The sequence below is a fragment of the Kitasatospora sp. NPDC043950 genome, from assembly GCF_056435345.1.
Genome location: NZ_JBWKER010000017.1, coordinates 25447 through 134333 on the forward strand (window position 1 = coordinate 25447; position 108887 = coordinate 134333).

Genomic DNA, 108887 nt, shown 5'->3' on the forward strand with positions numbered 1-108887 from the left:
CAACCCCCACCCCTCCCCTCCCCCCCCCCCCCCCCCCCCCCCCCCCCCCCCCCCCCCCCCACCTCCCCCCCCCCCCCCCCCCCCCCCCCCCCCCGCCCCCCCCCCAGGACGAGCGGGACGGGTGGGACGGGGTCAGCGGTCCCAGCGGTAGAACTCGTGCGCCATGGCGTCCTTCGGCTCGCGCCAGGTGGCCGGGTCGTAGGCCTGGACGAAGGCGGTCAACTGGTCACTGACGGACCGGAACTCCGGGTGGCCGATGACCTTGGCGACGGCCGGGCCCGGCGGGCGGTCGGCCTCGATGAGGTGCAGGTAGACGTCGCCGAACTGGAACAGGCTGCGGCCGGTGACGCCGATCAGGTGCGGCAGTTCGCCCTGGTCGGACGTGGCGAACACCTCGGCGATGTCCGGTGCGGCCTCGGGCTTCATCCGGGCGACGATCAGGGCGCGGTGCATTCCGGTCACCGCTCCGCCGCCCGCTTCTCGACCTTCTCGCGGATCAGCTCCAGTTGGATCCGGGAGTTGCGGTTGATGTGGTTGACCATGCCGTGGTCGTCGACCGGGGCGGTGGGCTTCATCGCGAAGTCCTGGATCCAGCGCATCCTCGTCCCGGCCGGGACCTCGGCGTACTCCCAGCGGATGTCCATGAACTCGAACGGGCCGGGCTCGACGCGGCGGGCGCGCACCGCGAGCGAGGACTTGTCGGTGGTGCGCTCGGAGACCCAGCTCCACACCTGGCCGTTCTCGTCCGGGTGCATGGTGAGCCGGAAGCGGACGCTGTCGCCGTCGCGCTCCAGCACGTCCACCGAGGCGTACTCGCTGAAGAGGTCCGGCCAGTTCTCCAGGTCGTTGGTGATCTCCCAGACCAGGTCGAGGGGGGCGGCGATGACGATCTCGTTGTCGGTGTGTCCGGGCATCTCAGGCACCAGCTTTCGGGGAGAGGAAGGAGGTGTTGACGAGCTGCAGGAACTCGGCCGGGGTCTTGGCGGACTCGGCGCCCGAGGTGACCTTGAGGCCGTGCCGGTTCTCCAGTTCGCCGACGACGCCGAGCAGGCCGAGCGAGTCGACGCCGAACTCGTCGAACTGCGCGCCCGGGCGCTCCAGGTGCAGCGGGTCGACGGTGACGCCGGCCCGGGCCTGGATCAGGGCGGCCAGCTCGTGATAGCTGAGGGTGTTGCTCACGGGATGTCCCTTCGGTGGAGTTGCGGGTGCGGATTCAGGGCCGGTCTCCGCACCGGAGCACCAGTGCGGAGTTGGAACCCATCAGCCCGCGGCTGAGCACCAGTGCGGTGCGCAGTTCGGCCGGACGGGCGCGGCCGGTCACCAGGGCGAGGTCGTGGCTGACCTCGGTGACGTTCGGGGTGGGCGGCAGCACGCCGTCCTCCATGGCCAGGACGGCGGCCGCCACGTCCAGCATCGGCGCGCCGCAGTAGGCCCGTCCGGTGCCGGACTTGGGGGCGGTGACCGGGACGCGTTCGGCCGCCGGGCCGAGCGCGTCGGCCAGTGCGAGCGCCTCGGCCCGGTCGGCGGCCGGAACGCCGAGCGCGTCCGCGAAGACCACGTCGATCTCCTCGGGCGCGATCCTGGCCTCGTCCAGGGCGATGCGGATCGCGGCGGCCAGCCCCTCGCGGGACTCCTCCCAGCGGGAGGCCCCGGTGAAGGTGGAGCCGTGTCCGGCCAGGTGGGCCCGGACGGCGGCGCCGCGCAGCCGGGCCGCCTGCTCGTCCTCCAGCAGCAGCATCGCGCCGCCCTCGGCGGGGGCGAAGCCGCAGGCCTGCGCGGTGAACGGCAGATAGGCCCGGTCGGGCTGCCCGGCGAGGCTGACCTCCGGGTAGCCGAGCTGGCAGACCATCGAGTACGGCGCCAGCGGTGCCTCGGCGGCGCCGGCCACCACCGCGTCGGTGCCGCGCTCGATCGTGCGGGCCGCGTGCGCGAGCGCGTCCAGGCCGCCGGCCTCGTCGCTGGCGACCACCCCGCACGGACCCTTGTAGCCGCCGCGGATCGAGATCTGGCCGGTGCTGGCGGCGTAGAACCAGGCGATGGACTGGTACGGGCCGACGAACTGCGGCCCCTTGCCCCAGAGCTGCTGGAGCTCGCGCTGGCCGAACTCGCCGCCGCCGGAGCCGGCCGCGGTCACCACCCCGACCGCGAAGGGATGCTCGGGGTCGGGGTGGAATCCGGCGTCCGCCACCGCCAGGTCGGCGGCGGCCATCGCGTAGTGCGTGAACCGGTCGGTCTGCACCAGGTACCGGCTGTCGATCGCGGCCCGCGGGTCGAAGTCCCGCACCTGGCCGGCGACGCGCAGCGGCAGCCCGTCGCAGCCCTCGCGGGTGATCCGGTCGAGGACGCTCACGCCCTGCCTGGTGGCCTTCCAGAAGGCGTCGGCCCCAACGCCGTTCGGCGCCACCACGCCGAGGCCGGTGACCACCGCCCGGCGGCCCTGCTGACGTGACGTCATGACACTCACCCCGTTCTGTTGAGCACGACGGCGGACTGGAATCCGCCGAATCCGCTGCCGACCGAGAGGATGTGGCTCAGCGGCAGCTCGCGCGCGGTGCGCGGCACGTAGTCGAGGTCGCACTCCGGGTCCGGAGTCTCGTAGTTGGCGGTCGGCGGCACCACGCCGTGGGCCAGCGCCAGGGTGCAGGCGACCACCTCGATGGCGCCGATCGCGCCGAGCGAGTGCCCGACCATCGACTTGATGGAGCTCATCGGCGTCCGGTAGGCGTGGGCGCCGAGCGAGCGCTTGACGGCGGCGGTCTCGTGCCGGTCGTTCTGCTTGGTGCCCGAACCGTGCGCGTTGACGTAGCCGACGTCGGTGCGGTCCACCCGGGCGTGGGCGAGCGCGTCGTCGATCGCCCGGGACATCTCCAGCCCCTCCTGGGTGAGGCCGGTCATGTGGTAGGCGTTGCCGAAGGTGGCGAAGCCGCCGATCTCGCCGTAGATCCGGGCGCCGCGGCGGCGGGCGTGCTCCAGTTCCTCCAGCACCAGGACGGCGCCGCCCTCGCCGAGGACGAAGCCGTCCCGGTGGGCGTCGAAGGGCCGGGAGGCGTGCTCCGGGTCGTCGTTGCGCTCGCTGGTGGCCTTGATGGCGTCGAAGCAGGCGACGGTGATCGGCGAGATCGGCGAGTCGGAGGCGCCGGCGATGCAGATGTCGGCGCGCCCCTCCTCGACGGCCTGGAAGCCGTAGCCGATCGCGTCGAGGCCGGAGGTGCAGCCGGTGGAGACGGTCTGCACCGGGCCGTGCGCGCCGGTGCGCTCGGCGACCGTGGAGGCCAGCGTGCTGGGCGCGAAGGCCCGGTGCAGCTGCGGATCGGCCCGCTGGTGGTCGACGTCCCAGCGGGCGCCGCCGACGCTGACCAGGGCGTAGTCGTGCTCCAGCCGGGTGGTGCCGCCGACGGCGGTGCCGAGCGAGACGGCGATCCGCCACGGGTCCTCGGCGGCCAGGTCCAGGCCCGCGTCGGCGATCGCCTCGTCCGCCGCGACCATCGCGAACTGCACGTAGCGGTCGGCCCGCTGGACGTCCGCCGGGCCCAGCCCGTGGGCCGCCGGGTCGAAGTCGACCTCGGCGGCGATCCGGGAGCGGAACCCGGTGGGGTCGAAGAGCGTGATGCCCCGGGTGGCGGTGCGGCCGGAGGTGAGGAGCTCCCAGAACGCCGGGACCCCGACCCCGCCGGGCGCGACGACGCCGATCCCGGTGACGGCGACGCGCCGGGTCACGAGGCCACCTTGGCGTGTTCCGGCGGCCCGGCGGCGCCGGTCTCCTCGGTGTCCACGTGGCCGAGTTCGGGGCGGGGGGCGAGCGGGCCGAGGTGGAACACCATCCGGGCCTCGGTGTCGCCGACGTTGCGGAAGCGGTGGCGCATGTTGATCGGGATCATCAGGCCCTGGTTGGGCCTGATCGGACGGCTCTCGCCGTCCAGGTCCACCTCCAGGTCGCCGCTGACCACGAACACGAACTCCTCGGAGTACGGGTGGTAGTGCTCGCCGATCCGCTCGCCGGGCTGGACGATCGCCAGCCCCATGAACCCGCTGGTCGCCCCGCAGGTGGTCGGGGTGAGCATGGCGCGCAGGTCGCCGCCGCGCCGACGGTTCTCCGGTGCCTCGTCGACGTGCACGATCCGTGGGTACTGCGTGGTCATGGTGTCTTCCTCCGAGAGATGCGGCTGGTTCTTCAGTTGTCCTGCGAGCTGCGGTCGGTGACCGGGCTCATGGCGCGGGCGGCCAGGGCGGCGGCGAGTCCGGTGGAGGTGCGCAGGTCGCCCTGCGGGCCGAGGTCGAGCAGTCGGCCGAGTGCGGCGGCCTCCTGGTCGCCCGCCACGCCGAGGGCGGCCGCCGGGTCGGCCTCGGCCGGCACCCGCAGGTCGACCAGGCGCACCACCACGTCCGCCCGGTGGAACACGGTGCTGGCCGCGACCGGGCCGGTCGGGTCGGCGGTGGCGAGGTTGTCGTAGTCGGCGAGCAGCTCGGCGACGGCCTGCCCCTCGCCCGGGCGGACGGGGTACAGCACGGCGTGCCGGTGCAGCCGGGCGGAGGTCGGGGAGCTGGCGATCGCCTGGTGCTTCGCCGGCAGCGCGGCCCGGGCGAAGAAGGCGCGCGCGGCCTGCGGGTCGCCCAGCTGGCGGGCCTCCTCCAGGTACGGGTTGATCGCCTCCTCGACGGCCCGCACCTCCGGCTGCATCGCCACGTGGCGCAGCGCGTCGCCGAGGTTGCCGACCACCTCGACGGCCCGGACCACCCGGTTGCCGTGCATGAACAGCGAGGTGCGGTGCAGCCGGGTGTGCTCGTCCACCTCGGCCCGGGGCGAGGCGTAGCCGGACAGGATCCGGGCCACCTCGTGCTCGCTGCCGGGCTTGACCGTGAAGGTGAGCGCGTGCCGGACCACGCCGTCCGGGCCGGGCTCGGCCTTCGGCGGGCCGACGTGCCCGGCGGGCTCGGTGCGCGGCAGGCCGGGCGGCACCTCCAGGGGGGCCCGGGTGCCGGTGGAGCCGGCCGCCGAGGTCTCGCGCAGGATGCCGTAGCGCAGCGAGCGGAAGTTGTCGCTGACGCAGCCGTGCATCGGCTTGACCATCTCGCGGTGGGCGGGGCTGTCCACCCACTCCAGGAAGGTGTCCTGGTCCTCCCACTCGCTGGTGATCAGCCACTGGCGGGGGTCGTTGATCGACTGGCACAGCTGGTCGCTGACATGGCCGGGCACCGAGGCCACCTGGTGGCGCAGCTGCTCGTAGACGTCGAGGAAGCGCTGCTGGGCGCCGTCCTGGATCTCCAGCATCAGTACCACCCGGAGCCGGGTGTCGGAGTCGGCCTGCTGCTTCCGCTGCGGTTCGGACAGAGTTGTCATGATCCACTTTCTGCTCTGGGCCGCACGTTGCGGGCCGCGGTGGGCCGCGTCCGGGGGGTGCTCCCGGCTTGGGAGGGCGGTGCGACGGCGATCGGCCCGGTCGGTCGGCGCCAGGCCTGAAGTCGATCGTGAGCGGCGTACCGGGGTGCCGCGATATTTGCGGGCCATCCGGGGGAAGAGGCGGCACAAGCACCCTCGGGCGGGGGATGGAAGAGCGGGGCCCCCGGCCGTGCGGCCCCCTCGACGGCGGCCCCGACCCCAGGCGCCGGTCCGCTGAATCCCCTGACAGGGTGGAGCAATTGATGAATCCGAAGGTTGACGACCGGGTGCCGGTCCTGATCGTGGGAGGGTCGCTGGTCGGGCTGTCGGCCTCGCTCTTCCTCGGCCGACTGGGTGTCAGGCACCTGCTGGTCGAGAAGCACGCCGACACCTCGCATCACCCGCGTGGCCGAGGCAACAACGTCCGCACGATGGAGCTGTACCGGGTGGCCGGGATCGAGCCGGCGATCCGCGAGGCGGCGTCGTTCCTCGCCCCGAACCACGGCATCCTCCAGGCGCCCTCGCTGACCGGCACCGAGCAGGAGTGGCTGTTCCGGGAGATCGACCCCGGCGGGCGGCTCGCCCGGTTCAGCCCCAGCTCGTGGTGCCTGTGCAGCCAGAACGACCTCGAGCCGGTGCTGCTGCGCGCCACCCGCGACCTCGGCGGCGACGTCCGCTTCAACACCGAGCTGGTCTCCTTCGAGCAGGACGCCGAGGGCGTCACCTCGGTGCTGCGCAGCCGGGAGACCGGCGAGGAGCGCCGGGTGCGCTCGGACTACCTGATCGCCGCGGACGGCCCGCGCAGCCCGGCCCGCGAGCGCCTGGGCATCGGCCAGAGCGGCCAGGGCGAGCTGTTCCACAACGTCAGCATCACCTTCCGCGCCAAGCGGCTGGCCGACGTGGTCGGGGACCGGCACTTCATCGCCTGCTACCTGACCAACCCGGAGGCGGACGGCGCGCTGCTGCCGGTGGACAACCAGGAGGAGTGGGTCTTCCACGCGCCCTGGCACCCCGAGCACGGTGAGCCGCTGGAGGCGTTCACCGACGAGCGCTGCGAGCGGCACATCCGCACCGCCGTCGGCCTGCCGGAGCTCGACGTCGAGGTGACCGGCCGGGCGCCCTGGCACGCCGCCGAGCGGGTGGCCGAGCGGTACGGCGCCGGGCGGGTCTTCCTCGCCGGGGACTCCGCGCACGAGATGTCGCCGACCGGCGCGTTCGGCTCGAACACCGGCATCCAGGACGCGCACAACCTGGCCTGGAAGCTCGCCGCGGTGCTCTGCGGGTGGGCCGGGCCGGAGCTGCTGGAGACGTACGGGCAGGAGCGCCGCCCGGTCGCGCAGGTGACCAGCGAGCGCGCCTCGGCCCGCTCGGCCGAGCACAGCCACCCCGGGTACGCGGTGGTGCCGGGTGCCGGGCGGCAGACCGGGGTGCTCGGGGTGGCGCTCGGCTACCGCTACCCGGTGGGCGCGGTGATCGGGACGGACCCGGCGGGCGCGGTCGTCCCCGAGAAGTTCGAGTCGGCCGGGGAGCCGGGCAGCCGGGCCCCGCACCAGTGGCTGCTGCGGGCGGGCGTGCGCCTGTCCACGCTGGACCTGTACGAGCAGGCGATGGTGCTGCTCACCGGCCCCGAGGGCGCGGCCTGGCAGGCCGGGGCGCGGCGGGCGGCCGACCGGCTGGCCGTCCCGTTGGACGCCTACCGGATCGGCGGCGGCGCCGAGGACGACCTGGCGCCGGAGCCGGGCGCGGACTTCGCGGAGCTGCACGGGATCGGCCCGGCCGGCGCCGTGCTGGTCCGGCCGGACGGCTTCGTCGCCTGGCGCTCGACGGGCGCGGCGGACGACCCGGAGGCGGAGGTCGCCGGGGCCCTGCGGGCGGTGCTGAGCCTGTAGCACCCGGCCGACAACGGGACCTGCCCGCCGGTTTCCCAACCGGCGGGCAGGTCTTCGTGCTTGACGACGGATCCGGCCAAAGCCGCTGTCCGGGGGCCGTCGGTCAGGGGGTGGCGAGGTCGGACGGGTCGGTGTTGGCGCCGCACAGGAGGACGGCGACCCGCTCGCCCTCCGCGTGGTCGAGGGCCGCCAGGGCGGTGGAGGCCGCGTACTCGACGGCGATGCGGCGGTCCTCCCAGAGCCGGCGGCGGGCACGCACGATGGCCTCGTCGTCGACCAGGACGGACCGGACGCCCTCGTGGCGGGCGGCGTGGACGGCGAGGGCGGTGGCGCGGCGGGCGCCGAGGGCGTCCTGGGCCACGGAGGACACCGGGACGTCGACGGGATGGCCGGCGGCGAGGGCGGCGTGCAGGGCCCGGCTGCCCTCCGGCTCCACCGCGACCACCCGGACGCCGTGCTCGCGGGCCGCGACGGCCACCCCGGCGAACAGTCCGCCGCCGCCGACCGACACCACCACCGTGTCCAGCCCGGGGACCCGGGCGCGGATCTCCTCCAGCACGGTGCCCGCGCCGGCGGCGATCAGCGGGTGGTCGTAGGCGTGCGAGGCCAGCGCCCCGCTGCCCGCCGCGAACTCCTCGCAGGCCGCCAGCGCCTCCGCGTACTCCCGGCCGACCAGCCGCACGTCGGCGCCGTACGAGCGCAGCCGCGCCAGCTTCACCGGGGAGGCCGTCTCGGGCAGGAACACCGTGGCGCGCACGCCGAGCTCGCGCGCGGCCCAGGCGCAGGCCAGCCCGGCGTTGCCGCCCGAGGCGATGGTGACCCCGGCCTCCGGCAGGGTGCCCGCCTCGGCGTGCGCGAGCAGGAAGTTCTGCGCACCGCGCGCCTTGAAGCTGCCGGTGTGCTGAAGGAACTCCAGCGCCAGCCAGGTCCGCCCGCGGTCGTCCCCGGGGGCGACCGCGACCGGCCGCACCCTCCCGGCGATCCGCTCGCCGGCGGCCTTGACCTCGTCGTACGTCAATCGGTCCATCGTGCCTGCTCCTCAAGCCGGGTGCGTCGCCTCTGGGCTTGACGGTACGTCGCGGGCGCGGGACGAGGAAATGATCACGGTCGGACGGCACCGGGGCGGGGCCCTGGCGCCGTCCGACCGGGGAGCGAGGAGGAGGCCTAGGGGACCGGGCGGAGGGTGACGGGGCTGGGGGTGAGGGCGCGCAGCACCAGGTCGATCCTGACCTTGGCGGCCCCGGCGCGCTGGAGGGCGGTGGCGACCGCCCGCAGTTCCTCGGGGCCGGTGCAGGCGAGGCGGAGCTCCAGGTCGGCGTCGCCGGCGAGGGAGAGTCCGCCCTGGACGGCCGGGTGCTCGGCCGCCAGCCGGTCGAAGTCGAGCGGGACCGGCCCGTAGCTGACCCGGGCGAGCGCGTGCAGCGCCCGGGCCGGCTCAGGTGGTTCCGGTTCGGGGTCCGGGTCCTCGGGGACCAGCTGGAGGGCGGTCACCGGTGCTGGAGCTGTGCGGTCGGGACGGGGGCGAGCGGGGCGGCGGGTGCGGTGACGGGCGGGGCGACCAGGCGCGGGTCGAGGACGAGGGTGTCGATGCCGAGCGGGGCGGTGAGCGCGCGAAGGGCGGGTTCACCGAGTTCGGTGAAGGCCTGGTCCGGCCCGAAGAGGGCGGCGAGCGACTCGGGGCTGGAGAAGCCGACGGCGCAGCGGCGGCCGTCGCGCAGGCGGAAGAGGCGGAGGGCGGTGGTGGTGCCGGTACCGGAGACGGTGACCGGAACGTGCCAGACGACGCGGGCCATGCGAGTGCTCCCGGGTGGGGTGGTGGTGCCTGCCGGAACTGCTGCTTCGACGCTAGGCCGGGTTCCGCCGGGCGTCGCCGGTCCTGACGCGGCGTTGACCGAATGGGTGGGTGCGTTGACGCACCCCTGACGGTCGGTTCACCCGAGTGGACTAAACCACTCCCTATCATTACGTAAACATCCCTATCGGATGGTATGTTTCCTGCGGATGGGGGCGTTCGAGAGGATGGTCGCAGGTGGCGCAGTACTACTCGGTGGAACAGGTGGCCGAACTGCTCGGCCTGCACGTGCGCACCGTCCGCGGTTACATCCGCGACGGCCGGCTCGCCGCGGCCAGGATCGGCAAGCAGTACCGGATCGCCCGTGCGGACCTGGAGGCCTTCACCGGCGCCCCGGCCGCCCCGCCCGCGCCCGGCGCCGGCGCGCGGCGGGCCGAGGTGTCCGCCGTCGTCCGGATCGAGAACGTCGACCGGGCCGCCGCCGACCGGCTGTCCACCGCCGTTATGGCCGCGATCGCCGGCCCGCGCGAGGGCGGCCGGCCGCTGCACGTCGAGACCATCCACGACGAGGAGCGGGAGACCCTGCGGCTCGTCGTCCTCGGCGATCCGGCCGACACCGCCGCGCTGCTCGGCATCGTCCACACGATGACCTCGTCCATGCACTGACGCCGACCGCGTCGGATGGCGTCGGTCACACCGAATCCGCATCGGGATCCGCATCGGGTCCATATCGGATCCACATCGACCAGGGAGAACGGCAATGTCCGAGCAGTACGGCACGACGGTCCTGCGGCTGCCCGCCGAGGGCGCGCCGATCCGCGAGGAGCAGGACGCCATGGACGTGATCGGCGACGCGTTCGGCCGCGGTGCCTCCTGGGTGGTCGTCCCCGTCGCCCGGCTGCACCCGGACTTCTTCACGCTGCGCACCCGGGTCGCCGGCGGCATCGTGCAGAAGTTCGTCAACTACCGCGTCGGCCTCGTGGTCCTCGGCGACATCGCCGACCACGTCGCGGCGAGCGACCCGCTGCGCGACTTCGTCCGGGAGAGCAACCGCGGCCGGCAGCTCTGGTTCCTCGCCGACGAGACGGAGCTGGCGGCCCGGTTCACCGAGGTCTGAGCGTTCTCCGCTTGCCCCGCACCCGCCCCGGGACCACGGTGGAGCTGACCGTCGGCGCGCCCCCGGGGCGCCCGGCGCGCGCTCCGGGGCGGGGGGAGGTGGAGCTAGGGGGCCGTGACGAGATATCTTGACGTCAAGACGTTGGAGACGTGAAGCGGAGTACCGATGACTGACTCGACCATCATCTATACGCACACCGACGAGGCTCCGGCCCTGGCGACCTACTCGTTCCTGCCGGTTGTCCAGGCATACGCCTCGACGGCGGGTGTGCGCGTGGAGACCCGCGACATCTCCCTGGCCGGGCGGATCATCGCGAGCTTCCCGGAGCGTCTCGCCGAGGGCCAGCGGATCGAGGACGCCCTCGCCGAGCTGGGCGACCTCGCCAAGACCCCGGGCGCCAACATCATCAAGCTGCCGAACATCTCGGCGTCCATCCCGCAGCTGAAGGCCGCCGTCGCCGAGCTGCAGGCGCAGGGCTACGCGCTCCCGGACTACCCGGACGACCCGCAGACCGACGAGGACAAGGACGTCCGCGCCCGTTACGACAAGGTCAAGGGCAGCGCCGTCAACCCCGTCCTGCGCGAGGGCAACTCGGACCGCCGCGCCCCGGGCTCGGTGAAGAACTACGCCAAGACCCACCCGCACCGCATGGGCGCCTGGTCGGCCGACTCCGAGACCAACGTCGCCACCATGGGCCAGAACGACTTCCGCTCCACCGAGAAGTCCGCCGTGATCGCCGCCGACGGCGCGCTGCGCATCGAGCTGGTCGCCGAGGACGGCAGCGCCACCGTGCTGCGCGAGCGCGTCCCGGTGCTGGCCGGCGAGGTCGTCGACGCCTCGGTGATGCGCGTCGCCGCCCTGCGCGAGTTCCTGACCGCCCAGGTCGAGCGCGCCAAGGCCGAGGGCGTGCTGTTCTCGGTCCACCTCAAGGCCACCATGATGAAGGTCTCCGACCCGATCATCTTCGGCCACGTGGTCCGCGCCTTCTTCCCGAAGACCTTCGCCAAGTACGGCGAGGTGCTGGTCGCCGCCGGTCTGGACCCGAACAACGGCCTCGGCGGCATCCTCAACGGCCTGGACGGCGTGCCGCACCTGGGCGCGGAGATCAAGGCCTCGTTCGAGGCCGAGCTCGCCGAGGGCCCGGCCCTGGCGATGGTCGACTCGGACAAGGGCATCACCAACCTGCACGTCCCGAGCGACGTCATCGTCGACGCCTCGATGCCGGCCATGATCCGCACCTCCGGCCACATGTGGGGCCCGGACGGCCAGGAGGCCGACACCCTCGCCGTGCTGCCCGACAGCAGCTACTCCGGCGTGTACCAGGCCGTCATCGACGACTGCCGCGCCCACGGCGCCCTGGACCCGGCCACCATCGGCTCCGTGCCGAACGTCGGTCTGATGGCCCAGAAGGCCGAGGAGTACGGCAGCCACGACAAGACCTTCGAGATCGCCGCGGCCGGCACCGTCCGCCTCGTCGACGCCGAGGGCAACGTGGTGCTGGAGCAGGCCGTCCAGCCGGGCGACATCTTCCGCGCCTGCCAGACCAAGGACCTGCCGATCCAGGACTGGGTCAAGCTGGCCGTCACCCGCGCCCGCGCCACCGGCGACCCGGCGGTGTTCTGGCTGGACGAGAACCGCGCCCACGACGCCGTCCTGATCGAGAAGGTCAAGAAGTACCTGCCGGAGCACGACACCACCGGCCTGCAGATCGAGATCAAGTCCCCGGTCGAGGCCACCACGTTCTCGCTGGAGCGCATCCGCCGCGGCGAGAACACCATCTCGGTGACCGGCAACGTGCTGCGCGACTACCTGACCGACCTGTTCCCGATCCTGGAGCTGGGCACCAGCGCCAAGATGCTGTCGGTCGTCCCGCTGATGGCGGGCGGCGGCCTGTTCGAGACCGGCGCCGGCGGCTCCGCCCCGAAGCACGTCCAGCAGCTGGTCAAGGAGAACTACCTGCGCTGGGACAGCCTCGGCGAGTTCTTCGCCCTGGCCGCCAGCTTCGAGCACCTGGCCACCAGCACCGGCAACGCCCGCGCCCAGGTGCTGGCCGACACCCTGGACCGCGCCACCGGCACCTTCCTCAACGAGGACAAGTCGCCGAGCCGCCGCCTCGGCGGCATCGACAACCGCGGCAGCCACTTCTACCTGGCCCTGTACTGGGCCCAGGAGCTGGCCCAGCAGACCGCCGACGCCGAGCTGGCCCAGGCGTTCGAGGGCCTGGCCAAGGCGCTCGGCGAGCAGGAGACGACCATCGTCGACGAGCTGATCGCCGTGCAGGGCTCGCCGGTCGACCTCGGCGGCTACTACCAGCCGGACCCGGCCAAGGCCGCGGCGGTGATGCGCCCGTCCAAGACCTTCAACGAGGCGCTCGCCAACCTCGCCTGATCCCAGGGGAGTCGAAGCACCGGGAGGCTCCCGGGTCCGGTACCGGACCCGGGAGCCTCCGGGCTTTCCGGGCGGCCTCCGCGGCCGCTGCGGGGCCAGCGCGGAGGAAGATCATCAACGGTTCGTCAGGGTGCCGTCAAGATCGCGGGTGGTGCCGGTGAGCGGCCCTAGCATCCGGAGGACCGCTCTCCGCTGCGGATCCGCAGACGGACGCCACCTCGCCGAATGATCGGGGCACTTCAGCATGCGCGCTTCCTCCCGCCGGACGACCAGGGCCACCCAACGGGCCGTCGCCGGCACCCTGTTGGCGGCCCTGGCCTCGACCGGCCTGATGGCCGTGCCGCAGCAGGCCTCGGCGGCGACCGACTGCCCGGGCATCGAGCCGGGCGTCGGCGGGCCCGCCAACATCGGCAACGGCAACTGCTACAGCGCGCTGATCAGCTCCATCGGCGCCATGATCGGGGGCTTCCGCAGCGCGGCCCTCACCGCGCAGGCCGACAACGCGGCGTTCACCCAGGGGATGGCCGGCCAACTGAGCGCCGCCGCACCGGGGTTCAACGTGATGGTGTTCAAGTACGACGGCACCGACCTGTACGACACCCTCTGGTTCCGCAACGTCTACGAGGCGGACATGCGCGGGGTGCTGATCGACCAGACCGTCAAGCTGGAGCACCACGACAGCGAGGGCGGCCCGACCGGCTACGACGACTTCCGGATCTGGGTCTTCGCGGGCGAGTCGACCTTCACCAACAAGGGCGACGGCGGCTACGGGAACTGGGCCTTCGTCGGCAGCGACTCGGACCGGACCGTGACCACCTCCCGGTCCTGCGTGCTGATCCGGTGCTACGACAGCAAGCGGATCATCCACTTCCCGGCCCGCGAGATCCCGGCCGACATCGCGGGGACCCCCGGCACCCCGGGCGTCCCCGTCACCCCCGGCATCCCCGGCACGGTGCCGGGCGTCGGCACGGGTGGTACCGCCACCCCGGGTGTCCCGGCCAAGCCCGGTACGGTGCCGGGCGTCGGCACGGGTGGTACCGCCACCCCGGGTGTCCCGGCCAAGCCCGGTACGGTGCCGGGCGTCAGCACCGGCGGCACCGCCACTCCCGGCGTGCCCGCGCACCAGGGCGGCGGTGACGCCGTGACCGGGCTGCTGTACCCCAAGGTGAAGACCGGCCGGGGCCCGGTGGCCACCGGGGCTGCCTCCGGCCCCTCGATCCTCGCCGGCACCAGCGGCCCCAAGAACACCGGCTGGCAGTTCACCGCACTGGGCAACGGCCGCTACAAGATCACCAGCGCCGTGTCCGGCCTCGCGCTGACCGAGAACACCAAGGGCTACGTCGCCGACGCCAAGCCGTGGACCGGCGCCGACGAGCAGAAGTGGCAGCTCGTCGCGCAGGGCGACGGCCAGTACCAGATCCGGATCACCGACCAGGACTGCCTGACCTACGACGAGGACGCCAAGGCCCTGGGCGTCTGGACCTGCAACAGCGGCTGGAACCAGCAGTGGAGGCTCCAGTAGCAGCCGCCGGGCCCGGGGCATAGGTCCGCCTAGCCGAGGAGGACCCCGGTGCCCGCGAGGAGCAGGAGGGCGGCGGCGTTGGCGCGCGGGTAGGCGAGTGCCGTGCCGACCGCCTCCCGCAGCAGTGCGTACGGGCCGTGGGCGAGCAGTCCGTCCGCGGCGACCACCCGGCCGGGGGCGCCGGCCCGGCGGGCGGCGAGCGCGGTGCGGGCGGTGTGGAAGCCGCTGGTGACGACCGTGCACCGGTAGCCGGGCCGTTCGGCGGCCATCAGCGCCGCGCTGAAACGCAGGTTCTCGACGGTGTTCACGGCCCGTTCCTCGCGCCGGATCCGGTCGGCCGGGACGCCCCGGGCGGTCAGGTAGCGGGCCATCGCGGCGGCCTCGGTGCACTCCTCGTGCGGGCCCTTCCCGCCGGTGACCAGGAGCAGCGGCGTGTGCCCGGCGGCCTCCTCGGCGGCGAAACGTTCCAGCGCGGCCTCCAGCCGGGCCGCCAGCGGCGGGGCGGGCTCGCAGCCGTCCAGGGCGGCGCCGAGGACGACCAGGTAGTCCGCCCCGACGGGGGCGGGGCGGCGCCCCTGCCGCAGCGCGCAGCCGAGGAAGCCGAGCAGCCAGAGCAGGACGTACCCGCCGAGCAGGACGGCGACGATCAGCAGAGCGTGCATACCGTCCGAACGTATACGGCGGAACCCCCGTTCCACAGGGGACGGGGGTTCCGTGGTACAGCCGGCAGTGGGCTCAGCCGGCGTCGGCCGCCGGGGTGACGGGGGTGACAGCGGCGGCGGGGGCGGCCGGGGCCGCCGGGCGCGGGCCGCGCTTGTGCAGTGAGGCCAGATAGGCGTTGTACGCCTCCAGCTCGGCGTCGCCGCTGCGCTCCTCGGCGCGGTCGGAGCGGCGGGCCTGCCGCTGTTCGGAACGCATCCACTGGTACACCAGCGCGATCAGCACGATCGCGGTCGGGATCTCGCCGAACGCCCAGGTGATGCCGCCGGCCAGCTTCTGGTCCTCCAGGAGGTTGGTGCCCGGTGGCGCGCCCTCCACGGTGAAGGTGGTGACCAGCGGGTGGCTGGCCATCATCACGGCCACGCCGAAGAAGGCGTGGAACGGCATGCCCATGAACAGCTCGATGATCCGCATCACATGGCCGGGGCGGTGCGGGCCCGGGTCCACGCCCATGATCGGCCAGAAGAAGGCCAGACCGGTGAGGAGGAAGTGCACCATCATGAAGATGTGCCCGGCGCGGTACTGCATCAGGAAGTCGAACAACGGGGTGAAGTAGACCCCGTACAGGCTCGCGATGAACATCGGGATGGTGAAGGCCGGGTGCGAGATCACCCGGACGTACCGGCTGTGCAGCAGCGCCACCAGCAGCTCGCGCGGCCCGCGCGGGCGGCCCTTGCCGGTCGGCCGCAGCGCGCGCAGCGCCAGCGTGATCGGGGCGCCCAGCAGCAGCAGGATCGGCGTCAGCATGGACAGCACCATGTGCTGGATCATGTGCGCGCTGAACAGCACCATGCCGTAGTCGTTCAGCCCGGTGCAGGTGACCAGGATCAAGCTGCCGACACCGGCCGCCCAGCCGACCATCCGGCCGATCGGCCAGCGGTCGCCGCGCCGGTGGAGCCGGACCACGCCCGCCGCGTACAGCGCCAGGGCGGCCAGGCCTCCCAGCAGGAACACCCAGTCGGGGGACCAGGTCCAGACGTTGGACAAGGTGAACGGGCCTAGCTGGGTCATCCCGCCGTGGTGGTGCATGCCTGACATTCCGTCGCCCATCGGGGGGCCCTGCTTTCCGTCCTCGTGGCCCCTGGAGGGGGTCCGGTTCGCCCGTTTTGCTTGGCCTACAGCCTAGGTGGGCCTTACCTCGGGCCGTGCCCCGCCCCCTCCGTACGGGTGGCCGCCGGGCGGGTGGCGGCTGGATAGACTGACCGGCCGGTCGACGGCGACACGCCGGGACGGCGACACGGGACACGCCGGGACGGCGGGACGGCGAGGGGTGCGGCATGGCGGCGGGACGGCGGCACCCGGAGCGCACCACGGTCGCGCTGACCGGGGCGACCGGCTTCATAGGCTCCGCGGTGCTGGCCGCCCTGACCGCCCGCGGCGCACGGGTGCGCGCGCTGGCCCGCGAAGTGCCGGCCGGGCGCGGCCCGGCCGCCTGGGTGCCGGGAGACCTCGCCGACGGGGCGGCGCTGGCCGCGCTCTGCGAGGGTGCCGACGTCCTGCTCCACCTGGCCTCCCGGGTCTCCGGCGGCGCCGAGGAGTGCGCGGCGGTGAACGTGCGCGGCACCGAGGCGGTGACGGCCGCCGCTACCGGGGCCGGGGTACGCCGGATCGTCCACCTGTCGACGACCGCGGTGTACGGCGAGGGGCCGCACTCCGGCATCGGGGTCGACGAGGTGCCGGCCGCCCCGGTCTCCGAGGCCAGCCGGACCAGGCTGCTCGGCGAACGCGTCGCGCTGGCGGCCGGTGCCGTCGTGCTGCGGCCCGGCCTGGTGACCGGGACGGGCGACCGCTGGGTGGTGCCCGCGCTGGCCGAACTGGTCCGCCGGGTGCCGGTGCCCTGGGCGGGCGGGAACGCCAGGCTCTCCGTGGTGGACCGCGCCGACCTGGCCCGGCTGATCACCGCGCTCGCCCTGGACGACCACGCCGTCCCGCCCGGCGTCCAGCACGCGAGCCACCCCGACCCGGTCCGGTCCGGCGACCTGCTCGCCGCCCTGGCCGGCCTCGGCCTGTTGCCCGCGCTGCCCGGCGCGGACGGCCCGGACGCCTCGTGGGACGAATGCCGGCGTCTGCTCGCCGCCACGCCGGGCCGCGTCTCCGAGCGGCAGTTCTCCCTGATCGCCCGCGACCACTGGTACCGGGGGGACGACGTCTGGCGCCTCGCCGCCTGCCCGCCCGGCCCCGGCCCCCTCGCCCGGCTGCCCGCCGCCGCCCCCTGGTACCGCCAGGCGCTGGGGCTCGGGGGGGGGGGGGGGGGGGGGAAGAGGGGGGGGGGGGGGGGGGGGGGGGGGGTGGGGGGGGGGGGGGGGGTGGTGGTGCCCGTCCCCTCCCCCCCCCCCCCCCCCCCCCCCCCCCCCCCCCCCCCCCCCCCCCCCCCCCCCCCCACCCCCGCCCCCCCCCCCCCCCCCCCCCCCCACACCCCCCCCCCCCCCCCCCCCCCCCGGGCCGGTTCAGGCGTTGCGCCGTCGGTCGGGCGCCGTGCCGACGGTCAGGGCCGCGCCGTCGGTCAGCGGGGGCCGGGGTCGCTGGTGCCGGGGCGGCCGTTCTCCAGGTGGCCGGCCCAGCGGCGGCGGAAGGTCGGGCCGTCGGTGGCGGCGACCGTGATGTCGTACCAGCGGCTGTCGGGGCGTATGTCGAAGGTGAACTGGGCCGAGGCGCCGCGCCGGAGGCTGCGGCTCTGCTGCGAGCCCTTGGCGTAGGCGTTGGCGACGGTCACCGTCCGGGTGACCGGCCCGTTGTTGGTGACCTTGACGCGCACCTTGGACTTCTGCGGGTCGAACAGCGCGACCAGCTCGGTCCGGGCACTGCCCTCGAACTCGTACACCGACCCGTTCGGGCCGTGGGCGGCGAGGTGGTAGTCGCCGGAGGCGGAGTGCGGCCAGAAGTCGCCGAGGGTGTCGCCGCCCGAGATGGTGTAGCGGCGGGGAGCGGCCTTCGGCGCGGTCCGGTCGTAGACGTAGAGCCAGGTGCCCGCTTCGCCCCGGTTCTCCAGATCCAGCTGGAACCGCCCGGGGGTGTCCGTCTCCTCCTCGTTGACCACCAGGTCGTACGGGAGGGCGCGGGCCGGCCGGACGCCGGGCTCCTGGGTGGGCATCCGCTGGGGCAGCGGCACCTGGTACGGCTTGCCCTGCGAGGCGATCGGCGCGGGCACCGGGATCGAGACCGGCCGCGGGTCGGTGCCGGAGAAGTCGAGCGCCGAGGTGAGGTCGCCGCAGACCGACCGGCGCCAGGCGCTGATGTTGGGCTCCTCGATGCCGAACCGGGCCTCCAGGAACCGCAGGACGGAGGTGTGGTCGAAGGTCTCCGAGCAGACCCAGCCGCCGCGCGACCACGGGGAGATGACCAGCATCGGCACGCGCGGGCCGAGGCCGATCGGCTGGAGGCCGCCCGGGTCGGCGCCGGGGACCAGCGGGCTCATCTCGCCCGGGTGCTTGCCGAGGTCGAGCAGTTCGTCGCGCAGACTCGCCCTCAGGTCGGCGGAGACGATGCCCTGGCCGCCCGGGCCGCTGACGACCGGCGGCATCGGCGGGACGACGTGGTCGAACAGGCCGTCGTTCTCGTCGTAGTTGATGAGGAAGACCGTCCTGCCCCAGACCTCGGGGTTGGAGGTGAGCGCGTCCAGCACGAGGTTGATGTAGTACGCGCCGTCGGTGGGCGTCGCGGACGGGTGCTCGCTGTACTTGTACGGCGGGACGATCCAGGAGACCTGCGGCAGCCGGCCCTGCTGGACGTCGGCGCGGAACTCCTTCAGCGTGTGGTCGGTGGCGCCCTTGTCCACCAGGGGGCCCGACGCGCCCTCGGCGACCTGGTACCGCTCGAAGAACATCAGCGAGTTGTCGGTGTAGTTGTCCGTGGGGGTGCCCGGCTCGCCGGAGCCGCCCTGGTACAGCTTCCAGCTGACGCCGGCCTTCTCCAGGCGCTCGGGGTAGGTGGTCCAGGTGTAGCCGTTGGTGTTGTTGCGCTCCTCCAGGCCGGGGCCGTTGGGCTTGCGGCCGTACACGTTGCGCGGGTCGCTGGTGCCGGTCCACAGGTAGATGCGGTTGGGCGCGGTGTCGGCGTGGACGGAGCAGAAGTACGAGTCGCAGAGGGTGAAGGCGTCGGCCAGGGCGAAGTGGTACGCCAGGTCCTGGCGCTTGAGGTGGCCCATCGTCATGACGTCCTGCTTCTGGTTCACCCACTGGTCGTGGCGCCCCTCGTTCCAGGCGAGGTGGCCGCTGCTCCAGCCGTGGTCGGTGCCGGCCTGGTACTCGGTGGTGTTCCTGGGGTCGATGTACCAGGGCAGAACCTCCTGCTCGGAGGCGGGCAGACCGCGGTCGTGGTAGCGGTCGGTCCTCACGGCGGCGGCGGGCTGGTGCCAGTTCGGCCGGCCGTCGGGCAGCAGCGTGGGGCGCGGGTCGTCGAACCCGCGCACGCCGCGCAGGGTGCCGAAGTAGTGGTCGAAGGAACGGTTCTCCTGCATCAGGACGACGACGTGTTCGACGTCCTCGATCGAGCGGGTCCGGCCGATCGCGGGCAGTGCCAGGGCCTTGCTGACCGCGGGCGGGAACGCGCCGAGGCCTGCGGCGGCTGCGGACGCGCCGCTCAGCTGGAGGAATCGGCGCCGGTCGATGGAGGCCACGTGGTGTCCTTCCTTCTCGGGGTAAGGGGGGTGCCAAGAAGGTTCGAACATAGGTGCCGCAGCCGGGCCGTACGAGGTCCTCCAGCGAACGCCGCATGAGTTTTCAGCCAATTCCTGTCTAGCCAACTTCCCGGGACCTACCGGTGGCGGGCCCGGAAACCCGCATGCGTCGCCCCGCGCCGTTCTGCGAGCATGACCGCATGGTCCACCGTCTCGAACCCATCGTCGTCCGGCACACCCACCACCTCCCCGCCTCCTCCTGGCCGGGCGGTCCGGCGGGGCAAGGCGCCGTCGCGGCGCGGCAGTTCGACGCCGCACTGATGTCCGTGGGTTTCAAGCTCTCGGCGGGCCTGCTGGAGCACCTGTCGGGGCTGCCCGGGGCGACGGTCGTCGACACCGCCGCCCGCACCCTGGGCACCGTCCGGGAGCTGGTGGGCGACCACGTCGGGCACAACGCCTACTTCATCGACTTCCCGCTCAACGTGCCGGACACCTTCGAGTTCTGGACGCACTGCATCGCCGGGGCGCTCGCCGACGACGCGTCACGGGACGGCGTGCTCGCCCAACTGCGCACCGGCGTGGTCGACCTGCTGACCCTCCCGGCCTACGGCAGGTACCAGCACAGCTACGCCGAACTGCTCGCCGCCCACGACGAGCTGATCGCCGCCGCGGGCGACCGCATGACGGTCCTGCACCTGGGCGGCGCCCTGGACGAGGAGGTGACGGCCCTCTACCTGGCCCTGGCCGGCAGCACCACCCCGCTGGGCGAGGAGGGCCTGCGCGACCTCGGCGTGCTCGCCGGGCACTGCGTCGCCGGTCCGCAGCCCGAGGCGATCCCGGTCCGGGAGAACCGCGCCGTCGTCAACCTCGCCCGCCTCCGGGCCGGTGCCGACCTCCTCCTGGACACCGTCACCGACGTGCTCCGGCTGGCCTGCGCACTGTCCGACGGCGACGTGACCCTGGCGGAACCGACCCGGTTCCGGGCGCTGCCACGGCCGGCCCGCCGCGCCCTGCTGGCCGGCCTCGACGCGGTCGTCGCCGCCAGCCCCGCCAAGCTCGCCGACGTCACCGCGCACCGCGAGGCGTTCAAGCGCCTCGGTGAGCGCCTCCACCCGCACGAGTACCCGCGCTGGCCGCACGCCGCCGAGGTGTTCGCCGTCGCCCGCGGCGAGTTGGCGGCCCGCTCCCTCACCAGCCGCGTCGAGGAACTCCTCGGCGCCGACGACGTCACCGGCGCGGTACGGCTGCTGGCCGCCGCCCCGGGCATGCTGTTCCGGTCCCTGGACCGGCTGCTGCGCACGGGCCGCACCCCGGAGGAGCGCGACACCGTCGTGGCCGCCGTCGAGCAGGCCGCCCCGCAGGTCTCCGGTCGGGTCCTGCTGTCGGTCCGCGAACACCTCCACAACCGCACCGGGGAAGCGGACGGGCGCCGCCTCTTCGTCAACCGCCTCGGCCGCGCCTGGGTCACCGGCGACACCCGCCCGCCCCTGACGGCACCCGAACGCGACCGCCTGCTCGCCGCCCTGGACGCCGAGACGAGCCGCCGCCTCCCCGACCCCGGGCACCTGCTGATCGACCCCGACGTGCTCGACGTCGCACTCCCGCTCAGCGGCAGGGCCACCGCCGCCGGACTCGGCGTGCTGCCCCGCGGCTCCCTCACCCCGGTCGACGGCGAACTGCTGCGCTTCTTCGTCTACTGGAAGCAGACCAGCCACAGCACCGACTTCGACCTGTCCGCCCTGCTGCTCGACGACTCCTACGAGACGCTCGGCTGGCTCTCCTACACCTCGCTCACCCAGCTCGAGGGCGAGCACTCGGGCGACGTCACCGACGCCACCGACGGCGGCTCCGAGTTCATCAACCTGCGCCTGGGCGCCGTACGCGGCAGCTCCATCGTCCCGCAGGTCAACATCTTCTCCGGCGAGGGCTTCGAGGAGGTCGAGGAGTCCTTCTTCGGCTTCATGCTGCGCGATGCCGAACAGCAGGGCCGCCCCTTCGAACCGCGCACCGTCCGCATGAAGTCGGACCTGCGCGGCCCGGGCCGGGTCGCCCTGCCACTGGCCTTCCTGCGCGGGGACGACGGCCGCTGGCACGCCAAGTGGCTGCACCTGTACCTGAAGGGCAACCCGAACTCCAACCGGGTCGAGGGGAACCGGGTGTCGGTCGCCACGCTGCTGCGCGGCATCGTCGAGCGCGACCACCTGACGGTCCGCCACCTGACCGGGCTGATGGACGAGCGCGCCACCGCCACCACGCTGTGGGACGGCGCGGCGCTCCCGGCCGGCCCGGTCACGTACATCGGCCTGGAGCGCCTGGACGGCCTGCACCCGGACTCCGTCGTCATCACCCCGGAAAACCTGCGCGACCTGATCCCCGCCTGACTGCTACCGTTGGCCCCGGCGAGGCCATGAACGGGCTTCCTTCTCACTCCACCTGACATAGCCCGTTCGCTTTCCTCGCCCTCGACCACCCGCCGGGGTGCCACAAGGCACCCCGGCGTCGTCGTTTCCCGTGGTCCACCTCCTCGGCCGGCGCTGTGAAACCCCAGGCCGGGCGGGTCTGCGCCGCCCCGCCGGTCCGCGCGGTATGACCGTGATCACATCAATTCCGTTGTGCCGTGGTCCGACCCTCATCGCGTCTGAGTTCGGGGGTCTGTGCCCACGAGCGAATCGGAGACCGGACTGTGCGTGCTCACCAAGGTGGCGGGGCCGAGAAGGAGAAGCCCGGAGGGGAGGAGCCCGAAGGGCGGCGGTGGATCGACTACCCGCGCAGAGGGCGGCGCGGAGTCCGCCGCTGGCTCCCGTCCTGGCGGCAGCTGCTCCTGGTGGCGGGGGCCGGGGCGGCGGTGCTGACGGGGTGGCTGACCTGGTTCTACGTCACCACCCAGGTCCCGGAGGACCTGAACGCCTTCGCCACCCAGCAGAACAACGTGTACTTCTGGGCGGACGGCACCGAGATGGCGCGGATCGGTGAGACCAACCGGCAGGAGGTGCCGCTCGACCGGGTGCCGGAGTCGGTGCAGTGGGCCGTCCTGGCCGCCGAGAACGAGACCTTCTACTCGGACCCGGGGATCTCCTTCACGGGCATCGGCCGCGCGGTCTACCAGATGGCCACGGGCGGTGAGACCCAGGGCGGCTCGACCATCACCCAGCAGTACGTCAAGAACAGCTACCTGAACCAGCGTCAGGACGTCTCGCGCAAGCTCAGTGAGATCGTCATCGCGATCAAACTGGACCGGCGGATGAGCAAACCGGACATCCTGGCCGGCTATCTGAACACCAGTTGGTTCGGGCGCGGCAGCTACGGCATCGAACGGGCCGCGGCGGCGTACTACGGCAAGGACGTCTCGCAGCTCAACCCGAGCGAAGGGGCCTTCCTCGCCGCCCTGTTGAAGGGGGCCGGGCAGTTCGATCCGGGGATCAGTGCGAACAACCACCGGCGGGCCGAGGACCGGTGGTCCTGGATCCTGGACCGGATGGTGAAGGTCGGCAAGCTCTCCGCCGCCGAGCGCGCCAGGTACACGGTGTTCCCCGAGCCCAGGACCCAGCCGAAGGCGGCGGGGCTGAGCGGCCAGGTCGGGTACCTGGTGGACATGGCCAGGACCTACGTGGAGGGCCACAGCGACATCACGCAGGCCCAGTTCGACCTCGGCGGCCACCAGATCTTCACCACCTTCGAGAAGCCGAAGGTCACCGCGCTGGCCGCCGCGGTGCGGGACGCCACCAAGGGGATCGACCCCGACAGCCGCGAGGCCGACCGGTTACTGAAGGTCGGCGCCGCCTCGGTGGCCCCGGACGGGAGGATCGTCGCGCTCTACGGCGGAACCGACTACCTGAAACAGGGCTTCGACAACGCCAACACCTCCACGGTGCCGGTCGGTTCGGCCTTCACCCCGCTGGTCTACGCCTCGGGCCTGAGCGAGGGCGTCCAGCGCCAGCGGGGCGGTAGCCGCACCCCGGTGACGCCCACCACCACCTACGACGGCGACGACGGCGTGAACGTGATGACCCCGGAGGGGCCGTACTGGGGGCGCAACGGGCGGATAGCGAAGACCGCCAACGACGGCAAGCGGAGCTGGGGGACGGTCACCCTGAGGAGCGCGGTGGAGCAGTCCGTCAACGGGCCGATGATGCAGCTCGCCATGGACGTCGGCCTGGACCGGGTGCAGAAGACCGCCGCCGACCTGGGCCTGCTCCCGGGCAGCATGGGGGAGTTGGTGCCGGCCTTCGGTGTCGGGAACTCCACGCCGAGCGCGATCAGGACCGCCGACGCCTACGCCGCCTTCGCCGCGGGAGGCAGCCACACGGACCCGTACTCCGTCCTGAGGATCACCCGGAACGGCGAGCCGCTCGCGCTGCGCCTGCCGACCGCCGTACAGGCGCTGACCCCGCAGGTCGCGGGGGAGGTGGACGCGGCACTGAAGAGCGCGGTCCGCACCGGGAGCGCCAAGGCGGCGGCGGAGGCCGGGCCGGACCTGGCGGGGAAGCCGGGGACGACCCCGGACCGTACGGCGGGGTGGTTCGTCGGCTACGACGCGCGGATGTCCACGGCCGTCACGGTCTTCCGGGCGGACCTGAAGGACATGAAGCTGCTCTCGCTGGAGGGGCTGGGCGGCGCCGCCCCGGACACCCCGGACTCCGCGCTGCCCACCCAGATCTGGACCTCGTACATGAAGGCGGCCGGTGGTCCGGGAGGCCGGTAGGGCCGGGGGGGGGGGGGGGGGGGGGGGGGGGGGGGGGGCTTCCCCCCCCCCCCCCCCCCCCCCCCCGGGCCGGGTCACTTGACCAGACGGGACCAGTCGGCCGGCTGCCCGGGGTCCAGCGCGCGCAACTGGTCGAGGACCTTGGGGTCCTGGGCGTCCAGCCAGTCGGCGACCTGGCGGAAGGACACGCAGCGGACGCCCTCCCGGGTGCAGACGCTCTTCATCACGTCCTCGATGGCCTGCATGTAGATGCCGCCGTTCCAGCTCTCGAAGTGGTTCCCGATGAAGAGCGGCGCCCGGCTGCCGTTGTAGACCCGTTCGAAGCCGTTGAGGTAGCCGTTCCGGGTCTCCTTCTCCCACGCGTCGTACTTCTTCGGATCACCCTTGGTGGTGTCCCCGGACTGGTTGGCGAGGAAGTTGAAGTCCATCGAGAGGACCTGGGTCGATTTGCCCGGGTAGGGCAGCAGTTGGAGCGGGAAGTTCCAGATGCCGTCCTTCTTGCCGGGCCAGACCTGGAACTCGCCCGGTGAACTGGCGTCGTACCGGAAGCCGGCCGCCTTCTCGGCCGCGAGCAGGTTCTTCTGGCCCTCCAGGCAGGGGGCGCGGCCGCCGACCGCCTCCTTGGTGTAGTCGAAGGGCAGCGGCGGGAGGTTCTTGAAGCCGGTGTTGGTCTTCCAGTTGGTGACGAAGGAGAGCGCCTGGTCGAGCTCGCTCTTCCACTCCTCGGTGCTCCAGTCGCCGCCGCCCTTGGAGCCGCAGAAGTGCCCGTTGAAGTGGGTGCCGATCTCGTTCCCGTCCTGCCAGGCCAGGCGCAGTTGTTCCAGGGTGTCCTTGATGTGGGCGTCGGTGGCGAAGTCGATGGCGGCGGCGCCGGCGTCGTGCTGCGGCGGGTGGTAGAGCGTGCGTTTGGACTTGGGCAGGGTGTAGATGCCGCTCAGGAAGAACGTCATCTGGGCGTTGTTCTCCGTACCCAGCTTGCGGAAGCGCGAGAACTGTTCGTCGTCGCCCTCCAGTGCCCCGTCCCAGGAGAACACCACGAACTGCGGCGGCTTCTCGCCGGGCTTCAGCTTCTCGGGCCGCGGTTGTTTGGGCTGCGGGCCGGTGTCGGAGGTGGAGCCGTCGCCGAGCACCTTGACCTGGCCGTCCCAGGTCGGCGTGGCGCTGGGGGTCGGGGTGGCACCGGGGCTGCTGGGGCTGTCGGAGGGTGTGCCGCTCGGGTCGGGTGTGCTCTCCGGAGCGGCGTCGGCGGCGGCCGGTCTGCCCTTCGAGTCGGGGCCTCCCGTGCCCAGGCCGAGGGCCACGACGACCCCCGTTGCCAGCAGGACAGCCACGCCACGAGCAGGCCGCACCGTTCCTCCGCTTCTCCGACCCACCGTCAGGTGTTGGTCGGATAGTCATACGTATGGTGCGAACATCAGAACACCTTGATCGACAATGTGTCGAGGCTTGCATGGAAGGGGAGTTGGGAGATATGTGTGCGACGGGAGGCCGGCCGCGCCCCGGGTGGGTGCGGCCGGCCTCCCGGTCGGGCGGGCTCAGCGGCCCGCGTAGACGTCCTCGACGTAGCGGCGCTCGTCGATCAGGCCCTGGAGCCAGGCCTGGGCCTGGCCCTCGTCGGCGCCGGGGGTCCGGCTCAGGTAGAGCTCGCGGAAGGCGGCGCGGACGCCCGGGGCCATCCGGGCGCCGTCGCCGCACACGTAGACCTCGGCGCCGGCGGCGAGCAGGTTCCAGACCTCCGCGCCCTCGGCGGCGATGCGGTCCTGGACGAAGCGCCGGCCGTCGACGGGCTGTTCGCTGAAGACCGGGCGCATCGAGACGGCGCCGGCCTGCTCGGCGGCGAGCAGTTCGTCGCGGTGCAGGTAGTCGGCGTCGGGCGCGTCGCAGCCGAAGTAGAGCAGGGCCGGGGCGAGTTCGGTGCCCCTGTCGGTGGCCTCGGCGGCGGTGGCCTCGTCAGTGGCGGTGGCCTCGCCGGTGGCGGAGGCGAGCAGGGCGCGGCGGTCGGCGACCGCGCCGCGGAACGGCGCCAGGCCGGTGCCGGCCGCGATCATGATCACCGGGGCGCGGTGGCCGATCCGGAACGTCTCGCGGCACGGCTGGAGGCGCGCCAGTACGGTGTCCCCGACGGCCACCCGGTCGAGGTAGCCGGAGCCGACGCCCCGGAAGGAGCCCCGGCCGGAGCGGGCCGGGGCGTCGAGCACGGAGACCATCAGGTCCACGTGGCGCGGGGCGCTGGTCGGCGACGTGGAGATGGAGTACATCCGGGGCCGGATCGGCGGCAGCAGTTCCAGCAGCACCGGCCAGGTCAGGACCTCCCGCAGGGCCGGGTGGTCCTCGACCAGGTCCAGCAGCGTCCGGGGGTCGTCCTCGGGCAGCGCCCGCAGCGCGGCCCGCTCGGGCGGGCAGGGGTTGAGGTCGGCCAGCGTCGCACGCTGGGCGGCGTTCGGTCGGTCCTGCAACTCGACGTGGTGGGTGAGCAGTTCGCGAACCGTCAGCGGCCGGTCCACGGCCAGGATGGTGCGCCGGTTCGCCACGATGGCGAGCAGGGTGTCCGGGTCGGTGCCGAACACCTTGGCGGCGCGCTCGACCAGGGCCGGGTCGTTGGCCGGCAGCACCGAGACGTGGTCCGCGGTGCGGTAGTCGACGCCCTCCGGCAGGGCCAGCCGGACCAGGCGCTTGACCCGGGGGTAGGCGGGGTCGGTGAGGCTGCCGACCGCCGTGACGGTCAGCCCGATCACGCGGCGCTTCGCGGCCAGGGCGTCCAGCGGACCGCCGGCCAGCTCCGTCACGGTGTACGTCTCCAGGGGGGCGGCCTCGGCGGGAGCGGGAGCGGGAGCGGTGCCGGAGCCGGGGGCGACGACGGGTGCAGCGGCGTCGCCGTACCGTTCCAGCAGGGCCCGGCTCAGCGCCGTGGTGAACTCCGCCACCTTCCCGGCCAGATCGCCGGAGGCGTCGGCCGCGCCCCGGGCGAGCAGCCGGGTGCCGCCCAGGGCGGCGAGGCCCTCGTCGATCAGCGTCGGCACGCGCTGGTACGTGGCGGCGTACGTCCGGTCGCCGATGCCGAGCACCGCGTACCGGACGTCCTTCGCGAACCCGGCGGTGCCCTCGGCCTGTTCGGTCGCCGCCCGGAGCCGGCGGACGAACTCCGCCGCGTCGTCCGTCGGCTGGCCGTTGTACGAGGCGGCGGTGATCACCACCGGTCGGTCGGTGGGCAGCCCGTCCGCGTAGGCGTCCAGCGGGGCGACGGCGGTGTCGCAGCCGAGTGCGGCCGCCACGTCGGCCAGCTGCCGGGTGAACTCGCGGCAGGCGCCGTAGTTGGAGCCGTGCAGGAGCAGCAGGCCGGTGCCCTGGCGGACCCGCCCGGGCAGGTCGGCGACGCGGACCGGCGCGTCGACCACCGCCGGGGGCGTGGGCGTGCGCGGGGCGAGGGCGAGGGTGAAGTCGTCGGGCTTGATGGTGAGCGTCTGCTTGATGGTCAGCCGGTAGTCGGCGTGGTCGATCAGCCGGTAGCGGTGGACCAGCATGCCGAGCAGCATGGTCGCCTCGTGCAGCGCGAACTGCCGTCCGATGCAGGCGCGTTCGCCGGTGCCGAAGGGCTTGAAGGCGTGCGGTGAGCGGGCCGCCTCCGGCTCGGGGTCGAAGCGGGAGGGGTCGAACAGCTCGGGGTTGTCGCCCCAGACGGGGTCGCGGTGCAGCATCATCGTGGCCACCAGGACCGGCTCCCCGGCGCGGACCGGGATCCGGCCGCCGAGCAGGGTGTCCGCGCGGGGCTCCCGGCTGAACGCGGGGGCCGTCGGCCACAGCCGTAGCGCCTCGTTGAGCACCTGCCGGGTGTACCGGAGCCGGCCGATGTCCTCGTACGAGGGCTCCGGGTCGGCCTGGTCGCCCCAGAGCGCGTCCACCTCGCGCTGGACCTCGCGGAGCACGCCGGGGTGCTTGACGAGGTAGTACAGGGCGAAGGAGAGCGCGCCCGAGGTGGTCTCGTGGCCGGCGATCAGGAAGGTGATCACCTGGTTGCGGATGTTCTCGGCGTCCAGTCTGCCGCCGTCGGCGGGGTGCACGGCGTCGAGCATCAGGCCCAGCAGGTCCTCGGCCGGGCCCTGCTCGGGGCTGCCGGCGCGGGCGGCGATCACCTCGTCCACCACCGAGGCCAGGTACCGGGCGTCGCCCTGGGCGGCCTCGTCGCGCTCGCTGTGGTCGAGTTCCGGGTCGCGCAGGAGCTTGTTCATCGCCCAGTCCAGGGAGCGGACCATCGCCTCGACGAAGGGGTGCGGCTCCTCCCGGTCGAAGGAGCCGAAGTCGAAGCCGAAACCGGCCAGCCCGATGGTGTCCAGGGTCATCCGGGTCATGTCGCCGGGCACGTCCACGACCAGTCCGGCGGCCGACCGGCCGTCCCAGGACTCGATCAGGCGGCGGGCCACCCGCAGCATCACCGGGTGGTAGGTGCGCATCGAGCCGAGCGCGAAGGCGGGCATCAGGATGTCGTGCGCCCTGGCCCAGTTCGGCTCCGCGTTGTACGCCGTGAACAGGCCGTCCCCGGTGAACGCGCGGACGTTCTCCAGGGCCGGTCCGATCGACTTGGTGAACCGCTCCTCGTCGGCCAGTTCCTCGACCAGGTCCAGGCCGGTGACGATCAGGGTGTCCCGCCCGTGCAGGCGCTGGACGAAGGCCGGGGCGTGCCGCCGGGCCAGCTCCATGGTGCGCAGCACGGGGGCGGCGATCGGCGGCGCCGACGAGATGTCGACCAGCGGTACCCCGGCGGCGCTCTGCCGGGGCACCAGGGTCTCGGGCGGGAGCCCGGCCCCGGCCGGATTCGCAGCCTCGGCTGCCGCCGGGGTCATCGTCTCGGTCATGGGTTGTCGCCTTCCGTGGCAGGAGAAACCTCGTCGTCCTCCACTCTCGCCCGAGCGGGGCGGGAACCCGGGCCCGAGGACTACATGTTTGTGCAGTAGCGGCGGTCGCGGAAGACTTGTCAACGGGCCGTCAGGTCTGCAGCACGCGGGAGCCGTACACGGGAGGGGCCGGGCATGAGACTGACCGACTGCGAGTCGACCGCGGAGAGCTGGCAGGACCTCGCCGTCATCTGGCGCAACCGGACGCTGCGCTTGCTCGACCACGTGCCGGTGGCGCTGGCGGTGTGCGAGTTCAGCGGCCGGATCATGATCGTCAACCGGGCGATGGCCGCCGAATTCGGCCTGCTGCCCGGGCAGTTGCGCAACCGGAAGATCCTGGAGTTCTTCACCCTCCGGGACAGTGCCACCATCCCGGCGCTCGCCGAGGCCGTCCGCCTGCACCGGCGCTCGCAGTACCCGGCGCCGGTCTCCTGGTCGGCCGCCGACGGCACCGAGCGGAGCGGCGAGATGACCGTCGCCCTGGTCGGCGACACCCCGGAGGAGACCCCGAACCTGCTGCTCTCGCTGCCCGTCCGTACCGGGCCGGCCGCCCCGCCGGCCGCCCCCCGCCCCGAGGTGAGCCCGATCGAGGCCCGGATCCTCGCCGCCGCCGCCCGCGGCGCCACCACCGCCCAGATCGGCCGGGAGATCGGCCTCACCCCGGACGGCGTCAACTACCACCTCGCCCGGCTCACCCGCCGCTGGCAGCTGCCCAACCGCACCGCGCTGGTCGCCCGCGCCTACGCCACCGGCGTCCTGGCCGCCGGCGCCTGGCCGCCGGAGCCGGCCCCCCGCCCGTGACGGGGCGGGTGGGGGCGGCTCGCGGGCTGGGCCGGGCTGTGCGGGGCCGGGCTGCGCGGGCCGGGGCTGTTCGGGGCTGGGCTGTTCGGCGATTTAGTTATATGCTCACAATGATTTCAACAATACAAATACTTGTGGAGCCCCCACCATGCCGGACGCCGCCCAACGACGGCCCTGGCTCGTGCTCGCCGTCTGCTGCATGAGCCTGCTGATCGTCAGCCTCGACAACACGATCCTGAACGTCGCCCTGCCCGCCATCCAGCGCGACCTGCACACCTCGGTGTCCGGGCTGCAATGGACGGTCGATGCCTACACGCTGGTGCTGGCCAGCCTGTTGATGCTCTCCGGCTCCACCGCCGACCGGGTGGGCCGCCGCCGGGTCTTCCAGATCGGGCTGGTGGTCTTCACCGGGGCCTCGCTGCTGTGCAGCCTGGCCCCCGGGCTCGGCTGGCTCGTCGTCGCACGGATGCTCCAGGCGGTCGGCGGATCGATGCTGAACCCCGTCGCCATGTCGATCATCAGCAACACCTTCACCGACTCCCGGCAGCGCGCCCGCGCCATCGGCGTGTGGAGCGGCGTCGTGGGCATCAGCATGGCCGCCGGGCCGATCGTCGGCGGCGCCCTGGTCGAGTCGGCCGGCTGGCGGGCCGTCTTCTGGATCAACGTGCCGATCGGCCTGGCCGCGCTGTTCCTGACCCGCAGGTACGTGCCGGAATCGCGGGCGCCGCGGCCCCGCCGGGTGGACCCGGTCGGCCAGGTGCTCGTCATCGTCCTGCTCACCACGCTCACGTACGCGATCATCGAGTCGCCGGAGCGCGGCTGGACGTCGCCGCTCGTCGTCGGCTGCGCGGCGGCGGCGCTGGGCGCGCTGCTGGGCCTGCTGTGGTACGAGCCCAGGCGCACCGACCCGCTCATCGAGCTGCGCTTCTTCCGCTCCGCGCCGTTCGCGGGCGCCACCGTGATCGCGGTCGCCGCCTTCGCCTCCCTGGGCGGGTTCCTGTTCGTCAGCTCCCTGTACCTGCAGAACGTGCGCGGGCTCACCCCGTTGCACGCCGGACTGTTCATGCTGCCGATGGCGGTGATGGCGCTGCTGACCGCACCGGTGTCCGGCCGCATGGTCGCCTCCCGGGGGCCGCGCGTCCCCCTGCTCCTCGCCGGGGCGGCCCTGTGCGCGAGCGCCGTGCTCCAGGCGCTCACCTACTCCGACCACCTTCCGACGGCCGTGCTGGTCGTCGCGTACCTGCTCTTCGGCACCGGCTTCGGTCTGGTCAACGCGCCCATCACCAACACCGCCGTTTCGGGCATGCCCCGTTCGCAGGCCGGCGTCGCGGCCGCGGTGGCCTCCACCAGCCGGCAGATCGGCCAGTCCCTCGGCGTGGCCGTCGTCGGCGCCCTGATGGCGGGCGGCGCGTACGCGCACACGGCGGCCTTCACCGACGCCGGGCGGACGGCGTGGTGGATCATCGCCGGCTGCGGCGCCGCCGTGCTGGTCACGGGTACGCTCACTTCCGGCCGCTGGGCCCGGGAGACGGCCCTGCGCACGGCGGAGCGGCTCGCCGCCGAGGAGGCGCCGGGGACGAGGGAGACGAAGGAGACGGTGAACACCTGATGGACCGCCCGCACACCGGTGAGCAGCACGAGGGGGACGAGGCCGCCACCAGGACGGCGACCAGGGTCTGGCAGGGACTGAACGCGCTCGTCCTGGAGCGCTACGACCGCCGCAAGACCGTCGCCGAAGCCCTCGGCATGAGCTTCAGCCGGGTCAGGGCGCTGCGCCGCCTCGGCGCCGACCCGATCACCCTGCGGGACCTGGCCGAGCGGCTGGGCAGCGACCCGCCCTACACCACCGTCATCGTCGACGACCTGGTGCGGCGCGGCCTCGCCGAACGCGTCACCAATCCCGCCGATCGCCGGTCCAAGCTGGTCCATCTGACCGAGGAGGGCCAGGCGAAGGCCGCCCTCGCCGTCAGGATCCTCACCACCCCGCCCGACGACCTGCTAGCCCTGCCCCCGGAGGACATCCAGGCGCTCGACCGCGTCCTGGCGAAGCTCCTGGACTGAACCTCCCGGGGCGGGGCGCCGCCGCGGCGGCCTCGGGCGGGTGGCGGCTACGGCCGCTGGTCGACCGTGTGCTGGTAGGCGGAGTAGGTCAGGTAGCCCCGGTCCCCGCCCTGGTAGTAGGTGGCTTCGTCGGCCGGGGCGATCGGGGCGCCGGTGCGCAGCCGTTCGACGAGGTCGGGATTGGCGAGGTAGGCGCGGCCGAAGCTGATCAGCTCGGCGCCGATGCCGAGCCAGTGGTCCGCCGCCTCGCGGTCGACCTGCTTCGGGCCCAGCGGAAGCACCGGATTCATGATGAGCGTGCCCGGCCAGGCGCGGCGCAGGGCGAGCAGGGACGGCTCGTCCGTCGTCGCCTCCAGGTGGACGTAGGCGAGTCCGAGGCCGGCGAGTTCGCCGAGCAGGGCGGTGTAGAGCTCCAGGACGTCCTCCTCCGCCACGCCCCAGAAGGTGCCGCCGGGGGAGAGGCGGATCCCGGTCCTGGCGGCGCCGACGGCCTCGACGGTGGCGGTGGCGGCTTCGACGGCGAAGCGGATCCGGTTGCGCACCGGGCCGCCGTAGCGGTCGGTGCGCCGGTTGGCGTTGGAGGAGAGGAACTGCGAGATCAGGTAGCCGTTCGCGCCGTGCAGTTCCACCCCGTCGAAGCCCGCGTCGACGGCGCGGCGGGCGGCCTCGGCGTAGGAGCGGGCGTGTTCGGGGACCTCGTCGGTCTCCAGGGCCCGGGGGACCGGAGCGGGCTGCGGACCGGTCGGGGTGAACACGTCGCCGGTGGCGGGGACGGCCGAGGGGCCGACCGGTCGCAGCCCCGTGGTGTCCGGGTGCGAGACCCGGCCGCCGTGCATCAGTTGGGCGAAGATCCGGCCGCCGTTGGCGTGCACGGCAGCGGTCACCTGGCGCCACGAGGCCGTCTGCTCGTCGGTGTACAGGCCGGGTGTGCCCGGGTTCGACTGGCCGATCAGGCTCGGCTGGACGCCCCCGGTCACGATCAGCCCGGCGGTGGCCCGCTGGGCGTAGTAGGTGGCCATCGAGGCGGTGGCCAGACCGTCGGCGGTGGCGCGCCCCCGGGTCATCGGTGCCATCACCACCCGGTTGGGCAGCGTGAGTTCGCCGAGCCGGTAGCCGGTGAGCAGGGCGCTCGACGTGGCGGACGTGGCGGACGTCGTCATGCGGAAGTCCTTCGTTCGAAGTCACGGACCCGGTGCCCGGGCCCGTCCTCCGTTACGCTAAAACCTGACATCGATGTCAGAGGCAAGCCCTGTGACGGGGATCACGACCCGGAGGTGCCCGTGCGGATCGGAGAGCTCGCCGAACGCGCCGGAGTGAGCGTCAGATCCCTGCGCTACTACGAGGGGCAGGGCCTGCTGGCCAGCACCCGCAGCGCCAGCGGGCAGCGCCACTACACCGACGGCGCGGTGGCGCGGGTGCTGTTCATCCAGCGCCTCTACGCGGCGGGGCTGTCCAGCCGCGCCATCGCCGAACTGCTGCCGTGCGTGGACGCGCCCAGCGAGGAGCGCTCGGTGGCCGCGCTGGAGCGGATGGGGCAGGAGCGGGCGAAGCTCGACGCGCACATCGCGGACATGGCCAGGACCCGTGACGCGCTCGACGAACTGATGGACACAGCCCGCGCCGCACTCGAGGAGCAGTCCGCCGACGGGCTGTGAGGCCCGCGTGAAGGTCGTGGGTGGGGCCGGTGATCGGCCGTTGATCGGGCGTAGACGGCGAGCCTGGAGCATCTGGAACCGGAGGGGACCGGTTCGGAGGCCACAGCCTGACCACCGGGTCCCACGCGGTCGGACCACGGACCGCGCGGGTACCCAGCGCTGATGCCGCCACTGGTCCCGACCCCCATCAGGAGTCCGGACCACGAAGGGCAGACGAGGCATGGACGGCGGGCAGTGGGTGCAAGCGGTGAGGACGGCGGCGGGCTTCGGAGAGCAGTTGAGGGTGCGGCGCGAGCGGATCGGCCTGACCCAGCAGTGCCTGGCCGATCACGCCACCCTGAGCGTGCGGGCCATCCGGGACATGGAGAGCGGCCGAGTGAGACGGCCACGGAACGAGACCGTCCGGCTGCTGGCGGACGCGCTGCGGCTGGAGGGCCGCAGCCGGGCGGACTTCGAGGAGGCCGCCCGTCGGCACCCGCTCGCCGATGAGCCGACGGCCGTGGCGCCGGTCGCCCCGCCGGTGGCGCGCGGGGCCATCGTCGGGCGGGAGATGGAGGCCGAGGTGCTGTCCGACGCCTTCGCCGTGCACGGGGACCGGCTGGTCTCGCTGGTGGGGCTCGGCGGGGTCGGCAAGACCCGGCTCGCCCTGGAGGTGGCCCGCCGCCTGCACCTGGCCGCCTGCTGGTCGGTGCGCTGGGTGGACTGCGCCGGCGACTCGGCTCCCTGGCACGGCCGGATGGACGACATCGTCCGGGACATCGGCGACCGGCCCGCCCTGCTGGTGCTGGACGGCGCCGACGGCGGGGTGGACGCCGACCGGCTGGACGGGCTGTTCCACCACTGCCCCGGGCTGCGGGTGCTGATCACCGCCCGGGAGGCCTGGCCGCTGCCCGGCGGGCAGGTCGTCCCGCTCGCCCCGCTGCCCGTACCGGCCCCCGAACTCGACGCCGAACCCGAGGCGTTGGCGCAGATCGGCGCCGTCCGGCTGCTGCTCTCGCACCTGCGCCGGCTGCGCCCCGGCTACACCCTGGAGCGCTCCGAGGCCCCCGCCGTGGCCGCGCTCTGCCGCCACCTGGACGGCCTGCCGGGAGCGTTGGAGCGCGCGGCGGGGTGGACGCTGGTGCAGTCCACCGCCCAGCTGCTGGCCCGGCTGTCGGCCGGCCCGTTCACGCTGGCCGCGCCGCCGGTGGTGTACGGCACGCGCGGTGACGTCCGGGACGAGGTGGAGCCGGCGATCCAGCGGTTGACGGAACGCCAGCGGGCCCTGCTGGACGTGCTCGTGGACGAGCCCGGCGACTGGTCGGGGGAGGACGCGGTGGTCCGCAGCGGCTGGGCGCCGCAGACCTGCCTGGCGACGGTGCACGAACTGCTGTCGCGCGGACTGATCCGCAGCGTGCCCGCCCGCGACGGGGTGCGCTTCACGGTGCTCAACGTGTGCCGCCGCCTCCTCCGGGAGGAGCCCGGGCACCGGTTCGCGCCGGCCGCGGACGTCCAACTGCTCGCCGTCGCGGGCTGACCGCGCGGCGGCAGGCCGGCCGGGTGTCGATACTGCCGCTTCTTGCCCGCATCTTGCCGCACGAGCTGCCGGTCGCCGGGCCCGATCGTTCCTAGCGTTCTCCGTGGGGCTGGACCGCCGCGGAATACGCGCCGGAATTCCCGGGCCGCCGGCTGGGGCGTCGGCGGAATTCCATCGACGATCGCTACCGACGAGGGCTGGGCTGTGGAGCACGGAAATGACGGAGAGAGAAGACTGGACGTCGTCGTGACGACGACGGCCTCGGATTCGCACACCTGGAACCTGGTGTTCCTGCAACTGCTGCTGGAGGAAATGGGCCACCGGGTGACGAACCTGGGCGCGTGCGTCCCCGACGCCTTGCTGCTCGCCGAATGCCGCCGGATCGAACCGGACCTGATCGTGGTCAGCAGCGTCAACGGGCACGGTTACCAGGAAGGGCTGCGGGTGATCCCGGCCCTGCGCGCCTGCCCGGAACTGCGGCGCACCCCGACGGTCATCGGCGGCAAGCTCGGCATCGCCGGAACCGACGACCCCGACCGCGAGCGCGTACTGCTCGCGGCCGGTTTCGACCGGGTCTTCGAGGAGGGCTCCGCGGTGGCCGGGTTCCGCGAGTTCGTCGACGGGCTGCGCTCCCGGGTCCTGCTGTGACGAGCTTCGGCGCGTTCGTGGCGCAGGCCGCGGAGGCCGGCGCACTGGTGGTCCAGCCCCGGATGGGGATGGCGCAGGCGGCCCGGATGCGGGAGGGCCTGCTCGCCACCCGGGCGGCGGCCGCCGTCACCGTCGGCACCATCACCCTGGACAGCTACACCCGCACCGGCGACCTCGACGCCGCGCGGCGGGCACTGGCCGCCGGGGCCGGCCTCAACGGCTACCCGATCGCCACCCACCCGGTCGAGGTCACCCGGGCGGTCCTGGCCGGCGTGGCGGACGCGGGCTTCCCGGTGCAGGTCCGGCACGGCTCGGCCGCGCCGGAGCACATCATCGGGGCGCTGCTGGCGGCCGGCCTGGACGCCACCGAGGGCGGACCGGTCTCCTACTGCCTGCCGTACGGCCGCACCCCGCTGCACGAGGCGGTGGCCCGCTGGCAGCGTAGCTGCGAACTGCTGTCGTCCATGCGGGAGTTCGGTGCGGATCCGCACCTGGAGACGTTCGGTGGCTGCATGATGGGCCAGCTCTGCCCGCCCTCGCTGCTGATCGCCATCAGCGTCCTGGAGGCGTTGTTCTTCCGCCAGCACGGGCTGCGCAGCATCTCGCTCAGCTACGCCCAGCAGGCCAACGCCGGCCAGGACGAGGAGGCGCTGGCCGCGCTCGGCCGGATCGCGGGCGAACTGCTCGCGGACGTCGACCGGCACCTCGTGGTGTACGCGTACATGGGCGTGTACCCGCGCTCGCCCGGCGGCGCCCGGCTGCTGCTGGAGGACGCCGCGCGGCTCGCGGTGCGCGGCGGCGCCGCCCGGCTGATCGTCAAGACCACGGCCGAGGCGCACCGCATCCCGACCGTCGCCGAGAACGTCCGGGCGCTGGAGACCGCCGCCGCAGCCGCCACGGCGGAACGCGCCCGCCCCCGGCCCGCCGCCCCGCCGGACACCGGGATCGAGGCCGAGGCCAGGGTGCTGATCGGCGCGGTGCTCGACCTGGACGCCGACGTCGGGCGGGCCCTGGTGCGGGCGTTCGCGGCCGGCTACCTGGACGTGCCGTACTGCCTGCACCCCGACAACGCCGGGCGGACGCGCAGCTCGCTCGGCCCGGATGGACGGCTGCTGTGGTCCGCCGTCGGCTCGATGCCGATCGCCGGGCTCGCCGAGGGCGGCCGCGCGCCGATCCTCGGCTCGGCCGGGCTGCTGGCCGCGCTCTCCCAGGTCCAGCAGCGCTACGACGAGCGGGCCGAACGCTCGCCCGCACCCGCACTCCGGGGCCTGCCCGCCGCACGGTGAGACGCCGGGTGAGACGCCGGGTGAAAAGCCACGCTCCACGCTCCACGCTCCACGAGAGAACGAGAGAAGAGGACCCGACCATGCCCGACCCCACGCTCCTGCCGCCGACCGACCCGGGCCGGCACCTGACCGCGCCGGCCACCCGCAGCGCGCTCCGGATCCAGCAGCACCTGCTCACCGCGGCCCGCGAGTTCCTGCGCGGCCGGGGCTTCACCGAACTGCTGCCGCCGATCATCGGCCCGGTCACCGATCCCGGTGCGCGCGGCTCCAAGCAGGTGGACATCGACTTCTACGGCCACCGCTACAAGCTGATGACCAGCGCGATCCTGTACAAGCAGGCCTCGCTGCTCGCCTTCGACAAGATCTTCTGCATCGCCCCGAACGTCCGCCTGGAACCGCTGGAGACCGCCGGGACGAGCCGCCACCTCGCCGAGTTCCACCAGCTGGACGTGGAGGTCGCCGGCGCGAGCCGGGACGACGTCGTCCAGCTGGCCGAGGACCTGGTGGTGCACATGGTCGACAGCACCGTCCGCGCGCTGCCCAAGGAGTTCGCCGAACTCGGCCGGGACCCGCAGGCCTTCGCCGAACTGCTGCAGGGCTCCTTCGGCCGCATCCGGCACGCCGAGGCGGTCGCCGAACTCCAGGGCATCGGGCACCCGCAGAGCCCCGAGGCCGAACTCGACTGGGAGGGCGAGGCGTTGCTGTCGGCCCGCCGGGACCGGCCGTTCTTCGTCACCGACTACCCGAAGGGCTCGCGCGGCTTCTACGACCGCGAGCACCCCGACGACCCGGGCCTGCTGCGCAACTTCGACCTGCTGGCGCCCGAGGGCTACGGTGAACTGTGCAGCGGCAGCCAGCGCACCAACGACTACGCGGAGATCGTCACCCGGATGCGGGAGACCGGCGAGAACCCGCAGAAGTACCGCTGGTACCTGGACCTGGTGCGCGAGGGGGTGCCGGCCAGCGCGGGCTTCGGCATCGGGGTCGAGAGGCTCACCCGGTACGTCGCCGGGCTGGACGCCGTCTGGCAGGCCAGCGCCTTCCCGAAGATCGCCGGAGTGGTGTCCCCGTGAGCGACCTCAGCGCGCCGGGATTCCCGGAGGAGGAGGTCCGGCATCGGGCCCGCGCCGGGGCCGCCGCCGCCTTCCCGCCCGCCGAGGAGTACGGACACGTGCTGTTCGGCGCCGGCCGGCCGGGCGCGGCGGACCGGGCGGCGCCGCCGGACGCCCTGGACGCGCTGCGGATCGTCCCGCCGCTGTTCCTGCCGCAGCGGCTGGCCAAGCTGATCGACCTCGGCCGCGAGCCCGACTACCGGGACGTCGAACTGGCCACCACCATCGGAGGGTTCGCCTCCGCGCTGCCGGTGTACGTCTCCGCGACCGGCTCCACCCGGGCCGCCGGCGGTGACCTCGGGCTGGCGCTGAGCCGGCAGGCCGGGGCGCTCGGCATCCCGATGGTGATCGGCGAGAACGTGGTGCCGGTGAACGGCTACGGCAGGCTCGGCGAGGCGGCCGACCGCACGCTGCTCGGCCGGCTGCGCGCCTACACCGAGGAACTCCCGGACGGCCTCGGCGGCGTGGCCGTCCAGCAGAGCACCGAGGACGCCGACGCCGAGGTGTGGAACCTCGTCCACAGCGACCCGGCCGCCCTGCCCCTGCTGGAATCCGGACGGCTGGCCTTCGAGTTGAAGGTCGGCCAGGGCGCCAAACCGGGCCTGGGCGGCATGACCGTGCTGGAGGCCGAGGCCGCCGCCGCGCTGGGCGACCGCTTCGGGCTGGACCCGTTGTTCGGCGACGGGCGGGTGCTGCGCGCCGCCACCCCGGGTACCTTCACCGCGGAGATCCTGCGCCAGCAGATCCGGCTGATGCGCAACAACTACCCCCGGGTGCGGATCTGGGTGAAGCTCTACCCCGGCCGGGACGTGGCCGAGGCCGCCCGGGTGGCGCACGAGGCCGGGGCGGACGCCGTCGTGGTGGACGGCGCCGAAGGCGGAACCGGCTGGGCGCCCGGGGTGTTCCTGCCACACGTCGGACTGCCGCTCGCGGAGTGCCTGCGCCGGCTGGCGGTCGCGCCGCCGCCCTCGCTGCTGGTCTCCGGGCGCATCTGGGAAGGCGCCAGAGCGGTCAAGAGCCTGGCCCTGGGGGCCCGCGCGGTGGGCCTCGGGCGGGCGGCGCTGCTCGCCGTGGCGGAGGACCGGGAATCCGGGCTCCGCCGTTTCGTGGACTGTCTGGCGCTGGAACTCCGACTGCTGATCAGTGCGCTCGGAAAGTACGCGCCGCAGGCCCTGGACCGGGAGGACGTCTGGTCCCCCGAGGAATACGGAACCACCGCCGGCCGGTAGCCCCGGCCTGCCCGGGTCGATTCCTGCGGCAGGTCCGGAAAGCGGCACCGGAAACTGCCGATTTCCTTCCTCATTTCCTGCCGATAGGGCCGTCGAATTCCCCCTATCGTCGAACTCGTCGCCGATTCATCTCACTTCTGGGGCTGGATGATGTCCTCTCGCGGTTTCCCTACTGAGAATGCTGCGCCCGAAATCACGGCGCCTGAAATCACGGTGTCCGCTTTCGAGCCGCCCGCTTTCGAGCCGTTCGCCTCCGCCGTCCGCCGCTTTCCGGAGCGGCCGGCCGTCCGCACCGGCGGCCGGACCGTCAGCTACCGGGAGCTGGACGGCCTGACCGCCGCGCTCGCCGCCCGGCTCGCCCCCGGGGGGACGGTCGCCGTCACCGGCCGCGACCGGCTGGACCACGTGGTCGCGCTGCTGGCGGTCCTGCGGGCCGGGGCCACCTACCTGCCGCTGGACCGGGAGGCCCCGGAGGAGCGCAACCGCTGGATCACCGAGGACGCCGGGGCCTCCCTGGCCCTCGGCGGCGAGGAGCTCACCGAGCTCACCGGGCTCAGCGACGGCGCGGGCGCCGTTGCCGGTGCTGGCGATGGCGGTGCCGGCTACGTCATCTACACCTCCGGCACCACCGGCCGTCCGAAGGGCGTGCACGTCCCGCTCGCCGCGCTGACCGGCCACCTGGCCGCCGCCGTCCGGACCTTCGGCCTGACCGAGCGGGACGTGGTGCTGCAGTTCGCCCGTCCGACGGTGGACGTGGCCGTGGAGCAGGTCCTCGGCGCGCTGTCCGCCGGGGCCTGCCTGGTCCTCCCGGAGCACCGACTCCTCTCCCCGGCCGAACTGCTGGACCTGCTGGACGCCGAGGGCGTCACCGTCGCCAACCTGGCCGCCGGCTACTTCCAGGACGTGGTGGCGGCCCTGGGCGGCAGGGTGCCGCGCACCCTTCGGCTGATGATCTCGGGCAGCGACAAGCTGGAGCCCGCCACCGCCGCCGCCTGGTGGGCCGCGACCGGGGTGCCGCTGCTGAACGCGTACGGACCGACCGAGACGGTGGTCACCGCCACCACCCACCGGCTCGCGGGCGAGCAGCCCGAGGCGGGCGTGCCGATCGGGACCGCGCTCGGCGGGCGGCGGCTCTACGTGCTCGACGAGCGGCTGCGCCCGGTGCCGCCCGGCACGGCCGGCGAACTGTACGTCGGCGGGCCGCTGCTGGCCTCCGGCTACCTCGGCCGCCCGGGCCTGACCGCCGACCGCTTCGTCGCGGACCCGTTCGTGGCCCCGTTCGTGGCCCCGTTCGTGGCCCCGCCCGCGGAGCCGCTCGCAGACCCCGCCGCAGCGCCGAGCGGCGCTCCCGGCGCGCGGATGTACCGCACCGGCGACGTGGTGCGCCGCACGACCGAGGACGGCCCGCTGGAGTTCGTCGGCCGCAGCGACCACCAGGTGAAGGTCCGCGGCTTCCGGGTCGAGCCGGGCGAGATCGAGCAGGTGCTGGCCGGGTACCCGGGCGTCACCGGCTGCGTGGTGGTGGCGCGCGAGGGCCGGCTGGCCGGGTACCTGACCGGTGCCGCGCCGCGGTACGCCGAGGCGCGGGACTGGCTGGCCGAGCGGCTGCCCGAGCACATGATCCCGGCGACGCTCACGGCGCTGGACGCCTTCCCGCTGACCGGCGGCGGAAAGGTGGACCGCCAGGCCCTGCCCGAGCCGCAGGCCGCGCCCGAGGGCCAGCCCGCCGGCCGCCCGCCGCGCACGCCCGCCGAGCAGCTGATCGCGGCGGTCTGGGCGGACGTGCTCGGGGTGCCCGAAGTCGGGGCGGACGACAACTTCTTCCACCTGGGCGGCGATTCGCTGACGGCCGTGCGGGTGGTGGGCCGGGTCTTCGACGTCTTCGGCATGGTGTCCCCGTACACCATCTTCGACGCGCCGACGCTGGCGGAGTTCGCCGCCGCGGTGACCGCCGCCTCCGGCGGTGAGCGCCCGGCGCTGGTCCGCTCGGGCGCCGCCGAGGCCCCGCTGTCCAAGTTCCAGCGCGGCCTCTGGTTCCTCGACCAGTGGAACCCGGACGCGCCGACCTACGTGGTGCCCTGGGTGTTCCGGTTCGCCGGGCCGGTCGACCCCGAGCTGCTGCGGCAGGCGCTGGCCGGGGTGGTGGCGCGGCACGAGAGCCTGCGGACGACCTTCGAGCTCGCCGAGGACGGTCCGCGCCAGGTCGTCCACCCGGCCGTGGAGCTGCCGTTCACGCTCACCGAGACCACCGCCGACCAGGTGGACGACCTGGTGGCCGAGGCCGCGCTGGAGCCCTTCGACCTGGCGGTCGGGCCGCTGGTGCGGGCGCGGGTCTTCCGGGCCGCCGGGGCGACCACGCTGCTGCTGCTCCTCCACCACATCGTCTGGGACGAGGGCTCGCTGCCGGTGCTGGAGGCCGAGCTCCAGGAGCTGTACGCCGCGGCGGCCGAGGGGCGCCCGGCCGAGCTGCCGGAACTCGCCGTCCAGTACGGCGACTACGCGGCCTGGCAGTACCAGGACGACACCGCCGAGCAGCAACTCGATTACTGGCGAGAGCAGTTGGCCGACGTTCCGGACGTCGACGCGCTGGCGCCGGACCACCCCCGCCCCGAGGAGCAGGCCTTCCGCGGCGCGTTCCACCGCTTCGCGATGCCGGATCCGGTGGCCGGGGCCGTCCGGGCGCTCGCCCGCAGCGAGGACGCCACCCCGTTCATGGTGCTGCTCGCCGGGCTGGCGCTCACCCTGCACCGCCGCTCCGGGCAGCGCGACCTGGTGCTCGGCTCGCCGGTGAACGTCCGTGGCCGGGCCGAACTCGACGGCCTGATCGGTTACTTCGTCAACCTGCTGCCGCTGCGCCTGAAGGTCGAGGAGGGCGTCTCCTTCCGCGAACTGGTCCGGCACGTGCGCGAGGTGTCGATCGGTGGCTACCGGCACCAGGAGGTGCCCTTCGACGACATCGCGAACGCGGTGCTGGAGGAACGCCCCGAGGACCGCAACCCGCTGTGCCAGGTGCTGCTGGAGCTGCACCCGCTGGACACCCGCCCGCTGACCGTCGGCGGGTGCGAGGTCACCCGCGATCTGCACTCCAACCCCGTCTCCCGCTTCGACCTGTCCGTCTCGGTGGACGACCGCGGCACCGGCTTCACCGGCCGCTTCGAGTACGACAGCGACCTCTTCGAGGCCTCCACCATGGCCGGCCTGTGCGAGCAGTGGCTGGGCACCCTGGCCGCCGCCCTGGAGGTGCCGGGGCACGCCCTGTTCGAGGCGCAGGCCGCCCGGGCCCCGCAGGCCACCGCCCTGATCTCCGGTGAACGGACCGTCCCGTACGGCGAGTTGAACGCCGCCGCGAACCGGCTGGCCCGCCACCTGGTGGGCCTCGGCATCGGCCGCGGCGACACCGTCGCCGTACTCGCCGAGCGCGGGCCGGAGATGGTCACCGCGCTGCTGGCCGCACTCAAGACCGGCGCCGCCTACACCCTGCTGGACCCGGACTTCCCGGCCGAGCGGCTGGCCGGCGCGGTCGCCGACACCGGCGCCGCCACGGTGATCACCCACCGCCACGCCACCGTGCCGTTCGCCGTCCGGCGCCAGGTGGACCTGGACGCCGCGGCCGCCGAGCTGGCCCGGTACGCGGCGCACGACCTCGGCCTGCCGGTCGACGGCGCCGATCTCGCCTGCGTGATGTTCACCTCCGGCTCCACCGGCCGCCCCAAGGGCGCGGCCGTCCCGCACCGCGCGCTCACCACCACCTACCTCGGCCAGGACTACGCCCGCTTCGGCCCGGACGAGGTCTGGCTGCAGTGCTCGCCGGTCTCCTGGGACGCCTTCGCGCTGGAGCTCTACGGCGCGCTCTGCTTCGGCGGCGCCTGCGTCCTGCAGCCCGGCCAGCGCCCGGACCCGCAGACCATCGCCGAGCTGACCCGCCGCCACGGCGTCACCGAACTCCAGCTCTCCGCCAGCCTGTTCAACTTCCTGCTGGAGGAGCTCCCGGAGACCTACGACGGCCTCAAACTGGCCATCACGGCCGGCGAGCGGGCCTCCGTCACCCACGTGGCCAAGGCCCTGGAGAACCACCCGGGCCTGGTGGTCGCCAACGGCTACGGCCCGGTCGAGAGCCTCGGCCTGACCACCTGCCACCAGGTCGGCCCGGAGGACGTCACCGGCAGCTCCGTCCCGATCGGCGTCGCGCTGAACGGCAAGGGCGTCCTGGTCCTGGACGAGCTGCTGCGCCCCGTCGAGCCCGGCGTGATCGGCGAGTTGTACGCCTCCGGCGGCGGTCTCGCCTACGGCTACCTCGGTCGGCCCGGCCTCACCGCCGAACGCTTCGTCGCCTCCCCGTTCGGTGTCCCCGGCGAGCGCCTCTACCGCACCGGAGACCTCGGCTACGTCAACGCCGGGGGCCTGCTGGAGGTCACCGGCCGGATCGACGACCAGGTCAAGATCCGCGGGTTCCGGGTCGAGCCCGGCGAGATCGAGGACGCGCTCACCCGGCACCCCGCCGTCCAGGAGGCCGCCGTCACCGTCCACGAACCCGCCCCGGGCGACCACCGCCTGGCCGCCTACGTCACCGTCGGGGCCGACGCACCGGACCCGGAGGTGCTCCTCGACCACCTGGCCGGCCTGCTGCCCGAGCACATGGTGCCCGCCACCCTGGACGTCCTGGACGCCCTGCCGCTCAACCACAACGGCAAGGTCGACCGGAAGGCACTGCCCGCCCCCGCCGGGCGCCGGGCCGCCGCCCGCGACCCGCTGACCGAAGCCGAACGGCTGGTCGCCGAGGCCATGTGCGAGGTCCTCGACCTCACCGAGGTCGGCCGGGAGGACAACTTCTTCCGGATCGGCGGCAACTCGCTGGCCGCCGTCCGGGTCGCGATGCGGCTGTCCCGGGAGACCGGCACCCGCGTCCCCCCGCAACTGGTGTTCCGGGCCAGGACCGTGAGTGCCATCGCCGAACGGCTGGCCGCCCGATGACGGGCCGCACCGCACACGAAGGGAACGAGGCCGTGAGCCCGTCCGACCACCCGGCGCGCACCGCGCCCGCCTCGGGGCTGCAACGCGGCCTCTGGTTCCTCGACCGCCTCGATCCGCGGCAGGTCACCTACTGCACGCCCTGGACGGTCGACGTCACCGGCCCGCTCGACCTCCCGCTGCTCCAGCGCGCGCTGGACGCCCTGGTGGCCCGGCACGAGGTGCTGCGCACCACCTTCGCGCTGCACCCCGACGGCCCGCGCCAGCAGGTCCACCACACCCTCGCCGTGCCGCTCGCGGTGACCGACCTGCGCCCGCAGGGCGGCCCCGAGCAGGCCGGACGCCTGGAGGAACTGCTCACCGCCCGCTGCGCCGAACCCTTCGACCTGGCCGCCGGACCGCTGCTGCGCGCCGAGGCCTTCCAGCTGGCGGACGAGCGCACCACGCTGCTGTTCACCGTCCACCACATCGTCTGGGACGGCTGGTCCGCCGAGGTCTTCGAGCGCGAACTCGCCGACCTGTACGGCGCCGCGGTGCAGGGCCGGGCCGCCGACCTGCCGGAACTGACCGTGCAGTACGCCGACTACGCGGTGGAGGAGCTCGACACCTCCTTCGAGGAGCACCTGACCTACTGGAAGGAGCAGCTGCACGGCGCACCCGCCCTGCTGGAGCTGCCCACCGACCGGCCCCGTCCCGCCGAGCGCGGCGCGGCGGGACGGACCGAGGAGTTCGGGCTCGCCCCCGGCACGGCGGCGAAGGTGCGCGCCCTGGCCGAGGCGGAGGGCGTCACCCCCTTCACCGTCCAACTGGCCGCCTTCGCCCTGCTGCTGAACCGCTGGACCGGCGCCGACGACCTGGTGATCGGCACCCCCGTCACCACCCGCAACCGGCCCGAACTGGAGCACCTGCTCGGCTACTTCGTCAACCTGCTGCCGCTGCGCCTGCGGCTCGCACCCGGGCTGAGCTTCCGCGCCCTGCTGGAGCACGTCCAGGACGTCGCCTTCGAGGCCTACGGCTACCTCGACGTGCCCTTCGACCAGCTGGTCGACCAGCTCGGCACCGCCCGCACCGCGCAGCACCCGCCGCTGGTCCAGGTGGTGTTCGGCGCCCACGGCGAGGACCGCACCCCGCTCGTGCTCGGCCGGGCCACCGCCGGGAGCCGGGTGCGCTCCAACGGCACCAGCAAGTTCGACCTCACCTGGTCCGTCTTCGACAGCAGCGGGACCGGCAGCGGGACGGGCGGCGACCCCGGCGACCCCGGCGGCGAACTGCGCGGCGAGGCCGAGTACCGCAGCGAGCTGTTCGACGCCGGGACGGTGCGCCGGCTGGCCGCCGACTTCGGCGCCCTGCTCACCGCGGCCCTGGACGAGCCCGACGCCACCGTGCTGCGGCTGACCGGCCGCACCGCCGGGGCCGAGGCCGTCCGGGCCACCGACACCCCCGGCCACTGCCTGCACCGGCTGTTCGAGCAGGCCGCCGACGCCCACCCCGACCGGCCCGCCGTCAGCGACTCCGGCCACACCCTGAGCTACGCCGAACTCGACCGCCGGGCCAACCGCCTGGCCCATGCCCTGCGCGCCCGTGGGGCCGGCCCCGGCGACCGCGTCGGAATGCTGCTGGACCGCACGGCCGACGTCCTGGTCACCGTCCTCGGCGTGCTCAAGACCGGCGCCGCGTACGTGCCCGTCGACCTCGCCGCCCCCGCCGACCGCGCCGCGCTCGTCTTCGCCGACGCCGACGTCACCCTCGTCGTCACCGACCGCCCGGACCGGGCCCCCGAAGGCCCCTGGCAGGCCTACGACCTGACCGCCGAGGCCGCCGACCTGGCCGCCCGGCCGGACCACCGCCCGCCGGCCGCCGGGCGCCCCGGCGACGTCGCCTACATCATCTTCACCTCCGGCTCCACCGGCCGCCCCAAGGGCGTCGCCGTCGCCCACGAGCACGTCAGCCGGCTCATGGCGGACGGCGCGGAGCACTTCGGCTTCGGCCCGGAGGAGACCTGGACGCTCTTCCACAGCTACGCCTTCGACTGGACGGTCTGGGAGATGTGGGGCGCCCTGCTGCACGGTGCCCGCCTGGTCGTCGTCCCCTACGTCACCAGCCGCTCGCCGGAGGAGTTCGCCGAACTGCTGGAGCAGGAGCGGGTCTCCTTCCTCTGCCTCACCCCCTCGGCGCTGCGCCAGCTGGAGCCCGTGCTGCGGCGCGGCCCGCGCGACCTGTCCGCGCTGAAGTGGATCATGCTCGGCGGGGAGGCGCTGGACCCGGGCGTCGTCCAGCGCTGGTTCGAACTCGACCCGCCGCCCCCGGCCCGGCTCTGCAACCTGTACGGCATCACCGAGACCACCGTCCACGTCACCACCCACGACCTGGCCGGCAGCGCCGGCTTCGAGCGCAGCCTGATCGGCGCGCCCATGCCGCACCTCACCGCCCAGGTCCTGGACGACTGGCTGCGTCCGGTGCCACCCGGCGCGGCCGGCGAGCTGTACATCGGCGGCGGCAGCCTCGCCCACGGCTACTGGGGCCGCCCCGGCCTCACCGCGGGCCGCTTCGTCGCCGACCCCTACGGCCCGCCCGGGGCGCGGCTCTACCGCACCGGCGACGTCGCCCGGCGTCTGCCCGGCGGCGGTCTGGAGTACATCGGACGCGCCGACTTCCAGGTCAAGCTGCGCGGCTTCCGGATCGAGCTCGGCGAGATCGAGAACGCGCTCGCCGCCCACCCGGACGTCGACGCCTGCGTCGTCACCGTGCACGACGACCGGCTCGCCGCGTACGTCACCGGGCGCGAGCCCGCCGACGTCCGCGCCTTCCTCGGCCGCTCGCTGCCCCCGTACATGGTCCCGGCCAGCTTCACCGTCCTGGAGTCGCTGCCGCTCACCGTCAACGGCAAGGTGGACCGCGCCGCGCTGCCCGCCCCCGGCCAGCGCAGCACGGCCACCGGAGGCCGCCACGTCGAGCCGCGCACCCCGGAGGAGGAGGCCTTCGCCGCCGTCTGGACGGAGGTCCTCGGGGTGGACGGCATCGGCGTCCACGACGACTTCTTCCACCTCGGCGGCGACTCCATCCGGGCCGTCCAGCTCGCCGGCGCGCTGCACGAGCGCGGCTGGGGGGTGAGCCTGCGGGACGTCTTCAACGCCCCCACGGTCGCCGCCCTGTTGCCGCTGGCCGAGCCCGTCGCCGAAGGCCCGGCCGATCACGAGCCCTTCTCCCTGATCACCCCGGAGGACCGCGACGACCTGCCGCCCGGCCTGGCCGACGCCTACCCGATGGTCTCCATGCAGCTCTCCATGGTCTTCCACATGGAGATCGCCGGCGGCACCGACAGCTACCACAACGTCAACTCCTACCGGATCTCGGGCGACCTCGACGAACAGGCCTTCCGCCGCTCGGTCGCCGAGGCCATGGAGCGCCACGCGGTGCTGCGCACCGGCCTCGACCTGTCCGGCTACGGCGAACCGCTCCAGCTCGTGTACGGGCGGCTGCCCGCGCCCGTCGAGTTCACCGACCTGCGCGGCGAGCCCGACCAGGACACGGCGGTCCGCGAGGTGTTCGACACCCACCGGTGGACGCCCTTCGACCTCACCGCCCCGCCGCTGTTCCGGATCACCGTGCAGCGCCTGGCCGAGGACGCCTTCCAGCTCACCATCTCCGAGCACCACGCCATCCTCGACGGCTGGAGCTTCACCTCGCTGTTCACCGAGATCCTGGAGCGCCACACGGCCCTGGCCGCCGACCCGCTCGGCGCCCCCACCCCGCCGCCGCGCACCGCCTTCCGCGACTTCGTGGCCGTCGAACGGCAGGCCGCCGGGGACGAGCGCTCGCTCGCGTACTGGCGCGACCGGCTGTCCGGCGTCAGCGGCCAGTCCTTCCCCGGCAGCGAGGACGTGCACGAGGCGCCGCGCACCGTCGAGCGGGTGCTGCCCGAGGCGCCCGAGCAACTGCGGCAGGTCGCCGACGCCCTGGCCGTGCCCCTCAAGTCGGTCGCGCTCGCGGCCCACCTGCACGCCCTCGCCGCCGTCACCGGGCGACGGCGCGTCACCACCGGCCTCGCCGTGAACGGCCGGCTGGAACGGCTCGGCGGCACCGAGGTGTACGGGCTGTTCCTCAACACCGTCCCGCTGAGCTGCGAGCCCACCGACGACCTGCTCGCCCTGGTGCGCGAGGTGCACCGGGAGGAACTGGACATGATGCCGCACCGCCGGGTGCCCTTCGCCCGGCTCGCCCGGCTGATGACCGACACCGCGCTGGACAGCCAGTTCGGCTACCTGCGCTTCCACGCCCTGGGCCGGCTCAGCTCCGCCCGCATCGTGGACGGCCGGATCGGCTGCGAGCCGACCCTGCGCCACGAGCCCAACAGCTTCGCGTTCGGCGCCTCGCTGATCCAGGACCCGGTCTCGCAGCGCGTGCTGCTCGCCGTGGACCACCAGCGCTCCCTGGTCACCGACACCACCGCCGAGCAGTTCATCGACACCTACACGGCAGCCCTGCACGCCATGGCCGCCTCCGTCCGAGAGTCCTGAGGAACCGTCATGACCGACCTCCTGCACCGCCTGCGCGATGCCGTCGCCGCCCACCCCGAGCGCACCGCCGTCCTCGCCGGAGCGGCCCGCCTGGACTTCGCCGAACTCGACCTGCGCACCGCCGCGCTGGCCCGCGCCCTGCGCGCCCACGGCGTCGGCCGCGGCGACCGGGTCGGCGTCCACCTCGCCCGCACCGCCGACCTGCCGGTCGCCCTGCTCGCCGTCTGGCGGGCCGGCGCCGCCTACGTCCCGCTCGACCCGGCCTACCCCGCCGAGCGGCTGGCCTTCATGGCCGCCGACGCGCGGCTCGCGGCCCTGATCAGCGCGGACGGCCTCCCGGCGGCCCAGGGCGTGCCGGTCCTGCGCCCGGACGCCGCCGCCGGCGGGCCTGATCTGCCGGAGGCGGCCGACCCGCTCGACCCCGCCTACGTCATCTACACCTCCGGCTCCACCGGGCTCCCCAAGGGCGTCGAGGTGCCGCGCGGCGCCGTCGCCGCCCTGGTGGAGGCACTGGAGGCCGCCGGCGCCTACCGTGCCGAGCCCGGGGTGGTCGGCTGGAACGCCAGCGTCTCCTTCGACGCCTCCGTCCAGCAGTGGGCCCGGATCTGCCGCGGCGACACCGTCCTGGTCATCGGCGACGAGCACCGCGCCGACCCCGCCCGGGTGGCGGCCCTGCTGGCCGAGCACGCCGTCACCGACCTCGACCTGACCCCCTCGCACTGGGAGCTGCTGCGCGAGCCGCTCACCGGCGCCCGGGTGCCGCGGCTGTTCATGGGCGGCGAGCCCGTCCCCGAGCACACCTGGCGGGAGCTCGCCGACGGCGGCATCGACGCGCTCAACCTGTACGGGCCCACCGAGTGCACCGTCGACGCCGTCACCACGCCGATCAGCGGCCCCGGTCCGCACCTGGGCGATCCGCTGCCCGGCGTGCGCCTCCACCTGCTGGACGAGAAGCTCGCCCCGGTCGCCGACGGCGTCGTCGGCGAGCTGTACCTCGCCGGGCCCGGGCTCGCCCACGGCTACCCGGGCCGCCCCGGGCTGACCGCCGGACGCTTCGTCGCCGACCCGACCGCCCCCGGCGAGAGGATGTACCGCACCGGCGACCAGGCCCGGCGCGGCGAGGGCGGCCGGCTGGAGTACGTCGGCCGGGTCGACCGCCAGGTCAAGCTGCGCGGCTACCGGATCGAGCTCGGCGAGGTCGAGCACGCGCTGGCCCGGCTGGACGGCGTCCAGGCCGCCGCCGTCACCGTCCACGAGCCCGCCCCCGGCGACCGCCGGCTCGTCGGCTACGTCACCGGCGCCACCGCCGCCGCCGAACTGACCGAGCGCCTGCGGGCCACCCTGCCCGCGCACCTGGTGCCCTCGGCGATCACCGTGCTGGACGCCATGCCGCTCACCCCGAACGGCAAGGTCGACCACGCGGCCCTGCCCGCCCCCGCGGCGCAGCCCGCCCCCGCGGCCGAGGAGGCGCCCGCCGAGGGCCCCGGCGGGCTGGCGGAGCAGGTCGCCGAGGTCTGGCGCACCGTGCTCGGCCTGACCGGCGTCACGCCCACCGACGACTTCTTCTCGCTCGGCGGCCACTCGCTCGCCGCGCTGCGCGTCGTCCACCTGCTGCGCCGCCGGCTGGGCATCGAGCTCCAGCTGCGCCACCTGCTGGACTCGGCCGACCTGGCCGCCTTCACCGCCACCGTCGGGAAGGCCGTCGAGGCCGGCACCGCCGCCCCCCGGCCCGCCCTGACCGCCCGCGCCCGGGTCAGCGGCGCATGACCACCGCCACGCGGGTGCGCCCCCGCGTCGAGGGGGACTGGCTGCTCGTCCCCGCGCCCCAACCGCACCGCCCGTTCCGGCTGTTCTGCTTCCCGCACGCCGGGGGCGACGCCACCGCCTACACCCCGCTCGCCCGCGCCCTCGCCCCGACCGCCGAGGTCTGGGCGGTGCGCCCGCCCGCCCGCGGCGGTCGCCTCGGCCACCCGATGCCCGCGAGCTTCGACCTGCTGGTCGACGCCGTCGTGGACGCCCTCACCCCGCACCTGACGGGCCGGTTCGGCTTCTACGGGCAGAGCTTCGGCGCCCTGCTCGGCTACGAGGTCGCCCGGGCGCTGCCCGCCGAGCGGCGGCCCGAACTGGTGGTCGCCGCCTCCGCCTCGCCGCCTGCCACCTGGGCCGGCCGGGACCGCCCGCAGCACACCGCAGACGACCTGCTTCGCCTGGCCGGCATGGGTGAACTCATCGAGGGCGACTCGGAGTTGAAGGAGCACGCGCTTCAGGGTATCCGTACCGACCTGGCCGTGGTCGCCACCTACCGCCCCCGCCCGCACCCGCCGATCGGCTCCGACCTGCACACCGTCGCCGGCGCCGACGACCCGATGCTCGGCTCCGCCGGACTCCAGGGCTGGGCCGTCCACACCCGTGGTGCCAGCGGCCACCACATCGTCCCCGGCGGCCACCTGCTCGCCACCGTCGACGGGCCCGGCCCGGTCGACCTGCTGACCTCCCTCATCGAGCGACCGGGCCCGGGCCACCGGGCCGGCGCCGCCGCCGACCAGTCCACGACGGAGTAGCCATGCTGACCACCACCGCGGTCGACCTCACCGACCCGGGCCTGTGGGCCCGCCCCGACACCCCCGCCCTGGTCGCGGAACTGCGCCGGGAGGCCTCCGTCCACCGCACCGACACCGTCGACGACGGGCCGATCTGGTCGGTGCTCTCCTACCGGCACTCCGCGGAGGTGCTGCGCAACGCCACGCTCTACAGCTCCGAGCAGGGCTCGCTGCTCGGCGCCGGCGAGGGCAACGTCCCGGTCGGCTCCGGCCGGATGATGGCCCTCACCGACCCGCCCCGGCACCGCGAACTCCGCGCGCCCGCCAACCCGTTCTTCGCCCCCGGCCCGGTGCGCGGAGCGTCCCGCGGCATCACCGAACTCGCCGCCTCGATCGTCGACCGGGCCGTCGAGCTGGGCGAGGTCGACCTCGTCGACGCCGTCTCCGCCCTGCCGCTGTCCGTCATGTGCGACCTCCTGGACGTCCCCGAGAAGGACCGCGAGATGGTCGAGCGGGTCTGTGACGTCGCCTTCCTCGGCCGCACCCCCGAGGAGCGCCGGGCCGGCCACCAGCAGCTCATCCCCTACCTGTTGCACCAGGTGATGCTGCGCCGCACCGACCCGCGCGACGACCTGATCAGCAAGATGGCCACCTACCGGGTCGGCGGCAAGCTGCTGCCGATCGAGGACGTCGTCCTCAACCTGGACAACATCGTGGTCGGCGGCGTCCAGACCGTCCGTCACACCGCGGCCATGGGCCTGCACACCCTCGTCCAGCACCCGGAACTGTGGCGGCAGTTGCAGCGGGGTGAGGTCGGCATGGACTCGGCGCTGGACGAACTCCTGCGCTGGACGTCCGTCGGGCTGCACACCCTGCGCACCGCGAGCCGGGACACCGAGCTCGACGGCCGCACCATCCGGCGCGGCGACCGGGTCGCGGTCTGGGTGTGGTCCGCCAACCGGGACCCGGAGGCCTTCGACCGGCCCGAGGAGATCCTGCTCGACCGCGCCCCCAACAAGCACCTCGCCCTCGGCCTCGGCGCCCACTACTGCATCGGCGCGCCGCTGGCCAAGGCCGAACTCGGCGCCCTGTTCGCGGCGATGCTGGAGCGCGTCGCCGTGATCGAACCGACCGGGCCGGTCGTCCACAACCGCTCGATCATCAACTTCGGCCTGGACCACTTCCCGGTGCGCCTCACCCCGCGCTGAACCGGGCCGCCGCGGACCGCCGACGGGCGCCCGAGCCGAACTGCCGCGTTCCTGCCGCGACTCCTGCCGTTGCGCCCCCCGGCCCGCCCCTACCTTCGAAGCAACCCAAGGAGGACACCATGAGCAACCCGTTCGAGGACGACAACGCCGGCTACCTGGTGCTGGTCAACGACGAGAACCAGCACTCGCTGTGGCCGGTCTGGATCGACGTGCCGGCCGGCTGGACCACCGTCCACGGCGAGGACACCCGCCAGGGCTGCCTCGACCACATCGAGGCCAACTGGACCGACATCCGGCCCGCCAGCCTGACCGCCTCCCTCGCCCGGCAGTGAGCGCGACCATGCTGACCTGGGAACTGAACCCCGGCCGTCCGGCCCTCGCGCACGCCCCGCGCACCGCCGACATCGGCGAGGCCCGCGCATGGCTGCGCGAGAACGAGGCCGAGCTCACCGAAGCCCTGCACCGGCACGGCACGATCTTCCTGCGCGGCCTGCCGGTCGCGAGCACCGAGGACGTCGCCGCCGTGCGCGACGTCCTCATCCCCGAGCGCACCCCCTACCGGGAGAAGGCCACCCCGCGCAGCGACTACGGCAACGGCGTCTTCTCCTCCACCGACCTGCCGTCGCCCCAGCCGATCCGGATGCACAACGAGAACAGCTACACCCTCACCTTCCCGGGCCGGCTGCTCTTCGCCTGCCTGACCGCCCCCGAGGAGGGCGGCGCCACCCCGACCGCCGACTGCCGCCAGGTGCTCGACCACCTGCCCGCGCACCTGGTCGAGCGGATGCGGACGTCCGGCTGGACGCTCACCCGCAACTACTCGGACTACGTCTCCCTGGGCTGGCGCACCGCCTTCGCCACCGAGGACCGGGCCGAGGTCGAGGCCTACTGCCGGGAGAACGGCATCACCTGGGAGTGGCTGCCGGACGGCAACCTGCGCACCGGCCAGCTGCGCCCCGGCACCATCCACCACCCGGCGACCGGCGAGGAGGTCTGGTTCAACCACCTCGCCTTCTGGAGCGAGTGGTCGCTCGACCCGGACATCCGCGAGGCGATGACCGACGAGTTCGGCCCGGACGGCTTCCCGTTCAACACCGGCTTCGGGGACGGCGAACCCCTGGAGCGCGCCGACGTCGACGCCCTCAACGAGGCGTACCACGCCGCGACCGTGCGCGAGCGCTGGCAGGTCGGCGACGTGATGCTGGTCGACAACGTGCTGTGCGCGCACGGCCGGGACCCGTACCGCGGCGACCGCAGGATCGCCGTCGCGATGGGGCAGCCCCTCGACGTCCTGGACTGCCGGCCCAGCGTCCGGCCCACCCTGGCCGTCGCCTGACCGTCCCAGACCACCCCGTGCCGTGACGTGAGTAGAGGAAGCACCGTGATCCCGGTTTCGTACGCACAGCAGCGTCTCTGGCTGATCGACCAGATCGAGGGGCCGACCGCGCTGTACAACCTTCCGTTCGCCCTGCGCCTGCGCGGCGAGCTCGACACCGCCGCGCTGCGCGCCGCGACGGTGGACGTGGTCGCCCGGCACGAGGCCCTGCGTACGGTGTTCCCGGTGGCCGGGGGAGTCCCGGTGCAGCAGATCCTGCCGGCCGAGGAGGCGCAGCCGCGCTTCCTGGTCGTGGACTGCGCACCGGACGACTACCCCGCCCGCCGGGACGCGGCCGCCGCCGAGACCTTCGAGCTGAGCCGCGAACTGCCCATCCGGGTCACGGTGTTCACCCTCGCTCCGACCGAGCACGTGCTGCTCGTCGTCCTGCACCACATCGCCGGCGACGGCTGGTCGCTCGGCCCGCTGCTGCGCGACCTCGCCACCGCCTACCGGGCCCGGCTCGTCGGCCGCGCCCCCCACTGGGAGCCGCTGCCCGTCCAGTACGCCGACTACGCGCTCTGGCAGCGCGACCTGCTCGGCGACGAGCGCGACCCCGAGAGCCTGCTCGCCCGCCAACTCGACCACTGGCGAACCGCGCTGGCCGGCCTCCCGGAGGAACTGGAGCTGCCGACGGACCGCCCCCGGCCGCCCGCCCCCACCGGCGCCGCCGACTCCGTCGACCTCACCTGGGGCGCCGACCTGCACAGCGCCCTGCTCGACCTCGCCCGCGCGCACCGCACCACCCTGTTCACCGTCCTCCAGGCCGGCCTGGCCGCACTGTTCACCAGGCTCGGCGCCGGCACCGACGTCCCGCTCGGCACCGGCCTCGCCGGCCGCGCCGACGAGGCCCTGGACGACCTGGTCGGCTTCTTCGTCAACTCCCTCGTGCTGCGCGCCGACACGTCCGGCGACCCGAGCTTCGCCGAGCTGCTCGGCCGCGTCCGGGAGGCCCAGCTCGACGCCTTCGCCCACCAGGACATCCCCTTCGAGCGCCTCGTCGAGGAGCTCAACCCGACCCGCGCCCTCGGCCGCCACCCGCTGTTCCAGACCCTGCTGGTGCTCCAGAACCACGGACAGGACGCCGAACTCGACCTGCCCGGGCTGGAGTCCGCACCCGAACCGATCGGCCTGCGGGTCGCCAAGTTCGACCTCAACATCGGCATCGCCGAACGCCACGGCCCCGACGGCGCCCCCGCCGGGCTCACCGGCTCGATCGAGTACGCCGCCGACCTCTACGACCACACCACCGTCGCCGCCCTGGCCGACCGGCTCGGCCTGCTGCTGACCGGTGCCGCCGCCGACCCGCACGCCCCCATCGCCACCCTCGACGTCCTCGCCCCCGAGGAGCGCACCCGCATCCTCACCGAGTGGAACGCCACCGGCGCCCCGGGCCGGCCCGGGACCCTCGCCGAGTCCTTCGAGCGCCAGGCCGACCGCACCCCGCACGCCACCGCCCTCGCCCACGACGGCGGCACCCTCGGCTACGCCGAACTCGACGCCCGGGCCAACCGCCTCGCCCACCACCTGATCGCCCTCGGCGTCGGCACCGAGACCCCCGTCGCGATGCTGATGGAGCGCTCCGTCGACGTCGTCGTCGCCACCCTGGCGATCCTCAAGGCCGGCGGCTGCTACGTGCCCATGCACCCCGGCCTGCCGCCCGAGCGGATGACCGACGTGCTCGCCGACACCGGCGCCCCCGTGCTGCTCACCGACCGCGCCGACCCGGGCTTCCCGCACCGGGCCGTGGTGGTCCGCCCCGGCGACGAGGCGGCCGCCCCCGCCCACCGCCCCGGCGTGCCCGTCCACCCGGACCAGCTCGCCTACGCGATGTACACCTCCGGCTCCACCGGCCGCCCCAAGGGCGTCGCCGTCCGCCACCGCGACGTCCTCGACCTCGCCGCCGACCGGCGCTGGCAGGACGGCCGGCACGAGCGGGTCCTGCTGCACTCCCCGCACGCCTTCGACGCCGCCACCTACGAGATCTGGACGCCCCTGCTGGCCGGCGGCACCGTCGTGGTGGCCCCGCCCGGCGCCCTCGACGCCACCTCCCTGCACGCCGTCACCACCCGCCACGACGTCACCGCCGTCTTCCTCACCAAAGCCCTGTTCGACCTCGTCGCCGAGCAGGCCCCGCAGACCTTCGCCGCCCTGCGGGTCGTCTGCACCGGCGGCGAGGCCGCCTCCGGCACCCTGATGCGGCGCGTCCTGGACGCCTGCCCCGACCTGCTGCTCGCCCACGTCTACGGGCCCACCGAGACCACCACCTTCGCGACCCACCACCCGCTCGTCCACGCCGACCTCGACGGCCCCCGGGTGCCGATCGGCGGCCCGCTCGACGCCATGCGCAGCTACGTCCTCGACGCCCGGCTGTGCCCCGTCCCGCCCGGCGTCCCGGGAGAGCTGTACATCGCCGGTGCCGGGCTGGCCCGGGGCTACCTGAACCGTCCGGGCCTGACCGCCGAGCGGTTCGTCGCCTGCCCGTACGCGCCCGGGGAGAGGATGTACCGCACCGGCGACCTGGTGCGGCTGCGCGCCGACGGCGCCGTGGAGTTCCTCGGCCGGATCGACGGCCAGGTCAAGCTGCGCGGCTTCCGGATCGAACTCGGCGAGATCGAGGCGGCGCTCTCCCGCCACCCCGCCGTGCGCCAGGTCATCGTGATCGCCCGTGAGGACCGCCCCGGCGACACCCGGCTGGTCGCCTACTGCACCGCCGACGCCTCGCTCACCCCGGCCGAGCTGCGCACCTTCGCCGGCACCACGCTGCCCGGCTACATGGTCCCCGCCGCCGTCGTCCTGCTCGACGCGCTGCCGCTCAACGCCAACGGCAAGGTCGACCGCCGGGCCCTGCCCGCCCCGGACGTCGCTGCCGACGGCACCGGCCGCGAGCCCCGCGACGAGCGCGAACGGGCTCTGTGCGAGCTCTTCGGCGACCTGCTCGGCATCGACGACATCACCATCGACGACGACTTCTTCGCCCTCGGCGGCCACTCGCTGCTCGCCACCCGCCTCACCGGGCGGGCCCGCGCCGAACTCGGCATCGAACTCGCCATCGGCGACCTCTTCCAGGCCCCCACCGTCGCCGGGCTCACCGACCGGCTCGCCGACCGCGCGGCCGACGTGCCCGCCCCGGCCCGCCCGGCGCTGCGGCCCGGCCCCCGGCCCGACCGGGTGCGGCTCTCCTTCGCCCAGCGCCGCCTCTGGTTCCTCGCCCAGGCCGAGGGCCCCGCCGCCACCTACAACGTGACCCTCGCCCTGAGGCTGCGCGGCCCGCTCGACCCCGCCGCCCTGGCCGACGCCCTCGGCGACACCGTCCGGCGGCACGAGGCCCTGCGCACCGTCTTCGCCGTCCACGACGGCACCCCCCACCAGCACATCCTCGGCGGGCCGACCGCCCCGCTGCTCACCACCACCGACCGGCCGGTGGACGAACTCGCCCGCCACACCTTCGACCTGGCCGCCGACCTGCCCCTGCACGCCTACCTGCGGCCCGAGGGCCCGGACGAGCACGTCCTGGTCCTCGTCCTGCACCACATCGCCGGGGACGGCGCCTCGCTGGGCCCGCTCTACCGCGACCTCACCGACGCCTACCGGGCCCGGCTCGCCGGCCGCGCCCCCGACGGCGAGCCGCTGCCCGTCCAGTACGCCGACTACGCGCTCTGGCAGCACGCCCTGCTCGGCGACGAGGACGACCCGCAGAGCCTGGCCGCCCGCCAACTCGCCTACTGGCGGGACGCGCTGGCCGACCTGCCGGAGGAGCTGCCGCTGCCCGTGGACCGCCCCCGGCCGCCGGTCGCCACCCACCGCGGCGCCGTCGTCCCGCTGGAACTCGACGCCGAACTGCACGCCCGCCTCGGCGAGCTCGCCGCCCAGCACGGCGCGACCCTGTTCATGGTCCTCCAGGCCGCCTACGCCACCCTGCTGCACCGCTTCGGCGCCGGTACCGACCTGCCGATCGGCACTCCGGTCGCCGGCCGCCTCGACGAGGCCGTCACCGACCTGGTCGGCTACTTCGCCAACACCCTGGTGCTGCGCACCGACCTCTCCGGCCGGCCGGGCTTCGCCGAACTGCTGCGCCGCGTCCGGGACACCGACCTCGCGGCGTACGAGCACCAGGACACGCCGTTCGAGCGCCTCGTCGAGGAGCTCAACCCGGTCCGCTCGCTGGCCCGGCACCCGCTGTTCCAGGTGATGCTGACCTTCGCCACCGCCGCCGAGGCCGGACCGTCCTTCCCCGGTGTGGCGGCGGCGGAGGAGCCCGTCGACTACGGCACCGCCAAGTTCGACCTCAAGCTGTCGCTGACCGAGCGCCACCGCGCGGACGGGACCCCGGGCGGGCTCGCGGGCGGGCTGGAGTACGCCACCGACCTGTTCGACCGGGAGACGGCGGAACGGCTGGGCGCCGCGCTGGTCCTGATCCTGCGGCAGGCCGCCGCCGACCCGGACCTGGCCGTCACCGCCGCCGAGGTCCTGCCCGAGGCCGAGCGGGCCGCGCTGACGGCCGGCCCCGCGTCGGCCGGGGAACCGCCGCTGCTCCCGGCCGTGTTCGAGGCCCGGGCCGCGGCCACCCCGGAGGCGGTGGCGCTGGTCCACGCGGGCACCGCGCTGACCTTCGCGGAGCTGAACGCGCGGGCCAACCGGCTGGCGCACCGGCTGATCGCCGCCGGGGTGGCCCCCGGATCGGTGGTGGCCCTCGCCCTGCCGCGCTCGGCGGAGACGGTGGTCGGGCTGCTGGCGGTGCTCAAGGCCGGCGGCGCCTACCTGCCGCTGGACGCCGAGTACCCGGCGGAGCGGACGGCGCACATGCTCGCGGACGCCGCGCCCGCCCTGGTGCTGACCGACGCCCGCTGGCCGCTGCCCGAACTGCTGGCCGCCCTGCCCGTCCTGGACGTCACGGACGAGCCCGGCCCGGCCCAGGACCCGAGGCCCCGCCTGCACGCGGCGGACGCCGCGTACGTGATCCACACCTCCGGCTCGACCGGCCGCCCCAAGGGCGTGCTGGTGCCGCACCGCAGCCTCGCGGCCCTGCTGGCCGGCCACCGGGCCACGATGATCGCGGACGCCGAGGCGGCGCACGGCCGGCTGCGGGCCGCGCTGACCGCGTCGCTCTGCTTCGACGCCTCGCTGGAGGTCGTGCTCTGGATGGTCGCCGGGCACGAGCTGCACCTGATCGGCGACGAGGTCCGCCGGGACGCCGCCCTGCTGGTCCGCCACGTGCGCGAGACCGGGATCGACACGCTGCACGTCACCCCCTCGTACGCCGAGCAACTGGTCGAGGAGGGCCTGCTGGAGGAGCCCGCGCCGAAGCTGCTGCTGCTCGGCGGGGAGGCCATCGGCCAGGGCCTGTGGAGCAGGCTGTGCGCGTCCCCGCTGACCGCCGGCCACACCATGTACGGCCCCACCGAGTCCACCGTGCACGCCCTCACCCGGCCGCTCGACGGCACCCAGCGGCCGGTGCTCGGCCGGACGGTCGCCGGGACCGCCGGGTACGTGCTGGACGAGTACCTGAACCCGGTGCCGGTCGGCGTCCCCGGGGAGCTGTACCTGGCGGGGGCCGGGCTGGCCCGGGGTTACCTGAATCGGCCGGGGCTGACCGCCGAGCGTTTCGTCGCCAGCCCGTTCGCGGCGGGCTCGAGGATGTACCGCACCGGGGACCTGGTCCGCCGCACCCGCGACGGCGAGCTGGAGTACCTCGGCCGCACCGACCACCAGGTCAAGGTTCGCGGCTTCCGGATCGAACTCGGCGAGATCGAGAGCGTCCTGGCCGCGCACCCGCAGGTGCACCGGGCCGCCGTCCTGCCCGACGACAGCGGCCTGCGCCTGGTCGCCTACGTGGTCGCCGACGGCCCCCTCGACCCGGCCGGACTGCGCGCCTTCGCCGCGGAGACACTGCCCGGCTACATGCTCCCGGCCGCCATCGTGCCGCTGCCCGCCCTGCCGCTGAACGCCAACGGCAAACTGGACCGTGCCGCGCTCCCGGCCCCGGACTTCGCCGCCCTCGCCGGCGGCCGGGCCGCCCGCACCCCGCAGGAGGAGATCCTCTGCGGCCTGCTCGCCGAGGTGCTCGGCCTGGACGCGGTCGGCGCCGACGACGACTTCTTCGCCCTCGGCGGGCACTCGCTGCTCGCCACCCGGCTGCTGAGCCGGGTCCGGGGCGCGCTGGGTGCGGAGTTGGGCATCCGGGACGTCTTCGAGGCGCCGACCGCGGCCGGGCTCGCCGGCCGCCTCGACGCGGGCTGCGACCGGCTCGCGCTGAGCGCCCGGGCCGAGCGGCCCGAGCGGGTGCCGCTGTCCTTCGCGCAGCAGCGGCTCTGGCTGATCGACCGGATGGAAGGCCCGAGCGCCCTCTACAACTCGCCGCTGGCCCTGCGGTTGGCCGGGGAGCTGGACGCCGCGGCCCTGGAACTCGCCCTCGGCGACCTGGTGGCCCGGCACGAGAGCCTGCGCACGGTGATCGTCGAGACCGACGGCGAGCCCCACCAGCTGATCCGCCCGGCCGACGCGGCGGCGGTGCCCTTCGACGTCCGGGACTGCCCGGCCGACGAGGTCGCCGAGGCCGTCGACGCGGCCTCTCGCCGGGCCTTCGACCTGGCCACCGAACTCCCGCTCCGGGCCGTCCTGCTGCGCACCGCCGACCAGGACCACGTGCTGGTCCTGGTACTGCACCACATCGCGAGCGACGGCTGGTCGACGGGCCCGCTGCTGCGCGATCTCGCCGAGGCCTACGCGGCCCGGGCGGCGGGCACCGCGCCCGATCGGGCGCCGCTGCCGGTGCAGTACGCGGACTACGCGCTCTGGCAGCAAGAGCTGCTCGGCGAGGAGGTCGATCCGGAGAGCCTGGCCGCCCGCCAACTCGCCTACTGGCGGGACGCGCTGGCCGACCTCCCGGAGGAGCTGACGCTGCCGGCGGACCGCCCCCGGGGCGCCGTCGCCAGCCACCACGGTGACCGGGTGTCGCAACTCCTGGGTGCCGAACTCCACCGCGAACTGGTCGCGTTGGCGCGCTCGCAGCGGGTGACGGTGTTCATGGCCCTCCAGGCCGCCCTCGCCGCCCTGCTCACCCGGCTCGGCGCGGGCACCGACGTGCCGATCGGTTCGGTGGTGGCCGGGCGGTCCGACGAGGCGCTGGACGACCTGGTCGGCTTCTTCGTCAACACCCTGGTGCTGCGCACCGACACCTCGGGCGATCCGAGCTTCACCGAACTGCTGGCCCGCGTCCGGGAGACCGACCTCGGTGCCTACGCGCACCAGGACGTGCCGTTCGAGCGGCTGGTGGAGGAGCTGAACCCGGCCCGCTCGCTGGCCCGCCACCCGCTCTTCCAGGTCATGCTGGTGCTCCAGAACAACGAGCAGGCCGACGCGTCGCCCACCGGCCTGTGGGGCGAGGCGCTGCCGGCGGCCACCGGAGTCGCCAAGTTCGACCTCAACCTGATCGCCCAGGAGTCCTTCGACCCGGAGGGCGAACCCGCCGGGATCGACTGCGCGCTCGACTTCGCGACGGACCTCTTCGACCGGGAGACGGCCGAGACGGTCGTCCGCCACTTCGCGCGGCTGCTGACGGCGGCCGTCCAGCGGCCGGACACCCGGATCGGGCTGCTCCCGTTGATCACCCCGGTCGAGCGGGTCGAACTGCTGGGCGGGGTGGTGCCGTTGGCGGTGGAGGTGCCGTTGGTTCCGGCTGTGTTCGAGGCTCAGGCCGTGGCGACTCCGGAGGTGGTGGCGCTGGTCCACGGGGGCGTCGCGTTGACCTTCGCGGAGTTGGACGCGCGGGCGAACCGGTTGGCGCACCGGCTGATCGCCGCCGGGGTGGTCCCCGGGTCGGTGGTGGCGTTGGCGCTGCCGCGTTCGGTGGAGTCGGTGGTGGGGTTGCTGGCGGTGTTGAAGGCCGGTGGTGTCTACCTGCCGCTGGACCCGTCGTATCCGGCGGAGCGGACGGCGTACACGCTGGAGGATGCGGCGCCGGTGCTGGTGTTGAGTGACGGGCGCTGGCCGTTGCCGGAGGTGCTGGCGGGGTTGTCCGTTCTGGATGTCACGGATGTGCCCGGTCCGGAGGGGAGTCCGAGCCGTCGGCTGGGCGCGGCGGATGCGGCGTACGTGATCTACACGTCGGGCTCCACCGGTCGCCCCAAGGGCGTGGTGGTGTCGCACGGGAGTCTCGCGGCGCTGCTGGCGGGCCACCGGATGGAGCTGATGGCGGGTGAGGAGCGGCGGAGGGTCGCGTTGACGGCCTCGCTGTGCTTCGACGCTTCGTGGGACGGCGTGCTGTGGATGGTCGCCGGGCACGAGCTGCACCTGATCGGCGACGAGGTCCGCCGGGACGCCGCCCTGCTGGTCCGCCACGTGCGCGAGGCCGGAATCGGCGTCCTGGAGGTCACCCCTTCGTACGCCGAACAGCTCCTGGCAGAAGGACTGTTGGAAGCACCGGCGCCGGGCCTCCTGCTGCTGGGCGGTGAGGCCGTGGGCCAGGCGCTGTGGACGCGGTTGCGGGAGGCGCCGGGGACTCGGGCGTACAACCTGTACGGTCCGACGGAGTGCACCGTGGACGCGCTGGTGCAGCCGCTCGACGGCGCGGACCGGCCGGTGCTCGGCCGGACGGTCGCCGGGACTGCCGGGTACGTGCTGGACGAGCACCTGAACCCGGTGCCGGCGGGTGTTCCGGGGGAGTTGTACCTGGCGGGGGCCGGTCTGGCCCGGGGCTACCTGGGTCGCGCGGCGCTCACGGCGGAGCGTTTCGTCGCCAGCCCGTTCGCCGAGGGTACGAGGATGTACCGTACCGGGGACCTGGTCCGCCGCACCCGTGACGGCGAGCTGGAATACCTGGGCCGCACCGACGACCAGGTGAAGATCCGTGGCTTCCGGATCGAACTCGGCGAGATCGAGCAGGCGTTGACCCGCCACCCCGCCGTCCGCCAGACCGTGGTGACCGTTCGGGAGAGCAGCGAAGGAGACCGCCGGCTGGTCGCCTACTGCGCGGTGGACGGCGCCGCCGCCCCCGAACTCGCCCACGCGCTGCGCCGGTTCGCCGGCGAGTCGCTGCCCGGCTACATGGTGCCCGCCGCCGTGGTGCCGCTCGACGCCCTGCCGCTGACCGGCAGCGGCAAGGTCGACCGCCGTGCTCTGCCCGCCCCGGACTTCGCCGCCCTGGCGGCGGCCGGCGGCCGGACGGCCCGTAGCCCGCAGGAGGAGATCCTGTGCGGCCTGCTCGCCGAGGTGCTCGGCCTGGACGCGGTCGGCGCCGACGACGACTTCTTCGCGCTGGGCGGGCACTCGCTGCTCGCCACCCGGCTGCTGAGCCGGGTCCGGTCCGTGCTGGGTGTGGAGTTGGGTATCCGGGACGTCTTCGAGGCGCCGACCGCGGCCGGGCTCGCCGGCCGCCTCGACGCGGGCTGCGACCGGCTCGCGCTGAGCGCCCGGGCCGAGCGGCCCGAGCGGGTGCCGCTGTCCTTCGCGCAGCAGCGGCTCTGGCTGATCGACCGGATGGAGGGCCCGAGCGCCCTCTACAACCTGCCGCTCGTGCTCCGCGTGACGGGCGAGCTGGACGCCGCGGCCCTGGAGCTCGCCCTCGGCGACCTGGTGGCCCGGCACGAGAGCCTGCGCACGGTGATCGAGGAGGAGGACGGAACCCCGTACCAGCGGATCCGACCGGCCGAGGCGGCCCGCGTCCCCGTCGAGCCGCTGCCCGGCGGCACCGCGCCGGAGGCCTGCACCTCGCGCCCGTTCGACCTCGCCGCCGAACTGCCGATCCGGGCCCACCTGATCCCGGCCGGCCGGGACGAGCACCTGCTCGTCCTGGTGCTGCACCACATCGCCGGTGACGGCTGGTCGATGGGCCCGCTGCTGCGCGATCTCGCCGTGGCCTACGCGGCGCGGGTGGCGGGCGCCGCGCCCGAGCAGGCGCCGCTGCGGGTGCAGTACGCGGACTACGCGCTCTGGCAGCGTGAGCTGCTCGGCGAAGGCGAGGGCGAAGGCGAAGGCCAGGCCCAGGGCGGCCTCCTCAGTCGCCAACTCGCCTACTGGCGGGACGCGCTGGCCGACCTCCCGGAGGAGCTGGCGCTCCCGGCGGACCGCCCCCGGGGCGCCGTCGCCAGCCACCACGGCGACCGGATCGTCCATCCGCTGGGCGCCGAACTCCACCGCGAACTGGTGACGTTGGCGCGCTCGCAGCGGGTGACGATGTTCATGACCGTCCAGGCCGCCCTCGCCGCCCTGCTCACCCGGCTCGGCGCGGGCACCGACGTGCCGATCGGTTCGGTGGTGGCCGGGCGGTCCGACGAGGCGCTGGACGACCTGGTCGGCTTCTTCGTCAACACCCTGGTGCTGCGCACCGACACCTCGGGAGATCCGAGCTTCACCGAACTGCTGGCCCGCGTCCGGGAGACCCAACTCGACGCGCACGCACACCAGGACGTGCCGTTCGAGCGGCTGGTGGAGGAGCTGAACCCGGCCCGCTCGCTGGCCCGCCACCCGCTCTTCCAGGTCATGCTGGTGATGCAGGGCGACGGCGACGCGGCGCCGCTCGACGCGGCCGGTCTGGACGTCTCCGTCGAGCCGTCCGGTGGCGCGGTCGCCAAGTTCGACCTGAGCGTCGGCATCGGCGAGTCCTTCGACGCGGACGGCGCCCCAGCCGGCCTGGAGTGCGTGATCGACTTCGCCACCGACCTCTTCGACCGGGAGACGGCCGAGGCGATCGCCCTCCGGCTCGGCCGGCTGCTGGCGGCCGTGGCGGCCGAGCCGGACCAGCCGATCGGTCGGGCGGAGCTGCTGTCCCCGGTCGAGCGGGTCGAACTGCTGGGCGGGGTGGTGCCGTTGGAGGCGGAGGTGCCGTTGGTTCCGGCCGTGTTCGAGGCGCAGGCCGTGGCGACTCCGGAGGTGGTGGCGCTGGTCCACGGGGGCGTCGCGTTGACCTTCGCGGAGCTGGACGCGCGGGCGAACCGGTTGGCGCACCGGCTGATCGCCGCCGGGGTGGTCCCCGGGTCGGTGGTGGCGTTGGCGCTGCCGCGTTCGGTGGAGTCGGTGGTGGGGTTGCTGGCGGTGTTGAAGGCCGGTGGCGTCTACCTGCCGCTGGACCCGTCGTACCCGGCGGAGCGGACGGCGTACACGCTGGAGGATGCGGCGCCGGTGCTGGTGCTGAGTGACGGGCGCTGGCCGTTGCCGGAGGTGCTGGCGGGGCTGTCCGTTCTGGATGTCACGGATGTGCCCGGTCCGGAGGGGAGTCCGAGCCGTCGGCTGGGCGCGGCGGATGCGGCGTACGTGATCTACACGTCGGGCTCCACCGGTCGCCCCAAGGGCGTGGTGGTGTCGCACGGGAGCCTCGCGGCGCTGCTGGCGGGCCACCGGATGGAGCTGATGGCGGGTGAGGAGCGGCGGAGGGTCGCGTTGACGGCCTCGCTGTGCTTCGACGCTTCGTGGGACGGCGTGCTGTGGATGGTCGCCGGGCACGAGCTGCACCTGATCGGCGACGACCTGCGCCTCGACGCGGCCGCCCTGGTCCGCCACGTCGGCACGCACGGCCTCGACGTGGTGAACTCCACCCCGTCCTTCGCGGCCCAACTGGTCGAGGAGGGACTGCTCGACGCCCCCGCCCCGAAGCTCGTGCTGCTGGGCGGTGAGGCCGTCGGTCAGGCGCTGTGGACGCGGTTGCGGGAGGCGCCGGGGACCCGGGCGTACAACCTGTACGGTCCGACGGAGTCCACCGTGGACGCGCTGGTGCAGCCGCTCGACGGCACCCAGCGGCCGGTGCTCGGCCGGACGGTCGCCGGGACCGCCGGGTACGTGCTGGACGAGCACCTGAACCCGGTGCCGGCCGGTGTCCCCGGGGAGTTGTACCTGGCGGGGGCCGGTCTGGCCCGGGGCTACCTGGGCCGCGCGGCGCTCACGGCGGAGCGTTTCGTCGCCAGCCCGTTCGCCGAGGGTACGAGGATGTACCGTACCGGGGACCTGGTCCGCCGCACCCGTGACGGCGAGCTGGAATACCTGGGCCGCACCGACGACCAGGTGAAGATCCGTGGCTTCCGGATCGAACTCGGCGAGATCGAGCAGGCGTTGACCCGCCACCCGGAGGTCGCCGCAGCCGTCGTCCGACCGGACGACAGCGGCACCCGGCTGGTCGCCTACCTGGTCACCGACCGTCCGCTCGACCCGGCCGGGCTGCGGGCCTTCACCGCCGAGTCCCTACCCGCCCACATGGTGCCCGCCGCCTTCGTCGCGCTGCCCGCCCTGCCGCTGACCGGCAGCGGCAAGGTCGACCACCGCGCTCTGCCCGCACCGGACTTCGCCGCCCTGCCGGCCGGCCGCCCGGCCCGCACCCCACGGGAGCGCCTGCTGTGCACACTGTTCGCCGAGACCCTCGGCCTGGAGCGGGTCGGCATCGACGACGGCTTCTTCGACCTCGGCGGACACTCCCTGCTCGCTATGAAGCTGCTCTCCCGGATCCGCACCGCCCTCGGCGTCGACCTCGGCATGCGGGCGCTGTTCGAGGCGCCGACCGTGGCCGGGCTCGACCGCCGGCTCGACCAGGGCCCGGCGGCCGACGCCCTGGACGTCCTGCTGCCGCTGCGCACCGGCGGCGACCGGGCCCCGCTGTTCTGCGTCCACCCGGCGGCCGGCATCAGCTGGGTCTACTCCGGGCTGCTGCGCCACCTCGACCCCGAGCTGCCGGTGTACGGCCTCCAGGCCCGTGGCCTGCGCGGTGGGGCGCCGGCGAGCGTCGCCGAGATCGCCGAGGACTACGTGCGGCAGATCCGCGCGGTGCACCCGTCCGGCCCGTACCACCTGCTGGGCTGGTCCTTCGGCGCGGTGGTCGCCCAGGAGATGGCGGTCCGGCTGCGGGCCGAGGGCGCGCCGGTCGGCCTGCTGGCCCTGTTGGACGGCGCCCCGGCGGTTCGCACGGACGCCGCCCCGCCCACCACCGAACCCGCCGACACGCTGGCCGAGTTGCTGCGCTCGCTGGGCTACGACCCGGCGGACGGCAGCGGCCAGGCCGACCTGGCGGCCGTGCTCGGCGAGGCCGCGGACGTCCTGCCCGAGGTGTTCGACCGGCACCGCAAGCTGATGGCCGAGCACCTGCCCGAGCAGTACCGGGGCGACGCCGTGTTCTTCGGCGCCACCCTCGCCAAGCCCGCCGACTGGCCGTACGAGCAGGCTTGGCGGCCCTATCTGGACGGCCGGATCGAGAGCCACCGCCTGGCCTGCGGGCACGGCGACCTGACCCGTCCGGAGTCCCTCGCACGGATCGCCGCCGTGCTCGCCGAGAAGCTTGGAGTGTGATCCGCGATGACCACCACCGTCCCCGCACCCGCCGCACCGCCGACCGGACCGCCCCGCGGCCGGTGGGGCCTGTGGGCCCACGGCGACTTCCGCCGGCTCTGGATCGGTGAGACCTCCAGCGGTCTCGGCACGGCCGTCGGGAGCGTGGCACTGGCCCTGGTCGCCGTCGTCACGCTGGACGCCGGCCCGCTCGCGGTCGGTGTGCTGAACGCCGCCGCCTGGCTGCCCTGGCTGTTCCTCGGCCTGCCGGCCGGCGCCTGGGTGGACCGCTGGCCGCGGCTGCGGGTGATGCTGGTCTGCGACCTGCTGCTGCTCCTGCTGTTCGCGAGCGTCCCGGTGGCCGGCTGGCTGGGCGTGCTCGGCATGCCGCAGCTGGTGGTGGTGGCCCTGCTCACCGGAGCCGTGAAGGTGTTCTTCTCCACCGCCTACGGGGCCGTGCTGCCGACCCTGGTCGGCAAGGAGGACCTGCTGGAGGGCAACGTCAAGCTGCGTTCCGGCGCCTCCGCGGCCGACATCGCGGGGCCGGGCGTGGCCGGTCTGCTGGCGCAGGCGTTCGGCGCGGCCAGCGGGCTGCTCGCGGACTCCGTCAGCTACGTGGTCTCCGCGATCTGCGTCAGCCGGATCCGGACGGTCGAGCAGCCGCCGCCGCGGTCCGCGCGGCGCGGCCTCCTGCGGGAGATCGGCGACGGGGTGCGCTTCCTGGCGCACGACCCGTACCTGCGGACGCTGGCGCTGTTCGGCGCCGTCGGCAACCTGGGGCTGAACGGCATCCAGGCGGTGCAGACGGTGTTCCTGATCCGGTCGGTCGGCGTCGAACCGGGCGCGGTGGGCATGGTGTTCGCGGTGGTCAGCGTCGGCGGCCTGGCCGGGGCGACGCTGGCCCGGCGGATCGCCCGCCGGCTCGGCAGCGCGCGCGGACTGCTGCTCTGCGAGCTGGTGGTGGCGCCGTTCATCCTCCTGCTGCCGCTCGCGGGGGAGCGGCTGCCGCTGGCGGTGTGCGCGCTCGCCTGGGCCGTCGCGGTGGGCGGGGTGATCGCCGGGAACGTGCTGGCGGGAAGCTTCAACCAGGCCTACTGCCCGCCGGAGATGATCGGCCGGATCCGGGCCAGCGCGGCGACCCTGAACTACGGTGCGATCCCCGTCGGCGCCCTGGCCGGCGGCTGGCTCGGCGAGGCGCTGGGCGCCCGCACCACCATCTGGATCATGGCGGGCGTGCTGCTCTCCGCCGGAGGGGTGCTGCTGGCGAGCCCGCTGCGGAGCCTGCGCGACTTCCCCGAGCGGCCCGAGCTGCCCGAGCTGCCCGAGCGCCCCGGGCGTCCCGTCTCCTGACCGGACCGCCGCAGCACCCGAACCGCCAGCCCTGCCCGTACCTGACCTGACCTGACCTGCCTGACCTTCCCTCCCGACCCATGGAGCCTCCCATGACCCGCACCGCCCGCCCGCGCCACTACCTGATGTGCCGTCCGACCCACTTCGAGGTCACCTACGCGATCAACCCGTGGATGGACCCGGCGAAGCCGGTCGACACCGACCTCGCCGTCGCCCAGTGGGAGCGGCTCCACGCCCTCTACGGCGAGCTCGGCCACCGGGTCGACCTGATCGACCCGCTGCCCGGCCTGCCCGACATGGTCTACGCCGCCAACGGCGCCACCGTGGTGGACGGCAAGGTGCTCGGCGCCCGCTTCCGCAACGCCGAGCGGGCCGCCGAGGGCCCGGCCTACCTGGAGTGGTTCCGCGCCCGGGGCTTCGAGACGCGCGATCCGGAGCACGTCAACGAGGGCGAGGGGGACCTGCTGCTGACCGCGAGCTCCGTGCTGGCCGGGCGGGGCTTCCGCAGCGTGGCCGACGGGCACGCGGAGGCCCAGGAGTTCTTCGGGCGCCCGGTGATCGGCCTGGAGCTGGTCGACCCGCGCTTCTACCACCTGGACACCGCGCTGGCCGTGCTGGACGGCGACGAGATCATGTACCACCCGGAGGCCTTCTCGGCCGGCAGCCGTGCCGTCCTGCGCCGGCTGTTCCCCGACGCCCTGCTGGTGGACGGCGCCGACGCGGCGGTGTTCGGCCTCAATGCCGTGAGCGACGGCCTGCACGTGGTGCTGCCGGAGGCGGCCGTCGGCCTGGCCGCGCGGCTGCGGGAGCGCGGGTTCCGGCCGATCGGGATGGACCTCAGCGAGCTGCTCAAGGGCGGTGGCAGCGTCAAGTGCTGCACCCTGGAGATCCGCGCGGCGGCCTGAACGACGGCCTCGACGGGCGGCCGTGATCAGTGGTGCTCGGCTGTAGATCCGCCGTTGAACGCTCCCGGCCAGACTGGTGGCACACCACGACGGAAGCCCTTCCCACCGGGGAAGCGAGCCAAGGGAGCACCAGAGATGACGCAGCGTCCGGCCACCGCCCCCACCCGCCTCCGGCTGTTCACGGTCGGTCTCGGGGTGGTCGTCGCCCTGGGCGCCGGCCTCTCCGCCACGGCCGCCGTGGCGGAGACGGCCGGCACCGGCACCGGGACGGCGACGGTGGTGAGCGGCGACGCGACGCCGACGCCCACCCCCGCCCAGCCCAGCCCCACCGGCACCGTCCACGGCAGCACCGGCGACTGGAACAGCACCGGCTCCTGACCGCACCAGTTCCTGACCGCACTGGCTCCTGACCGCACCGGAAAGCGGCAGGATCGATTCTTCAGTGACCGGTCATCAGCTCGTCAGCGGCCCGGCCCGCAGCTCGTCACCGGAGCGCCCGACGCCCCCCGGCCACCGCCCCGACGCCCGTCCGGGACGGACGGAGCCGACGACGTCGACGGAGCCGAAGAAGCCGAAGCAGCCGTAGCGGCCGAAGCGTTCGGACCCTCCCCCCGGGGCAGCAGCCCCGCCACCTCCTCCGCCTCCGGCAGCCCCAGCCGGACGAAGATCCGATGCGCCTCCCGCAGCCGGCCCCACGCCTCGGCCTCTCGCCCGAGGTCCGCCAGCGTTCGGCCCAGCACCACCAGCGCCTGGCCCTGGTCCCGCTCGGCCCCCAGCTCCTCGCACAGCGTCAGCGCCTGCCCGGCGTGCTCCAGCGCCTCGTCCGTCCGACCCAGCGAGCGCAGACTGTCCGCCATCCGGTAGCGGGCGTGCGCGGCCCGGGCCCGCAGCCCGGCCGCCGAGGCCACCGCCAGGCACTCGCCGAACCAGGTGACGGCCTCCTCGTGCCGCCCCAGCCCGTGCAGTGCCAGCCCCAGCACGTACAGCGTGTACGCCCGGCCGGGATCGTCGTGCCGGGTCCGCAGCTCGGCCAGTGCCTCGTGGCAGATCGGCACGGCCTCGGCGGCCCGCCCGCTGCGCACCCGGGCCAGCGCGGCGTTCACCGTCGTCACCAGCGCCCCGGAGCGGTGGCCGAGTTCGCGGGCCAGCAGCAGCGCCTCGTCGTAGTGCCCGACGGCCTCGTCGTAGCGGCTGAGGAACTGGCAGACCAGGCCGAGGTCGTTCAGCGCCTGGCGCAGGATCACCGTGTCGCCCGCCGAGCGGGAGGCGGCCACCGCCAGCCGGGAGGCCGCCTCGGCCTCCTCCAGCCGGGTGGCGGCCAGGGCGACGTTGCCGCGGAGGAAGTGCGCCCGACCAGCTGCCCGGTGGTCGGCGTGGTGGTCCGCGGCGGCGGCCAGGGCCTCCGCCGTACTGGCGAGCTGGCGGCTGGGCGGGGCGAGGACGAACGGCGTCAGCGCGATCAGCAGGTCGATCGCGGCGCGCAACGGGTCCGGTGCCGTGCCGTCGGCCGGGGCCGGCGCGGTGTCGTCCGCGACGGTCCAGCACGCCACCTGGGCGGCGAGCGCGATCGCCCCGGAACCCTCCGCCTCGGCCCAGGCCCGGGCGCCGTCCGGGCCGCCGAGGTCCACGCCCGCGCTGCGGGCCGGCCCGAGCGCACCGGCGGCCGGATCTCCCGGGACGGCGTGCTGGAAGGCCGCGCACGCGATGGCCAGCAGGTGGTCCAGCAGCCGGTCACGGGCCTCCACAGCCGCGCCCGGGTGGTCCGGGCGCCGCCGGGCGAAGGCGCGCAGCAGGTCGTGGTAGCGGTAGCGGCCGGGGAACGGCGACTCCATCATCGCCACGTCCACCAGGGACTCCAGCAGGTCCTCGGCGTCGTACTCGTCCAGGTCCAGCAGGGCGGCCGCGGCGGGCAGCCCGATGTCCGGGCCGTCCACCGAGGCGGCCAGCCGGAACGCCCGGGCCTGGGCGGGCGTCAACTGGCGGTAGCTCAGTTCGAAGGCGGCCTCCACCGCCAGGTCGCCGATGCGCAGCTCGTCGATCCGCCGCCGTTCGACCGCCAGCCGGCGGCCCAGCGTCTGGACCGTCCAGCTCGGCCGGGCGGCCAGCCGGGCCGCCACGATCCGCACCGCGAGCGGCAGGTGGCCGCAGACGAGCAGCAGCTCCCGGGCGGCCTCCGGCTCGGCGGCCAGCCGCTCGCCGCCGATCGTGCGGCCCAGCAGTTCGAGCGCCTCCGCCGGCTCGAACACGCCGAGGTCGGCCTGGACGGACGCGGGCAGGCCCGAGAGCCGGGTACGGCTGGTGGTGAGTACGGCGCAGCCGACCGCGCCCGGCAGCAGCGGTCTGATCTGCGCGGTGTCGTGGACGTTGTCGAGCACCAGCAGCAGCCGCCGGCCGTCGACCACCGAGCGGAACAGCGCCGAGCGGGCGTCCAGCCCCTCGGGCACCCCGTCGGCCGGCACGCCGAGCGCCACCAGGAAGCTGCTGAGCACCGCCTCCGGGTCGGCCGGCGTGGTGTCGGCGCCCCGCAGGTCGACGTAGAGCTGCCCGTCGGGGTAGGCGTCGCGGGCCCGGTGGGCGACGTGCAGGGCCAGCGCGGTCTTGCCGACCCCTCCCATGCCGACCACGGTCGCGATCACCAGCGCCTGCTGGTCCGGGGCGCCGAGGGCCTCGCCCAGCCGCTCGACCAGGACGGTGCGGCCGGTGAAGTCCGCCGCGTCGGGCGGCAGCTGGGCCGGTCTGGGCGACGCCGTGCTGGTGCCGGCGGGCGCGGCGGGCGCACCCGCCGCCGCGGGGCCGTCCGGCGGATCCTGCGCCTCGGGCCCGGGCCCGGCCGGCTTCACCGGGTTGGAAAGCAGCGCCACGGGCGGCGCCGGGGCGGCGAGCGACAGGTCGCCCTCCAGGATCCGCCGGTGCAGCTGGTCCAGGTCGGCCCCGGGCTCCACCCCCAGCTCGTCCAGGAACAACTGACGCACGCCCCGGTACACCGCCAGCGCGTCCGCCTGCCGCCCGGCCTGGTACAGCGCGCGCATCAGCAGCCCGTACGCCCGCTCGTGCAGCGGGTGCTCGGTGGTCAGCGCGGTCAGCTCCGGGATGCACCGGGAGAAGCGGCCCAGCGTCAGATCCAGGGCGATCCGTTCCTCCAGCAGGGTCAGCCGGAGCTCCTGCAACCGCTGGCGCTGCCGCTGCGCGAACGGGCCGGGGATGCCGGCCAGCGGCTCGCCCTGCCACAGCTCCAGCGCCTGGTTCAGCAGGTCACGCGCCTGCTGCGGCTGTCCGGCGGCCGCCGTGCGCTCGGCCTGCGCCGCCAGTTCCTCCCCTTGCGCCGCGTCCACGGAGTGCTTGGGCAGCACCAGCCGGTAGCCGTCCCCGACCGAGGTCAGCACGGTCGGCGCGTCCGGCTCGTCGCCGTGCAGGATCTTGCGCCACCGCCAGGCGTACGTCCGCACCGTCGTCACCGCGGTGCTCGGCGGCTCCTCACCCCACAGGGCGTCGATCAGGTCCGTGGCGCTCGCGCCGTGCCCCGGCCGGAGCAGCAGCACCGCCAGCATCGCCTGCTGCTGGGGACTGCCGACCTTCAGCACGGTCGTGCCGCGCTGCGCTCTCATCAACCCCAGCACCGAGAACCGGAAATCACCCATTCGTGCACCTGCCCGCTTCATGTGCCCGCCCCCGCCCACGCACGCGTCTGCCCCCCGATTGATGAGTCACTATCAACCCACGCCAGCCGGTGGGCTGTCGAGGGATCGTCGACCCCGTAGTGATCCGGTGTTGATCGCCCACCGTCACAATCACTGGTGTGGCCCCAGCCGTCGGCCCGGTACGACCCGCCGGGCCCGCCACACCCCCCGGGTGTCGCCGCCCGGGCGACCACCACGTCTCTCGGAGGCCGACGCCAGTGAACACCGACCTGCTCTACCGGTTGCTCGACGTCGACCCGGTCGCCGGACCGGTCGAACTGCTCCACCGCGCCCGCGGCGCCCGCGACCTTCCCTACCTGGTGCTCGCCGCGCTCGTCCGGGAGGACGTCCGGATGGGCGAGCACGCCCGCGCAGAACTTCAGCGCGCCCGCGACCGGGCCGACTGTTACGCCCGGATCGCCCGCGACCTCGCCGACGCCACCGGGGTGCGCCCGATCCGCGACCTCCCGCTGGCCGGCTACTACCCGTCCGACCTGCCCCGGCCGCTGGGCGAGCTCACCCTCGTCAGCCCCACCGAGGCCGCGCTCTGGCAGGCCGTCAGCCGGCTGGTCACCGAACACCCGGTGGAGTCCGTGGAGGTCACCCTGATCGGCGAGCGCCCCCGGCACACCTCCGTCACCCTGCGCTGGCCGGCCGAGGACCCGCTGCTCGACCCGTGGTACCAGATCCGGCTCGGCACCGCCGCGCTCACCGGCGACCTCGCCACCGTCCCGGTCCGGCCCTACCTGGCGGCCGACGACCACGTCGAGTGCCTGATCGCCCTCGCGGAGGAGGGACTCGGCCGCGCCTTCCGGGCGGGTGACGTGATCGACGTGGCCCGCCTGGGCCGGCAGTCCTTCGAGCCCGTCGAGACCGCCGCCGTGGTCGCCGCCTACCGGCTCGCCCCGGAGGCCGTCGCGCTGCTCGACCTCGCCGCCGAACACGTGCCGCTGGGCTCCCTGGGGGGCGTGCGTACCGTCCTGGAGGCCGAGGTCGCCCCCGAACTCCGCCGCCGCGAATCCCTCGCCCGCCCGCTCCGGCCGCGGCACGGCACCCTGCTGCGCCGCACCGTCATCCGGCACCAGTGGGACGAGGCCCGCCTCCTCCCGGCCGGACCCGCCACCCTGCTGCTCACCCCGGTCGCCGACTTCCTGCTCGCCCCGGAGGGCGTCCGCCCGACGGCCCCCGCCCGCGCCGCCGCCCTCACGGCCCTGCGGGCCTGGGACACCACCGCCCCCGACACCCCGGACGGCGCCCCCCGCGCCCGCCTCCCGGAGTCCAAACACGGCTGAACACGCCCGATCCCCGGGCCGCCCTCTTGGACGACGGGTCAGTTCCTCGGTACGAGGGTGTTCTCGTTGGTGCGGCCGGCGGCGTAGTCGTCGATGTTGCGGGCGGTGGCGTCGATGATCTGGCCGACGGCGGTGTGGGTGAAGTCGGCGCCGCCACCCGCGGCAACCTCGACGGCGCGATCTTCCACTCGGATCACGGATCTCAGTACACGAGTCGTGAATTCGCCGATCTCTGCGGCGAATTGGGTGTCACACAGTCCATGGGGGCTGTCGGCACGTCAGCGGACAACGCCGCATGCGAGAGTTTCCACGCGTCGCTGAAGCGGGAGACCCTCAAGGGCGCACGGCGCTGGTCCGGGGCCCGCTCCTGCCGACTCGCCGTGTTCGGCTGGTTGACCACGTACAACACCTGGCGCAGACACCCGGCCAACGATCAGCTCAGCCTCATCAGCTACGAGCGCCGGTCAAGTAGCATGACACTTGCCGCATAAGCCTACAAACAGTCCGTGCCTCGGTGGGAAGCCCCTGGACCGCCTTCCCCCGCCGCTACCTGCCCGAGGCCAGCATGGAGAAGATCTACCCCAACGAGCCCGGCCACAACGAACTCCCACCCATTTCATGACCGTTGGCGAACGACCACTACACCACCTCATTGGGACACGACCCCGGTGCCGGAGGCAACCCGCCGGTGCGCGGCTCATCGGCGCCGTTCCGAGGACTGCCGCAGACGAGTAGTCGTAGTCCTTCGAGCGCCTTGGTAACGCCGCCAGTTCCGCCTCCGTTCGAGGGGTTCGATCCTGCACGGCGGGCTGCCGCACATCCAACGGGGCGATCCTCGATGCCACACCGCTGTCCGTACCGAAGGCATTTCCGCTTCTTACAACCACTCCCATGCCTCATCGGCCACCGATCGTCACAGTGAACCTACGACTCACCCGCAGGCCGCGCGCGGCTTGCGGGCAGGGGCCGCAAGGACAGTGGACATTCGTGTGCGACTCACGTGAGGCTTCCTTGTCGGCCTATGGGCGCCGACCAAGCGCGGCTGCCTCACCCCGACCGGGTGACACTGGGCGGCTTCCATGTTCGGACTTGGGACGAACGCGCAGGTTGAGTGGCCGTCAAGGCAGCATTCGCCTTCCGCAACCCATTCCTTCCTCTCATGTCTGGCTGCTGCCGGTGGCGTGTGGGGGAGACGGGCGCGGGCGGGACCGGACGGTCGTCCGGTCCCGCCCGCGCCATGCCTGGCCGTTGTCAGATGTGGTGCGCCCGCGATGGGGGTCGCCTGTGCGGGCGCACCGCGCCGTCGTGGCTTGGTCAGGTGGTGTGGTGGGTTGGGGTCAGCCGGTGGTGGCGAAGGTCCAGCCGGGCATGGTTTCCCAGGTGAGCCAGTTGTTGTTCTGGTAGGTGGCGCGGGACATGGTGCCGTTGGTGCCGGTGGCGAAGAGTTCGAGGGTGTTGGTGTAGGCGTTGTAGGTGGCGGAGGGGGTGCCGGAGAACTTCCAGTCGCTGATGGTGCTCCAGTCGGCCCAGGTCTTGGTCTTGTTGTCCCAGTAGTTGTGGCCGAGTTCGCCGGTGTTGCGGACGGCGAAGAGTTCGACGGCGCCTGCGGCGGGGTTGTAGACGGCGGTGGGGGTGCCGTTGAACTGCCAGCCGCCCATGGTGGTGATGTCGGACCAGCGGGCGCCGTTGAGGCTGTAGCTGTGGGCCATCGTGTTGCTGGTGGTGGTGACGAAGACCTCGGCGCTGTTGTTGGCCGGGTTCACGACGGCGGTGGGGCTGCCGGTCACGGCCTGGCCGCCGATGGTGCTCCAGTCGCTCCAGGTCTTGGTCTTGCTGTCCCAGTAGAGGTGGCCGAGTTCGTTGCGGTTGCTGGTGGCGAAGAGTTCGACGGCGTCGGTGGCGGGGTTGTAGAGGGTGGTGGGGGTGCCGGTGAACTGCCAGTTGCCCAGGCCCCGGACGTCGTCCCAGCGGGAGCCGCCGGTGCTGTAGGAGTGGGTCATGTAGCCGTTCGTGTCCAGGGCGAACACCTCGGCGGTCTGGCTCGAGGGGTTGAACACGGCGACCGGGTTGGCCTTGAGCTTGAGGGCGCTGGGGATGACGCTCCAGCCGGCCCACGTCCTGGTGCCCGGGTCCCAGTAGTTGTGGCAGAGCTCGCCGGTCTTGCCGATGGCGAACAGTTCGGTGGCCTTGGTGGCGGGGTTGTAGATCGTGGCGGGGATGCCGCTGAACTGCCAGTTCTCCAGGGTCGACCAGGAGCTCCAGCCCTTGCCCTCGGTGTTGGAGGCGTGGGCGAGGACGCCGTCGGTGCCCAGGGCGAAGATCTCGGCGGTCTTGGAATCCGGGTTGTACACGGAGTTGACGACCGCGGAGGAGTAGTCGACCGCCTTGGACCACGTGGAGACGGTCTGCTGGACCCAGCCGGCGACGTCGTCGACGCGGCTGGAGGAGGCGCCGGTACGGGTCTCGGTCTCGCCGAGGCAGCCGCCCTGCCAGGAACGGGAGGCCACCGCGACGAGCTCGGCCTTGCCGTTCTTCTCCCGGATCGCGGGGGCGCCGGTGTCGCCCTTGCAGATCGCGGCGCCGCCGGTACCGGTGGTGCCGATGGCGGTTGCGGCGACCGTGTCGAGGGTGAAGGCCCCCGAGTGGAGCTTGTTCGGCACCCACTCGTCCTTGGTCCGGCCGTAGCCGGGCACGCGCAGGTTTTCACCGGTCGTGGGCGCGGCGGTCGCGACGGGGAGCGTCGCGACGCCGGTGACAGGGGTGGCAAGGCGCGCCATGACCAGGTCGCGGTCCTGACGGGTCACGAGTTCGGCCACGTCGACCGTCTTGTCGCCGACGGTTGCGGTGGTCTTCCACTTAGGGGCGCCCGTGGCCAGGGCCTGCGGCTGTGCCGGGTCGTCGGCGAAGCAGGACGCGGCGGTGATCACCCAGTACCGGTCGACCAACGCGCCGGTGCAGGCGCGCACGTTGTCGCCGATCGCCAGGCGGGCAGTGTAGGCGTACGTGCCGCCGGCGACCGGGTCGCCGGGGACGGCGCCGGCCGGGGATGCGGAGAAGGTGGTCAGCGCGCCGGCGACTGCGGCCGTTATCAGCACGCCCGCCCGCCGGGAGCGGGACGCAGTAGTGGTGTGGGACATGGAGAGGTTCTCCCCTGAAGGTATGGGACCCCGCCGGGCGGGCCTACCTGGGAGGGGCGGCCCGGCGGGAACGGGTTACAGGTTCGGCTCAGTCGGCCGGGGTGGCGGTAATGCCCTGGATGGCGCTGCTGGCAACGGGGTAGAAGCTGGTCCAGCTGCCGTCGGCCTTCTTGTCGGCGGTCCAGATCCGGTCGTCGTCGCCGATGGCGAACAGGTGGATGGTGTCGCCGATGGTGTGGCGCCCCCGCGGCCAGGGCCTGCGGCTGCGCCGGGTCCTCGGCGAAGCAGGACGTCGCGGTCAGAACCCAGTTGCGGTCGACGAGCGCGCCGGTGCAGGCACGCTGGTTGTCGCCTATGACGATCCGGGCCGCGTAGGCCTACGCGCCGTCGGCGGCCGGCTCACCGGTGACGGCCTGTGCCGCGGGGATTGAGAAGGTCGCGATGACACAGGCGGCAGTGGCGGCCACACCGGCTCGTTGCCCAGCCAGGGCGGTCTTGGAGTACATGGTTCGTTCCTCGGATGAACAGAAGGGATCCGACAGAGACAGGCGGCCGACTACGGAGGACGGGGCGTGACACCCACCCGGCCACCGATTCGGCGGTGAACACCGCCTTCGAGAGGGCTACTTGGTGGCCGTGACTTCCATCAGCGTGTAATCACGCCCCTCCGGATCCGTGCTCGAACCAACGGGCGTCCACGTGTTCTTCTTCACCGTGAAAGAGGTCGTGCTGGATCCCGCCGTCGTGTTGATGGAGACGTTGTAGTCATTACCCCTGACTCCGGTGATCCGCGGGACCTCCAAGCTCAGATAGCCCTTGTCTCCGGTCATGCGGAGGCAGAAGTCCTGGAGGTCGCGGGCGAATACTCTGAGAAGTCCGGGCGTTCCATCGCAGGGAACGAGGGTGATGTGCCCGTCGCCGCGCTTCAGGACGACGCCGGTGTCGGCGAGCACGCGGTCGGCGCCCGGGTGCGTGAAGTCCTCCACGGCAACCGGCGGCAGATCGGCGCCCGCACCACCAGCACTGCTACCACCATCCGTGGCAGAGACCGCCGATATTCCCAGCGACATCGCCAGGACGGTTGCGGCACTCATGGTCAGCACCCTGGAGGATCTCATTTCAGCACACACCTATCCTTACCTTTTCATTCATGATTAAAACGGACAAGCTATCCTCTGTCGCCGTGAGACGACATTGAGGCAGGGCGACCTGGCCCCGCCCTGTCCTCGGTCGGCAAGCGTAATTGATACCACTTGACTGACTGTTGGCGCTTGAATTGCCTCCTCCTGGTGATGGTGACCGCAGGAGAACACCGCCAAATGTGGACAATAGCGACGACCTTGGGTGCCCGTCAGCCCCACCTCTCTGACCGCCCAAATGAAGACCGTAGACTTTCCCTCCTGCTTGGTTTATGTGCGATCATGCCTGGCCATGAATAGATCTTCTGTACTCGCACTCAGGTGTCGAATTGATGACTTCGAGGGGAAATGAAAAGACACGGGATGGGGATACGCTTGAAAACTGGCCCGGGGCCTGCACCTTGGCGGCGCCTTGCGACGGGGCTCGCCGCCCTCGCACTGACCACAGGCATCATGAGCACCCCGGCCTTTGCGGAGAACGGGACAGCGGGGGCACCCGGGCCGACGGCGAACAATCGCGCCCTGGCACTGGCTGAGTGGCGCTCCGGCGGTGAGACGGTCAAGGCTGCCGCCGAGCGAGCCCTGGCCGGAACCGATGAGCAGGTCGCTGCGTTTCTGGCAACCGAGCTGCCACGCGCCTTCCAGGACGACGAGCGGCTGAGGCTGCTTCAACTGGTCGGTGTCAGTGGTCCGGGCGTTCGGAAGGCCGCCGAGCCCGCCCTCGCCGGACAGAAGGATGTACACGCCTTCCTGGAGTCCGGCTGGAAGGCACCCTGGGTGGAGGACCAGCGGGCCTCCATTCTGAAGGCCATGTTCAGCGGCGGGGTCGCCGTGAACGAGGCCGGCAACAGGGCTCTCGACGCCCACACCACCGAGGCCTACACCGCCTTCCTCGGCGAGGGACTGCGCAAGGCGCAGCTCGAGGACGACCGGGTCCAGGTCCTGCGGCTGATGCACGTGGGCGGACCGAAGCTGCAGGCCGCGGGCAGCACCGCGCTCGACGGCGGCCCTGACGCAGTGCGGGAGTTCCTGGACACCGAGCAACACGTCGCCCGGGCCCAGGACCAGGAGTCCATGACGATCAGCCAACTGGTCGAGGACGCCCGTCAAGCCAGCCAGCGGGCGAAGGCGGAAACGGAGTCCGCCAAGGAGGCGTCGGGCCGGGCGGTGGACGCCGCCCGGCTGGCCAAGGAGGCGGCCCAGCGGGCCAAGGACGAGACAGCCGCGGCCCAGAGTTCGACCCAGGACGCGTCCGCTGCGGCCGGACGGGCCGCTTCGGCCGCGGAGAGCGCCGCCACTGCGGCGAGCACTGCCGTCACTGCCGCCAACAACGCCAGCAACGCCGCTCGCACCGCAGCCGCAGCGGCGTCTTCCGCGGCTGCCGCCTCGGCTGCGGCTGGGCGCGCCGCCGCACGCGCCTACGATCAGGCGAGCGCTGCCGCCAAGGACAAGAACCAGGCGAATGCGGCCAAGCAGGCTGCGAAGGATGCCCGGGACGCGGCGCTCGGTGCAACCAACGCGGCAAAGGCCGTGTTCTCCGCTTTGACGGCGATGAAGGAGGCGCTGAACGCCGGCGCCGCGGCTTTCAGCGCGAGTGACCATGCTGCCGCCGCCTCACAAGCGGCGTCCGAGGCCGGCTCGATGGCCAACGTCTCGACTGCCGAGTCCCGCCACGCGAAGATCGCGGCCGACCGGGCCAAGCGTGCGGCGGCAACCGCTCGGAGCGCCGCAACGTCGGCTCAGGCCGCCGCGCAGCAGGCGATGACCGCTGCCGACGAGGCCAAGACCGCAGCCGAGAAGTCCGCGGCTCACGCGAACGCCGCCGCGGCGGCGGCCGAGGACGCGGCAGCGCAGGCCGGACAGGCCGGCGACTGGGCCGGTCTGGCGACCAAGCACGCCGAGGCTGCCCTCACTGCGGCCGACAATGCGACCACTGCGGCCAACCAGGCAGAGTCGGTCGAGGCCACAGCCAGGGTCACCGAGACGAGCACGCGGGAAGCCAGCACCGCGCTCGCCGTGCTGGCCGCCGAGGAGGAAGCCCGCCAGGAGGCCGCGTCGCAGGCGAAGGTCGAATGGGAGCGAGCCGAGACAGCACGGCAGGATGAGGACACCAAGCGCCTGCTGGCCGAGGCCACCGCGTCGGGAACCGCTTCGGCTACAGCTGTACTGAAGGGGCGGCAGGCCGCGGTCCGGCTGTTGAGCACCGGAGCGCCGTGGACCTCTGCGGCCGCCGAGTATGCACTGGTCGGTGGAGATGCCGACGTTAAGCAGTGGCTGAGCACCGGGCGCAGGCAGGCTGCCGCTCAGGACGACCACAGCAAGATCTCGCATCTGGCCACCAGCCAGGTCACCGCGCTCCGAACCGCCGCTGAGAAGGCGTTGTCCGATACAACGGAGGTTCAGGCCGCGTTCCTGGAGTCCGGCCAGTACAGCGCCATGCGGGACGAGTACCGGGCGCAGGTCCTTGTCTTGATGAACGCGGGCGGTCCGGCCGTGCAGAAGCAGGGCAGTGCCGCCTTGGACGCCGGAACCCCGGAGGCCCTGCGTGCCTTCCTGGCCGCCGGTCAGTACACGGCCCGTCGGGAGGACGACCGGGCCGAAGCACTGAAGTTGATCTACGCCAGTTCACCTCGCGTCCAGGCTGCTTCTCAGGCGGCGATGGCCGCGCCCAACGCCATGCTGCGGGACTTCATCGCCCACGGCCAGTACGAGATCGCTAAACAGGACTACCAGGACGCTGTCCACATCGCCGAAGTGCGCCGCATGGTGGCCGACGGAAAGGTGCTGGCCGCCAACGCCCGTCAGGATGCGGCGGAAGCCGCAAGTGCGGCCGCCACCGCCCGTGGCGCGGCGGCCGAGGCCGCCGGCTATGCCCAGCAGGCCTCCGATGCCGCAACCGCTGCGCAAAAGGCTGCTGCCGACGCGAAGAAGTCCGCAGTCGACGCCGAGCAGTCCGCTAAGAGTGCCGTCGACTCCGTAAAGCGGGCCAAGGCCGCGGCCACCTCGGCGAGCAACTCGGCGACAGCAGCACAGAAGTCTGCGAGTTGGGCCAGTACTTCGGCCGCGCACGCCAAGGTCTACGCGCAGATGGCCCGTGTCTCTGCAGAGCAAGCACGACAGTCCGCTCTCGCGGCCAACCAGAGTGCACTCGAGGCCATGGCCGTGGGGAGCGAGGCGTGGGAGTCTGCGAACGCTCTCGTCAAGAAGGAGCAGGAGGAGCGCCGCAAGCAGGAGCAGAACGGAGCCCAGCCGGGCACCAATCCTCCGAACGACTCTCCCCCTGTAGGCTCGGGCATCGGTTTCATCTCTGCCTATCCGGCGGGCACCAACGTCATCGAACTCGGTGGCGTCTGTTACGTCAACGGGTACGCGCTGAACAATCCGTTGTGGGACTGCGGGGGAATCGCGTCGAGTTTCGACAAGTGGCTGCTGGAGAACGGTGGTGACGTCGACTGGCGGATGATCGAGTTGAGGCCTGACTCGGTGATGATGCCTAACCTTCTCATGACGTACTGCGAGCACAGTCTCGGTTTCGGTATGAAGCCGTACCGCGCCATGTGCGGCGACGACATGGTGAAGAAGCTGAAGGCCGACGGCGGGTTCGTCACCTTGCAGATGCAGGAAGCCAGCGTCCCGAAGTCCTTCCTCAAGCCCCTCCTCAGGCAACTCGGCATCAGGACGAGCATGACCCTGCGCGAGCTGTCTCTGCTCAGCCCGCGTTACCAGGCCGTGCTCAAACTGACTCAGACTCAAATAGACGATCTGGTATCGGCCTACGTCAGGTTCAGGCCCCTCGCCGACGAGCTCGCGGCCGCGGGAAAGCTCGGCCCTAGTGCTATCCCGAGTGCAGTGGCGCGCATGGCCGATGGCTGGAAGCGCTATGGAGGCCTGACGAGGGAGCAGTTCGTCGGGAAATACTGGAACCCGCAGGCCTGGACCGACGCGGCTGGTAAGGTCCACGCTGGATGGAACTACCCGAAGGAATATGCCATCGAAGGAACGAAGCGCCTGCTCGCCAAGGGTGAGATCAAGGCGGGTGAGGTCTGGGACCGATTCGGTGAGAGCAACGGTAGGTGGCTGTCCCCGGCCTCCGAGAATGCTTCGTTCGCCCAACGGGCGATTCCGCCCGACAGTATGTCGCTGCAGTACTATCGCTACAAGTGGGCCAAGGATCTCGATGAGGCTGCGGGTGCGGTCGAGCGGAGCAAGGTGGCGGGGTGGTTCGAACAGCCGGGAGGCGCCACCCAGTTCAAGCTGCAGAAGTCCGTCCAGGAACTCTGCATCGAGGGGTACCTCGTCTTCGAGAACGGAATGAAATGCGCATGAATCGTCACCAGCTCCTGGAACGCCTGAACGAGGCGGGGGTGAGCAATCGCTTCTATGGGATCAGCACTCGGGATCTGTCGACGTTCGACCACCTGCTGGAGGCCGTCCCCATCCTCGTAGAGGGCGCCGACGGCCGGTGGTCGATCGATGTCTGGGAGCGTGGCGAGCACTGGGTAAAGGCGAGCTTCGAATCGGAGGAGGAAGCATGTTCCCACCTCTATGCCGACGTCATGAGGCAGTGGGAGATCTACCGCTCTCGGTGAGTTCACCGCCTCCTCCGACCACGGCTGACGGCGCGGAAAGAGACCTTCGATGCGAGTCGGCTTCGGACGGTCGATAAGCCGGGCACGCCCGGTTCGGACCTTCCGGACCGGGCGCTTCCCACTGTCTTCGTGAACGACCGGCCGAGGAGCCCCGCCAGGCGATCTGGCTGGGCTCCTTCGTGTCCCTCGTGGCCGCGCCCGGGCTGTCGTGACCCCGGTCTGACCTCGCTTACGCCACTGCTGGCGCTAGTGCTCCACCGACCGCTCGCTCACCCGCAGCGCGGTAGCGAGCTCCCGGTTCTTCTCCCCGTCCTCGACGCGTTCCACGGTCTGCCGCCGGATCTGCTCCCGCGTGGCCCTCTCGGCGTCGGTCAACCCTCGGCCCTGCGCGTATCTCACAGCTCAGGGCTACTGGAACCATTCGGAAGCTGTCAGGTAAATGGATCCGACATCACGCTTTGAGGTTCAGCAGTTCCTCGGTACGAGGGTGTTCTCGTTGGTGCGTCCGGCGGCGTAGTCGTCGATGTTGCGGGCGGTGGCGTCGATGATCTGGCCGACGGCGGTGTGGGTGAAGTAGGCCTGGTGGCTGGTGACGAGGACCTGGGGGAAGGTGACGAGGCGGGCGAGGACGTCGTCGGTGATGCCTTCGATGGAGCGGTCGGTGAAGAAGACGCCGGTTTCCTCCTCGTAGACGTCGAGGCCGACGCCGGACAGGCGCCCGGCGCGCAGGGTCTCGACGAGGGCGGCGCTGTCGATGAGGCCGCCGCGGCTGGAGTTGACGAGGATGGCGTCGTCCTTCATCCGCGCCAGCGCTGCGGCGTCGATCAGGTGGTGGGTGGCGGGGAGCAGGGGGACGTGGAGGCTGATGAGGTCGGCGCGGGTGAGGAGTTCGGGCAGTTCGGTGTAGGTCATGCCGAGGTCGAGGCAGGCCGGGTTCCGGGCGATGTCCCAGCCGAGCAGTTCGGTGCCGAAGCCGGCCGCGATGCGGGTGAAGCACTCGCCGATCTTGCCGGTGCCGATGACGCCGACCGTCATCCCGTGGACGTCCCGGCCGAGGAGGCCGTCGAGGCGGAAGTCGAACTCGCGGCTGCGCCCAGCGGCCCGGACGATCCGGCGGTTGACGGCCAGGGCCAGCGTCCAGGCGTGTTCGGCGACGGCGTAGGGGCTGTAGTAGGAGACGCGGGCGACGGTGAGGCCGAGGTCGGCGGCGGCGTCGAGGTCGATGTTGTTGAAGCCGGTGGAGCGTTGCGCGATCAGCTTGGTGCCGCCGGCGGCGAGGACGGTGAGGGTCTCGGCGTCGAGGACGGCGTTGACGCTGCTGCTGACGGCCGGGTAGCCGGCGGCGAGTGGGGCGGTGTCGCGGTTGAGGAACATGCTCAGGCAGCGCAGCCCGTGCCGGCCGGCGAAGGCCTGTTTCAGCAGCGGCCGTTCGTCGGCCTGCACCCCGTACGCGAGGATCTCCATCGGTTGCCCTTCCGCGAGTGGTCCGCTCCACCGGCCACGCTAGCGGGGCCGTCGCAGGGGCGCCCGTCGGACGCACGAGGGCCCGGACCGGTAGCGGTCCGGGCCCTCGACGGGGTGGGGGAGGTCAGATGACCGTCTCCGCCTCCAGGTAGCGCTCCTGCGGGACGGTCTTCAGCTCGGCGACGGCCTCGGCGATCGGCACCAGGTTGATGTCGGTGCCCTGCAGCGCGGTGATGTGCCCGAACGCGCCCTTGTGGACGGCCTCGACGGCGTGCCAGCCGAAGCGGGTGGCGAGCACCCGGTCGTACGCGGTCGGGGTGCCGCCGCGCTGGGTGTGGCCGAGGATCACCGGGCGGGCCTCCTTGCCGAGCCGGTGCTCCAGCTCGCGGGAGAGCTGGGTGGCGATGCCGGTGAACCGCTCGTGGCCGTAGATGTCCTTGGTGCCCTCTTCCCAGTGCATGGTGCCGGGCTCGGGCTTGGCGCCCTCGGCGCAGACCACGATGGCGAACTTCTTCTGCCGGTCGAAGCGTTCGCGGACGACGGCGGTCAGCTTGTCGATGTGGAACGGACGCTCCGGGACGACGATGGCGTGCGCGCCGGCCGCCATGCCCGCGTTGAGCGCGATCCAGCCGGTGTGCCGGCCCATGACCTCGACGACCATGACCCGCTGGTGGGATTCGGCGGTGGTCTTCAGCCGGTCCAGCGCCTCGGTGGCGACCGAGACGGCGGTGTCGAAGCCGAAGGTGACGTCGGTGGAGGCGATGTCGTTGTCGATGGTCTTCGGGACCCCGACCACCGGCAGTCCGGCGTCGCTCATCAGCTTGGCGGCCTTCAGGGTGCCCTCGCCGCCGATCGGGATCACCGCGTCGATGCCGAGGTCCGCGCACAGTCGCTTGGCGCGCTCGACGCCGTCGCGCAGGTGGCTGGGCTGGACCCGGGACGAGCCGAGGATCGTGCCGCCCTGGGCCAGGATGCCGCTCACCGAGTCGAGGGTGAGCGGCCGGTGGACGCCCTCCAGGAGACCGCGCCAGCCGTCCTGGAAACCGATGATCTCGTCGCCGTGGTCGACCACCCCCCGGTGGACCACGGAACGGATCACCGCGTTCAGGCCGGGGCAGTCACCGCCGCTGGTCAGCACTCCGATACGCATTAGCTTTGCAACTCCCGAGCAGAACCGAGGAACGGCCGGACTACAGGCTGGGACGACGAGCCGTCACCGTAGCGGGGCGCTCCCACGCCGGAGTGGCGGGGAGGTGGCCGCGGGGTGAAGGACCGGCCGATCCGGACAGAACGCCCGAAAACGGCCGCGAAGTCGAGCATACGGCCCCTGGTCCGGCCGGGCAGGAGCCGACGCGGGAGCGGCGCCGTCGGCGCCCCCGCGCGGAAAGTGCAGCCTGCTGCCGAGGAGGGTGTGCAGTAGGCAGCCCCATTGTGGTACGTCCGGGGCCGCCCCTGAACCGGGTGACCGCATCGCGGGCACCCGGGCGTCGGGGCGGACGGACGTACTACGCGGGGCGCGTCGTGGCGGCGATGCGCTCGGCGCGCAGCGCGTCGTACCAGGTGGTGTCGGCCGGCGGCAGGGCGTTGACGTCCAGCGCCAGCTTGATCAGCATGTCGGCCACGGCGGGGTTGCGGGCCAGCACCGGGCCGTGCAGGTAGGTGCCGAACACGGTGTCCCGCCAGGCGCCCTCGGTGCCGTCGCCGGTGCCGTTGCCCCGGCCGGCGACCACGGTGGCCAGCGGCTGGACGCCCTGGCCGAGGTGGGTGACGCCCTGGTGGTTCTCGAAGCCGGTCAGCTGCGGCAGGCCGAGGCGCGGGTCGACGTCGGCGAGGACATCGCCGACGCAGCGGGCGCCGTCGCCGCGGGTGGTCCAGACGTCGAGCAGGCCGAGGCCCGGCTCGCGCTCGCCGAGGTCGTTGACGAACTCGTGGCCCATGATCTGGAAGCCCGCGCAGACGCCGAAGATGATCGCGCCGTTCTCGGAGGCCCGGATCAGGCCGCTGTCGTTGCGCAGCCGCTCGGCGGCGAGCCGCTGCGGACGGTCCTCGCCGCCGCCGATCAGGTAGATGTCGCCGCTGGTGGGGACCGCCTGGTCGGAGCGGACGTCGATCCGGGTCACGTTGAGATGGCGCTGGCGGGCCCGGCGCTCCACGACCAGGGCGTTGCCGCGGTCGCCGTAGGTGCTGAGCAGGTCCGGGTAGACCCAGACCACGCGCAGGCTGCTCTCACTCATCCTCGAAGGCCTTCCGTCACGATCAGATGGGGCTGCAGGCGCGGCATCAGCCGGCCACGACCTTCCGCAGCTGCTGGAAGGCGGTGTAGTTGGCGATGGCCTCGATCCGGCCGGGCGGGGCCATCCGGACGGCCTGCTCCAGCGTGTCCACCACGTGGAACTGCAGTCCGGCGACCTCCAGGCGGACGGCCAGGTCCAGCTTGCGCTGCCCCATCACGAACACCGGGTGCCCGGCGAGGCGCTCGTAGTCGACGTCCCACAGCCAGGAGGTGTCCGTGCCGTCGGCGTCGAGCGCGTTGACGGACAGGATCACCGGCGCGGGCGGGCCGTCGATCAGCGAGAACGTCTCCAGCCAGCCGGCCGGGTTCTTGGCCAGCAGCAGCCGGATGTCCCGGCCCTGGTACTGGACCACGTCGTAGCGGCCGGCCACGGCCGTGACCGAGCGCATCCGCTCCAGCGCGACCTGCGGGGAGACGCCGAACACGGCGGCGACGGCGGCCGAGCTGGTGGCGTTGGCCAGGTTGGCCCGGCCGGGCAGCTGGAGCTGGATCGGCCAGGCGCCGCGCTGCGGGTCGATCACGTGGGTGCCCTGGAGCGCCCAGTGCGGGTTGGGGCGCCGGAAGCCGCACTCCTGGCAGAACCAGTCGTCGCCGGGGCGCTGCATCACACCGCCGCAGGCGGGGCAGGACCAGGCGTCCTCCTTCCAGGCCTGCCCGGCGGCCACCCAGACCACCTTCTTGCAGGACGAGGCGGCCCAGGTCACCAGCGGGTCGTCGGCGTTGGCGATGACCACGGCCTCGGTGTCCTGAAGGCCCTCGCGCCACTTCTCGGCCATCATCCGGGTCTCGGCGGCGCGGTCGAGCTGGTCGCGGGAGAGGTTGAGCAGGGCGATCGCCTTGGGGCGGGTGTCGCGGGCGACGCCCGCCAGGTACTTCTCGTCGACCTCGATCACGCCGAAGCGGGCGTCCGAACCACCGGCCAGGGCGGAGGTGATGCCGGCCGGCATGTTGGCGCCCAGGGCGTTGGAGACCACCGGGCCGGCGGCGCGCAGCGCCTCGGCGATCAGGCGGGTCGTGGTGGTCTTGCCGTTGGTGGCGCTGACCAGGACGACGTCGAGGTGGTCGGCGAGGGTGGCGAGCAGGTCGGGGTCGAGCCTCAGGGCGACCTTGCCGCCGATCACCGAGCCGCTTCCGCGTCCGGCCTTGCGGGACACGGCGGCAGCGACCCGACCGGCCGTGACCGCGATCTTGGCGCGGGCCGGCAGCGAGGCGTCGCGTGCGCCTGTGGGCTCCGATTCGGTGCCTGCCATGCTCAGTGGTTCCTCCTTGCTGCGGCACCACCCGGGTCCGGATCAACGGGCCGTCGGGCGGCGGGGACGGGGCCAGCCTACCGACTCCGCCGCCCGGCTCGACGATCCGGACCCCAGGCAGCCTGCTGCGACACGGCCGGAGGCGCCGCCTCGGGCGTCCTGACGGATCGTCGGGGAAGACGGTGTACGGAGGGGGCCTTCGCCGCTTGGGACGCTCTCCGGGCTCTCGGGGTTCCCGGGTGAGGATGTGGTGAAGAAAAGATCAGCGGCCCGGGCGGGCGCAGGAGACCGGCTCGTCCGCGGCCAGCGTGGCGGTGATCACCAGGGTGCCGTCCTCGGCCCGGAAGTCCAGCGGCGCGGCCAGCCGGCGCATCGCGGTGATCAGCCCGGTGTTGGAGGCGTGGGTCACCGCGTACACGGTCGTGACACCGGCCGCCCGGGCCGCCGCCGACAGCTGCCGCAGCAGGGCCGGACCGAGTCCGCGCCGCTGCCAGGCGTCCTCGACCAGCACCGCCAGCTCCGCCTCGTCGTCGTCCCACATCAGGTGCCCGAGGGCGACGATCCGCCCGTCGGCGGCCGTCGCGGCGAGGCTGTGGCCGTGCCGGGCGTCCAGCAGGTGGTCCAGGTAGCGGCCGGCGTCGCGGACCGGCCCGTGGTAGCGCAGCCGCAGCGAGGCGGGGGAGCAGCGGAGGTGCATCGCCAGGGCCGCGGCCCGGTCGGCCGGTCCGGCGGGGCGCAGCGTCAGCGCCGTCCCGTCCGCCAGCGTCAGCCGGGACGGCGCCTCCCGGTCCGGGTCCGTCACGGCTCGCGGCCGGTCGACCGGGGGGTGCGGGCGGGCGGACCGCAACGGGCCCCCGGTGAGCGCGGGCAGCCGGGCGGCCTGGCCCTCGGGCGCCGCGCACCTGCGCTCGGACCTGCGGAAAGGCCGGTGCCAGAGCCGTTCGGGGCGAGTGCGTGATGCCGTCATGCCGCCGACGCTACCGACGCCGCGCTTCCGGCCGGTTACGTGATCGTGAACGCAGGAATGACCTGGGCGGTTCCGGAGCGTGACCATGTTTCGGGGGGCTCGGCCGGGCTCGGGCACCAGGGTGGCCGACGGGCCCGGGGCGATCGCCCGGCCCCGACCGGACCATTGACCTGGACACGCTCACGGATGGCGCAGAATCCGGGAACGGGTGAGCCCCTTCGGATAGGGATGGCTCGGCTTTTCGCCGATCCCACCTCCCCCGAAGGGGCTCACATGTCCTTCCCGTCGTCCTTCCTGAAGAAGTCCGCCCTCGTGCAGCGGTCCGTACTGGGCGTGGCGTGCTGCGCACTGCTGCTGGCCGCGCCGATCGCCCTCGCCCAGCCGGCCGCCGCCGCCGACGGGCCCAAGACGCCCCAGGAGGCTGCCGCCTGCAAGGCTGTCGTCTCCACGCTGCTCGGCGGCTTCGGGTCGATGCTCGCGAACTCGGCGTGCGTCGTCCAGCCGAGCGACAGCTGAGCGGCGACTGAGCGGCGGCCGTACGGGGGCCGCCCTCAGGCCCCGGCCGCCGTGTGGCAGCCGCTGCTCCAGCGGCTGCCACACGGCGGCCATGTCTCACGGCTGCGGTCGAGCGGTCAGGGGTGGGACGGGTCGTCGGGCAGGGTGAGGGTGGCGAGGGCGCCGCCGTCGGGGTGGTTGGTGAAGGTGAGGCCGGCGCCGATGACGCGGGCGTGGCCGGTGGCGATGGTGAGGCCGAGGCCGTGGCCGCGTCCGCGTTCGGGGGCGTTGGTGCGGAAGCGCTGGGGGCCGCGGGCGAGGAGGTCGTCGGGGTAGCCGGGGCCGTGGTCGCGGACGGTGATCCGGTGGCCGTCGACGTGCAGCCGGATCGGCGCGGTGCCGTGCCGGTGGGCGTTGATCAGCAGGTTGCCGAGGATGCGGTCGAGGCGGCGCAGGTCGGTGCGGACCTGGCGGTCGGCGGCCACGTCCACGTCCACGTCGACCTCCAGGCCGGTGAGCGTGACGGTGCGGCGCACCGCCCGCTCCAGCGGGACGGGGGCGAAGTCCGGGATCTCGGCGTCGGCGTCGAGGCGGGAGACCTCCAACAGGTCCTCGACCAGCGAGCGCAGGGCCTGTACCCGGTTCTGGACGAGCTGGGTGGGGCGGCCGGGCGGGAGCAGCTCGGCGGCGGTGACCAGGCCGGTGAGCGGGGTGCGCAGTTCGTGGGCGACGTCCGCCGTGAAGCGCTGCTCGTCCTCCAGCCGCTGGTGCAGGGTGCGGGACATCAGGTCGACGGCGGCGGCGAGGTCGGCGACCTCGTCCTTCCCGTCGACGAGCTCGCCGATCCGGGTGTCCGTCCGGCCGGCGGCGATGCCCCGGGCGGCCGTCGCCGCGGTGCGCAGTCGGCGGCTGATCCGGTCGGCGACCAGGACGCCGGCCAGGACCGTGGTGAAGACGGCGGCGACGACGGTGATCAGGATGATCCGGTCGAGGTCGGCGATCGCCTGCCGGTCCTGGGTGAAGTCCACCCGCACGGAGAGCACCCCGGTCTGGACCGGTCGGGCCGCCCACATCGACTCGCCCTGCGGACCGCCGGCGAGCAGCGAGCCCTCGCGGCCGCCGGCCGCGAGCGTCCGCAGCCCCTCGGGCAGCGCCGGGTCGTCCAGGGCGAACCGGTCGGTGACCTCGCCGCGCTTGTAGGTGTCCACGGCCGAGCCGAGCGCGGCGAGCGCGGCGGCGCGGGCCTGGTCCACGTGCTGACGGATCATCGCCTGGTGGACCAGCAGGCCGACGGCCACCGCCACCAGGACGGCGATGGCGGCGACGGCGGTGGCGATCTGACGGCGCAGGGTCATGCCGGACGCCGCAGCTTGTAGCCGAACCCGCGGACGGTCTCGATCCGGCCGGAGCCGATCTTGGCGCGCAGCCGCTGCACGTGGACGTCCACCACCCGGGTGTCGGCGCCCCAGTCGTAGTCCCAGACGCGTTCCAGCAGGGTGGAGCGCTCCAGCACGATGCCGGGCGCGGCGGTGAACTCCAGCAGCAGCCGCAGCTCGGTGGGGGTGAGCGGGACGAGGTGGCCGTCGACGCGCACCTCCATGCTGTCGGTGTCCACCTGCATGCCGTCGAAGCTGCGCAGCGCGGGGGAGGGGGTGTCCGCGGGAACGGCGGTGGCGGGGACGGCGGTGGCGGGGACGGCGGTGGCGGGGACGGCGGTGGCGGGGACGGCAGCAGGCGCTGCGACGGGGACGGCGGGGTCCACCGGCTCCTCGGGCAGCGCGGGTTCGGCCGGGACCACCCGCACCCGGCGCAGCACGGTGCGGATCCGGGCGACCAGCACGGCGCTCTCGAAGGGCTTGACGACGTAGTCGTCCGCCCCGGCCTCCAGACCGGACACCACGTCGACCGGGTCGGTGCGCGCCGACATCATCAGGATCGGCAGCTGGCTCTCCTCCCGGATCCGGCGGCAGAGGCCGACCCCGTCGAGGAGCGGCAGCATGACGTCCAGCAGGAGGAGGTCGGGGCGCACGGCGTGGAAGGCCTCCAGACCCTCCAGGCCGTCGGCGGCCGTGGTGACCGGGAAGCCGTAGCGCTCCAGGGCCATCCGGGTGGCCTCCCGGATCACCTCGTCGTCCTCGACGAGCAGGATGTGCGGGTGGGCGGGCGCGGCTGGGGGGTTCATGGCTTCGCTTCCGAGGGAGCCGAGGACGGGCGGATGGGGACCGGGACGGCCGTCCTCGGGGAGGAGACGCCCGCGCCGGCGCCCGGCTCGGGTATGGCGGGCTTCGGTTGGGCGGATGCGTGGCCGTCGTGCGGGGAGACGGCGGGGCCGGCGCTGGGCGTGCTGGTGGGTGTCTGTGCACTGCCGTTCGCGGGTCCGCCGCCCGGGCCGGCGATCGGGCCGGTGTCCTCGACCTTCCGCTCCAGCAGGCCGAGCCGGACGCCGTCCCACTGGTAGTGGCTGCTGGTCCGGACGAACGCGCCGGTCGGCTCGTAGAGCCACAGGTCGGATCCCACGGTCGCGGCGCTGAACCCCTTCAGCACCTCGACCTGGAGGATGGGCAGCAGCCGGTCGTCGGCCAGCAGGTAGACGTGCAGGACCACGGGCCCGGGGGTGACGACGGCGACGACCAGTTCGTCCCGCCCGTCGCCGGTGAGGTCACGGAACTCGGGGCTGCGGACGTCGCAGGCGGGGCAGGAGTCCAGGGCGCGCCGCTCCTCCGGGCCCACCGTGGAGTCCTTGGCGAGGACGGTGCGGACGTCGACCGTCCTGATGTCGTGCCCGGGGACGGTCACGTCCGGGACGGGTTGCGGCGCGGCCTGCGTGGCGGCCCCGGCGCCGGTGGCGGGAGGGCGCGGCGGCGGGGAGGCCGCCAGGTCGGGCCAGAGCGGCTGGGCCACCAGCGGCGGTGCCACCGGCTGGGTGGCGCCGTGGTCCTGGAGCCCGCCGGGGGTGGCACGGCCGAGGGCCAGGGCCGCGAGCGTCACGAGGACGGCCAGGGCGGCGAGGGCCGCCACCGGCACGGCGACGGGCCGGCGGCGGGGTGGGGATGCTGCTGCCACGGTCGGTGCTCGTCCTCCTGGTCTGCGGCGATGCGCCGGTTCGTCCCCGCACGGGCCTCGGTGGTAGGTCGCGTGGACGGCGGTCGGTGGTTCCCGTCCCGCCGTCCCGGCCGCCGCGCCGGTTCGACAGTCGAAACGACCCGACGGCCGGGACGACCGGGGCGGCGCGGCGGCTTCAGCCGGTCGCGCCGCCCGGACCGGCCAGGTCCGCCAGGACGATGATGTTGTCCGTCCAGTGCCCGTCCGAGCCGATCCGCCCGCCGCAGGTGATGAGCCTGAGAGCGGGTTCGGGAGTGTCACCGTAGACCGTTTCGGTCGGGAAGCGGTCCTTGGCGGCCTGGAGCAGCGAGCGGACCTTGAAGTCCACGGTGCTGCCGTCCGCGCGCCGCACCTGGATCAGGTCGCCCGGCCGCAGCTTCGGCACGCCGTGGAAGACCGCCGGGCCGTGCGCGGTGTCGTAGTGCCCGATGAGGACGGCGGGGCCGGCCTCCCCGGGCGTCGGCCCGTTGCGGTACCAGCCGACCTCGTCGGCCCGGTCGGCGGCCGGCACCTCGACCGTCCCGTCGGGATTCAGCCCGAGGCCGGTCACGGGGGCGTCCACCCCGGCGGCCGGGACCAGCAGCCGGGTCGGCGCCGAGGCGGCGAACGGCTTCGGCGCGCCGGCCGGACTCCCGGTGCTCCCGGCCGTCCCGGTGGTTCCGGGGCCTCCCGAGGGCGCGGCCGCCGGGTTGTCGGTACTGCCGTGCACCGAGGGCTCGACCCGCACCACCGGGGTCTGCTGGCCGGACAACGCCACGGTGGTGCCCAGCACCAGGCAGGCCAGGCCCGCCGCGCCGAACGCCGTCCGGCGCAGTGTGCCCGGGCCGGGGGAGGCCTTGCGGCGCCGCCGGCTGCGGCCACCGCGCGGGCGGCCGTGGCGGGCCGGCTCGTCGGCGCCGGGCGTGCTGTCGGGCTGCCCGCCGCCCGCCGGGGCCCCGGTACCCACCGGGCCCCCGGCGCCGCCTCCCCGCCCGGTCAAGGGCGGGGAGGCGGCGCCGGGGTGCCCGGCGGACTCGGGGCCGGTGTCAGCCGCGCGCACCGGAGCGGCGGCGCAGCATCGCGAAGCCCAGCGCACCGGCGCCGACGGCCGCGACGGCCCCGCCACCGGCCAGCATCAGGCCGTTGCTGTCGGTCTCGCCGGACCCGTCGCCGGCCTGGGCCGCGCCCTTGGGCACCTCACGGACCTGGGCCTTGCCGTCACTGGAGACTCCGGCGCCGCCGGCGGCGGGCTGCGCCGTGGGCGCGCCACTGACGGCGGGCTGCGCGCTGGGCTTCGCCGTGGGCGTGGTCGAGGCGTCCTTGCCCGCGACCGAGGGGGCGGCCGGGGCGGGGCGGGCCGGGGTGGGCGTAGAGGTGGGGGCGGCCGACACGCCGGCACCCGCAGCAGGCGCGGCGGACGGGGTCCCGTCGGCGAAGGCCTGTCCGCCGGTGACGACGGTCAGCAGCGCGCCGCCGGTCAGGGCGCAGACGGCCAGCACGCGGCGGGCGGGGGAGCGGTGGGTACGGCTCCTGCTCATACGGTGTTCTCCTTCGTCATGGACGCCTCCCGGCCGGGGTGGCCGGTGCGTCGTCCATGACGGTAGGAGGCCCGTGTCGCGGTCCCCGGCCGGTCGTGTCACGGCCGCCCATCGGCTGCGTAACGAACCCCGGGGCCCGTTGCGGTCAAGCTGGCGGCGGCGGTGCCCGTGCGGTGGGAGGCCGTCCGGTTGACGTCGCGTCGGGTCGTGGGGGTAACCCCCCTCCCGGCCCGGGGGGCCGCTCCATGGCCCGGGGCCGCGGGCCCGGCCACACTGGCTGCGGTTCGAACAGCGTGGTGGTAGACCCCAGTTCCGGGGTGGTGGTGGGCGCCGCGAGCAGAGCGCCGGCCGACCGCGCGACGCGCACCGTGCACGTGATGCCGTCCCACCTCCAGCCGATCGGGGTCACCGATGACCAGTACCGCCGCCCGCGCCGCGACCGCCCCCGCCCCGACGAGCAGGAGGGGAGGGCGCGTCCGCTGGGCCGTCGTCCTGCTGACCTCGCTCGCGATCGTCGGGTACGCCGTGGGGACGTACGCCCAGGCCGGCCTGCCCATCGCCGCGTCGGAGGGCGGCGTGTCCGCCACCTACGCCGAGCGCCCGACGGCCGTCCAAGTCACCTTCTACGTCCACATCGTGACGGCCGCGCTGGCGCTGCTGGTCGGCCCGTTCCAGTTCTCCACCACGCTGCGCCGGCGATCCCCCGCCGTCCACCGCTGGACCGGCCGCGTCTACGTCTTCGGGGTCGCGGTGGGATCCCTGGCCGCGTTCGTCATGGCGTTCTTCAACTCCGCCGCCTTCAACGGCTTCTTCGGCTTCGGCGGGCTCGCCCTGCTCTGGGCCTGGACCACCTGGCGCGGCTACCGAGCCGTCCGCGACCGCGACCTGCCGAGCCACCGCGCCTGGATGATCCGCAGCTTCGCCCTCACCTACGCCGCCGTCACCCTCCGGTCCTGGCTCGGCGTCCTCATCCTCCTCCAGACGCTCACCGCCCAGGGACACGTCGACGGCGAGCGCTTCTTCGACAACGCCTACGCCGCCGTCCCGTTCCTCAGCTGGCTGCCCAACCTGATAGTCGCCGAATTCCTCATCCGCCGCCGGGGCCTGCCCGCCTACCGTCTCACTCCGGCCGCCCCGCAGTCCTGAGCCAGACGCGGCGGGCGGGCTCGCGGGAGGGGCGTCGAACCCCCTCCTGCGTAGCGGTGTCGGGGAACCCGCTGCGTCGCCGTGGTCGCGCCGCGGTCAGCCGATGCGGGTGGGGGTGTCGAGGAGGGGGTGGCCGGTGGTGGCGAGGAGGGTGGTGAGGTCGGTGGGGGTGAGGGTGTGGGGGGCGCGGAGGTAGAGCTCGTCGACGGTGGTGCCGGGGACGGGGTGGGGCTGGCGGGAGAGGACGGCGACGTGCTGGTCGGCCAGGGCGGTGTGGACGCGGGCCAGGTCGTCGGGGGTGCTGCGGGCGGCGGTGCGGACGCGCCACAGGGTGGTCGGGGGCGCGGGGGAGTGGGGGTGGTGGCGCTGGGACCACCAGGTGTGGAAGAGGGCGGTGGCGAGGAGGGCGAGGGCGGCGGCGGCGAGGACCACCGGGCCGTCGGGGCCGCGGACGACGATCTTGGCGACCAGGTCGGCCGCGGTGACCGAGACGAAGACGGCGGCGAGTTCGACGCTGTCGCGGCGCCAGCGGTGGGTGCCGGCGCCGCGTCGTCGGGCCCGGGGGAGGGTGGGCGTCGGCTGCATGGTCGGGTGCTCCGTGTGCTCCGTCTGCTCCATGACAGCACCCTGCCCGACGGGTGTTTCCTGTCCACGAACCCGCCGTGACCTGGTGGTTAAGGTCGCCGGGCCCGCGTTACGGTTGCAGGTCCGCAGCCGCCGCCTTGACCTCCGCGAGCAGGAGCTCCAGGTCGGCCTCGGTGGTGGCGGCGTTGAGCAGGCAGGCGCGGAGCATCTCGCGGTCGCCGAGGCGGGCTCCGGTGACGAAGACCCGGCCGCGCCGCTGGACGACGGCGGGGAGTTCGCGGTTGAGGGCGTCGACGGCGGCCTCGTCGTGCCCGGGGGTGCGGTGGCGGAACGCGACGATGGAGGTCTGGACCTCGGCCAGCAGCTCCAACTCCCCGTCTGCCTCGATCAGTTCGCCGAGGCGGCGGGCGAGGGCGGTGCAGCGGGCGATGTCCCGGGCGATGCCGTCGCGGCCCTTGTGGGCGATGGTGGCCCAGACCTTGAGCGCGCGGAACGGGCGGGTCTGCTCGGTGCCGTACTCGGAGAACCAGCCGAGCGCGCCGGCCGCCTCGTCGCGCAGGTAGGAGGGGACGAGGCTGAAGGTGGCACGCAGTTCCTCGGTGTCGCGCACCAGCGCGCAGCCGCAGTCGACGGGCACGCCCAGCCACTTGTGCGGGTCGAGGGCGAGGGAGTCGGCGCGCTCCAGGCCGGCGTAGCGGTGGGCGATGGCCGGGTCGAGCCTGCCGAAGGCCCCGTACGCGCCGTCGACGTGCAGCCACAGGCGCTGCTCGGCGCAGAGGTCGGCGATCGGGCCGAAGTCGTCGACGGCGCCGGTGCCGACGGTGCCGGCCGAGGCGACGACCAGGAAGGGCAGCAGTCCGGCGGCCCGGTCGCGTTCGACGGCGGCCCGCAGTTCGGCGGGGTCGAGGCGGCCGTCCGGCCCGGTGGCGACGGTGCGCAGGTGCCGGCTGCCGAGGCCGAGGAGTTCGGCGGCCTTGCGGACGCAGGAGTGGGTCTCGCCGGTGACGTAGCCGACCAGCGGCGGCAGGCCGGCCAGGCCGTCCTCGCGGACGTCCCAGCCGGCCCGGCGGGCGGCGCGGTTGCGGGCGGCGGCCAGGCACACGATGGTGGCCATCGAGGTGCCGGAGGTGAGCAGGCCGCCGCCGGCCGGGTGTGGGAAGCCGACGAGTTCGGCGATCCAGCGGACCACGGCGCGTTCCAGGTGGACGTCGGCGTGGTCGCCGCCGGCCGAGCTGGGGTTCATGGCGGAGGCGGCGAGGGTGGCGAGGACTCCGGCGGGGGCGGGGGCGGAGTTGACCCAGCCGAAGAAGCGGGGGTGGCCGTTGCCCATCGGGTGGGGGAGGACGTCCTGCCCGATGGCGGTGAGGAGGTCGGCGAGCGGGCGGCCGGCGGCGGGCAGCGGGGCGTCGAGCAGGGCCCGGCGGGCGGTGTCGTCCATCGGCTGCCAGACCGGGCGCCCGGGCAGTTCGGCGAGGTAGTCGGAGACGAGGTCGGCGGCGGTGTGCGCGGCGGCGCGGAAGTCCTCGGCGGTCATGATGGCGGCTCTCCAGGGGCGGGGGAGGCGCGGCGTCCTCGGCGCACCCTGATCGTCCGGTCCGGTGGACCGGTCGGCCGATCCTACGGAAAGGGCCCGCGCCGTGCGGCGCGGGCCCTCCAGGTGAGACGGGGCGGTCGGTCCCGGTGGGACGGGCGAGGTCAGTCGAGCGAGCTGGACAGGCCGCTGGCGGAGCGGCAGTAGCCCTGCATCTCCCTGTCGGTGATCTTGGCGCAGAGCCGGCCGGCCGCGCCGTCGTCGGTGTAGTTCACCGTGTAGTAGCTGACCAGGCCCTCGGCGCAGGCCTTGCGCTGCCAGCCGTCGGCGGCGGTGCCGCACTGCTGGGCGGCCCAGTCCTCGCGGTCGAGGTTGTACTTCATCGTCCGCGAGCCGACGCCGCGGCTGCAGTCGGTCGCCCCGCCGCTGGCCTTGCCGCTGAGGCACCACTTGAGGGCGTCGGCGTAGACCTCGGGGTGGTTCGGGTAGTCGTGCGAGGAGAGGTAGAAGGTCGGGGCGTAGAAGAAGCACGCGGACTGGAACAGGCCCGGCTGGTCCTTGCACGGGTACAGCGGGTCCTGGGCGAGCTTGTCGGCGGGCAGGTTCGCCTTGGCCTTCTCGTCCTCCTCGTCCGGGCCGAAGAGCTGCATGAACAGCCCTTCGGAACAGCGGATCTTGTTCTGGTCGCTGGGGAACTTGCTGCACAGCTCGCGCGCCTTGGGGACGTCCTGCTTGGCGACGAACATGGTGCCGTGGCCGACGCCGTGGATGCACGGGCCGGTGTTCTTGGGCGCGCAGAGCTTGAGCAGGTCCACCTCGGGCTGGGCGGAGGCGTTGAGCATCTCCTCGACCGCGCCGTGCAGGTAGCCGGCCGCGCAGGTCTCGTGCGGGAAGGAGATGACCTTCTGGAAGTCGGCGTTGAAGCGCTTGACCGCCGCGTGGCCGAGCTCGTGCGCGATCGGGTGGCAGAAGCGCACGGTGTACGGCTTCTCCTTGGTGATCTTGTCGAGGTCGGCGAGCGCGACGCCGGGGTCGCTGGCGTCCATCTCGGCCATCAGCTTGTTGCGCAGCGTCGAGCGGGTCCACACCGCCGGGTCGCCGGTCGGGGTGGCGCTCGCGGCCGCCGGTGCGACGCCGGGCGCGGCGGCGCCGGAGCCCGCGGTGGCGGCCGGGGTCGTCGCCACGGTGGCGGTCGCGGGCGACCAGTCGGTGACGGCCACCGACCCGAGGCCCAGGACGCCCAGGAGCAGGGCGGTGAGAATCGCGAATACCCGCGGTTGCATGAGGTGATCCCCCGGCGGATCGAGGTGGACGGTTCGCTCCCATCCTGACGGCACGGCGGCGGGAATCCGCGTTATCGCCCGCCATTCGGGAGGTGTCGGCGACGCTACCGCACCGTCCGACGCCCGGGCGCGGCGGGTTGGTTCCGGATGATCACCCGGGATTCGTCACCCGGATCAATCACCCGAACGGCGCAGCGGCCCGCCGTCGAGGCCGCCGCGCCGCCCGGGGCGGCCCGCCGTCAGATGTCCAGCGTCACCTGGTAGTCCGTCAGCCAGGTGTGCAGTTCGAGCGCGAAGTCGACGGCCAGCCGGACGGACTGCGGGTCGGTGCCCGGATCGAGCGCGTCGGCGAGGCGCCGCCGGTCGAGCAGGGCGAGCGCCGGGGACTTCTGCTCGGCGGCGAGCCGGGCGAGCTCGGCCCGCAGCAGCGCCGGGTAGTGCGGGTCCTCGGTGACCGGGTACGGGCTCTTCACCCGGTCGGCGACGGCGTCCGGCAGCACGTCCCGGACGGCGGCGCGCAGCAGGCTCTTCTCCCGGCCGTCGAAGTGCTTCATCGCCCACGGCGTGTTGAAGACGTACTGGACCAGCCGGTGGTCGCAGAACGGCACCCGCACCTCCAGACCGTTGGCCATGCTCATCCGGTCCTTGCGGTCGAGCAGGATGCAGACGAAGCGGGTCAGGTGGAGGTACGAGATCTCGCGCATCCGCCGTTCCAGCGGATCGGCGTCCGGCAGGTGCGGGACTTCGGCGAGTGCCTCGTGGTAGCGGGCCCGCCGGTAGCCGGGCAGGTCGAGCTCGGCGAGCAGGCCGGCGTCGAGCAGGTGTTCGCGCGGCCCTGTGCCCTGGCCGCCGAGGCCGGTCAGCGAGACCGCCCAGGGGAAGTCGTCGGCGGCGACGGCCTTCGGGTCGTGGAACCAGCGGTAGCCGCCGAACAGTTCGTCCGCGGACTCGCCCGACAGGGCGACGGTGGACTGGCGGCGCACGCCCTGGAAGAGCAGCAGCAGCGAGATGTCCATGTCGCCGAAGCCGCCGGGCAGGTCGCGGGCGCGCAGGACGGCGTCCCGCTGGGCGAGGTCGGTGAGCGCGGCGGCGTCCAGCTCGATCACGTTGTGGTCGGCCCCGACGTGCTCGGCCAGCAGCCGGGCGTACGGGCCGTCCAGGGTCGGCCGGACCTCGCTGGCGTGGAAGTTCTCGCTCTGGCCGGCGAAGTCGACGGCGAAGGAGCGCACCGGGCCGGCGCCCTCGGCCCGCAGGACCCGGGCGGCGAGGGCGGTGACGGCGCTGGAGTCCAGGCCGCCGGAGAGCAGCGAGCAGAGCGGGACGTCCGAATCGAGCTGGCGGTGGACGATGTCGTCCAGTAGGGCCCGGACGGTGGCGACGGTGGCCTCGAGGGTGTCGGTGTGCTCGCGCGCCTCCAGCGCCCAGTAGCGGCGCACCGACACGCCCTCGCGGCGGACCCGGACGACGTGCCCGGGCCGGACCTCGACGATGCCCCGGTAGGGGGTGATGCCCGGGGTGCGGGTGAAGGCGAGCAGTTCGCGCAGCCCGTCCAGGTCGACCACCGGGCGGACGGCGGGGTGGGCCAGGATGGCCTTCACCTCGGAGCCGAAGATCACGCCGTCGGGGGTGAGGTGGTAGTGCAGCGGCTTGACGCCCATCCGGTCGCGGACCAGCAGCAGTTCCTCGCTGCGGGCGTCCCAGATCGCGAAGGCGAACATCCCGTTGAGGCGTTCGGCCAGGCCCTCGCCCCACTCCAGGTAGGCGTGCAGCACGACCTCGGTGTCGCTGCGGGTGCGGAAGCGGTGTCCGGCCGCCTTCAGTTCCGCGCGCAGCTCGCGGTGGTTGTAGACCTCGCCGCTGTAGGTGAGCGCCGCCAGCAGCCGGCCGTCGTGCTCGACGGTCATGGGCTGGACGCCGCCCTCCAGGTCGATCACCGCGAGGCGGCGGTGGCCGAGGGCGGCGTGTCGCTCCAGGTGGACGCCGCCGGCGTCCGGGCCGCGGCAGATCTGGGTGGCCGTCATGGCGTCGACGACGGCCCGTTCGGCGGTGAGGTCACGGTTGAAGGCGACCCATCCGGTGATCCCGCACATCAGCAAGCCTCCGGTCTTCCGCTACGTATGCGGAAAATGACGCTACGTGTCGGAGGGGTGCGGCTACAAGGGTGCGTCGGGAAGGAGTCGGAAGGGGCTCGGGAGGACGATGTGACTGGTTGTTTGAGCTGAAAGTCGTAAAGTCTGCCCGATTTCGGGCAGGATTCTTGGCCCCAGAGGCGGCGCGGCCTAGGCTCCTCACTCGTGCCGAGCTCACCCCACCCTCACGACGACCTCCTCGCCCACCTCACCCGGGCCAGCCCGCTCGGGCCCCGGGAGGCGGCGCGGGTCGTGGCGGAGGTGCTGGCGTACTTCTCCGAGAGCACCGAGGAGTACGTCCGCCGCCGCCACGGCGAGCTCCAGGCACGCGGACTGACCAACGAACGGATCTTCACCCGGCTCGCCGAGGAACTCCCCGCCCGCCGGGTCGCGGCACCCGAGCTCTCGGCCCGCCAGCTGCGCCGCATCGTCTACGGCTGAGCGCTGCCGGGGCGGGGGGCACGGCACTGGCGCATTCACGGCACTTACGGCACTCACGGCATTCACGAAGAGGAGACCACGCATGTGCGGAATCGTGGCCTACATCGGCCCCAAGGACGCGACCCCCTTCCTGCTGGAGGGCCTGGCCCGGCTGGAGTACCGCGGCTACGACTCGGCCGGCGTGGCCGTCACCGGGCGCACCGGCGGGCTCAAGGTCCGCAAGGTCAAGGGCCGGGTCGCCGACCTGGCCGCCGCCGTCCCGGCCCGGTTCAAGGGCGGCACCGGCATCGGCCACACCCGCTGGGCGACCCACGGCGTGCCCAGTGACGCCAACGCCCACCCGCACCTGGACGGCGCCGAGCGGATCGCCGTCGTCCACAACGGCATCATCGAGAACGCCGACGAACTGCGCGCCAAGCTCACCGCCGACGGCGTCGTGTTCCGCTCCGAGACCGACACCGAGGTGCTCTCCCACCTGATCGCCGCGCACGTCGGCGAGGGAGTCGAGCTGGAGGACGCGGTGCGCGCCGCGCTCGCCCGGGTGGTCGGCACCTACGGCATCGCGGTGCTCGACGCCGAGCAGCCGGACCGGATCGTGGCCGCCCGCAACGGCAGCCCGATAGTGCTCGGCCTCGGTGAGAAGGAGATGTTCGTCGCCTCCGACGTCTCCGCCCTCGTCCGCTACACCCGCCAGGTCGTCCACCTGGAGGACGGCGAGCTGGCCACCGTCCGCGCCGACGGCTTCCGCACCTTCACCACCGACGCCCGCACCACCCACCACCAGCCGTCCACCGTGGACTGGGAGATCGACTCCTACGACACCGGCGGCTACGAGCACTTCCTGCTCAAGGAGATCCACGAGCAGCCCGGCTCGGTCGAGCGCACGCTCAGCGGCCGGCTCGACGAGCGCTTCTCCACCGCGCACCTCGGCGGCCTCAACCTGGACGCCCGGGAGCTGCGCGAGATCCGCCGGGTGAAGATCCTCGGCTGCGGATCCGCCTACTACGCCGGCGAGATGGGCGCCCAGCTGATCGAGGAACTCTCCCGCATCCCCGCGCACAGCGAGCCCGCCTCCGAGTTCCGCTACCGCAACCCGGTGATCGAGGCGGACACGCTCTACATCGCGGTCAGCCAGTCCGGCGAGACCTACGACACGCTGGCCGCCGTCCAGGAGATCAAGCGCAAGGGCGGACGGGTGCTCGGCGTCGTCAACACCGTGGGCAGCGCCATCGCCCGAGAGTGCGACGGCGGCATGTACCTGCACGCCGGGCCGGAGATCTCGGTCGCCTCCACCAAGGCCTTCACCTCCACCGTGGTCGCCTTCGCGCTGCTCGCCCTGCACTTCGGCCGCATCCACGACCTGTCGCCCGCCGACGGCCGCCGGATCGTCGCGGCCCTGAAGGCGCTGCCGGACCAGATCCGCGAGGTGCTCGCGCAGACCGAGGCCATCGCCGAACTCGCCGCCGAGTACGCCGGATCGGCGGGCATGATGTTCATCGGCCGGGTCCGCGGCTACCCGGTCGCCCGGGAGGGCGCGCAGAAGCTCAAGGAGATCTCCTACGTGCACGCCGAGGCCTACCCGGCGAGCGAGCTGAAGCACGGTCCGCTGGCGCTGATCAGCCCCGAACTGCCCACCGTCGCACTCGTCCCGGACGACGAACTGCTCGACAAGAACCTCACCACCCTCGGTGAGATCAAGGCCCGCTCCGGCCGCGTGATCGCCATCGCGCACCGCCGCCCCGAGGACAAGCTCGCCGACCACTGCGTCCTCGTCCCCAAGAGCGAGCCCGAGCTCGACCCGCTGCTGCTCAACATCCCGCTCCAACTCCTCGCCTACCACGCCGCCGTGGCCCTCGACCGCGATGTCGACAAGCCGCGCAACCTGGCGAAGAGCGTGACGGTGGAGTAGGGCGCCCCCGAGAAGTGACGGCCCGGCGGGTGGGACGGCTTTCCTGATGCTCAGCAGCTCAGCAGCTCAGCAGCTCAGCAGCTCAGCAGCTCAGCAGCTCAGCAGCTCAGCAGATCAGCAGGAAGGCGTCCCACTCCTCGGCGGCGTCGCCGGTGCCCGCCGAGGACGCCTGCGCAGCGGTACGGGCACGGGCACGGGCGTGGGCGTGCAGGGCGAGGGCAGCGCCTGCCGTCCCCTCCAGGAGGCCGGGCGGGTCTCCGGCGCCGAGTGCCGTGTCGAGCCGGCTCGCGACGGTGGCGGCGAGCGCGGGCAGACGGGCGGTCAGTTCGGCGGAGCCGGAGTCCTCGGCCATCCGCTGGGCGATCCGCAGCAGGCCGCCGGTGCCGTGGCAGAGTCCGGGGCCCTGGAGGTTCCAGCCGGCGGGGTCGCGCAGCGTGTCGGTCAGCGCCGCGACGGCGGTGGTCCGCCAGTCGGAGCGGCCGTGGGCCGCGCCCGCAAGGAAGAGCGCGCGGGCCGCACCGGGGGTTCCGTAGCACCAGGCCGCCCGCGTCGGCTGGTCGGCCGGCAGCCGGCCGGCCTCCTCGTCCTCGACGCGCACGGTCATCGGCCAGGACCCGCCCACGCCGGGCCGATCCCCGGCCGGGTCGGGGCCCATGGGCACCGGCTCGGTCGGGACGGGCCTGTCCGGGTCGACCGGGCCGGGGATCCGCCGGGCGGCGAGCCAACTCGCCAGCGCCTCGATCGCCTCGTCCTGCCCGGGCACCTCCACACCGCGCAGCCGGGCCAGCGCCAGGAGGGCGAGCGGGCCCGGGACCCCGTGGGCCAGGCCCAGGTTGAGGTGCCCCCGGGGGAACCCGGGATCCGCGCCGGGCAGTCCCGGTCCACCGGCGGTCCACCAGCGCGGCAGCACACCGCCGGTCGGCTCGGCCAGCGCGACCAGCGCGGTGAGCAGATCGGCCAGTGCCGGTCCGGCCGGCTCCAGCGCGAGCAGCAGCCGGCCCAGGCCCGCCGCGCCCGAGACGGCGTCGAAGGTGTGTGCGCGCAGGCCCGTGCCGACGGCCAGATCGGCGCGCAGGTCGGCGACGCGCCCGGCCGCGGCCTGCCGGACCCGGGGCGTCAGCCCGTCGAGCAGCGTGCGGTACTCGCCGGGGCGCCGCGCCATGGTGCGGGCGGCGAAGGCGATCGCGGCGGCGCCGGAGAAGAGTCCGCCGCCCCGCATCGCCCCGGGGGCTTTCACGGCGGCCGTGAGGTGCCCGTGCGCGGCGCGGCGCAGCGCGGCGTCGTCCTCGCGGTCGGCCAGTACGGCGAGCGCGAGCGCGGCGCCGCTGCGGCCGGCCCCGAGCGCGTGCGCCGCTGGGGGCGGCGCGGACGCCGAGGGCGTCGTGGTGTCGGCGGCCGGTTCTTCGAGCGCACCGGGCCTGCTGAGCAACTCGGCCACGGCGCGGATCGGATCCGTCGTGTTCATCGCCCCTCCCGCGGGCTGGAGCGGCGGGCCCGGTGGGCCTCGACAGCGCCTCGGGCCAGTGCGTAGGCCCGGCGTTCGGCCTCGCGGTCGATCCCGATCAGCCGGTTGTGGCCCATGTGCAGCAGCGAGGCCAGCACCGGGTCGGCCGACGACGGCTCCACCCGGGACGCGTACCGCGCGAGTGCGACGGCCCGCTGCCGCCAGGCGTCGGCCAGCGCGGGGTCGGCGGGCAGCAGGCCGCCCGCCGGGACGGTCGGCCCGTCGGGGCCGATCGCCCGCAACGCGGCCGCGCGCTGGGCCCGGAACGCCTGGTGGTGGCGCTCCGACTTCGGATACACCCCCGCCAGCCAGGCCCCGACCGAGGGCACGCCGGGGACGGTCGGCGCGACGGCCTGCCGGTCGGTGGGGAGGCCGGCGGGGAGGTCGGCGGAGAGACTGGTGGGGAGGTCGGTGCGGCCCTCGGGCCCGTCGTCAGGAACGCGGTCTCCCACCGGCTGCCCCGCTGGCTGCCCCGCCGACTGCCCCGCGCGGCCGGCCAGGAAGGCCTGCGCGGTGCCGGCGAGGTTCACGGCGGCGAGCAGGTCCCGGGAGAGCGAGCGCTCCGCCCGGGCCAGTCGCAGCGCCGCCAGCGCGACCAGGCTGTCGGCCTGGAAGACCCGTTCGGCGTCGGCGAGCACCTCGGCGCCGCCGTAGCGGTCGGTCTCCGGCGCGTACCCCTCCAGGCGCAGGTCGGCGGCGAGCCCGGCCCGGTGCAGCTCCCGCACCCAGTCGTGCACGGTGGGCAGCAGTCGGGCGGCGAGGACCGGCGGCGCACCGTGGAAACGCAGCCGCAGATGCGGCGCGGAGTCCTGATAGCGGATGAAGAACCAGCGGTCCACGTCGGCGGGCAGGGCGTCGAGCAGCCGGGGCAGGTGTTCGACCAGGATCTCCTCCTGGCGCGCCTCGGTGGCCGCCAGCCGGGCGAACAGCCAGGATCCGCCGGGGAGTTCGACGGTCCGGTCGCGCCGGGCGGGCAGCGGGCGGCGAGGTCCGGACGCGGTCGGCCCGGTCGTGCTGCGGCGCAGCGGGACCACCAGTTCGGCGGTCCGCGCACCATCCGGTCCGCACAGCCAGCCGCCGTCGCCGGCCGGGTTGGGGTCCTCCTGGAGCACGGTGGGCTCGGCGGACCGCGCCTGGCTGTGCAACAGCCGCCGGTGCCACGGGAGGTCGAGGTCCAGGCTGATCCGCTGGTCGCCGCTGATCAGGCGGACGGCGGCCGGCACTCCCCAGCGTCGGCGCCAGCGGGCCAGGCCCTCGTCCCACTGCTCGAACGGGGCGGAGGCCGCCGGGACGGGCGCGGTCAGCCGCCAGGTGGCCGGGGCCAGCACCACCCGGCCCCGGCGGACGCGCGGCAGCACGGGCGCGCTGCTCGCCGCCCCCCAGTCCCAGGGCTGCCAGGGCCGTTGCCCGGTCAGCGTCACCTCCTGGAGGAAACGGGCCGCGTTGGGCGCACCGCTGCGCAGGTTGAGCACGTGATGGGTGGCGACGCGGACCTCGCGGCCGAGGCGGCGGGAGTACACCGCGAGCCGGTCGGGGTCGGCCAGCACGACCAGGTCGTCCAACGGAAGTACGGAGGGGCCGCCCGGGTCGGCGAAGGCGCTGACCACCACCCGGTGGTCGAGCCAGCGCGGGGTCAGGGCGATGTTGGCATGGCGCGCGCGGTACGGGGTGAACTCCAGGTGCGCTTCGAGTGCGCCGTGGTCGCCGGATCCGGTGGGCCCAGCGGACTGCACGGACCCGGCGGCCTCGGCCAGCAGTGCCCCGCCGGCCGCCGCGGGGTCGTCCGCCGACCGGCCCGGGTCCGCGCCCGGTTCGGCACCCGGGCCGCGGTCGCCCCCCGCACCCGCGAGCAGGGTGGCGAAGCGGCCGAAGGTGGCTCCGGCGCGGTCACTGCCGGCGACAGGGGAGAGCACGAGTCGGAAGTCCCCGGCGTCCAGCGCCTCCAGGGAGTCCGCCGCCAGTTCGGCGTACAGCTCCAGGGATGCGGGCGGGGTGTCGACGGCGCCGCCCGCCTCGTCGCGCGGCGGGGCCAGCCGGGCCAGCAGGTCGTCGTCCAGGAGCACTTCGGGCAGCGCGCCGTCCGGCTCCCGGTCGGCGAGGGCGCCCGCCGCCAGTTCGGCCAGCAACCGGTCGCGGGCCGCGTCGGCGTCGGTGCGGGCCCGGGCGGGCTGGGGGTTGGCCGTGCCGCGGGGGCCGGCCGGGCGCCGGTAGCCGGCCGGCGGGCCCAGGCCGGTGTCGGGGTCGAGCAGTTCGGCCAGCGGGACGGGGCTGTCCGTGCCGTACCGCTCGACGAACTCCGCGTGGTACGCGCGCAGGTGCTCGGGCCCGGGGGCCGGCGGCGACAGGCGCCAGAGGAGCGCGGCGGTCCTCTCCAGCTCGGTGCGGACCTGGTCCGGCAGGACCACCTCGGCGTCCAGGGCGAGATCCGCGTGGAGCGGGCGGTCGGCCGGGGCGAGCCGGGTCATCCGGGTCCGGAGTTCGCGCAGCAGGTCGGTGGCCTGCCCGCCGGGCAGGGCGGCGGCCTGCGCCAACGCGCTCCGGACGGCCGCCAGTTCGGGGTGCACCGGGTGGTCGGCGGGTATCCGGTCGAGCACATGGCCGAGCAGGTCGGTGCTGTCCGCCGGAGGCGTCAGGTCGGTGAGCAGGAAGCCCTGGCCGACCAGCGAGCGGACCAGGGCCGCGACGGCCTCGGCCGGGGCCGTGGGGAAGTCGGCGGTCAGCGCGGCCAGCAGGTCGCAGTGCCGGACCGGCTCGGCGGCGGTCCGGATCGCGGCCCGGACGACGGCGGTGGCCCGTACGGTCCGTTCGGCGACCGGCTCCGCCTCGGCACCGGCGGCGGCGGGCCGACGCTCGGGCAGGTACGGCAGCACCAGGCGACCGCCGCGCAGCCGGGCCTGCTGGTCCACGGCCAGCCGCAGGCCGGGCAGCACCGCAGGGTCGGTCCGCAGTCGGTCGAGCAGCGGGAGCAGCCAGCCCAGGTCGGGCCGCAGGGCGCGGCGGTCGGCCCCGCCCCAGCGGACCTTGGCCGCCGCGCCGAAGCGCGCCGGCACCACCGCGGCCATCAGCCCGAACGGCGTCGGCCGGGTGGCCATCCGCAACCGGTAGCGGCTGACCGCCTCGGCCGCCCGGCGCAGCGCGGCCGGGCGGGGCACGGTGCCTGCGGCGACCTGGTCGAGCAGGTCGGCCAGGGAGGGGCTGGAGAGCTCGATCGCCTCGCGCAGGGCCGGGTCGGCGGCGGCCTCGGCGAGGTACGTCAGGAGCGCGGTCTCGGCGGACCCCGGCGCGGTCTCGGCGGACCCCGGCGCGGGGTGCGCGGGGTCGGCCGGGACGGTGTGGCGGTGCGAGCGCGGCAGCGCGGGTGTCCGCAGCAGGACCGGGCCGGTCGCGGTGAAGAGTCCGTCCTGGGGCGCTCCGTGCGTCTCGACCACTGTGCTCCTCGTGCCTCGGTGCCTCATGCCACACGCCCCGTACCGATGCCGCCACGCGGCTCGCACTCCTGACGGCGGGTCGGGTCGTGTCTACCTCGGCGATCGAAAACTGTCCACCATCGATCGAACTGTTTCGATTTTTGGCTGAGTTAATCCATTCATCCGTGCAGAACCATTGCTGGGCCCATGCAGGAGTGCCTAACGTCCGCTGCAGTCCGCCGCGGTCAACCGTGGCACTGACGAAGGGAGGCCCTCATGGCCGACAACATGCTGGAGCTGTTCGACCTTGACGTGCAGGACCTGGTCTCGACCGAGCTCGGCGAGCAGGAGGAGTCCGCGTTCAGCATCTCCTGTGAGGGGTCCTGCACCCGTCCGTGGTGCATCTAGTCCGGTAGCAGTACCGGCACTACGGGGCGGGGGGGGGGGGGGGGGGGGGGGGGGGGGGGGGGGGGGGGGGGGGGGAGGGGGGGGGGGGGGGGGGGGGGGGGGGGGGGGGGGGGGAGGGGGGGGGGGGGGGGGGGGGGGGGGGGGGGGGGGGGGGGGGGGGGGTGGGGGGGGGAGAGGGGGGGGTAGCGGTGCGAG

At 73.8% G+C, this 108887-nt stretch carries 72 protein-coding genes and 4 pseudogenes; 37 read left to right on the forward strand and 39 right to left on the reverse strand.

The genetic code is table 11. The features are described 5' to 3' along the window. Positions 1-132: 132 nt before the first annotated feature. The 7 genes from AC07BF_RS13945 to AC07BF_RS13975 are packed head-to-tail and all read right to left on the reverse strand — an operon-like array spanning position 133 to position 5338. The gene (locus AC07BF_RS13945) at positions 133-453 is read right to left on the reverse strand and encodes a TcmI family type II polyketide cyclase (RefSeq protein WP_063351612.1); all 321 of its coding nucleotides are present in this window, start codon (positions 451-453) and stop codon (positions 133-135) included. Positions 454-458: 5 nt separating this feature from the next. Then, positions 459-914 (reverse strand): SRPBCC family protein, encoded by a 456-nt coding sequence (locus AC07BF_RS13950; protein ID WP_363585990.1) that lies wholly within the window; start codon positions 912-914, stop codon positions 459-461. 1 nt (position 915) lies between these two features. After that, a complete protein-coding gene (locus AC07BF_RS13955) occupies positions 916-1179 on the reverse strand; it encodes an acyl carrier protein (RefSeq protein WP_363585991.1) in 264 nt (87 codons plus the stop codon). 34 nt (positions 1180-1213) lie between these two features. Continuing rightward, the gene (locus tag AC07BF_RS13960) at positions 1214-2455 is read right to left on the reverse strand and encodes a beta-ketoacyl synthase N-terminal-like domain-containing protein (RefSeq protein WP_363585992.1); all 1242 of its coding nucleotides are present in this window, start codon (positions 2453-2455) and stop codon (positions 1214-1216) included. A 5-nt stretch (positions 2456-2460) separates the two neighbouring features. Then, positions 2461-3717, reverse strand: a complete 1257-nt coding sequence (locus AC07BF_RS13965) for a beta-ketoacyl-[acyl-carrier-protein] synthase family protein (RefSeq protein ID WP_478333402.1) — start codon at positions 3715-3717, stop codon at positions 2461-2463. Continuing rightward, entirely contained in the window at positions 3714-4139 is a 426-nt protein-coding gene (locus AC07BF_RS13970; protein ID WP_350879141.1) for a cupin domain-containing protein, read from the reverse strand. Before AC07BF_RS13970 ends, AC07BF_RS13965 begins: the two co-directional genes overlap by 4 nt. Before the next feature lie 32 nt (positions 4140-4171). Beyond that, positions 4172-5338 carry a SchA/CurD-like domain-containing protein gene (locus AC07BF_RS13975; protein WP_363585994.1) on the reverse strand — a complete coding sequence of 389 codons (1167 nt, stop codon included), beginning with the start codon at positions 5336-5338 and terminating at the stop codon, positions 4172-4174. Positions 5339-5640: 302 nt separating this feature from the next. Between AC07BF_RS13975 and AC07BF_RS13980 the strand changes: the two genes are divergently transcribed. Beyond that, positions 5641-7266, forward strand: a complete 1626-nt coding sequence (locus tag AC07BF_RS13980; RefSeq protein ID WP_478333403.1) for an FAD-dependent oxidoreductase — start codon at positions 5641-5643, stop codon at positions 7264-7266. A 103-nt stretch (positions 7267-7369) separates the two neighbouring features. Here AC07BF_RS13980 and AC07BF_RS13985 read toward each other — a convergent pair whose 3' ends face one another. The 3 genes from AC07BF_RS13985 to AC07BF_RS13995 all read right to left on the reverse strand — a co-directional run bounded on the left by AC07BF_RS13985 (position 7370) and on the right by AC07BF_RS13995 (position 9059). Continuing rightward, positions 7370-8293, reverse strand: a complete 924-nt coding sequence (locus AC07BF_RS13985; protein ID WP_363585996.1) for a serine/threonine dehydratase — start codon at positions 8291-8293, stop codon at positions 7370-7372. Between the two features lie 137 nt (positions 8294-8430). Next, complete coding sequence (locus AC07BF_RS13990) at positions 8431-8757, reverse strand: hypothetical protein (protein ID WP_363629469.1); 327 nt, start codon at positions 8755-8757, stop codon at positions 8431-8433. Then, entirely contained in the window at positions 8754-9059 is a 306-nt protein-coding gene (locus AC07BF_RS13995) for an SAV_915 family protein (RefSeq protein WP_363585998.1), read from the reverse strand. Before AC07BF_RS13995 ends, AC07BF_RS13990 begins: the two co-directional genes overlap by 4 nt. Positions 9060-9295: 236 nt before the next feature. Here AC07BF_RS13995 and AC07BF_RS14000 point away from each other — a divergent pair, with 236 nt between their 5' ends. The 4 genes from AC07BF_RS14000 to AC07BF_RS14015 all read left to right on the forward strand — a co-directional run bounded on the left by AC07BF_RS14000 (position 9296) and on the right by AC07BF_RS14015 (position 14085). Continuing rightward, positions 9296-9724, forward strand: a complete 429-nt coding sequence (locus AC07BF_RS14000) for a helix-turn-helix domain-containing protein (protein ID WP_363629467.1) — start codon at positions 9296-9298, stop codon at positions 9722-9724. Positions 9725-9818: 94 nt separating this feature from the next. Beyond that, entirely contained in the window at positions 9819-10175 is a 357-nt protein-coding gene (locus AC07BF_RS14005; RefSeq protein WP_363586000.1) for a DUF4180 domain-containing protein, read from the forward strand. Positions 10176-10340: 165 nt separating this feature from the next. After that, positions 10341-12563, forward strand: coding sequence for an NADP-dependent isocitrate dehydrogenase (locus AC07BF_RS14010; protein ID WP_363586001.1), 2223 nt, complete (start codon positions 10341-10343; stop codon positions 12561-12563). A gap of 244 nt (positions 12564-12807) precedes the next feature. Beyond that, positions 12808-14085, forward strand: coding sequence for an RICIN domain-containing protein (locus AC07BF_RS14015; RefSeq protein WP_363629465.1), 1278 nt, complete (start codon positions 12808-12810; stop codon positions 14083-14085). Positions 14086-14114: 29 nt separating this feature from the next. Here AC07BF_RS14015 and AC07BF_RS14020 read toward each other — a convergent pair whose 3' ends face one another. Then, entirely contained in the window at positions 14115-14747 is a 633-nt protein-coding gene (locus AC07BF_RS14020) for a YdcF family protein (RefSeq protein WP_363629464.1), read from the reverse strand. Between the two features lie 73 nt (positions 14748-14820). Beyond that, entirely contained in the window at positions 14821-15834 is a 1014-nt protein-coding gene (locus AC07BF_RS14025; protein WP_363586004.1) for a cytochrome c oxidase assembly protein, read from the reverse strand. 248 nt (positions 15835-16082) lie between these two features. On the opposite strand from AC07BF_RS14025, the pseudogene AC07BF_RS14030 reads away from it, so the two are divergent. After that, positions 16083-16709: pseudogene (locus AC07BF_RS14030) on the forward strand (NAD-dependent epimerase/dehydratase family protein); the annotation flags it as partial. A gap of 599 nt (positions 16710-17308) precedes the next feature. Here AC07BF_RS14030 and AC07BF_RS14035 read toward each other — a convergent pair. Further along, entirely contained in the window at positions 17309-19420 is a 2112-nt protein-coding gene (locus AC07BF_RS14035) for a phosphocholine-specific phospholipase C (protein ID WP_363586006.1), read from the reverse strand. Positions 19421-19620: 200 nt separating this feature from the next. On the opposite strand from AC07BF_RS14035, the gene AC07BF_RS14040 reads away from it, so the two are divergent. Beyond that, complete coding sequence (locus AC07BF_RS14040; protein WP_363586007.1) at positions 19621-21801, forward strand: TerD family protein; 2181 nt, start codon at positions 19621-19623, stop codon at positions 21799-21801. Positions 21802-22103: 302 nt separating this feature from the next. After that, entirely contained in the window at positions 22104-24122 is a 2019-nt protein-coding gene (locus AC07BF_RS14045; RefSeq protein WP_363586008.1) for a transglycosylase domain-containing protein, read from the forward strand. Between the two features lie 74 nt (positions 24123-24196). On the opposite strand, the gene AC07BF_RS14050 is transcribed toward AC07BF_RS14045, so the two are convergent. Together AC07BF_RS14050 and AC07BF_RS14055 are read right to left on the reverse strand one after the other, a co-directional pair. After that, positions 24197-25453, reverse strand: coding sequence for a polysaccharide deacetylase family protein (locus tag AC07BF_RS14050; protein WP_363586009.1), 1257 nt, complete (start codon positions 25451-25453; stop codon positions 24197-24199). A 204-nt stretch (positions 25454-25657) separates the two neighbouring features. Beyond that, on the reverse strand, positions 25658-28960 hold the full coding sequence (locus AC07BF_RS14055) for a cytochrome P450 (RefSeq protein ID WP_478333414.1): 3303 nt from the start codon (positions 28958-28960) through the stop codon (positions 25658-25660). A 186-nt stretch (positions 28961-29146) separates the two neighbouring features. Here AC07BF_RS14055 and AC07BF_RS14060 point away from each other — a divergent pair, with 186 nt between their 5' ends. From AC07BF_RS14060 to AC07BF_RS14070, 3 genes are all read left to right on the forward strand, one after another. Further along, positions 29147-29812, forward strand: a complete 666-nt coding sequence (locus AC07BF_RS14060) for a LuxR C-terminal-related transcriptional regulator (protein ID WP_363629453.1) — start codon at positions 29147-29149, stop codon at positions 29810-29812. 148 nt (positions 29813-29960) lie between these two features. Continuing rightward, a complete protein-coding gene (locus AC07BF_RS14065; RefSeq protein ID WP_363586012.1) occupies positions 29961-31421 on the forward strand; it encodes an MFS transporter in 1461 nt (486 codons plus the stop codon). Then, entirely contained in the window at positions 31421-31873 is a 453-nt protein-coding gene (locus AC07BF_RS14070) for a MarR family winged helix-turn-helix transcriptional regulator (RefSeq protein WP_363586013.1), read from the forward strand. The genes AC07BF_RS14065 and AC07BF_RS14070 overlap by 1 nt, the downstream gene beginning before the upstream one ends. A 47-nt stretch (positions 31874-31920) precedes the next feature. Here the strand turns inward: AC07BF_RS14070 and AC07BF_RS14075 are convergent, their stop codons facing one another. Continuing rightward, positions 31921-33033, reverse strand: coding sequence for an alkene reductase (locus tag AC07BF_RS14075; protein ID WP_363586014.1), 1113 nt, complete (start codon positions 33031-33033; stop codon positions 31921-31923). Positions 33034-33153: 120 nt separating this feature from the next. Between AC07BF_RS14075 and AC07BF_RS14080 the strand changes: the two genes are divergently transcribed. The 17 genes from AC07BF_RS14080 (at position 33154) to AC07BF_RS14160 (ending at position 69805) form a co-directional block, all read left to right on the forward strand. Then, the gene (locus AC07BF_RS14080; RefSeq protein WP_363586015.1) at positions 33154-33528 is read left to right on the forward strand and encodes a MerR family transcriptional regulator; all 375 of its coding nucleotides are present in this window, start codon (positions 33154-33156) and stop codon (positions 33526-33528) included. A gap of 220 nt (positions 33529-33748) precedes the next feature. Continuing rightward, positions 33749-35044: a helix-turn-helix domain-containing protein gene (locus tag AC07BF_RS14085; RefSeq protein WP_363586016.1), complete on the forward strand. Its 1296-nt coding sequence runs from the start codon at positions 33749-33751 to the stop codon at positions 35042-35044. A gap of 246 nt (positions 35045-35290) precedes the next feature. Next, positions 35291-35692, forward strand: coding sequence for a cobalamin B12-binding domain-containing protein (locus AC07BF_RS14090; RefSeq protein ID WP_478333404.1), 402 nt, complete (start codon positions 35291-35293; stop codon positions 35690-35692). Continuing rightward, a complete protein-coding gene (locus AC07BF_RS14095; RefSeq protein ID WP_363586018.1) occupies positions 35689-36978 on the forward strand; it encodes a methylaspartate mutase in 1290 nt (429 codons plus the stop codon). Before AC07BF_RS14090 ends, AC07BF_RS14095 begins: the two co-directional genes overlap by 4 nt. Before the next feature lie 80 nt (positions 36979-37058). Further along, positions 37059-38051, forward strand: coding sequence for an asparagine synthetase A (locus AC07BF_RS14100; protein WP_363586019.1), 993 nt, complete (start codon positions 37059-37061; stop codon positions 38049-38051). After that, on the forward strand, positions 38048-39319 hold the full coding sequence (locus AC07BF_RS14105; RefSeq protein WP_363586020.1) for a glutamate synthase-related protein: 1272 nt from the start codon (positions 38048-38050) through the stop codon (positions 39317-39319). Before AC07BF_RS14100 ends, AC07BF_RS14105 begins: the two co-directional genes overlap by 4 nt. Before the next feature lie 213 nt (positions 39320-39532). Then, a complete protein-coding gene (locus tag AC07BF_RS14110) occupies positions 39533-44290 on the forward strand; it encodes an amino acid adenylation domain-containing protein (RefSeq protein ID WP_478333405.1) in 4758 nt (1585 codons plus the stop codon). A 32-nt stretch (positions 44291-44322) separates the two neighbouring features. Next, positions 44323-48804 carry an amino acid adenylation domain-containing protein gene (locus tag AC07BF_RS14115; RefSeq protein ID WP_363629443.1) on the forward strand — a complete coding sequence of 1494 codons (4482 nt, stop codon included), beginning with the start codon at positions 44323-44325 and terminating at the stop codon, positions 48802-48804. A gap of 9 nt (positions 48805-48813) precedes the next feature. Then, positions 48814-50571: a non-ribosomal peptide synthetase gene (locus tag AC07BF_RS14120; protein WP_363629441.1), complete on the forward strand. Its 1758-nt coding sequence runs from the start codon at positions 48814-48816 to the stop codon at positions 50569-50571. Further along, complete coding sequence (locus AC07BF_RS14125; protein ID WP_363586025.1) at positions 50568-51365, forward strand: thioesterase II family protein; 798 nt, start codon at positions 50568-50570, stop codon at positions 51363-51365. Before AC07BF_RS14120 ends, AC07BF_RS14125 begins: the two co-directional genes overlap by 4 nt. Positions 51366-51367: 2 nt before the next feature. Continuing rightward, positions 51368-52552 (forward strand): cytochrome P450, encoded by a 1185-nt coding sequence (locus AC07BF_RS14130; RefSeq protein ID WP_363586026.1) that lies wholly within the window; start codon positions 51368-51370, stop codon positions 52550-52552. A 119-nt stretch (positions 52553-52671) separates the two neighbouring features. Continuing rightward, positions 52672-52884 (forward strand): MbtH family protein, encoded by a 213-nt coding sequence (locus AC07BF_RS14135; RefSeq protein WP_063350320.1) that lies wholly within the window; start codon positions 52672-52674, stop codon positions 52882-52884. Positions 52885-52892: 8 nt separating this feature from the next. Continuing rightward, complete coding sequence (locus tag AC07BF_RS14140; RefSeq protein WP_363586027.1) at positions 52893-53888, forward strand: TauD/TfdA family dioxygenase; 996 nt, start codon at positions 52893-52895, stop codon at positions 53886-53888. Between the two features lie 45 nt (positions 53889-53933). Continuing rightward, positions 53934-67193 (forward strand): non-ribosomal peptide synthetase, encoded by a 13260-nt coding sequence (locus AC07BF_RS14145; RefSeq protein WP_478333406.1) that lies wholly within the window; start codon positions 53934-53936, stop codon positions 67191-67193. A gap of 6 nt (positions 67194-67199) precedes the next feature. Next, the gene (locus AC07BF_RS14150) at positions 67200-68522 is read left to right on the forward strand and encodes an MFS transporter (protein ID WP_363629436.1); all 1323 of its coding nucleotides are present in this window, start codon (positions 67200-67202) and stop codon (positions 68520-68522) included. A gap of 92 nt (positions 68523-68614) precedes the next feature. Further along, positions 68615-69427 carry a dimethylargininase gene (gene ddaH, locus AC07BF_RS14155; protein WP_400985934.1) on the forward strand — a complete coding sequence of 271 codons (813 nt, stop codon included), beginning with the start codon at positions 68615-68617 and terminating at the stop codon, positions 69425-69427. Between the two features lie 135 nt (positions 69428-69562). Next, positions 69563-69805 carry a hypothetical protein gene (locus AC07BF_RS14160; protein WP_363589313.1) on the forward strand — a complete coding sequence of 81 codons (243 nt, stop codon included), beginning with the start codon at positions 69563-69565 and terminating at the stop codon, positions 69803-69805. Between the two features lie 83 nt (positions 69806-69888). Here AC07BF_RS14160 and AC07BF_RS14165 read toward each other — a convergent pair whose 3' ends face one another. Beyond that, complete coding sequence (locus tag AC07BF_RS14165) at positions 69889-73065, reverse strand: AfsR/SARP family transcriptional regulator (protein ID WP_478333407.1); 3177 nt, start codon at positions 73063-73065, stop codon at positions 69889-69891. A gap of 257 nt (positions 73066-73322) precedes the next feature. Between AC07BF_RS14165 and AC07BF_RS14170 the strand changes: the two genes are divergently transcribed. Next, a complete protein-coding gene (locus AC07BF_RS14170) occupies positions 73323-74396 on the forward strand; it encodes a hypothetical protein (protein ID WP_478333408.1) in 1074 nt (357 codons plus the stop codon). 38 nt (positions 74397-74434) lie between these two features. Here the strand turns inward: AC07BF_RS14170 and AC07BF_RS14175 are convergent. Further along, positions 74435-74545, reverse strand: a pseudogene (locus AC07BF_RS14175) (2-hydroxyacid dehydrogenase); the annotation flags it as partial. On the opposite strand from AC07BF_RS14175, the pseudogene AC07BF_RS14180 reads away from it, so the two are divergent. Next, positions 74546-74887, forward strand: a pseudogene (locus AC07BF_RS14180) (transposase); the annotation flags it as partial. A gap of 846 nt (positions 74888-75733) precedes the next feature. Here the strand turns inward: AC07BF_RS14180 and AC07BF_RS14185 are convergent. From AC07BF_RS14185 to AC07BF_RS14200, 4 genes are all read right to left on the reverse strand, one after another. Continuing rightward, positions 75734-77533 (reverse strand): DUF8189 domain-containing protein, encoded by a 1800-nt coding sequence (locus tag AC07BF_RS14185; RefSeq protein WP_478333409.1) that lies wholly within the window; start codon positions 77531-77533, stop codon positions 75734-75736. Further along, complete coding sequence (locus AC07BF_RS14190) at positions 77485-77895, reverse strand: trypsin-like serine protease (RefSeq protein WP_478333415.1); 411 nt, start codon at positions 77893-77895, stop codon at positions 77485-77487. Before AC07BF_RS14190 ends, AC07BF_RS14185 begins: the two co-directional genes overlap by 49 nt. Positions 77896-77910: 15 nt before the next feature. Further along, positions 77911-78039, reverse strand: a complete 129-nt coding sequence (locus tag AC07BF_RS14195) for a hypothetical protein (protein WP_363621056.1) — start codon at positions 78037-78039, stop codon at positions 77911-77913. Between the two features lie 117 nt (positions 78040-78156). Beyond that, positions 78157-78627, reverse strand: a complete 471-nt coding sequence (locus tag AC07BF_RS14200) for a hypothetical protein (protein ID WP_363621058.1) — start codon at positions 78625-78627, stop codon at positions 78157-78159. A 498-nt stretch (positions 78628-79125) separates the two neighbouring features. Here AC07BF_RS14200 and AC07BF_RS14205 point away from each other — a divergent pair, with 498 nt between their 5' ends. Together AC07BF_RS14205 and AC07BF_RS14210 are read left to right on the forward strand one after the other, a co-directional pair. After that, entirely contained in the window at positions 79126-82998 is a 3873-nt protein-coding gene (locus AC07BF_RS14205; RefSeq protein ID WP_478333410.1) for a glycohydrolase toxin TNT-related protein, read from the forward strand. After that, entirely contained in the window at positions 82995-83261 is a 267-nt protein-coding gene (locus tag AC07BF_RS14210; RefSeq protein ID WP_478333411.1) for a hypothetical protein, read from the forward strand. The genes AC07BF_RS14205 and AC07BF_RS14210 overlap by 4 nt, the downstream gene beginning before the upstream one ends. Positions 83262-83510: 249 nt before the next feature. Here AC07BF_RS14210 and AC07BF_RS14215 read toward each other — a convergent pair. From AC07BF_RS14215 to AC07BF_RS14240, 6 genes and pseudogenes are all read right to left on the reverse strand, one after another. After that, positions 83511-83660, reverse strand: a pseudogene (locus tag AC07BF_RS14215) (IS630 family transposase); the annotation flags it as partial. 66 nt (positions 83661-83726) lie between these two features. Then, on the reverse strand, positions 83727-84725 hold the full coding sequence (locus AC07BF_RS14220; RefSeq protein ID WP_478333412.1) for a 2-hydroxyacid dehydrogenase: 999 nt from the start codon (positions 84723-84725) through the stop codon (positions 83727-83729). 124 nt (positions 84726-84849) lie between these two features. Beyond that, complete coding sequence (locus AC07BF_RS14225; protein ID WP_350886672.1) at positions 84850-85875, reverse strand: 6-phosphofructokinase; 1026 nt, start codon at positions 85873-85875, stop codon at positions 84850-84852. A 355-nt stretch (positions 85876-86230) separates the two neighbouring features. Then, complete coding sequence (locus AC07BF_RS14230; protein ID WP_363589322.1) at positions 86231-86959, reverse strand: type 1 glutamine amidotransferase; 729 nt, start codon at positions 86957-86959, stop codon at positions 86231-86233. Between the two features lie 46 nt (positions 86960-87005). After that, a complete protein-coding gene (locus AC07BF_RS14235; protein ID WP_350886666.1) occupies positions 87006-88268 on the reverse strand; it encodes a MurT ligase domain-containing protein in 1263 nt (420 codons plus the stop codon). Between the two features lie 262 nt (positions 88269-88530). Next, complete coding sequence (locus tag AC07BF_RS14240; RefSeq protein ID WP_363589324.1) at positions 88531-89235, reverse strand: GNAT family N-acetyltransferase; 705 nt, start codon at positions 89233-89235, stop codon at positions 88531-88533. A 273-nt stretch (positions 89236-89508) separates the two neighbouring features. Here AC07BF_RS14240 and AC07BF_RS14245 point away from each other — a divergent pair, with 273 nt between their 5' ends. After that, complete coding sequence (locus tag AC07BF_RS14245; RefSeq protein ID WP_363589325.1) at positions 89509-89751, forward strand: hypothetical protein; 243 nt, start codon at positions 89509-89511, stop codon at positions 89749-89751. Positions 89752-89867: 116 nt separating this feature from the next. Here AC07BF_RS14245 and AC07BF_RS14250 read toward each other — a convergent pair whose 3' ends face one another. The 5 genes from AC07BF_RS14250 to AC07BF_RS14270 all read right to left on the reverse strand — a co-directional run bounded on the left by AC07BF_RS14250 (position 89868) and on the right by AC07BF_RS14270 (position 94349). After that, positions 89868-91085 (reverse strand): sensor histidine kinase, encoded by a 1218-nt coding sequence (locus tag AC07BF_RS14250; RefSeq protein ID WP_363589696.1) that lies wholly within the window; start codon positions 91083-91085, stop codon positions 89868-89870. Beyond that, positions 91082-91912, reverse strand: a complete 831-nt coding sequence (locus tag AC07BF_RS14255) for a response regulator (RefSeq protein WP_478333413.1) — start codon at positions 91910-91912, stop codon at positions 91082-91084. The genes AC07BF_RS14250 and AC07BF_RS14255 overlap by 4 nt, the downstream gene beginning before the upstream one ends. Beyond that, positions 91909-92793, reverse strand: coding sequence for a hypothetical protein (locus AC07BF_RS14260; RefSeq protein WP_363589698.1), 885 nt, complete (start codon positions 92791-92793; stop codon positions 91909-91911). Before AC07BF_RS14260 ends, AC07BF_RS14255 begins: the two co-directional genes overlap by 4 nt. A 175-nt stretch (positions 92794-92968) precedes the next feature. Then, a complete protein-coding gene (locus tag AC07BF_RS14265) occupies positions 92969-93778 on the reverse strand; it encodes a class F sortase (RefSeq protein ID WP_363629421.1) in 810 nt (269 codons plus the stop codon). 79 nt (positions 93779-93857) lie between these two features. Continuing rightward, positions 93858-94349 carry a sortase-dependent protein gene (locus AC07BF_RS14270; RefSeq protein WP_363629420.1) on the reverse strand — a complete coding sequence of 164 codons (492 nt, stop codon included), beginning with the start codon at positions 94347-94349 and terminating at the stop codon, positions 93858-93860. Between the two features lie 411 nt (positions 94350-94760). On the opposite strand from AC07BF_RS14270, the gene AC07BF_RS14275 reads away from it, so the two are divergent. Beyond that, positions 94761-95495 (forward strand): DUF2306 domain-containing protein, encoded by a 735-nt coding sequence (locus AC07BF_RS14275; RefSeq protein ID WP_363629418.1) that lies wholly within the window; start codon positions 94761-94763, stop codon positions 95493-95495. Positions 95496-95591: 96 nt separating this feature from the next. On the opposite strand, the gene AC07BF_RS14280 is transcribed toward AC07BF_RS14275, so the two are convergent. From AC07BF_RS14280 to asnB, 4 genes are all read right to left on the reverse strand, one after another. Continuing rightward, positions 95592-96113 carry a hypothetical protein gene (locus AC07BF_RS14280; protein WP_478318693.1) on the reverse strand — a complete coding sequence of 174 codons (522 nt, stop codon included), beginning with the start codon at positions 96111-96113 and terminating at the stop codon, positions 95592-95594. 76 nt (positions 96114-96189) lie between these two features. Next, a complete protein-coding gene (locus AC07BF_RS14285; protein ID WP_478318691.1) occupies positions 96190-97614 on the reverse strand; it encodes a pyridoxal phosphate-dependent decarboxylase family protein in 1425 nt (474 codons plus the stop codon). A 161-nt stretch (positions 97615-97775) separates the two neighbouring features. Then, positions 97776-98894 (reverse strand): hypothetical protein, encoded by a 1119-nt coding sequence (locus AC07BF_RS14290; RefSeq protein WP_400807765.1) that lies wholly within the window; start codon positions 98892-98894, stop codon positions 97776-97778. Between the two features lie 239 nt (positions 98895-99133). Then, complete coding sequence (asnB, locus tag AC07BF_RS14295; RefSeq protein ID WP_363585840.1) at positions 99134-100984, reverse strand: asparagine synthase (glutamine-hydrolyzing); 1851 nt, start codon at positions 100982-100984, stop codon at positions 99134-99136. Positions 100985-101188: 204 nt separating this feature from the next. Between asnB and AC07BF_RS14300 the strand changes: the two genes are divergently transcribed. Continuing rightward, a complete protein-coding gene (locus AC07BF_RS14300; RefSeq protein ID WP_478318690.1) occupies positions 101189-101464 on the forward strand; it encodes a hypothetical protein in 276 nt (91 codons plus the stop codon). 82 nt (positions 101465-101546) lie between these two features. Next, positions 101547-103373 carry a glutamine--fructose-6-phosphate transaminase (isomerizing) gene (gene glmS, locus AC07BF_RS14305; protein WP_363629411.1) on the forward strand — a complete coding sequence of 609 codons (1827 nt, stop codon included), beginning with the start codon at positions 101547-101549 and terminating at the stop codon, positions 103371-103373. A gap of 106 nt (positions 103374-103479) precedes the next feature. On the opposite strand, the gene AC07BF_RS14310 is transcribed toward glmS, so the two are convergent. After that, positions 103480-104838 carry a lanthionine synthetase LanC family protein gene (locus AC07BF_RS14310; RefSeq protein WP_478318688.1) on the reverse strand — a complete coding sequence of 453 codons (1359 nt, stop codon included), beginning with the start codon at positions 104836-104838 and terminating at the stop codon, positions 103480-103482. Continuing rightward, positions 104835-108305 carry a lantibiotic dehydratase gene (locus AC07BF_RS14315; RefSeq protein WP_478318686.1) on the reverse strand — a complete coding sequence of 1157 codons (3471 nt, stop codon included), beginning with the start codon at positions 108303-108305 and terminating at the stop codon, positions 104835-104837. The genes AC07BF_RS14310 and AC07BF_RS14315 overlap by 4 nt, the downstream gene beginning before the upstream one ends. A gap of 255 nt (positions 108306-108560) precedes the next feature. Here AC07BF_RS14315 and AC07BF_RS14320 point away from each other — a divergent pair, with 255 nt between their 5' ends. Then, positions 108561-108692: a hypothetical protein gene (locus AC07BF_RS14320; protein ID WP_363629406.1), complete on the forward strand. Its 132-nt coding sequence runs from the start codon at positions 108561-108563 to the stop codon at positions 108690-108692. Positions 108693-108887 lie beyond the last annotated feature (195 nt).

Coding starts and splice junctions, on each gene's coding strand:
- AC07BF_RS13945 (WP_063351612.1), bottom strand. CDS start 453: ATGCACCGCGCCCTGATCGTCGCCCGGATGAAGCCCGAGGCCGCACCG.
- AC07BF_RS13950 (WP_363585990.1), bottom strand. CDS start 914: ATGCCCGGACACACCGACAACGAGATCGTCATCGCCGCCCCCCTCGAC.
- AC07BF_RS13960 (WP_363585992.1), bottom strand. CDS start 2,455: ATGACGTCACGTCAGCAGGGCCGCCGGGCGGTGGTCACCGGCCTCGGC.
- AC07BF_RS13970 (WP_350879141.1), bottom strand. CDS start 4,139: ATGACCACGCAGTACCCACGGATCGTGCACGTCGACGAGGCACCGGAG.
- AC07BF_RS13975 (WP_363585994.1), bottom strand. CDS start 5,338: ATGACAACTCTGTCCGAACCGCAGCGGAAGCAGCAGGCCGACTCCGAC.
- AC07BF_RS13980 (WP_478333403.1), top strand. CDS start 5,641: ATGAATCCGAAGGTTGACGACCGGGTGCCGGTCCTGATCGTGGGAGGG.
- AC07BF_RS13985 (WP_363585996.1), bottom strand. CDS start 8,293: ATGGACCGATTGACGTACGACGAGGTCAAGGCCGCCGGCGAGCGGATC.
- AC07BF_RS13995 (WP_363585998.1), bottom strand. CDS start 9,059: ATGGCCCGCGTCGTCTGGCACGTTCCGGTCACCGTCTCCGGTACCGGC.
- AC07BF_RS14005 (WP_363586000.1), top strand. CDS start 9,819: ATGTCCGAGCAGTACGGCACGACGGTCCTGCGGCTGCCCGCCGAGGGC.
- AC07BF_RS14010 (WP_363586001.1), top strand. CDS start 10,341: ATGACTGACTCGACCATCATCTATACGCACACCGACGAGGCTCCGGCC.
- AC07BF_RS14015 (WP_363629465.1), top strand. CDS start 12,808: ATGCGCGCTTCCTCCCGCCGGACGACCAGGGCCACCCAACGGGCCGTC.
- AC07BF_RS14020 (WP_363629464.1), bottom strand. CDS start 14,747: ATGCACGCTCTGCTGATCGTCGCCGTCCTGCTCGGCGGGTACGTCCTG.
- AC07BF_RS14025 (WP_363586004.1), bottom strand. CDS start 15,834: ATGCACCACCACGGCGGGATGACCCAGCTAGGCCCGTTCACCTTGTCC.
- AC07BF_RS14040 (WP_363586007.1), top strand. CDS start 19,621: ATGGTCCACCGTCTCGAACCCATCGTCGTCCGGCACACCCACCACCTC.
- AC07BF_RS14055 (WP_478333414.1), bottom strand. CDS start 28,960: ATGACCCCGGCGGCAGCCGAGGCTGCGAATCCGGCCGGGGCCGGGCTC.
- AC07BF_RS14060 (WP_363629453.1), top strand. CDS start 29,147: ATGAGACTGACCGACTGCGAGTCGACCGCGGAGAGCTGGCAGGACCTC.
- AC07BF_RS14065 (WP_363586012.1), top strand. CDS start 29,961: ATGCCGGACGCCGCCCAACGACGGCCCTGGCTCGTGCTCGCCGTCTGC.
- AC07BF_RS14070 (WP_363586013.1), top strand. CDS start 31,421: ATGGACCGCCCGCACACCGGTGAGCAGCACGAGGGGGACGAGGCCGCC.
- AC07BF_RS14075 (WP_363586014.1), bottom strand. CDS start 33,033: ATGACGACGTCCGCCACGTCCGCCACGTCGAGCGCCCTGCTCACCGGC.
- AC07BF_RS14085 (WP_363586016.1), top strand. CDS start 33,749: ATGGACGGCGGGCAGTGGGTGCAAGCGGTGAGGACGGCGGCGGGCTTC.
- AC07BF_RS14100 (WP_363586019.1), top strand. CDS start 37,059: ATGCCCGACCCCACGCTCCTGCCGCCGACCGACCCGGGCCGGCACCTG.
- AC07BF_RS14120 (WP_363629441.1), top strand. CDS start 48,814: ATGACCGACCTCCTGCACCGCCTGCGCGATGCCGTCGCCGCCCACCCC.
- AC07BF_RS14125 (WP_363586025.1), top strand. CDS start 50,568: ATGACCACCGCCACGCGGGTGCGCCCCCGCGTCGAGGGGGACTGGCTG.
- AC07BF_RS14130 (WP_363586026.1), top strand. CDS start 51,368: ATGCTGACCACCACCGCGGTCGACCTCACCGACCCGGGCCTGTGGGCC.
- AC07BF_RS14135 (WP_063350320.1), top strand. CDS start 52,672: ATGAGCAACCCGTTCGAGGACGACAACGCCGGCTACCTGGTGCTGGTC.
- AC07BF_RS14140 (WP_363586027.1), top strand. CDS start 52,893: ATGCTGACCTGGGAACTGAACCCCGGCCGTCCGGCCCTCGCGCACGCC.
- AC07BF_RS14150 (WP_363629436.1), top strand. CDS start 67,200: ATGACCACCACCGTCCCCGCACCCGCCGCACCGCCGACCGGACCGCCC.
- ddaH (WP_400985934.1), top strand. CDS start 68,615: ATGACCCGCACCGCCCGCCCGCGCCACTACCTGATGTGCCGTCCGACC.
- AC07BF_RS14160 (WP_363589313.1), top strand. CDS start 69,563: ATGACGCAGCGTCCGGCCACCGCCCCCACCCGCCTCCGGCTGTTCACG.
- AC07BF_RS14165 (WP_478333407.1), bottom strand. CDS start 73,065: ATGGGTGATTTCCGGTTCTCGGTGCTGGGGTTGATGAGAGCGCAGCGC.
- AC07BF_RS14185 (WP_478333409.1), bottom strand. CDS start 77,533: ATGTCCCACACCACTACTGCGTCCCGCTCCCGGCGGGCGGGCGTGCTG.
- AC07BF_RS14195 (WP_363621056.1), bottom strand. CDS start 78,039: ATGTACTCCAAGACCGCCCTGGCTGGGCAACGAGCCGGTGTGGCCGCC.
- AC07BF_RS14200 (WP_363621058.1), bottom strand. CDS start 78,627: ATGAGTGCCGCAACCGTCCTGGCGATGTCGCTGGGAATATCGGCGGTC.
- AC07BF_RS14205 (WP_478333410.1), top strand. CDS start 79,126: ATGAGCACCCCGGCCTTTGCGGAGAACGGGACAGCGGGGGCACCCGGG.
- AC07BF_RS14210 (WP_478333411.1), top strand. CDS start 82,995: ATGAATCGTCACCAGCTCCTGGAACGCCTGAACGAGGCGGGGGTGAGC.
- AC07BF_RS14220 (WP_478333412.1), bottom strand. CDS start 84,725: ATGGAGATCCTCGCGTACGGGGTGCAGGCCGACGAACGGCCGCTGCTG.
- AC07BF_RS14225 (WP_350886672.1), bottom strand. CDS start 85,875: ATGCGTATCGGAGTGCTGACCAGCGGCGGTGACTGCCCCGGCCTGAAC.
- AC07BF_RS14230 (WP_363589322.1), bottom strand. CDS start 86,959: ATGAGTGAGAGCAGCCTGCGCGTGGTCTGGGTCTACCCGGACCTGCTC.
- AC07BF_RS14235 (WP_350886666.1), bottom strand. CDS start 88,268: ATGGCAGGCACCGAATCGGAGCCCACAGGCGCACGCGACGCCTCGCTG.
- AC07BF_RS14240 (WP_363589324.1), bottom strand. CDS start 89,235: ATGACGGCATCACGCACTCGCCCCGAACGGCTCTGGCACCGGCCTTTC.
- AC07BF_RS14245 (WP_363589325.1), top strand. CDS start 89,509: ATGTCCTTCCCGTCGTCCTTCCTGAAGAAGTCCGCCCTCGTGCAGCGG.
- AC07BF_RS14250 (WP_363589696.1), bottom strand. CDS start 91,085: ATGACCCTGCGCCGTCAGATCGCCACCGCCGTCGCCGCCATCGCCGTC.
- AC07BF_RS14255 (WP_478333413.1), bottom strand. CDS start 91,912: ATGAACCCCCCAGCCGCGCCCGCCCACCCGCACATCCTGCTCGTCGAG.
- AC07BF_RS14270 (WP_363629420.1), bottom strand. CDS start 94,349: ATGAGCAGGAGCCGTACCCACCGCTCCCCCGCCCGCCGCGTGCTGGCC.
- AC07BF_RS14275 (WP_363629418.1), top strand. CDS start 94,761: ATGACCAGTACCGCCGCCCGCGCCGCGACCGCCCCCGCCCCGACGAGC.
- AC07BF_RS14280 (WP_478318693.1), bottom strand. CDS start 96,113: ATGGAGCAGACGGAGCACACGGAGCACCCGACCATGCAGCCGACGCCC.
- AC07BF_RS14285 (WP_478318691.1), bottom strand. CDS start 97,614: ATGACCGCCGAGGACTTCCGCGCCGCCGCGCACACCGCCGCCGACCTC.
- AC07BF_RS14290 (WP_400807765.1), bottom strand. CDS start 98,894: ATGCAACCGCGGGTATTCGCGATTCTCACCGCCCTGCTCCTGGGCGTC.
- asnB (WP_363585840.1), bottom strand. CDS start 100,984: ATGTGCGGGATCACCGGATGGGTCGCCTTCAACCGTGACCTCACCGCC.
- glmS (WP_363629411.1), top strand. CDS start 101,547: ATGTGCGGAATCGTGGCCTACATCGGCCCCAAGGACGCGACCCCCTTC.
- AC07BF_RS14310 (WP_478318688.1), bottom strand. CDS start 104,838: ATGAACACGACGGATCCGATCCGCGCCGTGGCCGAGTTGCTCAGCAGG.
- AC07BF_RS14320 (WP_363629406.1), top strand. CDS start 108,561: ATGGCCGACAACATGCTGGAGCTGTTCGACCTTGACGTGCAGGACCTG.